Here is a 115,343-nt window from a genome sequence, read left to right on the forward strand (position 1 = left end):
ACGGCGGAGGACAAGGCTCGCATCGCAGAGGGCGGGTTCTTCAACCAGAGCTGAGACGCAGGACCGGAGCAGCAGGGAAACAGGGGAGAGGGACGCACGGAATCATGAGCGTGGTCGGGCAGGTTCTCTACGTCGTGCTGATGTGTTTCCTCATCGTGCTGATCTTCCGGTTGGTCATGGACTACGTGTTCCAGTTCGCCCGCTCATGGCAACCCGGCAAGGCGATGGTGGTCGTCCTGGAGGCGACTTACACTGTCACTGATCCACCGCTCAAGCTTCTGCGGCGGTTCATTCCGCCGCTACGTCTCGGGGGCGTGGCGCTCGACCTGTCCTTCTTCGTACTGATGATCATCGTCTACATCCTGATCTCCGTCGTGAGCCGGCTGTGAACGATACGGTCTTGCCGAACGCCGACGATGCCGACGACTACGTTGAGGTGAAGAGATGCCGTTGACCCCCGAGGACGTGCGGAACAAGCAGTTCACGACCGTCCGCCTCCGAGAAGGCTATGACGAGGACGAGGTCGATGCCTTCCTCGACGAGGTCGAAGCCGAACTGACCCGCCTGCTCCGCGAGAACGAGGACCTGCGCGCCAAGCTGGCCGCCGCCACACGCGCCGCCGCGCAGAACCAGCAACAGGGCATGCGCAAGCCTCCCGAACAGCAGGATCCCCAGCAACAGCAGGGTCCGCCACAGGGCATGCGCGGCGGTCCCGGCGCTCCTGTGCCCGCCGGCATATCGGGTCCGCCGCAGCAGCAGATGGGTGGCCCCATGGGCGGCCCGCCGCAGCTGCCGAGCGGTGCCCCGCAGCTTCCCGCGGGCCCCAGCGCCCAGGGCGGCCAGCAGGGTCCCGGTCAGATGGGTCCCGGCCAGATGGGCCAGGGTCCGATGGGCCAGGGCATGGGCCAGGGTCCGATGGGCCAAGGTGGCATGGGACAGGGTCCCGGCCCCATGCAGGGACAGATGCAGCAGCAGATGCCCCAGCAGATGGGCGGCCCGATGGGCGGTCCCATGGGTGGTCCGATGGGCGGGCACGGCCCGCAGATGGGACAGCCCGGTCAGGGCCCCGGTGGCGACAGCGCCGCCCGTGTGCTCTCGCTGGCCCAGCAGACCGCCGACCAGGCGATCGCCGAGGCCCGCTCCGAGGCCAACAAGATCGTCGGCGAGGCCCGCAGCCGCGCCGAGGGTCTGGAGCGCGACGCCCGTGCCAAGGCCGACGCCCTGGAGCGGGACGCGCAGGAGAAGCACCGCGTCGCGATGGGCTCCCTGGAGTCCGCCCGCGCCACGCTGGAGCGCAAGGTCGAGGACCTGCGAGGCTTCGAGCGCGAGTACCGTACGCGTCTGAAGTCCTACCTGGAGTCGCAGCTGCGCCAGCTGGAGACCCAGGCCGACGACTCGCTGGCTCCGCCGCGTACGCCGGCGACCGCCTCGCTTCCGTCGTCGCCGAGCCCGTCCATGGCTCCGGCCGGGGCGAGCGCGCCGTCCTACGGTGGCAACCCGATGGGCGGCCCCGGTCCCGGTGCGCCGTCCTACGGCGGCCAGCAGCAGATGTCGCCGGCCATGACCCAGCCGATGGCTCCGGTTCGGCCGCAGGGGCCTTCGCCCATGCAGCAGGCGCCGTCGCCGATGCGTGGCTTTCTGATCGACGAGGACGACAACTGACGGCCTCCCGTACGCCGTAGGCGTCGGCAGCGTTCAGGGCGGAGCCCCCGGTTTTCCGGGGGCTCCGCCCTTTTGCCGGGCGTCACGCCGAAGGCCCCGGGCCACCAGGAGTTCTGGTGGGCCGGGGCCTTCTTTTGGTGCTCGGTGCTGGTGCTCTGGTCACGGAGCTGTCGCGGGCCTGCGCTTGCAGGGTGCCGCTGCGCCCACCCGTGCCGCCCCTAGCGGCACGCATGCCCGCAGGGGGGGTGGGGGTGGGGGGCGGCCGCCCCCGCCCGCAGGCGGTGGGGGCGGCCGTGCCCGTACGCGGGTGGGGGTTAGGCCTTGCGGAGGTGGAACGTCAGGGACAGGGGGGCGTCCGTGAACGCGGGGCCGTAGGTGTCGTCCGGTTCGCCCTGGGCGAAGTCCGTGGCCAGGACCTCGTCCGAGATCAGCGCGGAGTGCTCGGTGAGCGCCGCGACGACCTTCGGGTCCGTGGACGTCCAGCGCAGGGCGATCCGGTCGGCCACGTCGAGGCCGCTGTTCTTGCGGGCCTCCTGGATCAGCCGGATGGCGTCCCGGGCCAGGCCCGCCTGACGCAGTTCCTCCGTCAGCTCCAGGTCGAGCGCGACCGTGGCGCCGGAGTCCGAGGCGACGGACCAGCCCTCGCGCGGGGTCTCCGTGATGATGACCTCGTCCGGGGCGAGCGTGACGGTCTCCCCGTCGACCTCCACCGACGCCGTGCCCTCGCGTAGGGCCAGGGACAGCGCCGCCGCGTCGGCCTCGGCGACGGCCTTCGCCACCGCCTGGACGCCCTTGCCGAACCGCTTGCCGAGCGCGCGGAAGTTCGCCTTCGCCGTCGTGTCGACCAGCGAGCCGCCCACCTCGGACAGGGACGCCAGCGAGCTCACGTTCAGCTCCTCGGTGATCTGCGCGTGCAGCTCACGGTCGAGGGAGCCGAAGCCGGTCGCCGCCACCAGCGCGCGGGACAGCGGCTGGCGGGTCTTCACACCGGACTCCGCGCGCGTGGCGCGGCCCAGCTCCACGAGACGGCGTACGAGCACCATCTGCTTCGACAGCTCCGGGTCGATGACGGACAGGTCCGCCTCCGGCCAGGTCGACAGGTGCACGGACTCCGGGGCGTCGGCGGACACCGGCACCACGAGGTCCTGCCAGACCCGCTCGGTGATGAACGGGGTCAGCGGGGCCATCAGCCGCGTGACCGTCTCGACGACCTCGTGCAGGGTGCGCAGGGCCGCCTTGTCGCCCTGCCAGAAGCGGCGACGGGACCGGCGTACGTACCAGTTCGACAGGTCGTCGACGAAGGCCGAGAGCAGCTTGCCGGCCCGCTGGGTGTCGTACGACTCCAGAGCCTGCGTCACCTGGTCGGTGAGCGCGTGGAGTTCGGACAGGAGCCAGCGGTCGAGGACCGGACGGTCCGCCGGGGCCGGGTCGGCCCCGCTGGGCGCCCAGCCCGCCGTGCGCGCGTACAGGGCCTGGAAGGCGACCGTGTTCCAGTACGTCAGGAGCGTCTTGCGGACGACCTCCTGGATGGTTCCGTGGCCCACGCGGCGGGCCGCCCAGGGCGAGCCGCCGGCCGCCATGAACCAGCGCACGGCGTCCGCGCCGTGCTGGTCCATCAGCGGGATCGGCTGCAGGATGTTGCCCAGGTGCTTGGACATCTTGCGGCCGTCCTCGGCGAGGATGTGGCCGAGACAGACCACGTTCTCGTACGACGACTTGTCGAAGACCAGCGTGCCGACGGCCATCAGCGTGTAGAACCAGCCGCGGGTCTGGTCGATGGCCTCCGAGATGAACTGCGCCGGGTAGCGGCTCTCGAAGAGCTCCTTGTTCTTGTACGGGTAGCCCCACTGCGCGAACGGCATCGAACCCGAGTCGTACCAGGCGTCGATGACCTCCGGCACGCGCGTGGCCGTCTGCCCGCAGCCGTCCTGGGGGCAGGCGAAGGTGACCTCGTCGATGAACGGGCGGTGCGGGTCCAGCTCCGACTGGTCGCTGCCCGTCAGTTCGGTGAGCTCCGCGCGGGAGCCGACGACGGTGAGGTGGTCGTCCTCGCAGCGCCAGATCGGCAGAGGGGTGCCCCAGTAGCGGTTGCGGGACAGCGCCCAGTCGATGTTGTTGTTCAGCCAGTCCCCGTAGCGGCCGTTCTTGACCGAGTCCGGGAACCAGTTGGTCCTCTCGTTCTCCTGGAGGAGCCGGTCCTTGACCGCCGTGGTGCGGATGTACCAGGACGGCTGCGCGTAGTAGAGGAGCGCGGTGTGGCAGCGCCAGCAGTGCGGGTAGCTGTGCTCGTACGGGATGTGCTTGAAGAGCAGACCGCGGTTGTGGAGGTCCTCGGTGAGCTGTTCGTCGGCCTTCTTGAAGAAGACACCGCCCACGAGGGGGACGTCCTCCTCGAAGGTGCCGTCGGGGCGCACGGGGTTCACGACCGGCAGCCCGTACTCGCGGCACACCTTGAGGTCGTCCTCACCGAAGGCGGGGGACTGGTGGACGAGACCCGTACCGTCCTCGGTGGTCACGTACTCCGCGTTGACCACGTAGTGGGCGGGCTCGTCCTTCGGGAACTCGACCAGCTCGAAGGGGCGCTGGTACGTCCAGCGCTCCATCTCGGCGCCCGTGAAGGACTGACCGGTGGTCTCCCAGCCCTCGCCGAGGGACTTCCCGACGAGCGGCTCGGCGACGACGAGCTTCTCCCGGCCGTCCGTCGCGACCACGTACGTCACATCGGGGTGCGCGGCGACCGCCGTGTTGGACACCAGGGTCCACGGGGTCGTCGTCCACACCAGGAGCGCGGCCTCGCCCGCGAGCGGACCGGAGGTGAGCGGGAAACGGACGAACACCGAGGGGTCGACGACCGTCTCGTAGCCCTGCGCCAGCTCGTGGTCGGACAGGCCCGTGCCGCAGCGCGGGCACCAGGGGGCGACACGGTGGTCCTGGGTCAGCAGCCCCTTGTTGAAGATCTCCTTGAGCGACCACCAGACGGAGTCGATGTACTCCGGGTCCATGGTCCGGTACGGGTCGTTCAGGTCGGCCCAGTAGCCCATGCGGGTCGTGAGCTCTTCGAAGGCGTCGGTGTGGCGGGTCACGGACTCACGGCACTTGGCGTTGAACTCGGCGATGCCGTACGCCTCGATGTCCTTCTTGCCGTTGAAGCCCAGCTCCTTCTCGACCGCCAGCTCCACCGGGAGGCCGTGGCAGTCCCAGCCGGCCTTGCGGCCCACGTGGTAGCCGCGCATGGTGCGGAAGCGCGGGAAGACGTCCTTGAAGACGCGGGCCTCGATGTGGTGGGCGCCCGGCATGCCGTTGGCCGTGGGCGGGCCCTCGTAGAACACCCACTCGGGGCGGCCCTCGGACTGCTCCAGGGTCTTGGCGAAGATCTTCTGCTCGCTCCAGAAGGCGAGCACGGCGTGCTCAAGAGCGGGCAGGTCGACCTGGGCCGGCACCTGGCGGTACTGCGGCTGTGTACTCGGCTGCGTATCCAACGAACTTCCTCCGGCGGACTTCTGCCTTCCGTCCGGAGGGACGAGAGCTGGGCTGTCACCTGCGCCGTGCGGCGCGCTCCCGCGGTACCACCCTCCTTGGCCCTCCGCCGCTTTCCGCACGGCGGTGAGCCCCCTCATTGGGGTCGCGATACCGGTTCTACCGGCCGCTGCGAGCTCGCTGCGGCTTTCTTCCGGCGGCTCCGGGGTGATCTTCGCGTCGCGCTCGCCCCCGGGCTCACACCGTCCCCGGGTCGCTCCTGGCCGCTTACGCCGCTACTCGTCCCCATCCACGCTTCTCGCTCCGCCCAGTGTACGGCGCCGGGCCGACAGCGGCCGACCGGATTTCCGGGGCCCGCGGGGGAGGCGCGGCGGTGCCTGGAAGCGGTGGGCACTGACCCGAATGCCGAGGCGCCGGTGTTCGCATCCTGGGACGGCCGACGCGGCGGATTACCCGGCGGGGAGCTGGGCACAACGCTTGCAGACTCGCTGCGCGGTACGCGCGGGGCGGGCGGACCGGGCGGCGTGCCCCGTTGCCGCGGGACTCAAGTCGATTTATCGTCCCAGCACGATTCGCGTGCAAGGTCACAAAATGTGAAGGGGCCGCGGCCATGGTGGCGAAGAAGACCGCCGTACAGCAGTCGGCGTCCGGCAGATCCATGGGGGCGGCTTCTACGGAGACGGCTCCTGCGAAAACGGCTTCTACGAAGAAGCCTCGTACGAAAACGGTCGCTACGAAGGCGGCTGCCGAGAAGGTGGCCGCCAAGAAGACCGCTGCCAAGAAGACGGTCGCCGCGAAGACGGCTGCCGCCAAGACGGCTGCCGCCAAGACGGCTTCCGCCCGGGCGGCGGTCCCCGAGGAGATGGACGCTTCCGCGGCGAAGGCCGTCGGCGGGACGGCGCCCGCGAAGACGGCCGGTACGCGGCCCGTCCCCGCGAAGGCGGCGAAAGCGGAGAAGGCGCAGAAGGCGGCCGGGAAGTCCGCCGCGCCGGTGAAGCGGGCGCCGCGCAAGGCGGCCGCCGCCAAGGGCACACGCACGGCCAGGAAGACGGTCGCTTCCGCGGCCGACGGAGCAGCGGCACAGGCCGCCGAGACGACGGGAGCCACGACGGTGGTTGCGAAGAAGACCTCTGGCACGGCCGCGGCGGCGGACAAGCCCACCGCGGTTCCCAAGGCGCGGGTGGCCGCGGCGGAACCGGGCGAGCTCGCGGTACGTCCCGGCGAGGATCCATGGACGCCGCAGGAGGCCGCGGAGGCGCGCGAGGAGCTGCTCTCCGAGGCCCTGCGGCTGCGGGCCGAGATCACGCACTCCGAGGAGTCCCTGGCGGGGCTGATGCGCGACTCCGGGGACGGCGCGGGCGACGACCAGGCGGACACCGGCACCAAGAACATCACGCGCGAGAGCGAGATGGCCCTCGCGGCCAACGCGCGGGAGATGCTGGAGCAGACCGAGCGCGCACTGGAGCGCCTGGACGCGGGCACGTACGGGCTCTGCGAGAACTGCGGCAACGCCATCGGCAAGGCCCGTATGCAGGCCTTCCCGCGGGCCACGCTGTGCGTCGAGTGCAAGCAGAAGCAGGAACGCCGCTACTGACGTCCCGCCGGTCGAACAGCGATCCGCCCGGTGTGCCTCCTGGGCACCTGACCGCGGCGGACCGTGCCGTACCCTCGTGCTCAGTCAGGCACCTAGGTCGAGGGACTTACTCACGTGGCAGAGGCGGAGCGCATCATCGGTACGCCGGATTCACCGGACACACCGGATACGCCGGAGACCCCGGGCACGGCGGAGGCCCCGGGCACGGCGGAGGCCCCGGGCACGGCGGAGGTCGAGCCGGAGCGGTCCGACAGCGGCGCGACCCCGGGCGAGGCCGCGGCGCCCAGGGGCAGGCGCCGGGTCGCCGTGCTCTTCACCGTCGCCGCCCTGGCGTACGCGCTGGACCTGATCAGCAAGCTGATCGTGGTCGCGAAGCTGGAGCACCACGAGCCGATCGAGATCGTCGGGGACTGGCTGAAGTTCGAGGCGATCCGCAACGCCGGCGCGGCCTTCGGCTTCGGCGAGGCCTTCACGATCATCTTCACGGTGATCGCCGCCGCCGTGATCGTGGTGATCGCCCGGCTCGCCCGCAAGCTCTACAGCCTGCCCTGGGCCATCGCGCTCGGCCTGCTGCTCGGCGGCGCCCTCGGCAACCTCACCGACCGGATCTTCCGCGCGCCGGGTGTCCTGGAGGGCGCGGTCGTCGACTTCATCGCACCCAAGCACTTCGCGGTCTTCAACCTCGCCGACTCCGCGATCGTCTGCGGCGGCATCCTGATCGTGCTGCTGTCCTTCCGGGGCCTGGACCCGGACGGCACCGTCCACAAGGACTGAGCAGGCCGCGGTACCGCCTGTGAGGGCCGGGGCGCACGGGCTGCCGTGAGCCGGTGTCTCACCCGTCCGGCATACTCGACGGGTGAGTACCGTTCCCGATATCCGTACCCTGCCCGTGCCCGACGGCCTGGAGGGCGAGCGTGTCGACGCCGCCATCTCCCGCATGTTCGGCTTCTCCCGTACGAAGGCCGCCGAGCTCGCCGCGGCGGGGAAGGTCACGGTCGACGGCTCGGTGGTCGGGAAGTCCGAGCGGGTCCACGGCGGCGCCTGGATGGAAGTCGAGATGCCGCAGGCGGCCCCGCCCGTGCAGATCGTCGCCGAACCCGTCGAGGGCATGGAGATCGTGCACGACGACGACGACGTGGTCGTGATCGTCAAGCCGGTCGGTGTCGCCGCGCATCCCAGCCCCGGCTGGTCGGGCCCGACCGTGATCGGCGGCCTCGCCGCCGCCGGGTACCGGATCTCCACCTCCGGCGCCGCCGAGCGCCAGGGCATCGTGCACCGCCTCGACGTGGGCACCTCGGGCCTGATGGTGGTGGCCAAGTCGGAGTACGCGTACACGTCGCTGAAGCGCCAGTTCAAGGAGCGCACGGTCGACAAGCGCTACCACGCGCTCGTCCAGGGCCACCCCGACCCGACCAGCGGCACCATCGACGCGCCCATCGGCCGGCACCCGAACCACGACTACAAGTGGGCGGTCACCGCCGAGGGCAAGCCCTCCGTGACCCACTACGACCTGATCGAGGCGTTCCGCGCCGCCTCGCTGCTCGACATCAAGCTGGAGACCGGGCGTACGCACCAGATCCGCGTCCACATGTCGGCGCACCGGCACCCCTGCGTCGGCGACCTGACGTACGGGGCCGACCCGACGCTCGCCAAGCGGCTCGGGCTCACCCGGCAGTGGCTGCAGGCCGTGCGGCTCGGCTTCGAGCACCCCGGGGACGGTCAGTGGGTCGAGTTCGAGGCCGGTTACGCCGACGACCTGCAGCAGGCGCTGGACCGTGTGCGGGAGGAAAGCAACGTATGAGTCCGTCGCCGAACCCGTCGCCCTACGTGGTGCGGGTCGCCGAGGACCCCGCCGACCGTGAGGCCTGCTTCGCGGTGCGCAAGGAGGTCTTCGTCGTCGAGCAGCAGGTCCCCGAGGACCTGGAGTACGACGCGTACGACGCCGTCGCCGTGCATGTGCTCGCCGTGGGCGAGGACGGGCTTCCGCTCGGCGCGGGGCGGCTGCTGTACGGGGAGGCGGCGGCCGGGGGGACCGGTGGGGAGGCCGGTGTCGGCGCGCTGGGGCGGCTCGCCGTCGTGAAGGCCGCGCGGGGGCTGGGCGTGGGGGTGGCGCTCGTGCGGGGCATCGAGGATGCGGCACGCGCGCGTGGGCTGGTGGCCGTGGATCTGCATGCGCAGACGCATGCGCTGGGGTTTTACGAGCGGCTGGGGTACGTGGCCTATGGGCCCGAGTTTCCCGACGCGGGGATTTCGCATCGGGCGATGCGGCGTCGTCTTTGACGGTTTGGGCGGGCTCGGGTTGTTCTTCGGGCGCCGGGCCGGTGGGGGCCGTTCGCGCAGTTCCCCGCGCCCCTGAAGGGCGCCCTTCGGGCGCTCCTGACAGGGCGCCGTCGGTGGGCGGAGTTCTCGGGGCAACGGGGCGTCTGCGTGTGGAAAGTGATTGCGGTGGCACGCTTGGGGTCTGGCCTGTTTTGACCGTCTAGACCCCTGGAGCCCTGAACGTGGACCAGCTGGCCCTGTTGTTCGTGCTGTTGCTCGGGGCCGTCGTCAGCGTTCCGCTGGGGGACCGCTTCGGGCTTCCCTCGCCGGTGCTGATGACCCTGCTCGGGATCGTGCTCGCCGTCCTCGACTTCGTACCGAACGTGGACATCCCGCCCGACCTGATCCTGCCCGCGCTGCTTCCGCCGCTGCTCTACGCCGCCGTACGGCGTACCTCGTGGCGGCAGTTCACCGCCAACAAACGGCCGATCTTCCTGCTCGCCGTGGCCCTCGTCTTCGTCACCACCGCCGTGGTCGCCGCGGTCGCCCACTCGATCGTGCCCGGCCTGCCGATCGCCGCCGCCGTGGCGCTCGGCGCGCTCGTGGCGCCGCCCGACCCGGTCGCGGCGACCGCCGTCGCGGGACAGCTCGGGCTGCCGCGCCGGCTGGTGTCGATCCTGGAGGGCGAGGGGCTGTTCAACGACGTGACGGCCATCGTGCTCTACCACGTGGCCATCGCCGCCGCGATCAGCGGCTCCTTCTCGGTGCAGGGCGCGGCACTCGACTTCCTGCTGTCCGCCGTCGTCGCGGTCGCCGTGGGGCTCGGGCTCGGCTGGGCCGCGAACCGGCTCATGGACTCGCTCGGGGACCCGACCCTGCAGATCAGTCTGACCCTGCTCGTGCCGTACGCGTCCTACGTGCTGGCGGAGGAACTGCACGGGTCCGGGGTGCTGGCGGTGCTGACCACGGCGTTGTTCCTGGCCGAGTACGCGAACAACGCCGACGACGTCATGACGCGGCTGGCCGGGCACACCTTCTGGAACATCGTCGACACGCTGGTCACCGGGGTGGCCTTCGGGCTCATCGGGCTGGAGCTGCACAACGCGATCCGCACGGCGTCGGGGCGCTGGGGGGAGATGCTCGGCTGGGCCGCCGCGATCGTGGGGGTCGTCGTGTTCGTACGGCTGCTGTGGCTGCTGCCGGCCACCTGGCTGACCAAGCGGTTGCACGCGAAGCGGGATCTCGACGAGGACATCCCGACGAGCTCGCGGGAGACCGTCGTCATGTGGTGGGCCGGGATGCGCGGGGTGGCGTCCGTCGCGCTGGCGCTGGCCATTCCGCTGGAGACGGAGAACGGGGGGCCGTTCCCCAACCGGGACGAGATGATCTTCATCGCGTTCGGGGTGATCATGGTGACGCTCGTGGTGCAGGGGCTGAGTCTGCCGTGGCTCGTGCGGAAGTTGGGCGTGCAGGCCGACACCGACAGCGAGAAGGAGTTCGAGAAGTCTCTTGCCGTGCGGGCGGCCAAGGCCGCGAAGCGGCGGTTGCGGGAGCTGGGGGAGACGGAGGATCTGTCCGACGAGCTGACCGAGCAGTTGCTGCGGCGGGCGTTCGACATCGGGTACCGGATCAGTCCGGACCTGGGGGAGGACGAGCGGCGGGAGGCGCATGAGCAGCGGGCCCAGCGGATCAAGCTGGTGCGGCGGGTTCAGGCGGAGATGTTGTCCGCGGCTCGGCACGAGGTGTTGGCCGCGCGCAGTGAGGCGGGGGCGAATCCGGAGGTCGTTGACCGGGTCCTGCGACATCTGGATGTGCGCAGCCTGAAGTAGGCGGGTCTGTGGCGGTCGTGGGTGGGTGCGGGCCCGGTGGGGGCTTGTCGCGCAGTTCCCCGCGCCCCTAAAAGACGAAAGACTGCGCAGTTCCCCGCGCCCCTTGTCAGGGGGCTGCGCCCCTGCTGACAAAAGGGCAGGGGCGCAGCCCCGCTCTTTTAGGGGCGCGGGGAACTGCGCGGCCAGCCCCCACCGGGCCCGCACCCGAGATCGGGCCGCACCCGAGGGTGTTCGGGAGGGTCAGCCGCGGCCCGTGCGCGGGGGTTCCACCATGCGGCCTCGGGGGGCGGCACGCGGACGGTGGGCGTCCGCGCCGCCGTTCGGATGCGTGATGCTCCCCGGCGGCAGAATCGCGTCGGCCGTGTTGACGCGAGGCAGGGCGTACGGGTGATGGACGGTCAGCCACCGCAGCATCTGCTCGCGGACGGTGACCCGCACCGTCCACACGTCGTCCGCGTCCTTCGCGGTGACCAGCGCCCGCACCTCCATCGTGCTGGGCGTGGAATCGGTGACCGCGAGACCGTAGTCGCGCCCGTCCCAGGCCGGGCATTCGCGCAGGATGTCGCGGAGCTTGTCGCGCATCTCCTCGACGGGCGCGCTGTGATCCAGGTGGAAGAAGACCGTCCCGGTCATCTGCACCCCGCCGCGGGACCAGTTCTCGAACGGCTGCGAGGTGAAGTACGAGACCGGCATCGTGAACCGGCGCTCGTCCCAGGTGCGCACGGTCAGGAAGGTGAGCGTGATCTCGTCGACCGTGCCCCACTCCCCGTTCACCACCACCGTGTCCCCGAGCCGCACCATGTCGCCGAAGGCGATCTGCAGCCCGGCGAACATGTTGCTGAGCGTGGACTGCGCGGCCACACCGGCGACGATGCCGAGGATGCCGGCCGAGGCGAGCAGCGAGGCACCGGCCGCGCGCATCGCCGGGAACGTCAGCAGCATGGCGGCGACCGCCACCACACCGACGACCGCGGAGACGACACGCTGGATCAGCGTCACCTGCGTACGGACCCGGCGGACCCTGGCCGGATCGCGGTGGGCGTGCGCGTAACGGGAGTACGAGGACTCGACGATCGCCGTGGCGATCCGCACCATGAGCCAGGCCGCGGAACCGATGAGGACCAGGGTCAGGGTCTGGCCGATCCCCGCGGAATGCTCGGGCGCGATGTGCGCCTGGTCGTACAGCCCTCTCAGCATCGCGGCGCACAGCACGAACTGCAGCGGAAGACGGCAGCGGCGCAGCAGGCCCCACAGCGGGACCTGGGGGTGGCGTTGATCGGCGCGTCGCAGCAGCAGGTCGACCAGCCAGCCGACGAGCAGCGTCACCACGAGCGAGCCGCCGATCACGATCAGCGGGCGAAGCACGTTCTCCATGCCTTCGACCGTAACCGGCCCCGGGGGGTCACTAACCTGTGGCCCCGGTCATATCTGGGGCGAACGCGTTGTCAGTGGCGGCTGGCACCATGGATCCATGAACATCATGCTCTTCCATTCGACCTTCGGTCTGCGGCCCGCGGTGCGGGACGCGGCGGACCGCCTGCGCGCGGCCGGACACGAGGTGTGGACGCCCGACCTCTTCGGGGGGCGCACCTTCGAGACCGTCGAGGAGGGCAGGGTCTTCAAGGACGAGCTGGGCAAGGAGGAGTTGCTCAAGCGCGCCATCCTGGCCGCGGCGCCCTACTCGGAGCGGGGGCTCGTCTACGCCGGGTTCTCGCTGGGCGCGGCGACCGCGCAGACCCTGGCGCTCGGTGACGACAAGGCCCGCGGACTGCTGCTCCTGCACGGCACGTCCGACATCGCGGAGACCGCCTCGGTGGACGGGCTGCCGGTCCAGCTGCATGTCGCGGAGCCGGACGCCTTCGAGCCCGACGACTGGCTGACCGCCTGGTATCTGCAGATGGGCAAGGCGGGGGCCGACGTGGAGGTCTACAGATACGCGGGCGCCGGACACCTCTACACCGACCCCGGTCTCCCGGACTACGACGAGGAGGCCGCCGAGGCCACCTGGCGGGTGGCACTCGGCTTCCTCGAAACGCTGTAGCGCCGACCGGTGCCTGACCGGGATCAGACCGGGTCGTACGTCCGCTCGACCTTCTGTGTGCCGCTGCGCGTGCGGTACGAACGGGTCCAGGCCGCCGTCGCGTTCGTGGTCGTACGGTCGGAGAGGACGTAGTAGTCCATCTGCGCCCGCTCGGCGGTGAGGTCGAGGACGCCGTAGCCGTGATGGTCGGTGTCGACCCAGTGGACATGCCGGTTGGCGGCGCGGATCACCGGTGACGCCAGGGCCGAGACCGTGCCCTCGGGCACCTTGACGAGGTCGTCGAGGTTGTCGGAGGTCACCGAGGTGACGACGAACTCGGTGGCGGCGGAGGCCGACAGCGGATACGTACCGGCGTTGTCGGGCACGTCGTTGGCCCAGGCCATGTGGATGTCGCCGGTGAGGAAGACCGTGTTGCGGATCGCGTTGTCCCGCAGGTGCGCGAGGAGTTCGCGGCGGTCGTCGGTGTAGCCGTCCCACTGGTCGGTGTTGAGGGCGAGGCCCTCCTTGGGCAGGCCGAGCAGTTCGGCGAGGGGCTTGAGGAGTTCGGCGGAGAGCGAGCCGATGGCGAAGGGGGCGATCATCACGGAGTTGCCGACCAGCCGCCAGGTGGTGTCGGAGGAGCGCAGGCCCGCCTTCAGCCAGTCGAGCTGCGCCCGGCCCGTGAGCGTACGGTCCGGGTCGTCCACCGTGCCGTTGCCGACCTTGACCTGCTGCGAGCGGTACGAGCGCAGGTCGAGCAGGGAGAGGTCGGCGAGCCTGCCGAAGCGCAGCCGCCGGTAGGTGGTGCCCTCGACGGCGGGGCGGACCGGCATCCACTCGAAGTAGGCCTGCTTGGCGGCGGCCTGACGGGCGGACCAGGTGCCCTCGGCGCCCTCGGTGTGGTTCTCGGCGCCGCCCGACCAGGCGTCGTTGGCGAACTCGTGGTCGTCCCAGATCGCGATGACCGGAGCCGCCGCGTGCAGGGCCCGCAGGTCGGGGTCGGTCTTGTAACGGCCGTGCCGGGTGCGGTAGTCGGCGAGGGTGACGATCTCGTGCGCCGGGGCGTGCGGGCGTACGACCGTGTCCCGCGTCGCGTACTCGCCGGTGCCGTACTCGTAGATGTAGTCGCCCAGGTGCAGCCAGGCGTCCAGGTCGCCGCGCGCGGCCAGGTGCCGGTACGCCGAGAAGTAGCCGGCCTCCCAGTTGGCGCAGGACACCACCCCGAAGCGCATCCCGGCCACGGCCGCGTCGTGGGCGGGGGCCGTGCGGGTGCGGGCGGGCGGTGAGTCGGTGCCACCGCTGGAGAAGCGGAACCAGTAGTCGGTGGCGGGCAGCAGGCCGCGGACGTCCGCCTTGACGGTGTGGTCGGAGGCGGCGGTCGCGGTGGTGGAGCCCTTCGCGACGATCGTCGTGAACGCCTTGTCCGTGGCCACCGTCCAGCCGACCTCGACGTCCGGGCCGACTCCGGAGCCCGGGGTCGCCCCGGCGGTGGGCGTCACCCGCGTCCACAGGAGGACGCCGTCCGGCAGCGGGTCGCCCGAGGCGACGCCGTGCAGGAACGCGGGGGCCTCGGCGGCGCGGGCCGGCAGCGCCGCGGCGAGCGGGGCCCCGAGCACGGCGGTGGCCGCGGCCGCCTTGACCACCGTACGGCGGCTCGGGGCGGGGGAGTCGGGGCCGGAGGGGCTGGTGTGGGATCTGATGCGACTGGTCACGGCCGGTCACATTACTGATGGGTAGGGCTTTCTGTAAGGCGAAATGCGTGAAGGGCGGGCGAACGCGGAAAGTTCGCCCGCCCTCACGGAAGGTGCCGCCCGGAAGGCGTTACTCGGTGACGCCCGCGTCCTTGAGCGCCTTCTGCCAGTCGGCGACCGTGCTCGGGTTCGTGATCACCTTGTCGTTGATCTTGATGGTCGGCGTCGAGTCGACACCCTTGGCGTCGTCGAACGTCTTGCTCATCCTCATCGCCCAGGCGTCGTACGTGCCCTTGTTGACGGCGTCCTGGAACTTCTTGTTGTCCTTCAGCGCGTCCACCGTGTTCGCCACCTTGATCAGGTAGCTGTCCTTGGCGAGGTCGTCGGTCGTCTCCTCCGGGTGGTACTTCGTGGAGTACAGCGCGGTCTTGTACTCCAGGAAGGCCTCGGGGCTGACGTTCAGCGCGGCGCCGAGCGCGCTCACGCCGTTCTTCGAGCCCTCGCCGCCGAGGTTGCCGTCGAGGAACGTGCCGAGGGTGAAGGAGAGCTTGTAGTCGCCGTCCGTCATGCCCTTGTTGACGGTCTCGCCGACCGTCTGCTCGAAGGAGGCACAGGCCGGGCAGCGCGGGTCCTCGTAGAGGTGGACCGTGTTGTCGGTCTTGGACTCGCCGATGACGACGGTCGAGCCGTTCTTGCCGCTGGTGTTGGCGGGGGCGACGACCTTCGCGTCGGCCGCCGCGTCCCACTTCGAGGGCTCGTTGTTCTGTACGACGGCGTAGCCGATGCCGCCGGCTATCGCGAGGACCGCGACGATCGAACCGGCGACGACGATCTGCCGCTTGGCCTTGTCGCGCTTGGCCTGCCGCTCGCGCTCGATGCGCAGCCGCTCACGGGCCGCCGACTTCGAGGCCTGGCTGTTCCGCTTGCTCATGATGGGTTCTCCGTGGGTGTGACAGATGTACGGGGACTGGTGTGCTTAGGCGGTGACGGCCCAGCACGGCGGTCCACGCCGTCCCATCGAGTGCACGAAGAGCCGCGTACGCGTGGCGGCGACCCGGCGCGTGGGCCGCGGCAGCCGGCGCACCGGAGTGAGATGCACGGTCACCGCGGCGACCGCGACCAGCAGCGGCCGGAAGGTGGCGGCGGCCATCGCGTCCAGGAGCTGGGCCAGGGCCCGCTCGCCGCGGCGCAGCCAGGCGGCGGCGAGGAGGCCGACACCGATGTGCGCGCCGAGCAGCAGCCAGGCGGCGCCCGGGTCGGCCTGCGCGAGCAGGGCCGCGGCGGGAGTCGTCTCGCCGCCCGTCACGCGGGCCAGCGGGGTGCCGACCTCGCCGCCCCCGCAGAGCACGTCGAGACCGACCGAGCGCAGCGGGCCCGCGACGGGGCCGCCCGCCTTGCCGTAACAGGCGTGCTGGCCCGCGGTGAACAGCGTGTCGGCGGTCAGTTCCAGCGGGATCAGCAGGGCCGCGATCCGTCCGAAGCCGCGCTCGCGGCCCGCCAGCGCGTACGCGACGACGAAGACGGCTCCGGCGAGTGCGGCCACGGTGGCCAGCGGCAGGGGGACCCGGGACAGCAGCACGTGCGACGCGGTGCTGAGCGTCACGACCAGTGCCGTGAACAGCGCCGCGCGCACGGCTCTGAGCTGGGTCCCTGATATGTCCATGGTTCCGAAGAGTCTGTCACGTACTCCTGTAAGGGACCCCTAAAGGGATCCTGTGGGTGGCACGCGGGCGGCTACAGGCCCGGGATCCGGCCGTTGCGGTACAGGTCCACGAAGATCTGGTGGTCCTCACGCGCGCGTGCCCCGTACTCGTGCGCGAAGTCGACCAGGAGGTCGCCGAAGTTCTCCTCGTCGCCCGCGATCGCCGCGTCGATGGCGCGCTCGGTGGAGAACGGCACCAGCTCCGAGTGGCCGCTCTCGTCGTCCGCGGCGGCGTGCATGGTGGCGGTGGACCGGCCGAGGTCGGCGACGACCGCCGCGATCTCCTCCGGGTCGTCGATGTCGCCCCAGTCCAGGTCCACCGCGTACGGCGAGACCTCGGCGACCAGCTGGCCCGCGCCGTCCAGCTCGGTCCAGCCCAGCCACGGGTCGGCGTGCGCCTGCAGGGCACGTTGCGAGATCACCGTGCGGTGGCCCTCGTGCTGGAAGTACTCGCGGATCGAGGAGTCCGTGATGTGCCGCGAGACGGCCGGGGTCTGGGCCTGCTTGATGTAGATCACCACATCGTTCTCCAGGGCGTCGGTGGCGCCCTCCAGAAGGATGTTGTACGAGGGCAGCCCGGCCGAGCCGATACCGATGCCGCGGCGGCCCACGACGTCCTTCACCCGGTACGAGTCGGGGCGGTCCAGGGACGACTCGGGCAGCGTCTCCAGATAGCCGTCGAAGGCGGCCAGGACCTTGTAGCGGGTGGCCGCGTCCAGCTCGATGGAGCCGCCGCCCGGCGCGAAACGGCGCTCGAAGTCGCGGATCTCGGTCATCGAGTCGAGCAGCCCGAAACGGGTCAGCGAGCGCGCGTCCCGCAGGGCGTCCAGCAGGGGTCCCTGGGCGGTGTCCAGCGTGAAGGGCGGCACCTCGTCGCTCTTGGCGCCCGTCGCCAGGGCGTGGATGCGCTCCCGGTACGCCACCGCGTACGTCCGGACCAGGGAGGTGATCTGCTCGTCGCTCAGCGCCTTCGCGTAGCCGATCAGGGCCACGGAGGCCGCGAGGCGCTTGAGGTCCCAGGTGAACGGGCCGACGTACGCCTCGTCGAAGTCGTTCACATTGAAGATCAGCCGGCCCTGGGCGTCCATGTACGTGCCGAAGTTCTCCGCGTGCAGGTCGCCGTGGATCCACACCCGGGAGGTGCGCTCGTCCAGGTAGGGGCCGCCCCGCTTCTCCTGCTCCAGGTCGTGGTAGAAGAGCCCTGCCGTCCCGCGGTAGAACGCGAACGCCGAAGCCGCCATCTTCCGGAACTTCACGCGGAACGCGGCCGGATCGGCGGCCAGCAGATCGCCGAAGGCGGTGTTGAAGACGGCGAGGATCTCTTCGCCGCGCTGCTCGGCGCTGAGCTGCGGAACCGACATCGCTGGGTGCCTCCTGGTGCAGGTGGTGCATGACGAGTGGGACGGAATGTGCGGCCCGCCGGAGCGGTTGTCTCCGTCATCCTCCAACGGACGGGGGTGCACGGGAGTGCCCGTTTACCGTCCGATGAAGGTACGTCCGAAGGTACGGGGGGAAGCGCCCACCCGTCACCCGACCGCCGCCCCTCATCGAGGCGCTGCGCGCCACAGTGCTTGACTCAAGTGTCAGTGCTCAGGCATACACTTCGTGGCTGTCCCCCCAGACTGTCCGCAGCCGGTAGGGATCTCGTCGACGCCAGTTCTTCTTGGAGGCCGAAGCCGTGTCAAAGCCGCCGTTCACGCACCTGCACGTCCACACCCAGTACTCGCTGCTGGACGGTGCCGCGCGGCTGAAGGACATGTTCGACGCGTGCAACGAGATGGGCATGTCGCACATTGCGATGTCCGACCACGGCAATCTCCACGGCGCCTACGACTTCTTCCACTCGGCCAAGAAGGCGGGCGTCACCCCGATCATCGGCATCGAGGCGTACGTGGCCCCCGAGTCACGGCGCAACAAGCGCAAGATCAAGTGGGGCCAGCCGCACCAGAAGCGGGACGACATCTCCGGTTCCGGCGGTTACACCCACAAGACGATCTGGGCGGCGAACAAGACGGGGCTGCACAACCTGTTCAGGCTCTCCTCGGACGCGTACGCGGAGGGCTGGCTGCAGAAGTGGCCCCGCATGGACAAGGAGAGCATCTCCCAGTGGTCCGAGGGGCTGATCGCCTCCACCGGCTGCCCCTCCGGTGAGCTGCAGACCCGGCTGCGCCTCGGCCAGTTCGACGAGGCGGTGAAGGCGGCCTCCGAGTACCAGGACATCTTCGGCAAGGACCGGTACTTCCTGGAGCTGATGGACCACGGCATCGAGATCGAGAGCCGGGTCCGCGACGACCTCCTGCGCGTCGGCAAGAAGCTGGGCATCCCGCCCCTGGTGACGAACGACTCGCACTACACGTACGCCCACGAGGCGACCGCGCACGACGCGCTGCTGTGCATCCAGACCGGCAAGAACCTCTCCGACCCGGACCGCTTCCGCTTCGACGGCACCGGTTACTACCTGAAGTCGACGGACGAGATGTACGCCGTGGACTCCTCGGACGCCTGGCAGGAAGGGTGTGCGAACACCCTCCTGGTGGCCGAGCAGATCGACACGACCGGCATGTTCGAGGCGAAGAACCTCATGCCGAAGTTCGACATCCCCGACGGCTTCACCGAGGTCACCTGGTTCCAGGAGGAGGTGCGCCGCGGCATGGAGCGCCGCTTCCCCGGCGGCGTCCCCGACGACCGCCAGAAGCAGGCCGAGTACGAGATGGACGTCATCATCCAGATGGGGTTCCCGGGCTACTTCCTCGTCGTCGCCGACTTCATCATGTGGGCCAAGAACCAGGGCATCGCGGTCGGCCCAGGCCGAGGCTCCGCGGCCGGCTCGATCGTCGCCTACGCCATGGGCATCACCGACCTCGACCCGATCCCGCACGGTCTGATCTTCGAGCGGTTCCTGAACCCCGAGCGCGTCTCCATGCCCGACGTCGACATCGACTTCGACGAGCGCCGGCGCGTCGAGGTGATCAGGTACGTGACCGAGAAGTACGGCGCCGACAAGGTCGCCATGATCGGCACGTACGGCAAGATCAAGGCGAAGAACGCCATCAAGGACTCCGCGCGCGTGCTGGGCTACCCGTACGCGATGGGCGACCGGCTCACCAAGGCCATGCCCGCCGACGTCCTCGGCAAGGGCATCGACCTGAACGGCATCACGGACCCCAAGCACCCGCGCTACGGCGAGGCCGGCGAGATCCGCGGGATGTACGAGAACGAGCCGGACGTCAAGAAGGTCATCGACACCGCGAAGGGCGTCGAGGGCCTGGTCCGCCAGATGGGTGTGCACGCGGCCGGCGTGATCATGTCCAGCGAGCCCATCGTCGACCACGCCCCGGTGTGGGTGCGGCACACGGACAACGTCACGATCACCCAGTGGGACTACCCGCAGTGCGAGTCGCTCGGCCTGCTCAAGATGGACTTCCTGGGCCTGCGCAACCTCACGATCATGGACGACGCCATCAAGATGGTGAAGGCCAACAAGGGCATCGACCTGGAGATGCTCTCCCTCCCGCTGGACGACCCCAAGACCTTCGAACTGCTCTGCCGCGGTGACACCCTCGGTGTCTTCCAGTTCGACGGCGGCCCGATGCGCTCGCTGCTCCGCCAGATGCAGCCCGACAACTTCGAGGACATCTCCGCCGTCTCGGCCCTCTACCGGCCGGGCCCGATGGGCATGAACTCGCACATCAACTACGCGGAGCGCAAGAACAAGCGCCAGGAGATCACCCCGATCCACAAGGAGCTGGAGGAGCCGCTCGAAGAGGTCCTGGCGGTCACCTACGGCCTGATCGTCTACCAGGAGCAGGTCCAGAAGGCCGCCCAGATCATCGCCGGCTACTCGCTCGGCGAGGCCGACATCCTGCGCCGCGTGATGGGCAAGAAGAAGCCCGAGGAACTGGCGAAGAACTTCGTCCTCTACCAGGCGGGCGCCCGGAAGAACGGCTACAGCGACGAGGCGATCCAGGCCCTGTGGGACGTACTGGTCCCGTTCGCCGGATACGCGTTCAACAAGGCGCACTCGGCCGCGTACGGACTGGTGTCGTACTGGACCGGCTATCTGAAGGCGAACTACCCGGCCGAGTACATGGCCGCGCTGCTCACCTCGGTCAAGGACGACAAGGACAAGTCGGCGGTCTACCTGAACGAGTGCCGGCGCATGAAGATCAAGGTCCTGCCGCCGAACGTCAACGAATCGGAGCAGAACTTCGCCGCGCAGGGCGACGACGTGATCCTCTTCGGCCTCTCCGCCGTCCGCAACGTCGGCACGAACGTCGTCGAGTCGATCATCCGCAGCCGCAAGGCCAAGGGGAAGTACAACTCCTTCCCCGACTACCTCGACAAGGTCGAGGCCGCCGCCTGCAACAAGCGCACCACGGAATCCCTCATCAAGGCCGGCGCCTTCGACACGATGGGGCACACGCGCAAGGGCCTCACCGCGCACTTCGAGCCGATGATCGACAACGTGGTCGCGGTGAAGAGGAAAGAGGCCGAGGGACAGTTCGACCTCTTCGGCGGCATGGGCGAGGCCGACAACAGCGAGCCCGGCTTCGGACTCGACGTGGAGTTCACCACCGACGAGTGGGACAAGGCCTACCTGCTCGCCCAGGAGCGGGAGATGCTCGGCCTGTACGTCTCCGACCACCCGCTCTTCGGCCTGGAGCACGTGCTGTCCGACAAGGCCGACGCGGGCATCGCCCAGCTCACCGGCGGCGAGCACGGGGACGGCGCGGTCGTCACCATCGGCGGCATCATCTCCGGCCTCCAGCGCAAGATGACCAAGCAGGGCAACGCCTGGGCCATCGCCACCGTGGAGGACCTGGCCGGTTCCATCGAGTGCATGTTCTTCCCCGCGACCTACCAGCTGGTGTCGACGCAACTCGTCGAGGACGCGGTGGTGTTCGTCAAGGGACGCCTCGACAAGCGCGAGGACGTGCCGCGCCTGGTCGCGATGGAACTGCAGGTCCCGGACCTGTCGAACGCGGGCACCAACGCGCCCGTGATCCTCACCATCCCGGCCCTGAAGATCACCCCGCCCATGATCAGCAGGCTCGGCGAGATCCTCAGCCACCACCGCGGCGAGAGCGAGGTACGGATCAGGCTCCAGGGCCCGAGCAAGACCACGGTCCTGCGGCTCGACCGGCACCGGGTGAAGCCCGACCCCGCGCTCTTCGGCGACCTGAAGGTGCTGCTGGGCCCGGCCTGCCTGGCGGTCACCGGCTGACGGCCCGAGGGGCCTTCGGGCCTCCGGTTCTCCCGGTCTCCGGACCGGCGCGAGGGGCGCACCCGTGCACGGGTGCGCCCCTCGGCGTGTGCCTGGGCCGCAAGGGCCCGCGCTCTCGGCTCAGTTGTGGCCGAAACGCTTCTGGTGCTTGCGGGCGACATCGGCCGGGCTGCCCTGGATCTGCGACACCGGCGACTGCCGCTCCTGAGCCGAGGACCGCTCGGACTGCTCCTGCGCACGCTCCGGCTGCGAAGAGCGGCTCTGTTCGCCGCCCTGCTTACGGTTCTTGTTCTTGGCCATGGTGCTGCCTCCTACGGGGTTTTCAGGGGCCAGGGCCGGGACCAGACTCACATAGGCTGAGGAGTCGCGCATTTCGGATAATTACCGTGCGTAATAAGGCCTGTGGGCGAGTGATACGCCGATCCGCCACGCCGAAGATCGAGTTCCGGCCGTTAACCTCCGCGTGGTCGGGCAGACTCGAAGGAAGCCCGAAGCAAACCTCCCGGAAAGAGGGTGGATCGCGTGGACCGCTGCATCGTCCTGGTGGACGCCGGTTATCTGCTCGGGGCCGCTGCCAGTCTTCTCGCCGGGGAACCCTCGCGATCCCGGATCACCGTGGACCACGCCGCCCTCATCCAGGGGCTGCGCGAGCGCGCCGAGTCCGAGACGGATCGGCCCCTGCTGCGCATCTACTGGTTCGACGGCGCCCCCGACCGCGTACCGCAGCCGGAACACCGCAGGCTGCGGGTGATGCCCCGGGTCACGGTGCGCCTCGGCGCGCTGACCCGCAGCGACGGGCGGTGGGCGCAGAAGGGCGTCGACGCCGCCATGCACGCCGAGCTGACGGAGCTGGCGCGCAATCGTGCCTGCTCCGACGTCGTACTCGTCACCGGCGACGGGGATCTGCTGCCCGGCATGATGGCCGCCAAGGAACACGGGGTCGCCGTGCACCTGTGGGCCGTGCAGGCCGCGGACGGCGACTACAACCAGTCCGAGGACCTCGTCGCCGAGGCCGACGAGCGGCGCGTGCTCGACCGGGTCTGGATCACCAAGGCCGTCCGGGCCAAGGAACTCGGCGGGGTCTGCGCGCCGCCGCCCGTGCCGCGGCCCGAGATCGCCGCGATCCTCTCCGCGCCGCTGCCCGAGTCCGCGCTCGGCTCCACGCTGGGCTCCGCCGGTGAGCGGACCGTGGGGGAACGGACCGTGGGGGAACGGGCCGTGGCGGAGGCCGAGCACACGCAGGCCGCGCCGGGCGAGAACGGCACGGAGGCGCGGGTGCCGGCCGCGAAGGGTGTGCCCACGCCGAAGGACCTGGCCGCGCTGCGGGCGCCCGGACCGCCCGGTGCGCCCGGCGGGGCGGCGGCGCAGCATCCCGCGAACGCGACGCTGCGCTGGTCGTCCGACAAGGGGTGGGTGGACCGGCCCGGTACCGCCGCCCCGGAGAACGCGGAGGCGGCGCTGCTGCCGACGCTCGCGCAGCTCACCTCGGCGGAGCAGCGGTGGGCCGACCGGGAGGAGGACATCACCACGGTCGGCGGTGACCCCTTCGAGGTCGGGCAGGTGTTCGCGCGGCGGTGGATGGGGCGGCTGGCCGACCAGACGCAGCTGCCGAAGCTGTCCACGATGTATCCGCGGGTGCCGCATCGGATCGACGGGGAGCTGTTGCGGTACGCGGCGCGGTTCGGGTTGCTCGCGCACAAGGACGATCAGATCGATGAGCATGACCGGTATGCGATTCGGGCGGGGTTCTGGCGGGAGATCGATGCGCGGACCTCTGCGGAGCATGCTCCCGCAGGGGAGTAGGTGGGGTGTTGTGTTGTCGGGTGCGGGTCGGTGGGGGTTGGTCGCGCAGTTCCCCGCGCCCCTTGGGACGGGCTGCGCCCTGTCCCCGCGTCCCTGAGGGGCACTTCGTGTGCCCCTGATGGGGGCCCTGGCGTCCGGCTCTGGCGGGGTTTGGCCTCCCCGCGCGTTGTTCGTGGGGTGGGACCCCGTAGTCTCGGGTCTCGTGAGTACGCGCACCGCACAGGCAGTCCGGGACGGGCACGGTGGGGATGTCGTGTGTGCCGTGCGGGATCTTACGAAGACGTATCCGGCGGTGCGCGGCCGGCGCGGGCAGCCCGCGACACCCGAGGTGCGGGCCACCGACGGCGTCCGCATCGACATCCGGCAGGGCGAGATCTTCGGGCTGCTCGGGCCGAACGGCGCCGGCAAGACCACTCTCGTACGCCAGCTGACCGGGCTGATGCGCCCCGACCGCGGCAGTGTCGAGATCCTCGGGCACGACATCGTGCGCCACCCCGAGCGGGCGTCGCGCATCCTCGCGTACCTCGGGCAGGAGTCCACCGCGCTCGACGAGCTGACCGTGTCGCTCGCCGCGGAGACCACCGGCCGGCTGCGCGGGCTCGACGTGCGCGGCGCGCGGGCCGAGCGGGACGCGGTCCTGGAGGAGCTGGGGCTCACCGCACTCGCCTCGCGGCCCCTGAAGAAGCTCTCCGGCGGACAGCGGCGGCTCGCCTGCTTCGCCACCACCCTCGTCGGCGTACGGCCCTTCCTCGTCCTCGACGAGCCCACCACCGGGATGGACCCCGTCGCCCGCCGGGCCGTCTGGAGCGCCGTCGACCGGCGCCGGGCCGAGCACGCCACGACGGTCCTCCTGGTCACCCACAACGTCATCGAGGCGGAGACCGTCCTCGACCGCGTCGCCGTGCTCGACCGGGGCCGCGTCATCGCCTGCGACACCCCCTCCGGCCTCAAGGAACAGGTCGCGGGCGAGGTACGGCTCGAACTCGTCTGGCGCGAGCGCGCCCCGCTCGACGTGCCGGAAGTCGCGGCCCTGCGCGACCGCGCCGTAGAGTCGGGCCGTCGCTGGTCGCTGCGGCTGTCTCCCGAGGAGGCCCGCGCGGCCGTCGCGGCGGTCACCGGCGGCGCCGCGTTCGCGGCCCTGGACGACTTCACGCTCGCCACGCCGAGCCTGGAGGACGTGTATCTGGCACTGGGCGGCAGCGCCGGAAGCGTACGGGGGTTGGTCAAGGCATGAGCACGCGGGCCCCCGCAGCCGTACGGAACAGGTACAAGGACGACAGCCGAAGCGAACAGGAGCCGCGCGACGTGAGTGTCGTACCCGCCGAGATCCTGCCCGGCGCAGCCCGTGTGGACGGGAGCCGGAGCGTGGACACCGAGGACGGTGCCCGTGCCGTGGCCGTGCTCGGGCCGCGCGCGCGGCTGTGGCCGGCGCTGGCCGCCGTCTACCGGGCGCAGCTCTCCCGGGCCAGGGTGGCGCGGATCCCGCTGCTGTTCGTGGCGACCTTCCAGTCGATCGGGATCATGGTCCTGATGCGCGGGGTCGTGGACGGCGGCGGCGAGGCGCGGGCCGTGGTCGCCGGTTCGTCGGTCCTCGTGGTCGCGTTCGTCGCGCTCAACCTGCTCGCCCAGTACTTCGGACAGCTGCGCGCCAGCGGCGGTCTCGACCACTACGCGACGCTGCCCGTACCGCCCGCCGCCGTCGTGCTCGGCGCGGCCGCCGCGTACGCCTCCTTCACCGTGCCCGGGACGCTGGTGACCGCCGTCGTGGGCAGCGTCCTCTTCCAGCTGCCGCTGACGCACCTGTGGATCCTCGTCGCCGTCATCCCGCTCGCGGGCGCGGCGCTCGCCGGGCTCGGAGCGGCGCTCGGACTCCTCGCGCCCCGCCCCGAACTGGCTACGCTGCTCGGCCAGTTGGGCATGTCCGCCGCGCTGCTGCTCGGCGTGCTGCCGCCGGACCGGCTGCCGACGTTCGTGCAGTGGGCGCGCGATCTGATGCCCTCCACCTACGGGGTCGAGGCGCTCGGGCTGACCTTCGGGCCGGACCCGGACTGGGGTCTCGTGCTGCTCGACCTCGCCGTCTGCGCGGGTGTCGGCGTCGCCTCGCTGGCCGTCGCGACCTGGGCCTACCGCCGGGCGGCCGTCCGGTGACGCGCCCGACAGGCGGGCCTGGCACGATGGCGGTGTGACCGCACCGCTGAACCCGCCTCCGCCGCCGCACCACCAGCCGCCGCACGACGCCTGGCAGGCGCCGCCCGCCGGGTACGGGCTCGGTCATCAGGAGGACGGTCCCGGAATGAAGACAGAGCTGCGCGAGGCCGCGATCGTCGTGGTCGCGATGGCGGTCGGCGGGCTGCTGCTCGGTGTCCTGTGGTGGTGGCTGGCACCGCACGTGCCGCTGGTCTCGGACGACACCACCGTCTACCTCGCGGACACGGAGGGGGAGCAGGCCATCGGCGTGGACGGAACGTTCACTCTGCTGGCACTCGGCCTCGGCCTGGTCAGCGCGCTGGTGGTGTTCCTGGCGCGGCGCAAGGGCGGCATCGCGCTCGTCGTCGCCCTCACCGTCGGCGGCGTCCTCGGCTCCCTGGTCGCCTGGCGCCTCGGCATCTGGCTCGGCCCCACCCAGGACGTGGTCGCGCACGCCAAGGAAGCCGGCAAGGGCGTCACCTTCGACGCCCCGCTGGAACTCGGCGCGAAGGGCGCCCTGCTGGCCTGGTCCCTCTCGGCCCTGCTGATCCACCTGGGCCTGACGGCCCTCTTCGCCCCCAGGGACCCGGACCCCTTCGAGACCCCGTACTACCCCAAGGCCTAGAGGGTGGGGCAGCCCCACAGGGGCACAGGGGCGCGGGGAACCGCGCGCCCGGCCACGGCGCACCCGCAGCCGACTCACCGGCCTTCGAGCGGAGCGTTCACGCCGGCCGCCGCCCATGATTCGCCCGACCCTTCCGGACACGCCACTTCCGCTTACGCGTCTTCTTCGACATGTCCTCGGTACTTAACCGAGAACCCGGCCCCCGTCGAGAGCCCGCGCACGCCCGCCGGGAGGTCAGCTCCGCCCGACGGCGGCCACCACCGCACCGGTGAGCCGCGCGAGGTCGTCGGGGGCCAGCTCGACCTCCAGCCCCCGCCGCCCCGCGGAGACACAGATCGTGGCGTGCCCGCGCGCGGACGCGTCCAGCACCGTACGGAGCCGCTTGCGCTGTCCGAGCGGCGAGATGCCCCCGCGGACGTACCCCGTGGTGCGTTCCGCGGCGGCCGGATCGGCCATCGCGGCCCGCTTGCCGCCCACCGCCGCCGCCAGCGCCTTCAGGTCGAGGGAGCCCGCCACGGGCACGACGGCGACCGTCAGGTCCCCGTCGACGTCCGCGACCAGCGTCTTGAAGACCCGGTCCGGGGACACCCCCATGGCCTCGGCGGCCTCCTCCCCGTACGAGGGGTGCGCCGGATCGTGCTCGTAGGCGTGGACCGTGAACCCGACCCCGGCCGCGGCGAGCGCCACGGTGGCCGGTGTCCCGCCCGTCTGCTGCTGCTGCTTCTTCGCCTTCTTGGCCAAGGAAAGTTCCTTCAGTTCAGGCTCGTCGGCCCGCGCGTCAGCTCCGACGCGGGCAGCGAGGGCAGATTGCGGATGATCGCGGTCTCCGCCCGCAGCAGCGTCAGCTCCTCGCGCAGCCGGGCCGCCGTGTCCGGTGCCTGGAGCAGCCGCTGCTTCGCCGGGACGTCCAGCATCGCCGCCGCCGCGACCAGGTACGAGACGACGGACGGCTCGTCGGGGAGATCGGCCCCGGTGGCGAGCGACCGCTCCCGCGCGCCCGCAAGCCGCTTCTGGTACTGGCGGAAGGCCCGCAGCACCCCTTCCGCCAGCGCCCCCGCCTCTTCGCCGGGCTCCTCGGGCAGTTCTTCGAGGTCGGCCGTCAGATAGGGCCCGGAGGCGTCCACGGACTCCAGCCGTACCCGGGTCGTGCCGGTGGCCAGTACCTCGAAGCTGCCGTCGGCCCGCTCCCTGATCGTCGCCGCGTCGGCGATGCAGCCCACCGCGTGGAAGGCCTTCAGCGGCTCGTCGCCGAAGCCCGCCGAGGGCCCGCGCTGCGGTACGGCCGTCTGGTCGGGCATACCGGGCGACGTGGCCGCGACCTCGTGGCCGTCGCGGATGGCGACGACGGCGAACCGGCGCGGTTCGTCCTCGGGGGTCTTCAGCAGATCGCGCATCATCGCGCGATAGCGCTCCTCGAAGATGTTCAGCGGCAGGACGAGCCCGGGAAACAGCACCGAGTTCAGGGGGAAGAGTGGGAGCCGGACGGTGGTCACGACGGGAAAGCCTAATGGTCACCGGAGGGCGTAGGTCCGCCGCGCTCACTCCTTGGATGCGGAAGATCCCCGATCCGTGACCTCAGAGGTCGGTCCGAGGCCACTTGGAGCCGTATTCCGTCGCGCAGTTCGAGGAACTGGCCGAGCGGATCGTCCGAGACCCGGTCCCAGGGGAACGAGGTGGCGTACGGGCCGATCCGGCGCAGTTGTTCCAGCGCGTCCTCCCAGCGCTCCAGCCTGACCAGCACATAGGTGAGCAGATTGCGGACCTCCGCGGGCCACGGGTCGGCGTCCCGGTACTCGGCGGAGAGGGCGATCGCCAGGTCGGCCGCCGCGTCGAGGCGTGCGCGGCCGACGGCGGCCCCGCCGCCCTCGGTCAGATAGGCGAAGGCCGCCCGCACGGGCAGGGCCTGGACCAGGGAGCCGGGCAGCGCGTCGTGGGCGGCGCGCTCGGCGAAGTCGAAGCACTCGCGGTGCGAGCCGTACCAGGCGGCGGACAGGTACTGCAGGGCGGCCACATGGCAGCCGTAGTGGTGCGGGGAGCGGCGGACGGCCTGCGCCCACAGCTGCTCGAACTCGGTGTGCGGGGCGTTCGTGCCCCGGGCGTGGTCCAGCGCGATCCGCCACGGCACGGGGTCGCGCGGGGCGCCCTCGGCGGCGGCGGAGATCAGCGGCCCGACCTGGCGCAGCAGCTCGGCGCGGGCCGGTGACCGCCAGCTCCGGCACACCGCGAGTTCGGCCTTGACCAGGGCCGCGTCCGGGTCGTGCGGGGCGGCGGAGCGCCAGTGGTCGAACCACTCGCCGCGGGAGAGGGCGAAGGCCGCGAGGCGGGTCGCGTACCGGTCCCGGTTCTCCCACTCGGCCGACTCGCGGGTGGTGGACAGGAGCTTTCCGGCCGGGCCGTACTCGCCGCGGCCCGCCGCGACCAGGGCCGGGCCGAGCCGCTCGTCGGGGGCGTCGAGCAGCACCTCGTCGTCGTCGGGCAGACCGGCGGCGAGACTCGAAGTGTTCCGCGCCATCCGGACCGTACGGAGGAGCGCTCGCAGCAGTGCCATGGTGGGTCCATTGAAAACCGCAGGTCGGACCCGTACCAGAGGGTGTGCGGTGACGCTTTCGTAACCGTGTTTTGGTTGCGTGTGGGTGGGTCAAGGGCCGGTAAAAGGTGACTGTCGCTCAGGTGTCGGCCGGTTGTGCGGCGTCCGTGCGGCGGGGCCGCCCACCTCGCGCGGAAGCTGTCGCCCACCTCCCGCGAGAGCTGTCGACCGGTCGGCGGTCAGCCTCTGCGGAGCGTTCGGGTCGCGCCCGCCGCCACCGTCGTCGCCAGGACCCAGCCCAGCAGGATCACCACCGCGGCGAGCCACTGCCAGCCGCCGCGCAGCTGCCAGTAGCCGGCCTGGCCGAGGTCGATGAGCGGCAGCAGCAGGTCCAGGGCGAAGATCGAGGGGTTCCACGGCGGATGCTCACCGCTCTTGAGCGGCGGATGGTCGGCGTGCGCGAAGGCGAAGGAGGTCACCGCCCAGAGCACGCCCATCCAGATGGCCGCACGCCCCGGCCGGTACCCGTAGGCGACCGTCCAGTCCTGCACATGGCCCCACAGCTTGGCCGCGATCGGCAGGTTCTCGCGGCGGTGGCGCTGCTTGGCGAGCAGCACCTCGCGCGCCTCCTCGTCCTCGCCGCTGTTGCGCAGCACGGTCGCCAGCCGCTCGTACGGCTCCGGGCTGTACTCGGGTGTGGCCGCGGCCACCCACTGCAGGCGCCGGGCCAGCGGGAACGGGCCGCGCGGCACCAGGTACTCGTACTGGAAGCCGCCCATCTGCAGCTGGCCCGCGCCCGGCCAGCTGGTCGCCTGGTCGATGAGGGTGACCACCCGCGCCCCGTTCAGCACGACCCGCCCGCGCTGCGGACGCCGGCCGAGGAACCGCAGCTCGGGCACCTGGACGCGGCGCAGCGAGATCTCCTGGTCGTCGCGCAGGGTGAGGCGGGCCTGCTCGAAGTCGACCGCGTCGCCGAACCGGCCGTCGTCGAGCCGGATCCCGCCCTCGCACTCGAAGCGCTGCACCCGGGTGCCGTGCGCGGGGGTCCGGCCGCTGGTCAGCACGGGGTCACCGACACCCGCGGGGGTCATGTACATGGTGCGCTCGACGGTCAGCTGCGGTGCGTTCAGCGCCCGGCGCCCGTACGGATTGGCCAGCCGGCTGCCGCGCAGGCTGAGCGAGACGCCGACCTTCGCGCCGCGCAGGCTCAGCTCGCCGTGCGACTCCATCATCTCGGCCTGCAGATCCTGCCCGATGGTCATCCCGTCGCCGACGAGGGAGTTGTCGCGCCGGTCCCGGTAGATCACCGCCTGGTTGAGCAGCAGGTCCGTGCCTATGTGCGCGTCGGTGAGGCGCACGCCGTTGTGGAAGCGGCAGCGCGGCAGATGCAGATCGCCCTCGGTGTGCAGCCGGGCCGCCTCCAGCCGCGGTATCGCGCAGTCCACCAGCCGCAGCGTCGTGAACCGCGACTCCGGCAGCAGGATCTCCTTCTCGAAACGGCAGCCCTTCATCTCGACGTACGGCTCGACCGTGCCGCCCGCGAGATCGAGCGGGTCGACGATCTGCACCCCGGCCAGCTTGAGGGAGGCCACCCGGCCGTCCAGCGCGGGCGGGCCGTTCAGCAGCAGCCAGCACACGATCCTGGCCCGGACCGTGCGCTCCGGGCCCCAGGGATGGCCACCGTGCGGATCGTCGGCGGCGGTGTCCCCGGCCCGCAGGTCGTACACGCTGCCGTTGCGGAACGCCTGCCACATGCCGGCTTCGGCCGCGCTCAGGTCGTCGGGCAGTTCGCCGACGCGCAGGCCGGCCCCATCGGTCACGATTTTCTCTCACTCCTCAGTTACTCGCCGGTTCGTACAGCCGTCCCTGTGATGCCCGCTGAGTCGGCGCCTGAACGCCGAGAGTGACGATGGTTGCTCTCCGTGACTGACGGGGGCCGGATCCAGCCACCCGCCGTCCGCTGATCCGTGGCGCGTATCAGCGATTGATACAGCCGTCCGGCGCCCGACGGCCGTCTGAGAGAATTAGCTACGTGCTGCAACATTTCGCTATGGCCCGAATCGATCTGCGCGGCGACGCCCTCCCCGAGGGCCCCGCCCTGCGCGACCTGCTGCCCCGAGCCGACTTCGACGTCTCGGCCGCCCTGGAGAAGGTGCGTCCGATCTGCGAGGCCGTGCATCATCGGGGCGACGCGGCACTGATCGACTACGCGGAGAAGTTCGACGGCGTACGCCTGGAGTCCGTACGGGTCCCCGCGCAGGCCCTCACGGACGCGCTCGAACAGCTCGATCCGGCAGTGCGCGCGGCCCTGGAGGAGTCGATCCGCCGCGCCCGCATCGTCCACCGCGAGCAGCGCCGCACCACGCACACCACCCAGGTGGTCCCCGGCGGCTCGGTCACCGAGAAGTGGGTGCCCGTCGACCGCGTCGGGCTGTACGCGCCCGGCGGCCGGTCCGTCTACCCCTCGTCCGTGATCATGAACGTGGTCCCGGCGCAGGAGGCAGGTGTCGGGTCCATCGCGCTCGCCTCGCCCGCCCAGGCCGACTTCGGCGGCCTGCCGCACCCGACGATCCTGGCCGCCTGCGCGCTGCTCGGCGTCGACGAGGTGTACGCGGCCGGCGGCGCGACCGCCGTGGCGATGTTCGCGTACGGCACCGAGTCCTGCCCGCCCGCCAACATGGTCACCGGCCCCGGCAACATCTGGGTCGCCGCCGCCAAGCGCTACTTCGCGGGCCGGATCGGCATCGACGCCGAGGCGGGACCGACCGAGATCGCGATCCTCGCCGACGACGGCGCCGACCCCGTGCACGTCGCCTCCGACCTGATCAGCCAGGCCGAGCACGATCCGCTCGCCGCCGCCGTCCTCGTCACCGACTCCCTCGCGCTGGCCGACGCGGTCGCCAAGGAACTGGAACCGCAGGTCGCCGCCACCAAGCACATCGAGGACCGGATCGTCCCGGCACTCGGCGGCAGGCAGTCCGCGATCGTGCTGGTCGACGGGGTGGAAGAGGGACTGCGGGTCGTCAACGCCTACGGCGCCGAGCACCTGGAGATCCAGACGGCCGACGCGAGCGCGGTCGCCGACCGGGTCACCAACGCCGGCGCGGTCTTCGTCGGCCCCTGGGCGCCCGTCTCGCTCGGCGACTACGCGGCCGGCTCCAACCACGTCCTGCCGACCGGCGGCTGCGCCTGCCACTCCTCGGGCCTGTCCGTCCAGTCGTTCCTGCGCGGCATCCACATCGTCGACTACACCCGCGACGCGCTGGCCGAGGTCGCCCACCACGTCGTGACGCTCGCCGAGGCGGAGGACCTCCCCGCCCACGGCGCGGCGGTCAAGGCCCGGTTCGGCTGGAAGGTTCCCGGCAAGTGAGTACCCACGGCGGTTCCTCCGACAGCTCGATCGGCATAGACGATCTGCCGATCCGCGACGAGCTGCGCGGCAAGTCCCCGTACGGCGCCCCGCAGCTCGACGTGCCCGTACGGCTCAACACCAACGAGAATCCGTACCCGCTGCCCGAACCGCTCGTCGAGCGGATCGCCGAGCGGGTGCGCGAGGCCGCGCGCCACCTCAACCGCTACCCCGACCGGGACGCGGTGGAGCTGCGCACCGAGCTGGCCGCCTATCTGACGAAGACCGGCCGGCACGTGGTCGGCGTCGAGAACGTGTGGGCGGCCAACGGGTCGAACGAGGTCATCCAGCAGCTGCTGCAGACCTTCGGCGGGCCCGGCCGCACCGCGATCGGCTTCGAGCCCTCGTACTCGATGCACGGGCTCATCGCACGCGGCACCGGCACCGGATGGATCTCCGGTCCCCGCAACGACGACTTCACGATCGACGTGAGCGCGGCGGAGCAGGCCATCGCCGAGCACCGGCCCGACGTCGTGTTCATCACCACCCCCAACAACCCCACGGGCAACGCGGTTCCGTCCACCACGGTCCTCGCGCTGTACGAGGCGGCGCAGGCGGCCAGGGCCGGGAGCGCCGGCGCGATGGTCGTCGTCGACGAGGCCTACGTCGAGTTCAGTCACGGTGAGTCACTGCTGCCGCTGCTCGAAGATCGGCCGAATCTCGTCGTCTCGCGCACCATGTCGAAGGCGTTCGGCGCGGCCGGGCTGCGCCTCGGCTACCTCGCCGCCCACCCGGCGGTCGTGGACGCCGTCCAGCTCGTACGGCTGCCGTACCACCTGTCGGCCGTCACCCAGGCGACCGCGCTGGCCGCCCTGGAGCACACCGACACCCTGCTCGGTTACGTCGAGCAGCTGAAGACGGAGCGTGACCGGCTGGTGGCCGAGCTGCGCGCGCTGGGCTTCGAGGTGACCGAGTCCGACGCCAACTTCGTCCAGTTCGGGCGGTTCGACGGCGCGGCCGGCTCGCACGAGGCCTGGCGGCTGATCCTCGACCGGGGCGTCCTGGTCCGGGACAACGGCGTACCGGGATGGCTGCGGGTCACCGCCGGCACCCCCGCCGAGAACGACGCGTTCCTCGCCGCGGTCCGTGCACTGCCGCGCGATTTGCAGACATCCGTGCCCGCGGGGGACACCCCCGCACCCCCGAAGGAGCAGAGCGCATGAGCCGCGTAGGCCGTGTCGAACGGAACACCAAGGAGACCTCCGTCGTCGTCGAGATCGATCTCGACGGCAGCGGGAAGGTCGATGTGTCGACAGGCGTCGGCTTCTACGACCACATGCTCGACCAGCTCGGCCGGCACGGTCTGTTCGACCTGACCGTGAAGACCGAGGGCGACCTGCACATCGACTCGCACCACACCATCGAGGACACCGCCCTCGCCCTGGGCGGCGCCTTCAAGCAGGCGCTCGGCGACAAGGTCGGCATCTACCGCTTCGGCAACTGCACCGTCCCGCTGGACGAGTCGCTCGCCCAGGTCACCGTCGACCTCTCCGGCCGCCCCTACCTCGTGCACACCGAGCCCGAGAAGATGGCGCCGATGATCGGCGAGTACGACACGACGATGACCCGGCACATCCTGGAGTCCTTCGTCGCCCAGGCGCAGATCGCCCTGCACGTGCACGTGCCGTACGGGCGCAACGCCCACCACATCGTGGAGTGCCAGTTCAAGGCGCTCGCCCGGGCCCTGCGGTACGCCTCCGAGCGCGACCCGCGCGCGGCGGGCATCCTTCCCTCCACGAAGGGCGCGCTGTAAGCCATGAGCGGCCTCTCCACCGTCCTCATCGTCGTCGGGCTCTTCCTGCTCGGCGGCGTCTACTCCTTCGTCAAGCAGCAGATGCCCAAGAGCCTGATCATCCTGCTGTCCATCGGCGCGGCCATGTGCCTCGTCGCCGGTGTCGTCCGCCTGGAGGTGTGGAATTGAGTACCCCCGACACCCCTTCGGGCACGTCTTCGGGCACGTCTTCGAGCACCCCTTCGAAGCGAGTGGTCGTCTTTGACTACGGCTTCGGGAACGTCAGGTCCGCCGAACGCGCCCTCGCGCGCGCGGGCGCCGACGTCGAGATCACCCGTGACTACGACAAGGCCATGGCCGCGGACGGGCTGCTGGTGCCGGGAGTCGGCGCCTTCGCCGCCTGCATGAAGGGCCTGCGGGAGGCGCGCGGAGACTGGATCGTCGGCCGCCGCCTCGCTGGCGGCCGCCCGGTCCTCGGCATCTGCGTCGGCATGCAGATCCTCTTCGAGCGCGGCATCGAACACGGCGTCGAGACCGAGGGCCTCGACGAGTGGCCCGGCTCGGTCGAGCCGCTCCAGGCCGACATCGTGCCCCACATGGGCTGGAACACCGTCGAGGCACCGGCCGGCACGAAGCTCTTCGCCGGTCTCGACACCGACGCGCGCTTCTACTTCGTGCACTCGTACGCCGTCCACGACTGGTCCCTGGAGACCGCGAACCCGGCGATGCGCTCACCGCTCGTCACCTGGTCCACGCACGGCAAGCCCTTCGTGGCGGCCGTCGAGAACGGCGCCCTGTGGGCCACCCAGTTCCACCCCGAGAAGTCCGGCGACGCCGGAGCCCAGCTGCTCACCAACTGGATCGGAACCCTGTAGACCATGGCCAAGCTCGAACTCCTCCCCGCCGTCGACGTCCGCGACGGCCAGGCCGTCCGGCTCGTGCACGGCGAGTCCGGCACGGAGACCTCGTACGGTTCCCCGCTCGACGCCGCCCTCGCCTGGCAGCGGTCCGGCGCCGAGTGGCTGCACCTGGTGGACCTGGACGCCGCGTTCGGCACGGGCGACAACCGCGCGCTGATCGCCGAGGTCGCCCGCGCCATGGACATCAAGGTGGAGCTGTCCGGCGGCATCCGCGACGACGACACCCTCGCCGCGGCCCTCGCCACCGGCTGCACCCGCGTGAACCTCGGCACCGCCGCCCTGGAGACCCCCGAGTGGGTCGCCAAGGTCATCGCCGAGCACGGCGACCAGATCGCGGTCGGCCTCGACGTCCGCGGCACCACCCTGCGCGGCCGCGGCTGGACCCGCGACGGCGGCGACCTCTACGAGACGCTGGAGCGCCTCGACAAGGAGGGCTGCGCGCGGTACGTCGTCACCGACATCGCCAAGGACGGCACCCTCCAGGGCCCCAACCTGGAGCTCCTGAAGAACGTCTGCGCGGCCACCGACCGGCCCGTCGTCGCCTCCGGCGGCGTGTCCTCGCTGGACGACCTGCGCGCCATCGCCGACCTCGTCCCCCTCGGCGTCGAGGGCGCGATCGTCGGAAAGGCCCTGTACGCCAAGGCCTTCACCCTGGAAGAGGCTCTCGCGGCGGTGGCCGGATGAGCGACCTGCGACGCGTCACGACCGGCGCCCCCTGGGAGGAGGCCTTCGGCTACTCCCGCGCGGTGGAACTGCCCAACGGCCTCGTCCTGGTCTCCGGCTGCACCTCCGTGGTGGACGGCCAGATCGCCGGCGGCGACCCGTACGAGCAGGCCGTCAACTCCTTCAAGGTGGCCCTCTCCGCCCTGGAACAGCTCGGCCTCGGCGCCGAGCACGTCGTCCGTACGCGCATGTACCTCACGCACGCCCGGGACGTGGAGGACATCGGCCGCGCCCACAAGGAGTTCTTCGACGCGGTCCGGCCGGCCGCCTCGATGATCATCGTCTCCGGTTTCGTCGATCCCGGCCTGGTGGTCGAGATCGAGGTGGAGGCGTACCGCGGGGCGGCCCCGGGGGAGGGGTCCGCGTCATGACCCTCGCCGTACGTGTCATCCCCTGCCTGGACGTCGACAACGGCCGGGTCGTCAAGGGCGTCAACTTCCAGAACCTGCGCGACGCGGGCGACCCCGTCGAGATGGCCAAGGTGTACGACGCCGAGGGCGCCGACGAGCTGACGTTCCTGGACATCACCGCGTCCTCCGGCAACCGCGAGACCACCTACGACGTGGTGCGCCGCACCGCCGAGCAGGTGTTCATCCCGCTCACGGTGGGCGGCGGCGTACGCACCGCCGAGGACGTCGACAAGCTGCTGCGGGCGGGCGCGGACAAGGTCGGCGTCAACACGGCCGCCATCGCCCGTCCCGACCTGATCCGCGAGATCGCGGAGCGCTTCGGACGCCAGGTGCTGGTCCTGTCGGTGGACGCCCGCAGGACGGCCGCCGGCACCTTCGAGGTGACCACCCACGGCGGCCGCGAGGGCACCGGCATCGACGCCGTCGAATGGGCGCACCGGGCCGCCGAACTGGGCGCGGGCGAGATCCTGCTCAACTCCATGGACGCCGACGGCACCAAGGACGGCTACGACCTGGAGATGATCGGCGCGGTGCGCAAGCACGTCACGGTCCCGGTCATCGCCTCCGGCGGCGCGGGCGGCCTCGCCGACTTCCCCCCGGCCGTCACCGCGGGCGCCGACGCGGTGCTCGCCGCGTCGGTCTTCCACTTCGGCGACCTGCGCATCGGCCAGGTGAAACAGACACTGCGGGAGGCGGGCCACCCCGTGCGGTGACGCTGCTGCAGACGCCGTACCGATGGGAGCCCCGGCCGCCGAGCGGCCGGGGCTCTCGTCCGTCCTGAGCCGTGCGGACGGGGCGTCCGCCGCACGCCCGCTCTACAGGCCCAGTTGCTTCGTCTCCTGGAGTTTGGCTATCGCGTCCTTGTCGCCGTCGACCTCCACGTCGGCCACGCTCTGGCGGCCGTGGGCGAAGAGGACCAGTTCTGCGGGGTCGCCGGTGACCGTGACCACGGGGGTGCCCTTGTGGGCGACGACCGTCTGGCCGTCCGGGCGGCGCAGGACCAGGCCGGTGGGGGCGCCCCGGCCCATCATCCTGGCGATGCGTTCGAGGCGGGACCACAGGGCGTCCTGGAAGACCGGGTCGAGCACCCGCGGCACCCAGTCGGGCCGGGCCCGGCGTACGTCCTCGGTGTGGACGTAGAACTCGATCGCGTTCGACGCCTCGTCGATCTGCTTCAGGTTGAACGGCGAGAAACGCGGCGGCCCCGTACGGATCAGCTGGATGAGTTCCTCGTACGGCTTCGCGGTGAACTCCGCCATCACCCGGTCGAGCCGTGACGCGAGCTGCTTGATCAGGATGCCGCCGGCGGCGTCCGGGCGGCGCTCGCGCACCACGACATGGGCGGCGAGATCGCGGGTGTTCCAGCCCTCGCACAGAGTGGGGGCGTCCGGTCCCTCTGCCTCCAACAGATCGGCGAGGAGAAGTCGTTCACGCTTCGCATGGGTCGACATGCCTGCCAGCCTACGACCGCCCCGGCGGTCCGCCCACTTCTGCGGGCCACCGATCTCGGCTCTCAGCCAGTGGACGCCGTCCGGGCGCCTGCGGCCGGCGCGGCACAATGGTCGGCATGACCAGCACGCCCACGCCCAGCAGGCCCAGCGGCCTGGACCCCGAGATCGCCGCACGCCTCAGGCGCAGCGCCGACGGGCTCGTACCCGCCATCGCCCAGCAGTACGACACCGGTGAGGTGCTGATGCTCGGCTGGATGGACGACGAGGCGCTGCATCGCACGCTGACGACCGGCCGGTGCACGTACTGGTCGCGCAGCCGCCAGGAGTACTGGGTCAAGGGCGACACCTCCGGGCACTTCCAGTGGGTCAGGTCCGTCGCGCTCGACTGCGACGCCGACACCGTGCTGGTCAAGGTCGACCAGGTGGGCGCCGCCTGCCACACCGGCGACCGCACCTGCTTCGACGCCGACGTGCTCCTCAAGGACGCCGGGAGCGCCGGGGATGCCGGGGACGCGGATTCCGGCGTACCCGCCGTGGATCAGTAAGGTCAGCGGCCATGGACCTCGACACCTTCCGCAAGCTGGCCACCGACCGGCGTGTCATCCCCGTCAGCCGCAAGCTCCTCGCGGACGGCGACACCCCCGTCGCGCTCTACCGCAAGCTCGCCGCCGAACGCCCCGGCACCTTCCTCCTGGAGTCCGCGGAGAACGGCCGCACGTGGTCCCGCTACTCCTTCGTGGGGGTCCGCTCGGCCGCCACCCTCACCGAGCGCGACGGACAGGCGCACTGGCTGGGCACCCCGCCCGTCGGGGTCCCCGCCGACGGCGACCCCCTCGCCGCCCTGCGCGCCACCATCGAGACCCTGCACACCCCGCACGACCTCGCCGGCGGCCACGCGCTTCCGCCGTTCACCGGCGGCATGGTCGGCTATCTCGGCTACGACATCGTGCGCCGCCTGGAGAAGATCGGCCCCGGCGAGCGCGACGACCTCAAGCTGCCCGAGCTGACCATGCTCCTCACCAGCGACCTCGCGGTCCTCGACCACTGGGACGGCTCGGTCCTGCTGATCGCCAACGCGATCAACCACAACGACCTCGACTCGGGCGTCGACGAGGCCTATCACGACGCCGTGGCCCGCCTCGACGCCATGGAGGCAGACCTCTCGCGGCCCGTCTCGCAGCCGCCGGCCGCGCTCCCGCCGTCCGAACTCCCCGAGTACACCGCGCTGTGGGGCGGCCCCGACTACCAGGTCGCCGTCGACGACATCAAGGAACGCATCCGGGCCGGCGAGGCCTTCCAGGTCGTCCCCTCCCAGCGCTTCGAGACGGCGTGCACGGCGAGCGCGCTGGACGTCTACCGGGTCCTGCGGGCGACCAACCCCTCCCCGTACATGTACCTCTTCCGCTTCGACGGCTTCGACGTCGTGGGCTCCTCCCCGGAGGCCCTCGTCAAGGTCGAGGACGGGCAGGCGATGGTCCACCCCATCGCGGGCACCCGGCCGCGCGGCGCCACCGTCCAGGAGGACCAGGCCCTCGCCGACGAACTGATCTCCGACCCCAAGGAACGCGCCGAGCACCTGATGCTCGTCGACCTGGGCCGCAACGACCTGGGCCGGGTCTGCGAGCCCGGCTCCGTGGAGGTCGTCGACTTCATGTCCATCGAGCGCTACTCCCACGTCATGCACATCGTCTCGACCGTCACCGGCAAGGTCGCCGAGGGGCGTACGGCCTTCGACGTACTCACCGCCTGCTTCCCCGCCGGCACCCTCTCCGGCGCCCCCAAGCCCCGCGCGATGCAGATCATCGACGAACTGGAGCCCTCGCGGCGCGGTCTGTACGGCGGCTGCGTCGGCTACCTCGACTTCGCGGGCGACTCCGACACCGCGATCGCCATCCGTACGGCCCTGCTGCGGGACGGCACGGCGTACGTGCAGGCGGGCGCCGGGGTCGTCGCCGACTCGGACCCCGTCGCCGAGGACACCGAGTGCCGCAACAAGGCGGCGGCGGTCCTGCGCGCGGTCCACACGGCCAACCGGCTCTCCTGACGGGCGCCCTGCATGACAGGGTCGACAAGGAGACATTCGCGGGCAGTGCGACGCGGCTCACGTGTCCTCGGGTGACGGTTCGCCCGGAGTTCAGGCGATAGTGGGGTACGTGACTGCTGTACCGCACCCCCGATCCGAAGCCCCCGGACCCGCCCGCTCCGGCCGCCGGAGCCTCGCCGTCGCCCTGTTGTCGGGCGCGCTCGGCGCGGCCCTCGTGCTGCTCGCCACCCGGCGCGGCTGGTCGGGCGGCACGGCGACCGTGGCCGGCGGCGACTTCCCGCTGAGCGCCTCGGGCAGTGACGTCACCGGCGTCCCCGCCTCGCTGGCGATCGTCGGACTCGCCTCCCTCGTCGCCGTCTTCGCCGTCCGCCGGGCCGGGCGCTTCCTGGTCGCCGGACTCCTCGCGCTCTCCGGCGCGGGCACGATCGCCTCCGCGCTCCTCGGTCTCTCCGACAGCTCCGCGCTGGACGAGAAGGCCGCGGAGGCGACCGGGGACACCGCCGCGACGGTGGACACGATGACGCACACGGGGTGGCCGTACGTGGCCGCGGCGGGTGGGTTGCTGCTGCTGCTCGCGGGGCTGCTGGCGCTGCGGTACGGGCGGCTGTGGCCGACCATGTCGGGGCGCTACGAGCGGGACGGGACGCCTCGGCCGCGGCGGGTTCGGGCGCCGGTCGATCCCGATCGGCCCGAGGAGATCTGGAAGGCGCTCGACCGGGGCGAGGACCCTACCGGGGCTTGACCGTTCGAGGGGGCGCGTTCTCGGCTGCGGGCCGGTGGGGGCCGTTCGCGCAGTTCCCCGCGCCCCTAGGGGGCTGGGGCGTAGCCCCGGTTTTTAGGGGCGCGGGGAACTGCGCGACAAGCCCCCACCGGGCCGCACTCGTCCACCGGCCCGTGGGCCCCGGGCGTCACCACGGACCCCCGCTCAACCCACACTCACCCGTGCGGGACAATAGGGCGCGAGCGTCCGGCTCATACACGTACAGCAACGAGGAGCAAGTCATGGCGGGCAGCAGCCACGGCCACACCCCGGCCGCCTGGACCGGTGTCATCATCGCCTTCATCGGTTTCTGCGTCTCCGGCGCCTTCATGGTGCTGGCCAGCCCGCTGGGCTTCTGGGCCGGCATGGTCATCGTCGTCCTCGGCGGCGTGGTCGGCATGGCCATGCGCGCGGCGGGCCTCGGCCAGCCGAAGAACTCGCACCCCACCCACCAGGTCGCGTCGGCCGAGAGCTGACCGCGGCGCGCTGCCCAGGAGGCGGGTTCGGCTCGTCGAGCGCCGGGACCGCCTCCCGCCATGTGCGGCCGGCCCCCGGGCCCGGCAGAATGCGACGCGTGAACGCCGAATCCCAGAGGGTGACGCCCGCTCCAGGATCCGCTCCCGCGTCCGCGGCCGGGACCGGAGCCGCGGTACGCCGGCTCGCCGTACCCGGCGGGATCCTCGTGGCCGTCGCCGCCGCCTTCGCGTACGTGGGAACCGTCGACCCGAACGAACCCGGCCACTACCCCGCCTGCCCCCTGCTCCGCTACACGGGCCTGTACTGCCCCGGCTGCGGAGGGCTGCGCAGCGCCCACGCCGTCGCGCACGGGGATCTCGGGACGGCCCTGGGTGCCAACGCGCTCGCCGTGACCGGCTATCTGGTCTTCGCCGTGCTGTGGACCGTCTGGGTGGTCCGCACGGCCCGGGGCCGCCCGATGAACATCGATCCCGGGCCGCCCCTGCTGTGGAGCCTGGGCGCGTTGTCGCTGGTCTTCACCGTTGTCCGGAACCTGCCGTTCGGTGGCTGGCTGCATCCTTGATCAATCAGGGAACGTCCAGGTAGTGGGACCGGCGTCAACCGGATGTGAGACCCACGCCCTCCTGCGGATACCATCGCAGTGACCACCGGTTTCGTCCGATGCGACAAAGCCCCGGTCGACAGCGGAACCGCTTCACCCGCCCGACCGCTTCAACCGTTCACCGTCTGGAAGGGGGCCGCTCGCGTGAGTGTGCTCGACGAGATCATCGACGGAGTCCGTGCCGACCTCGCGGAACGGCAGGCGCGCGTCAGCCTCGACGAGCTCAAGGAGCGCGCCGCGAAGGCTCAGCCTGCCAAGGACGGTGTCGCGGCCCTGCGCGGCGACGGCGTCAAGGTCATCTGCGAGGTCAAGCGCTCCAGCCCGTCCAAGGGCGCCCTCGCCGCGATCGCCGACCCCGCGGCCCTCGCCGCGGACTACGAGGCCGGCGGCGCGGCCGTCATCTCCGTGCTCACCGAACAGCGCCGCTTCGGCGGCTCGCTCGCCGACCTGGAGGCCGTCCGCGCCCGGGTCGACATCCCGGTGCTGCGCAAGGACTTCATCGTCACGTCGTACCAGCTGTGGGAGGCCCGGGCGTACGGGGCCGACCTCGCGCTGCTCATCGTGGCCGCCCTCGACCAGCCCGCCCTGGAGTCCCTCATCGAGCGCGCCGAGTCCATCGGGCTCACCCCGCTCGTCGAGGTGCACGACGAGGACGAGATCGACCGGGCGGTGGACGCCGGGGCGAAGGTCATCGGCGTCAACGCGCGCAACCTCAAGGACCTGAAGGTCGACCGCGGCACCTTCGAGCGCATCGCGCCCGAGATCCCCGCGCACATCGTGAAGATCGCCGAGTCCGGTGTCCGCGGCCCGCACGACCTCATCGCCTACGCCAACGCGGGCGCCGACGCCGTCCTGGTCGGCGAGTCCCTGGTCACCGGCCGGGACCCGAAGACGGCCGTCTCGGACCTGGTCGCCGCGGGCGCGCACCCCGCGCTGCGGCACGGGCGGGGCTGACCTCTCCCGATGAGCGCCGGCCGCACCCCCGCCGCGACCACCCGTCCGGGCTCCCGCCCCGACGGTGGCCCGGCGCGCGTCCGGTCCGTCGCCGCAGGGCTCTCGGCGGCTCCCGGCCCCTACGCGCGGCCAGGGGGTGTTGTGAAAGTCCCGCACAGCACCCACGGCGCCCGGCACGCGCCCTCGCCGCACCGGACGAAGACCCAAGTACGTCCAGTACGAGAGCCTTCGTCCGGCGCACCGAGGACACGCACCGAACACCGCGGGCACCGCACAGGACTTTCACAACACCCCCTGGCCCGCGGCTGCCGTCCGCGCGGCTGCCGGGCGCCCGCGCGGCGCGTGCACGGGCGTCGGGTGCGGTATGTCATCGGTGACGAGCCGGGGCAGGTGAACGGCATGCGATGGCGTCAGCGCGTGTCACCTGCGGTGGGCTGAGCCACGTCCTTGCGTTCCGCCGGAAGCCCGCTGTGAATCCGCGGGCCGGTGGGGGCTGGGCGCGCAGTTCCCCGCGCCCCTTTCGGGGCGCTGCCGAACCGCAGATGAGTCGAGAGCTGCTCATCGAACTCATCGAAGGTGACATGCGATCCACGTGACCCCATTCCGACCTATCCCGGGGCCGACGCCCCTGTGAGGTGTCCGCATGTCCAGCGAGTTCTTCATTCCCGACCCCGAGGGTCGGATCCCCAGCGCCGAGGGCTACTTCGGCGCGTTCGGCGGCAAGTTCATCCCGGAGGCGCTGGTCGCCGCCGTGGACGAGGTCGCCGTCGAGTACGACAAGGCCAGGTCCGACCCCGAGTTCGCCCGGGAACTGGACGACCTGCTCGTCCACTACACCGGCCGGCCCAGCTCCCTCACCGAGGTCGAGCGGTTCGCCGAGCACGCCGGAGGCGCCCGGATCTTCCTCAAGAGGGAAGACCTCAACCACACCGGCTCCCACAAGATCAACAACGTGCTCGGCCAGGCCCTGCTCACCAAGCGCATGGGCAAGACCCGCGTCATCGCCGAGACCGGCGCGGGCCAGCACGGCGTCGCCACGGCCACCGCCTGCGCGCTGTTCGGCCTCGAATGCACCATCTACATGGGCGAGATCGACACCCAGCGCCAGGCCCTGAACGTGGCCCGGATGCGCATGCTCGGCGCCGAGGTCATCGCCGTGAAGTCCGGCAGCCGCACGCTGAAGGACGCCATCAACGAGGCCTTCCGCGACTGGGTCGCCAACGTCGACCGCACCCACTACCTGTTCGGCACGGTCGCCGGACCGCATCCCTTCCCGGCGATGGTCCGCGACTTCCACCGCGTCATCGGCGTCGAGGCCCGCCGCCAGATCCTGGAGCGCGCGGGCCGCCTCCCCGACGCGGCGATCGCGTGCGTCGGCGGCGGCTCGAACGCCATCGGCCTCTTCCACGCCTTCATCCCCGACGCGGACGTACGCCTCATCGGCTGCGAGCCCGCCGGACACGGCATCGAGACCGGTGAGCACGCGGCCACCCTGACGGCCGGCGAACCGGGCATCCTGCACGGCTCCCGCAGTTACGTCCTCCAGGACGAGGAGGGCCAGATCACCGAGCCCTACTCGATCTCGGCCGGGCTCGACTACCCGGGCATCGGCCCCGAGCACGCCTACCTCAAGGACAGCGGCCGGGGCGAGTACCGCGCCGTCACCGACGACGCGGCCATGCAGGCACTGCGCCTGCTGTCCCGCACCGAGGGCATCATCCCGGCCATCGAGAGCGCGCACGCGCTCGCCGGGGCGCTGGAGGTCGGCAGGGAACTCGGCCCGGACGGGCTGATCGTCGTCAACCTCTCGGGCCGCGGCGACAAGGACATGGACACGGCCGCGCGCTACTTCGGCCTGTACGACGAGGGCGCCGACGCCGTCGTCGAGGCGGACGCCGACGGCGACACCGCGGAGATCGAGGGGGACGCCAAGTGAGCGGCAACGTACAGCTGTTGAGTGACACCCTCGCCGGGGCGAAGGAGGAGGGCCGGTCCGCGCTGATCGCGTACCTGCCGGCCGGCTTCCCGACCGTGGACGGCGGCATCGCGGCGATCAAGGCCGTCTTCGACGGCGGCGCGGACGTCGTCGAGGTCGGGCTGCCGCACAGCGACCCCGTCCTGGACGGACCCGTCATCCAGACCGCCGACGACATCGCCCTGCGCGGCGGCGTCAAGATCGCCGACGTGATGCGCACGGTCCGCGAGGCGCACGAGGCGACCGGCAAGCCCGTCCTCGTGATGACGTACTGGAATCCCATCGACCGCTACGGCGTGGAGCGCTTCACCGCCGAGCTGGCCGAGGCGGGCGGCGCCGGGTGCATCCTGCCGGACCTCCCCGTCCAGGAGTCGGGGCTGTGGAGGGAGCACGCGGAGAAGCACGGCCTCGGGACCGTCTTCGTCGTCGCGCCCAGCAGCAAGGACGCCCGGCTCGCCGAGATCACCGCGGCCGGTTCCGGCTTCGTGTACGCGGCCTCGCTGATGGGCGTCACCGGCACCCGCGCGTCCGTGGGCGCCCAGGCGCAGGAACTCGTCCGGCGCACCAAGGCCACCACCGACCTGCCGGTCTGTGTCGGCCTCGGCGTCTCGAACGCCGTACAGGCGCGCGAGGTGGCCGGCTTCGCCGACGGCGTCATCGTCGGTTCGGCGTTCGTGAAGCTGATGCTGGACGCTCCCGACGAGGCCGCGGGCCTGGAGGGCGTGCGCGCCCTCGCGGCCGACCTCGCCGAAGGCGTGCGCGGCGCGGTGTAGTCACACGATGTGGTGATGAACGGTTCACTCACTCGAACGGGTGGACCTGGGGCCGGGGAGGCGCGGTGCGCCTCCCCGGTTCGTTCTGCGGGATGTGAGCGAGAAGAACCGTGAGGGAAAGCGCACCGCCCGCGAGCGGCTGGCGGAAGAGCGAGACAAGCAGAAGAAGTCCGACAAGCGCCGCCGGGTGCTGGTCGTGGGCGGCGCGATCGTCTGCGTACTGGCGCTGGCCGGGGTGATCGGCGTTCTCGCCGCGAACTCGGGCGGCGGCAAGGCGGACACCGAGGCGGGCCCGCTGACGGCTCCCTCGGGGGCCAACGGCGACGACAGCCTCGCCATCCCCGTCGGCAAGGAGAGCGCGAAGTCGACCCTCACCGTGTGGGAGGACTTCCGCTGCCCGGCCTGCAAGAGCTTCGAGGACGGGTACCGCTCGACGGTCCATGAGCTGACGGAGTCCGGACAGCTGAAGGTGGAGTACCACCTGGCGACCCTGATCGACGGGAACATGCGCGGCAGCGGCTCCCTGCGCGCCGCCAACGCCGCCGCGTGCGCCCAGGACGCCGGGAAGTTCCCCGCGTACCACGACGTGCTGTTCGAGAACCAGCCCGCCGAGACGGACGACGCGTACGCGCAGAACAGCAAGCTGATCGAGCTGGCCGGCAAGGTCGACGGACTGACCACCGCCCCGTTCAAGAAGTGCGTCGAGGACGGTACGCACGACAGCTGGGTCGCCAAGTCCCACCAGGCCTTCCAGGGCGGCGGCTTCAGCGGCACCCCGACGGTCCTGCTGAACGGGAAGAACATCTACCAGGACCAGTCGATGACCCCGGCCAAGCTGAAGCAGCTGGTGCAGCAGGCCGACAAGGCGTGAGCCCGGAGCGGGGCCCTCCGATCGGCAGGGTCCCGCCCGGTCTCGTTATGGACCCGTAGCCCGGGCGGGTTGCCCGACGTGCCGCCCGGCAGGGTAGCGTCGACCCCGCCATGGAATTTGCCTATATCCCCAGTCCTTCGCGCGGTGTGCTGCACCTCGGCCCCATTCCGCTGCGTGGCTACGCGTTCTGCATCATCATCGGCGTCTTCGTAGCCGTCTGGCTCGGCAACAAACGCTGGGTCGCGCGCGGGGGCCGGCCAGGCACCGTGGCGGACATCGCCGTGTGGGCCGTGCCGTTCGGCCTCGTCGGCGGGCGGCTGTACCACGTCGTGACCGACTACCAGCTGTACTTCAGCGAGGGTCAGGACTGGGTCGACGCCTTCAAGATCTGGGAGGGCGGCCTCGGTATCTGGGGGGCCATCGCGCTCGGCGCGGTCGGCGCCTGGATCGGCTGCCGCCGCCGTGGCATCCCGCTGCCGGCCTGGGCCGACGCCCTCGCCCCCGGCATCGCCCTCGCGCAGGCCATCGGCCGCTGGGGCAACTGGTTCAACCAGGAGCTGTACGGGCGCGAGACCGATCTGCCCTGGGCGCTGCACATCACGTCCGTGACGGACGGCCGCGAGCCCGGCTACTACCACCCGACGTTCCTGTACGAGTCGCTGTGGTGCATCGGTGTCGCGGTCCTCGTCATCTGGGCGGACCGCCGCTTCAAGCTCGGCCACGGCCGCGCCTTCGCGCTGTACGTCGCCGCGTACTGCGTAGGCCGCTTCTGGATCGAGTACATGCGTGTCGACGAGGCCCACCACTTCCTGGGGCTCCGTCTGAACGGCTGGACCTCGATCGTCGTCTTCCTCCTCGCCGTGCTCTACATCGTGCTGTCGGCGCGCAGCAGGCCGGGCCGTGAGGAGATCGTCGAGCCGGGCGCCCCGGACGACGACACGGACGGGGACGGCGCCGCGGCTGACCTGGACAAGAAGCCCGAGGACGAGAAGTCCGGGGACAAGAAGTCCGAGGACGACACCGGGGCAGAGGCCGCGGACTCCGATTCTGATTCCGACTCCGTCGAGGAGAAGGAAAAGACCAAGACGGAGACCAAGACGGAGATCAAGGCGGAGACCAAGGCAGGGACCAAGGCGGAAGCCACGGAAGACGCCGAGGTGACGGACAAGGTGGAGGAGAAGGACGAGGCCGGTTCGGCCAAGAAGTCCTGACCTCCGCGGTTACGTGGAAGGGGGCGCCCCGGGTTCCGGGGGCGCCCCCTTCCACGTAACCGGTCCTCTTCAGAGGCGGCGGGCCAGCGCCAGCGTGCGGTGCGCCCCCGCCACCACCGCCGTGTCGATGAAGCGGCCGTCGGGGAGGGCCTGGGCGCCGGGGTGGCCGGCCGCCGCACCGAGGATCGTCTCGGCCGTCTCGATCTCCTCCGGAGTCGGCAGATAGGCGGCCTCGATCACCGGGAGCTGACGGGGATGGATGGCCGCGCGGCCGAAGAAGCCCAGGTCACGGCCGTGGGCGCAGGATGCCGCCAGCCCTGCGAGGTCGCGTACGTCGGGGTGGACGGACTGGGGCGGTGGGGCGAGGCCCGCCGCGCGGGCGGCCACGACCACGCGGGAGCGCGGCCAGTCGAGGCCCGCGTCGGAGCGTACGCCCAGGTCGGCCCGTAGATCGGCCTCGCCGAGCGCGATGCCGTGCAGGGCGGGATGGGCCGTGGCGATGGCGAAGGCGTGCTCGACGGCCAGGGCCGATTCCAGGAGGGCGTACAGGGGGAGGCCCGGGACGAGTTCCGTCGTCCGCAGGATCTCGGCGGGGGAGGAGACCTTCGGCAGACGCAGGCCCGCGAGCGTGCCGAGCGCGGCCGGGGTGCGGAGGGCGTGCAGGTCGGCGATGGACTCCGGGTCGTCCAGGGCGTTGACGCGGACGTGCACCGGGACCGGGGGCCGCTCGGTGAGGAGTTCGGCGGTGGCGGCGCGGGCGTACTCCTTGCGGTCGGGGGCGACCGCGTCCTCCAGGTCGACGACGACCACGTCGGCACCTGCGGCCAGTGCCTTCGCCACCACCTCGGGGCGGTCGCCGGGGACGTACAGCCAGGTGAGCTGAGCCCCCGTCCTGACCTGGGTGGTTTGGGTGGTCACAGGGCGCCCTCCGCCCGGAGCTTGCCGATCTCGTCGTCCGTCAGGCCGAGTTCGGTGAGGACCGCGTCCGTGTCGGCGCCGTGCGGGCGGCCGGCCCAGCGGATCTCGCCGGGGGTGTCGGTGAGGCGGAAGAGGACGTTCTGCATGCGCAGCGGGCCGAGTTCGGGATCGTCGACGGTGGTGATCGAGTCGAGGGCCGCGTACTGCGGGTCCTCCATGACATCGCGTACGTCCTGGACGGGGGCCACCGCCGCCTCCGCCTTCTCGAAGGCGTCGATGACGTCGGCGCGGGTGTGCCGGGCGATCCACGAGCCGACCGCCTCGTCGAGGACGTCGGTGTGGCGGGCCCGCTCCGCGCCCGTGGCGAACCACGGCTCGGTGATCAGCTCGGGGCGGCCGACCAGGCACATCACGCGTTCGGCGACCGACTGGGCCGAGGTCGAGACGGCGACCCAGGTGCCGTCGGCGGTGCGGTAGGTGTTGCGCGGCGCGTTGTTCTGGGAGCGGTTGCCGGTACGGGCCTGGACATGGCCCAACTGGTCGTACCAGAGCGGCTGCGGGCCCAGCACCGTGAGGATCGGCTCGATGATCGCCATGTCCACGACCTGCCCCCGGCCCGTGCGGTCGCGCGCGGCCAGGGCCGTCATCACCGCGTACGCCGTGGCCAGGCCCGCGATCGAGTCGGCGAGGCCGAAGGGCGGCAGGACCGGCGGGGCGTCCGGCTCACCGGTGATCGCGGCGAACCCGCTCATCGCCTCGGCGAGCGTGCCGAATCCGGGGCGGCGCGCGTACGGGCCGAACTGGCCGAAGCCGGTGACCCGGGCCAGTACCAGTCGGGGGTTCGCGGCCGACAGCTCCTCCCAGCCGAGGTCCCACTTCTCCAGCGTGCCCGGCCGGAAGTTCTCGATGATCACGTCGGCGGAGGCGGCCAGGCGCAGCAGGGTGTCGCGTCCGCCGTACGTCGAGAGGTCCAGGGTCATCGTGCGTTTGTTGCGGCCGAGGAGTTTCCACCACAGGCCGATGCCGTCCTTCGACGGGCCGTGGCCGCGGGAGGGGTCCGGTCTGCGGGGGTGCTCGACCTTGACGACCTCCGCGCCGAAGTCGCCGAGCATCGTGGCGGCGAGGGGTCCGGCGAAGAGCGTCGCGAGGTCGAGGACGCGAAGGCCGTCGAGGGGGGCCGGGGCGGGGGTGGCGGTCATGGGTGCGGGGCCTCCGGGGGGATCGGGTGCGGGGCCGGCTGTGTGTCCGGGCGCGTGGTCAGCCGGGCGGTCAGTTCGGCGAGGGTGTCGAAGCCTGTTCCGTCGAAGTCGCCGACGGTCGTGGCCAGGCGGTTCTTGAGGGGGGTCGTCCAGCGGGACGGGAGCGCTTCGGGACTGCCCGCGAGCAGGCCCGCGATCGAACCGGCCGTCGCGCCGTTCGAGTCGGTGTCCCAACCGCCCGACACCGCACGGCAGATGGAGGCCGTGAAGTCGCCGTCCGCGTGGGTGAGGGCGGCGGCGAGCAGGGCCGTGTTGGGGACGGCGTGGACCCAGTGGTACGAGGAGTGGGCGGCGTGCAGTTCGTCCACGACCCGGTCGAAGTCCTGGTGCCGTTCGGCGAGTTGGACGGCTTGATGGATCGCCAGAGCCAGGCGTGACTCCGGGGGGACGACCGTGAGGCCCGTACGCAGGCACGTGTGGATGTCGCTCGTGCCGGTGGCCGCCTCCGCGATGACGGCCGCCGTGAACATCGCCGCGTAGACGCCGTTGGCCGTGTGGGTGAGCACGGCGTCCCGGTGCGCCTGTTCCGCGGCGGCCGCGGGGGCGCCCGGGTTGGTCCAGCCGTGGACGTCCGCGCGGATCAGGGCGCCGATCCACTCGCGGAACGGGTTGCGGTGGCGGGCCGTGTGCGGGGGTTCGACGCCGTCGAGGAGGTTGCGGTAGGCGACCCGTTCCGCCGTGAACGTACGGCCCGCGGGGAGTTCGTCCAGCCAGAGGCGGGCCACGTCCGTGGTGGTGAAGTCCCTGCCGTGGCGTTGGATCAGGAGGAGGTTCAGGAGCGGGTAGTTGAGGTCGTCGTCCTCCGGCATGCCGTCGATGTTCTCGGCGAGGGAGGTGGGGGCGGAGCGGCGGTTCCAGGGGTACTCGGCTTTGAGCTCGGGGGGCAGGCCGCGTTCGGTGAACCAGGTGGTGAGGGGCCAGTTGCCGGTGGCGCCGGCGAGTTGGCGGATGGCCGTGAGGGGGAGCTTCTCCACCGGTTTGCCCAGGAGGCAGCCGGCGGCTCTGCCGAGCCAGGCTGCTTGCAGGGCTGTCTCTTCCCCTGACCCGCCCCTTCCCGAAAGCGGGGGCTGCGCCCCCACGCCCCCCGGAGTGCGGCTGGTGGGCCAGTTCGGGCACAGGGACTTGACCTCGTAGAGGTCTGTCGGCTCGTTGTCCGCCAACGTGCTCGGCAGGTCCGCCAGTTCGTCCAGGAGGTCCTGGGACAGGGCGCGTAGGTACGGGGAGGCCGGGTGGGGAGAAGCGCCTGCTCTTCGGGGCGCGCGGGGGCCGCCCGCTCTGTGCCAGCGGGTCGCGATCGCCTCGGGGCGGCGGCCGTCCTCCTCCGCCTGGCGCAGTTCGTGGCCCAGGAGGTCTTCCGGCTGGACCCAGGTCAGACGCAGGGGGGACGTCATGACAGCTCCGCGTACGCCGTCTCGTGGGCGCGGCGGCGGGTGACGTCCCGGGCGAAGATCTCCTGGGTCACCTCGGTGAGGGTGCGCGCGGGGGCCTTCAGGTCCAGGCGGCTGGCCTCCGCCACCGTCTTGGCCCAGTCGGACGGGATCTCCGCGCCCAGGGCGCCCGCGAGAGCGCCGGACATCGTCGCGATGGAGTCGCAGTCGCGGCCGTAGTTCACCGAACCCAGCACCGCGTGCCGGTAGTCGCCGCCGGAGACCAGCAACATCGCGAGGGCCACCGGCAGTTCCTCGATCGCGTGGACGCGGGAGGGGCGGCGGGCGCCCAGGGACGGGCTGCGGTAGTCCGGGCCGACCGTGTCGTACGGGGCGACCGTCTCCCGCAGCGGACGCAGCGCCGACTCGAAGTCCGAGTACCGCGAGGCCGTGTCGCAGACCGTCTCGATCGCGGCCCGCGTGCCGTCCTTCGCCACGGCGAGACAGGCCTCGACCACCGACTCCGGGGTCGCGCCGGGTGTGCAGGCCGCCGCCACGGCCGCCGCGAAGACACCCGCCGCCTCGCGCCCGTACGACGACTGGTGGGCGCCCGCGACGTCGAGGGCCTCGGCGTACGCGCCCGCCGGGTTCGCCGCGTTGACCAGGCCGACCGGGGCCATGTACATCGCGGCACCGCAGTTGACGATGTTGCCGGTGCCGGCCTCGCGCGGGTCCACGTGGCCGTAGTGGATCCGGGCCACCAGCCACTTCTCGGCGAGGAAGATCCGCTGGAGGGGCAGGGCGTCGGCTTCGAGCTCCGGGATCCAGCGGGGCGTCGTCATCAGGTCGGGCACCAGGTGTCCGGCGACGGCGTACGCGTCCAGGTGGTCGCGGACCGTCGCGTACACCCGTACCAGCGCGTGCGTCATCAAGGTGTCGTCGGTGACGTGTCCGTCGCCCTTGTGGTACGGGGCGACGGGGCGTGCCGTGCGCCAGTCGTCGCCGTGCCAGGGGCCGACGATGCCGTGGACGCGTCCGCCGTGCCGTTCGACGATCTGCTCGGGGGAGTAGCCCTCCACGGGGCCGCCGAGCGCGTCGCCGACGGCGGCTCCGACGAGGGCGCCGGTGATCCGGTCTTCCAGGGTTCCTGTTTCCTCAGTCCCCTTTTCTTCACCTCTGTTCGCTCTGTTTACTTTTTTGTCGTTTTTTGTCTTCATGCCCGGATCATGCACCCGGGAGGGTCAGTTCCGTCGCTTCCAGGAGATCGGCGAGTCCGATGAGGTCCGTGCCGGTCAGGCGCGGCAGCGTGCAGCCGGAGAGGGTGCGGCAGGCGTCGCGCCAGGCGGCGGGGATCGCCGTCCCGCCGCCGAGTGCGCCGGTCAGCGCGCCGGCGAGGGCCGGGGCCGAGTCTGCGACCCGGGACAGACACGCCGCGGCCGGTACCGCCTCCGCGATCCGGCCGCGGGCGGCGACCGCCAGGGCGAGGGCGACCGGGACGGTCTCGGCGGCGGCGATGCCGTAGCTGTACACGTGGTCGACGATCTGGTGTTCCAGGAGGGGGACGAGGCCGAAGGCGCCGTCTCCGTTCGCGTGGGCGTCGTCGGCGAGGGCCAGGGCGTGGCGGGCGTTGCGGCCGATCTCCGTGGCGTCCGGGAGTTCGGCCAGCGCCGCTTCCGCGCAGGCGTCCACGTCGGCGCCGCTCAGCGCGAGTGCGACGGCCGCGGCCATCGCGCGGGCGCCGTGCACGCCGTCGCCGTCCTGGGTGTAGCGGGCGTCGAACTCGGCCAGTTCCGCGGCGGACCGGGGGTCTCCGGGGTGGGCGACCGCCAGGACGCAGGCCCGTACGCAGGCCGCGTCGTCGAAGTAGTGGGGGTTGTCGTGGCCCGAGGCGGGTGGGCGCAGACCGTTGGCGAGGTTGCCGAGGCCTGCTCGTACGGAGATGCGGGCGCGCAGGGGGAGTACCGCCGACTCGACCTCGGGGGCCCGGTCCGCGGCGGCGGCGACCTCGCTGGCGATCGTGTTCCAGGAGAGGTCGATCGCCGCGCGCATGCGGCGGGCTCGGCCGAGGTCGCCCAGTGCGGCGGCGTCCGCGGCCCGCAGGACCGCCTCCGCGGCGAAGGCCGCCCACTCCGCGTCGTCCGAGGGGCCCAGGCGCAGGGGTTCGGGGGGTTGGTTGAGGGCGATGGGGACGGGGAGGGTGGTGGTGGCGTTCTGTTCGGCGAAGGTGTCCAGTTCGCGGGTGAGGCGTCTGGTCCATTCGGGCATGCGGGTTGCTCTGTGCCTTGCTGCCGGCCAACCCGCGGCGTCGCCGGCCGCCAGGCCGAGTAGGAGGCCTTCGATTCGGCGGGGTGGGTTTGTCGGGTGCGGGTTCGTTGTGGCTTGTTGCGCAGTTCCCCGCGCCCCTGAAGGGGTGGGGGGTGCGGGGTCGTGTGTCGGGTGCGGGTTCGTTGTGGCTGGTCGCGCAGTTCCCCGCGCCCCTGAAAGGCGTGCCTCTGGCGGCGTTTCTTGCGCCGTTCCCCGCGCCCCTGAGAAGCGCGTCGCTGAAAGGTGCGCCCTTGACGGGTGTGCCTCTGGAAGGTGGGGCTCTGGGGAGTGTGCGGGTGTCATTGGGATTCCTCTGGTGGGGTCAGTAGGTCTGCTACGTCCAGGACGTGGTGGCCCTGCATCGAGGGGAGGCAGCTGCCTTTCGCGGGGCCGATCGCCGACGCCCAGGCCGGTGGGATCGCGGCGGTGCCGCGCGTGGCGCCGGCCAGGGCGCCCGCCACCGCCGCCGTCGTGTCGGCGTCGCGGCCCATGTTGACCGCCGTGAGGACGGCCTCCTCGAAGTCGCCGTCGGCCGCCGCGTACGCGCCGAAGGCCAGGGCGACGGCCTCGGGGGCCAGGTCCGTCCAGGGGTAGCCGCCGATGACGACCGCCGAACGGACCGCGCGTTCGCCGCGATGCGCGCAGGCCACCGCCCTGCGCAGGGAGCGCGCCGTCCAGGAGTCGTCGGGGACGACCGCGAGGGCGGAGGCGACGACGGCGATCGTGGGGGCGCCCGCCATCGCCGCGGCGACGCCCGCCGCGACGGCCTGCCCGCCGTAGATGCCCTCGCCGTCATGGCTCACCGAACCGTCGATCGCCACCAGCCGGGCCGCCTCCGCGGGGCGGCCCGCCGCGAAGACCCCGAAGGGCGCCGCCCGCATGGCGAGGCCGTCGCTCCAGGCGTGCCGGTGCTGGGCGGAGATGGGGGCGGCGAGCCCCCGGCGCAGGTTCTCCAGCGTGCCCCGTTCACTGAAACCCGCGCCCCGGAACGGCCCCTCGTCGCGGTCCGCGATCCACTGGTGCCAGGCCGCCTCCACATGGGCGACCGTGAGCGCCGAGCCGTGCCGGGCCAGCAGCAGGCCCGAGAAGATCGCGTACTCCGTGTCGTCCGTACCGGCCGGCTGCTCGGCCACGTATCCCGTGATGCGGCCCCAGCGCGCGCGGATCTCGGACGGTTTCATGTTCTCGGCCGGTGCCCCCAGCGCGTCCCCTACGGCGAGACCCAGCAGTGCGCCGCGCGCACGGTCGCGGAGGGCGGTGGCGCCCCCGTCCCCGGGCGCCGGTACCGGCGGAACGCAGGCGATCGATGCCATGGCGGCCCCTCTCCTTCGCGGGGTCCCGGGCGATCGGAAGCCAGTCGCAGGCCGGCCGGGAGCCCCTTTGCGGATGTGTCCCCCGGGGAGGGTCCGCCGGAGCCTCACGAGCCCCAGAGTCACCCGGTCGACATATGTGCGAAGGTCGCCACGGATGAGCGGAAGGGGGTGAAAGCGCAGGTAAGTACGGCCTTCCTTGCTGGCGGGGGCGGAATTTCAGGCGTAGGTTCGCAGTTGTCCAAAAGTAGAAGCAGTCCAAACAAGCAGTGAACGAACACTTGGGGGACCCCCGCATGGCCATCATCGAGACCGAGGCCGCACTGCACGAGGCGCACCGCGACAACCACACCCACCGGGATGTCAACGGCGGGTGGCTGCGCCCGGCCGTCTTCGGCGCGATGGACGGTCTCGTCTCCAACCTGGCGCTGATGACCGGTGTGGCCGGCGGAGCCGTCTCCCATCGGACCGTCGTCATCACCGGGCTCGCGGGACTGGCCGCGGGCGCCTTCTCCATGGCGGCCGGCGAGTACACCTCCGTGGCCTCGCAGCGCGAACTCGTCGAGGCCGAACTCGACGTGGAGCGGCGGGAGTTGAGGAGGCACCCGCAGGACGAGGAGCATGAGCTGGCGCTGCTGTACGAGGCCCGCGGGGTGGAGCCCGCGCTCGCCGGTGAGGTCGCCCGGCAGCTGTCCCGCGACCCCGAGCAGGCGCTGGAGATCCACGCCCGGGAGGAGCTGGGCATCGATCCCGGCGACCTGCCCTCGCCCGTCGTCGCCGCCGTGTCGAGCTTCGGCGCGTTCGCCCTGGGCGCCCTCCTCCCCGTCCTGCCGTACCTGCTGGGGGCCGCCACCCTCTGGCCCGCCCTGCTGCTCGCCGCGCTCGGACTCTTCGCCTGCGGGGCGATCGTCGCCCAGGTGACCGCCAGGTCGTGGTGGTTCAGCGGGCTGCGGCAGCTCGCCCTGGGCGGGGCCGCCGCCGGTGTGACGTACGCCCTGGGCAGTTTCTTCGGAACGGCCGTAGGATGACCGGCACCGCTTGATCGCGCACCTATGCACGGGACTGCATAAGTAGCCGTTACTCGGCGGTTTCGAACGCTTAACCATTGGGCATGAGCCGTAAGCGCCGCGGGCAATGACGACCGCGCCGCACCACACGCACATCATCAGCAGCAGGTGACGTTGCCTGCCGTGATCGGGCCGACGGTCATTGATCTGACCGAAAAGGCCCCCTTTTTCAGCCGCCACGAGCGGCGCCTCGCCGCGACCCGTGGCGTCCGCATGATGGAACGCGGTATCCGGTTCACGAGAACCGCTCCATCATGTAACCTGCACGAAATTTTGCACTCTCGCTAAGGGCCAACGTCGTCCCTCGGCACTTGCCCCCAGAGCCTCAAGGCCTGGGAGGTGCCCCCCAGACACGACGACGACGGGAGAGCCGATGCGTACGCCGCGCCAGCCGTCCCAGCACTCCGAGAATGGCCAGAACTGGTCCTTCATGGATGCTCGCCCTGCCGCGCAGGGAATGTACGACCCGCGCAACGAGCACGACGCCTGCGGCGTCGGCTTCGTGGCGACCCTCACCGGTGAGGCGAGCCACGCGCTGGTCGAACAGGCGCTGACCGTGCTCCGCAACCTGGAGCACCGCGGCGCGACCGGCTCGGAACCCGACTCCGGTGACGGCGCGGGCATCCTGTCCCAGGTCCCCGACGCCTTCTTCCGCGAGGTGGCCGAATTCGAGCTGCCCGAGGCCGGCTCGTACGCGGTCGGCATCGCCTTCCTGCCCGAGGACGGCACCGCCGACGCCGTCTCACGGATCGAGACGATCGCCGCCGAGGAGAACCTCACGGTGCTCGGCTGGCGCGAGGTCCCGGTCGCCCCCGGACTCCTCGGCGCCACCGCCCGCTCGACGATGCCCGCCTTCCGGCAGGTGTTCGTGGGGGACGGATCCAGCCAGGGCATCGACCTCGACCGCAAGGCGTTCGCGCTGCGCAAGCGTGCCGAGCGCGAGGCCGGCGTGTACTTCCCGTCGCTCTCCGCCCGCACCATCGTCTACAAGGGCATGCTGACCACCGGCCAGCTGGAGCCCTTCTTCCCGGACCTGTCCGACCGCCGCTTCGCCTCCGCGATCGCGCTCGTGCACTCCCGGTTCTCCACCAACACCTTCCCGAGCTGGCCGCTCGCCCACCCGTACCGCTTCGTCGCGCACAACGGCGAGATCAACACGGTCAAGGGCAACCGCAACTGGATGGTCGCCCGCGAGTCCCAGCTCGGCTCGGACCTCTTCGGCACCGACAAGGCCCTCGACCGGATCTTCCCGGTCTGTACGCCCGACGCGTCCGACTCCGCCTCCTTCGACGAGGTCCTGGAGCTGCTGCACCTCGGCGGCCGGTCCCTCCCGCACTCCGTGCTGATGATGATCCCGGAGGCCTGGGAGAACCACGCCTCCATGGACCCGGCCCGCCGCGCCTTCTACCAGTTCCACTCCACGATGATGGAGCCCTGGGACGGCCCGGCCTGCGTCACCTTCACCGACGGCACCCAGGTCGGCGCGGTCCTCGACCGCAACGGCCTGCGCCCCGGCCGCTACTGGGTCACCGACGACGGCCTCGTCGTCCTCGGCTCCGAGGTCGGCGTCCTCGACATCGACCCCGCGAAGGTCGTCCGCAAGGGCCGCCTGCAGCCCGGCCGCATGTTCCTCGTGGACACCGCCGAGCACCGGATCATCGAGGACGACGAGATCAAGGCCGGCCTCGCCGCCGAGAACCCGTACGCGGAGTGGCTGGAAGCCGGCGAGATCGAGCTCTCCGACCTGCCCGAGCGCGAGCACATCGTGCACACCCACGCCTCGGTCACCCGCCGCCAGCAGACCTTCGGCTACACCGAGGAAGAGCTGCGCGTCATCCTCGCCCCGATGGCCAAGACCGCCGGCGAGCCGCTCGGCTCCATGGGCACGGACTCGCCGATCGCGGCCCTGTCCGAGCGCCCCCGGCTGCTCTTCGACTACTTCACCCAGCTGTTCGCGCAGGTCACCAACCCGCCGCTGGACGCCATCCGCGAAGAGCTCGTCACCTCGCTGCGCTCCTCGCTGGGCCCCGCGGGCAACCTCCTCGAACCGACCGCCGCGTCCTGTCGAAGCGTCACCCTGCCCTTCCCGGTGATCGACAACGACGAGCTGGCCAAGCTCATCCACATCAACGCCGACGGCGACATGCCCGGCATGAAGGCCGCGACCCTCTCCGGCCTGTACCGCGTCTCCGGCGGCGGCGACTCTCTCGCCGCCCGCATCGCGGAGATCTGCACCGAGGCCGACGCCGCCATCGAGAACGGCGCCCGGCTGATCGTCCTCTCGGACCGGCACTCCGACGCCGAGCACGCGCCGATCCCCTCGCTGCTGCTCACCGCCGCCGTCCACCACCACCTCATCCGCACCAAGCAGCGCACCCAGGTGGGCCTGCTGGTCGAGGCGGGCGACGTCCGCGAGGTCCACCACGTGGCCCTCCTCATCGGCTTCGGCGCCGCGGCCGTCAACCCGTACCTCGCGATGGAGTCCGTCGAGGACCTGGTCAGGGCCGGTACGTTCCTGCCGGGCATGGAGCCCGAGCAGGCCATCCGCAACCTGATCTACGCGCTCGGCAAGGGCGTCCTCAAGGTCATGTCCAAGATGGGCATCTCCACCGTCGCCTCCTACCGCGGCGCCCAGGTCTTCGAGGCCGTCGGCCTCGACGCGGCCTTCGTGCAGAAGTACTTCAGCGGCACCGCCACCAAGATCGGCGGCGTCGGCATCGACGTCGTCGCCAAGGAGGTCGCCGCCCGCCACGCGAAGGCGTACCCGGCCAGCGGCATCGCGCCCGCGCACCGCGCCCTCGACATAGGCGGCGAGTACCAGTGGCGCCGCGAGGGCGAGCCCCACCTGTTCGACCCCGAGACGGTCTTCCGCCTCCAGCACTCGGCGCGCAGCAACCGCTACGACATCTTCAAGAAGTACACGGACCGCGTGAACGAGCAGTCCGAGCGCCTCATGACGCTGCGCGGCCTGTTCGGCTTCGACTCGGGCCGCGAGCCGATCTCCCTCGACGAGGTCGAGCCGGTCAGCGAGATCGTCAAGCGCTTCTCCACCGGCGCCATGTCGTACGGCTCCATCTCCAAGGAAGCCCACGAGACGCTCGCCATCGCCATGAACCAGCTGGGCGCCAAGTCCAACACCGGTGAGGGCGGCGAGGACCCGGACCGCCTCTACGACCCGGCGCGCCGCTCGTCCATCAAGCAGGTCGCCTCCGGCCGCTTCGGCGTCACCTCCGAGTACCTGGTCAACGCCGACGACATCCAGATCAAGATGGCCCAGGGCGCCAAGCCCGGCGAGGGCGGCCAGCTGCCCGGCCACAAGGTCTACCCGTGGGTCGCCAAGACCCGGCACAGCACCCCGGGCGTGGGCCTCATCTCCCCGCCCCCGCACCACGACATCTACTCCATCGAAGACCTCGCCCAGCTGATCCACGACCTGAAGAACGCGAACCCGCAGGCGCGGATCCACGTGAAGCTGGTCTCCGAGGTCGGCGTCGGCACGGTCGCCGCGGGTGTCTCCAAGGCCCACGCGGACGTCGTCCTCATCTCCGGCCACGACGGCGGAACGGGCGCCTCCCCGCTCACCTCGCTCAAGCACGCGGGCGGCCCCTGGGAGCTCGGCCTCGCCGAGACCCAGCAGACGCTGCTCCTCAACGGCCTGCGCGACCGCATCGTCGTGCAGACCGACGGGCAGCTCAAGACCGGCCGTGACGTCGTCATCGCCGCGCTCCTCGGCGCCGAGGAGTTCGGTTTCGCGACCGCGCCGCTCGTCGTCTCCGGCTGCGTCATGATGCGCGTCTGCCACCTCGACACCTGCCCGGTCGGCATCGCCACCCAGAACCCCGTCCTGCGCGACCGGTTCACGGGCAAGGCCGAGTACATCGTCAACTTCTTCAAGTTCATCGCCGAAGAGGTCCGCGAGATCCTCGCCGAGCTGGGCTTCCGCACCATCGAGGAGGCCGTCGGCCACGCCGAGGCGCTCGACGTGGCCCGCGCGGTCGACCACTGGAAGGCGCAGGGCCTGGACCTGGCCCCGCTCTTCCACGTGCCCGAGCTGCCCGAGGGCGCGGCCCTGCACCAGACCATCGAGCAGGACCACGGCCTGGAGAAGGCGCTCGACAACGAGCTGATCAAGCTCGCCGCCGACGCCCTCAACGCGACCGGCGCCACCGACGCCCAGCCGGTCCGCGCCCAGGTCGCCATCCGCAACATCAACCGCACGGTCGGCACCATGCTCGGCCACGAGGTGACGAAGAAGTTCGGCGGCGCGGGCCTGCCCGACGACACCGTCGACATCACCTTCACCGGCAGCGCGGGCCAGTCCTTCGGCGCGTTCCTGCCGCGCGGTGTGACGCTGCGCCTGGAGGGCGACGCCAACGACTACGTCGGCAAGGGCCTCTCCGGCGGCCGCGTGATCGTCCGTCCCGACCGGGGCGCCGACCACCTCGCCGAGTTCTCCACGATCGCCGGCAACACCATCGCGTACGGCGCGACGGGCGGCGAGCTGTTCCTGCGCGGCCGTACCGGCGAGCGCTTCTGCGTCCGCAACTCCGGCGCGACCGTCGTCGCCGAGGGCGTGGGCGACCACGGCTGCGAGTACATGACCGGTGGCCACGCCGTCGTCATCGGCGAGACGGGCCGCAACTTCGCGGCCGGCATGTCGGGCGGCATCGCGTACGTCATCGACCTGGACCGCGACAACGTCAACGCCGGGAACCTCGGCGCCGTCGAGGCACTGGACGACACGGACAAGCAGTGGCTGCACGACGTCGTGCGCCGGCACCAGGAGGAGACGGGCTCCACCGTCGCCGAGAAGCTCCTGGCCGAGTGGGACACCGCGGTGGACCGCTTCAGCAAGATCATCCCCAGCACGTACAAGGCAGTGCTCGCCGCCAAGGACGCCGCCGAGCGAGCCGGACTCGACGAGTCCGCGATCACCGAGAAGATGATGGAGGCGGCGACCAATGGCTGATCCCAAGGGCTTTCTGAACCACGGCCGAGAGGTCGCCAGGACCCGCCCCGTCCAGGAGCGCGTCAGGGACTGGAACGAGGTCTACGTCCCGGGCTCCCTCCTGCCCATCATCCCCACGCAGGCCTCGCGCTGCATGGACTGCGGCATCCCCTTCTGCCACAACGGCTGTCCGCTCGGGAACCTCATCCCCGAGTGGAACGACTTCGCGTACCGCGAGGACTGGTCCGCGGCCTCCGAGCGGCTGCACGCCACGAACAACTTCCCGGAGTTCACCGGCCGCCTGTGCCCCGCGCCCTGCGAGTCGGCGTGCGTGCTGGGCATCAACCAGCCCGCCGTGACCATCAAGAACGTCGAGGTCTCGATCATCGACAAGGCGTGGGACAGCGGCGACGTCGCCCCCCAGGCCCCCGAGCGCCTCTCCGGCAAGACGGTCGCGGTCATCGGCTCCGGCCCCGCGGGCCTCGCCGCCGCACAGCAGCTCACCCGCGCCGGCCACACGGTCGCCGTCTACGAGCGCGCCGACCGCGTCGGCGGCCTCCTGCGCTACGGCATCCCCGAGTTCAAGATGGAGAAGCGGCACATCAACCGCCGCATCGAGCAGATGCGCGCGGAGGGCACCCGCTTCCGTACGGGCATCGAGATCGGCCGCGACCTCAAGGCCACCGACCTGCGCAAGCGGTACGACGCCGTCGTCATCGCCGCCGGCGCCACCGTCTCCCGCGACCTGCCGGTCCCCGGCCGCGAGCTGAACGGCATCCACTTCGCCATGGAGTACCTGCCGCTCGCCAACAAGGTGCAGGAGGGCGACTTCGTGGCGCCCCCCATCACCGCCGAGGGCAAGCACGTCGTCGTCATCGGCGGCGGCGACACCGGCGCGGACTGCGTGGGCACCGCCCACCGCCAGGGCGCGGCCTCCGTCACCCAACTGGAGATCATGCCCCAGCCGGGCGAGGACCGCGCTCCGCACCAGCCGTGGCCGACGTTCCCCATGCTCTACAAGGTCACCTCCGCGCACGAGGAGGGCGGCGAGCGGGTCTACGCCGTCTCCACCACCCACTTCGAGGGCGACGAGGACGGCAACGTCCAGTGGCTGCACCTCGGCGAGGTCGAGTTCATCGACGGCAAGCTCACCCCGAAGCCGGGCACGGAGCGCAAGATCCCCGCCCAGCTCGTCACCCTCGCCATGGGCTTCACCGGCACCGACCAGGAGAACGGACTGGTCTCCCAGTTCGCCCTCGACCTCGACGAGCGCGGCAACATCGCCCGCGACCGCGACTACGCGACCAACGTGCCCGGCGTGTTCGTCGCCGGTGACGCCGGGCGCGGCCAGTCCCTCATCGTGTGGGCCATCGCGGAGGGCCGCTCGGCCGCCCGCGGGGTCGACCGCTTCCTGACGGGCGTCAGCGAGCTGCCGGCGCCGGTCCGCCCCACAGACCGCTCCCTGATGGTCTGACGCTCCACCCCCAAAGACGTCCCGTACAACGGTGTACGGAACTGAGCGCGGCGCCTGCCCTCGTCCCCGACCGGACCTGGTGGGCGCCGTGGTGCGTCCGCACGGGTTCGCGTCTGCGGGTTCGGTGGGGGCGGGCCTCAACGATTGCGCAGTTCCCCGCGCCCCCAGGTACCTGGGGGCGCGGGGAACTGCGCAAACGGGGGCTAGGGGGCGCAGCCCCCATGCGGTTACGGGGTGGGCAGGGCTACTTCACTTCGTACGGCTGGCCGTAGACCTTCCATTTTAGGGGCGTGTCCAGGTCCAGATTGCCGTCGTACAGGAACCGCCGCTGAGCCGTGTCCACACGAGACGTGTCCCCGCGCCCCTCGTCCTCCATCGTCTTCTTCCGCATGTCCAGGAAGATGTCGAGATACGCGGTCTCCTTGCCACCCTCCGCAGGAGTGTCCGCCTCCGCCATCGCCCGCTTACGGATGCCGAAGAAACCGGGATCGCTCCCGGGCCCGTGCATCACCATGGCGTCGTAGTAGATGAACTGACCCAGCACACCGAGCCCGTCACGCTTCGCGATCCGTACCGCGGGGTCGAAATACACCCGGTCCCGCTCGGAATCCTGGGCCCGCTGGAACGCGACTTTCCCCGCCTCCGCCTTCCAGGCAGCCACGAACCCGTCGCCCAACCCCTCATGCGACTCCGACCCGTCGACCTTCCGCAGGGCGGGCAGATAACGCGCCAGCGCATTCCCCGGATGCGCCTTCGTATAGCGCTCGACCAGGACGAGCAGATCATGCGTGCCGGTGGTGAAACCGATGATCCCCGCCGTGTACCCACGGCCGTCGTCGATGTCCTCGATGTAGTCGTACTGCGCACGCCAGTCCAGGCTGGAGTTCTCGGCGCTGGACACGATCCGCTGCGCCAGGTCCTTCTTCTCCGGCGCGTCCAGCCCGGCCGCACGCGCGTCGGGAGTGGCGCTCCGGCTGTCCGAACGTCCGCCGTCGTCACCGTGGCCGGGCACGACGAAGCAGGCGGCCACTGCGAACAGAGGGGCGACGACGAACAGCAGACGGCCAGCGCGTTTCATGAGCAAAGAGTACGATCGGCGCAGGGTGCCGTGCCGCACCGGGTGGATTTTCCGTGTACGCCGGGGGAGGTTCTGTGAGCGTGGAGGAACTGGCGCTGCTGCGGGCGGAGTTGGATGTTCCCCTACCGGACGGCTTCACGGAACTGGACGGCCCGCAGGCCCTGTTGCTCGCCCAGGCACTGCGCAGGGCCCGTGAGCGCCGAGCCTCCGGACTGCACGAGTCCGTCGAGGACGCCCTCACCCTCGTACCGGCCCTGACCAGGGAACCTGTCCGCCGGATGTTCTTCCGCTGAGGGGAATCCGCATGGACACACTGCGCGGCAGAGCCGAGACCCTGAAGCTCGCCCGGCTGCTGGACGTCGAGCCACAGCGACTGGCGTTCCTCGAAGAGCTGCCCGCCGACGACGTACGCCTCTTCCGCGAACACGCCGTCGCCGCGCTCTTCGGCGAGGACCCCGTCCTGCTCGACCGTATCGCCGGCATGACGAAACTGCTGCCCGCCGCCGTCGCCGCGGGCATCGCCCAGAAGGCACTGGGCCCGCGCCTGGCCGCCGCGCTCGCCGGCCGACTCGAACCGGCCCGCGCGGCCGACATCATCGACAGGCTCCCCGTCGACTTCACGGCCCGCTGCTGCCACCACGTCGACCCGCGCCGGATCGCCGGGATCATGGGCAGGCTGGACGACGACATCGTCGTACGCATCGCCCTGGTCCTCGCCGAACGCGGCGACCACCTCACGATGGGCCGGTTCGTCGGCCATCTGCGGGACTCGGCGCTGAAGAGCATCCTGCCGCAGCTCGCGGAAACGACTCTGCTGCGTACGGGGTTCGTCATCGACCATCCCGAGCGGCTCGGACACATCGTCGAACTGCTCGACGACCAACGGATCTCCGCGGTCATCGCGGCCGCCGCCGAGCACGATCTGTGGCCCGAGGCCATTGCCGTCGCGGGCATGGCAGCCGGGGAGCAGCGGGCCCGGATCGCGTCGCTGACCGCCGCGCAGCCGGAGGGGCGGCTCGACTCCCTGATACGCGCCACGGCCGAGCAGGGCCTGTGGGAGTCGCTGCTGCCGATCGTGTCGCTGCTGAGCGAGAACGAACTGCGGGCCGTCGCCGCGCTGCCCGCGCTGCGGGACCCCGCGGTGTTGGACGGACTCGTCCACGGAGTGGTGGCGACCGGGCTCTGGGGGGATTTTCTGCCGCTGGTGGGGGTGTTGCCGCCCAGTGCGCGGCGGGTGGTGGCGGGGGTTGCGGGGGCGCTCGACGACGCGGGCCTCGACGCGTTGGCCCGCGGGGTGGACAAGGAGGACCTCTGGGATCTGGTCCTCCCGCTCATCGAGCTGATGTCTGACTCGGTGCGGGAGCGGGTGCTTGCTGTGCGTGCGTTCCAGGAACGGTCGGCCGGGTAGCGGGGCCGGGCCCCTCCGGGGCGGGGTCTCGTCCCTACGGTGCGGCCCGGTGAGGGCTGGCCCAAAAGATCGCGCAGTTCCCCGCGCCCCTGAGGGGGGTGGGGGTGTGGCTTGAGGGTTGCGTCCGGGCCGGTGGGGGTGGGCCTAAAAGATTGCGCAGTTCCCCGCGCCCCTGAGCGGGTGGGGGTGGGCCTTGAGGATTGCGCAGTTCCCCGCGCCCCTGAGCGGGTGGGGGTGGGCCTTGAGGATTGCGCAGTTCCCCGCGCCCCTGAAGGGGTGGGAGCGAAAGAGCTTCGCGCTCCCTCCGGGAGGAGGGACCGCAAGTGTTGCCGGGGGGTGATGGCCCTCCGGCGTGGAGGGGGTGTGTCGGGATGTGTGGGCGCCGCGGCAACACGGCTTGACCCGACTTTGCGAGAGCGGCGACCGGACGTCCCGGCGCACCCCCGCCCCACCACGCACCTCAGGGGCGCGGGGAACTGCGCGACAAGCCCCCACCGGCGGTCAGCCAAGACACCGTCCGAACAACCCCTTCGCCTTCGCGGAACTCCGTGCCACTCTGAACGGCGAGCGACGAGCGGAGCCAACGGGGAGGCCACCTATGGACGCGCGAAGCGCGAAACGACCCGCGGACGCACCCCGCGGCGAACGCGTAGCCGACTGGGCAGACGGCCGCCTCGGCATCTACACCCTCGCCAAGACCCAGATGCGCAAGGTGTTCCCGGACCACTGGTCCTTCATGCTCGGCGAGATCTGCCTCTACAGCTTCCTCATCCTCATCCTCACCGGCGTCTACCTCACCCTCTTCTTCGAACCCAGCGGCGTGGAAGTGGTCTACAACGGCTCGTACGAACCCCTCAACGGCATCATCATGACGAGGGCGTACGAGTCCACCCTCGACATCAGCTTCGACGTCCGCGGCGGACTCCTCATCCGCCAGATCCACCACTGGGCAGCACTCGTCTTCGTCGCCGGAATGCTCGTCCACATGATGCGCGTGTTCTTCACCGGCGCGTTCCGCAAACCGCGCGAGCTGAACTGGGCCTTCGGCTGGACCCTGCTGTTCCTCGGCATCCTCACCGGCCTGACCGGCTACTCGCTCCCCGACGACCTGCTCTCAGGCACCGGCATCCGCTTCTCCCAGGGAGCGATCCTGGCCGTACCCGTCATCGGCACGTACCTCTCCTTCTTCCTCTTCGGCGGAGAGTTCCCGGGCCACGACATCATCTCCAGGCTCTTCCCGATCCACGTCCTCCTCCTGCCCGGGATCATGCTCGGCCTGGTCGTCGCCCATCTGATTTTGGTCTTCTACCACAAGCACACGCAGTACCCCGGCCCCGGCCGCGACCAGAAATCAGTGGTCGGCATGCCGTTCATGCCGGTCTACATGGCCAAGGCGGGCGGCTTCTTCTTCCTGGTCTTCGGCGTCCTGTCGATGATGGGCGCGATCGCCACGATCAACCCCGTGTGGGCGTTCGGCCCCTACCGCGCGGACCTCGTCACCACCGGCGCCCAGCCCGACTGGTACCTGGGCTTCTCCGAGGGCCTGATCCGGGTGATGCCGGGATGGGAGATCGACGCCTGGGGCCACACCCTGCAACTGGGCGTCTTCATCCCCTTCACCCTCTTCCCGCTGATCCTTCTCGCCATCGGCGTCTACCCGTTCATCGAAGCGTGGATCACCGGCGACAAACGCGAGCACCACATCCTCGACCGCCCCCGCAACGTCCCCACCCGCACCGCACTCGGCGTGTCCTGGCTGAGCCTGTACGCCGTACTCCTCATCGGCGGCGGCAACGACATCGTCGCCACCCACCTGCACCTGTCGATCAACGCGATCACCTGGTCCGTACGGATCGCCGTCATCCTCGTACCGCTCCTCGCCTTCGTCATCACCAAGCGGGTCTGCCTCGGCCTCCAGCGCCGCGACCGGGACAAGGTGCTGCACGGCAGGGAGTCCGGCAAGATCACACGGCTGCCGCACGGCGAGTACGTCGAGGTGCACGAACCCCTCACCCAGGGCCAGCGGTTCACGCTCACCCAGCACGACCAGCTCCCGCCCTACGACGTGGGCCCGCTCGTCGACGCGAACGGCGTGGAACGCAAGGCCAAACCGACCCGACGCCTGCGGGCCCGCCTCGCCCACGCCATGTACGGCCAGAACGCGCACATCCCCAAGCCGACCCCCGAGGAGTACCGCGAACTCACGAGCAGCGAAGACCACCACTGAGGTCAGCCGAACTTGTCACCTGCACCGAAATCCGCACCGGAATGTGCAATCCCACCCCCACCCAGCACCACCCCCCGGCACTCCCCAGGACTGCCCCAGGCGGACCGCAGCGCCCGCGCCTTGGTCAGCCACAGCGACAGGTCGTACTCCGCGGTGTAACCGATCGCGCCGTGCAACTGCAGGGCCGTACGGGCCGTCGTGTACGCCGCCTCGCAGGCCGCGACCTTGGCGGCGGCGACGTCGGCCGGGTCCATCGTCAGCGCGGCGCCGAAGACCAGCGGGCGCGCGAACTCCAGCGCGATCTTCGCGTCGGCCAGTCGGTGCCGGACCGCCTGGAAGGAGCCGACGGGCACACCGAACTGACTGCGCTGCTTCACGTACGCCACGGTCCTGTCGAGCAGGGTGAGCCCCACTCCGAGGGCCTGCGCGGCAGTCGCGAGCCGCGCCCAGCACAAGGCGTCGGCGGCCCCCGCGACGACCTGCGGCCCGGCCGCCAGGACTTGACCCCCCGGGCGGGGGAGGACAAGACGCCGTGCAGGATCAAGGGACCGGCGCACCCGCGAACGCAGCCCGGCACGATCCCCACCCCCCTGCACCACCCACAACTCCCCGCCCCCATCCCTGCAAACGCTCAACTCCACATCCGCCACATCCCCGTCCAGGACGTACGGCCCCCCACCCGGCAGAGCCACCGTCACGACCGTCTCCCCCGAGGCCACCCCCGGCAAGAACCTCTTCGCGAGGTGCGCGAACCCCGGCCCGGAGAGCAGCGCACCCGCCGCCACCGTCTCCACCACCGGCCCCGGCACCCCATGCCTCCCCAACTCCACGAAGGCGACGGCGAGTTCGACGGGCCGCGCCCCGACCCCCTCGTACGCCTCGGGTACCGCCAACGCGAACACGCCCAGCTCGGCGATCCGCGACCACAGCGCCCGCCCGGCCGCGTGGTCGCCGGCGCCCCAGGCCCGTACGACCGCGGGCGTGTCCGCGGCCGTCAGCAGGGCGTCCAACGAGCGCGCGAAGGCGGTCTGTTCGTCGTCCAGGAGGAAACGCATCAGCGACGCCCCCTCGGCAGGCCGAGAAGCCGCTCGGCGATGATGTCGCGCTGGATCTCGTTCGTGCCCGCGTAGATGGGCCCCGCGAGCGAGAAGACGTACCCTTCGCCCCACCCGCCTTCGGCGTCCGTCAACTCCCCCTCCCCACCCAGCAGATCGAGCGCCGTCTCGTGCAGGGCGATGTCGTACTCGGACCAGAAGACCTTGTTCAGGCTGGACTCCGGGCCGAGGGGCTCGCCGTCGAGGAAGCGGGACGCCGCCGCGTACGTGAACAGCTGGTACGCGCGGGCGCCGATCACCGCGTCGGCCACCCGGTCGCGCGTGTACGGGTCCCGGCCGCGCTCGTGCCACAGCGCGGCCAGCCGCTGCGCCGACGCCAGGAAACGGCCGGGGGAGCGGAGCGTCAGTCCGCGTTCGTTGCCCGCCGTCGACATCGCCACCCGCCACCCCTGGCCGGGCTCGCCGATCACGTCCTCGTCCGGCACGAACACCTCGTCCAGGAAGAGCTCGGCGAAGGCAGGCTTCCCGTCCAGCCGGCCGATCGGGCGGACGGTCACGCCCTGCGCCCGCAGGTCGAACATCAGATAGGTGAGGCCCTGATGGGGCTTCGGCATGTCCGGCTCGCTGCGGAACAGGCCGAACGCGCGGTCGGCGAACGCGGCCCGCGACGACCATGTCTTCTGCCCGCTCAGCAGCCACCCGCCGTCCGTACGCACCGCCCTGGACCTGAGCGAGGCGAGGTCGGACCCGGCCTCCGGCTCGGACCAGGCCTGCGCCCAGACGACCTCGCCGCGGGCCATCGGCGGCAGGACCCGCGCGCGCTGCTCCTCGGTGCCGTGGTCGAAGAGGGTCGGTGCGAGAAGGCTGACGCCGTTCTGCCCGACCCGGCCCGGAGCGCCCGCCGCCCAGTACTCCTCCTCGAAGACCAGCCACCGCGTCAGCCCGCAGTCCCGCCCGCCGTACGCGACCGGCCAGGACACCACCGACCAGCCGTCCGCGGCGAGTTCGGCCTCCCAGGCGCGGTGGACCGCGAAGCCCTCCTCGGTCTCCAGGGAGGGCAGCGGACCGGCCGGTACGTGCGCGTCGAGCCAGGCCCGGGCCTCGGCGCGGAACGCCTGATCGGCGGGGGAATACGTGAGATCCACGGTCACCTTCCTCGTGCTCGACCTGCTCGACCTGCTCGACCTGCTCGACCTGCTCGACCTGCTCGACCTGCTCGGACTGGTTCCCTAACAAGTGTTTGGTAGGTTAGCGTGGCCCTATGACAGACGTCGAGGGTCCGGTGTACGAGCCCGGGCACGGGCTGCTGAAAGGACGCACCGCCGTCATCACGGCCGCCGCCGGCGCGGGCATCGGCGGTGCCACGGCCCGCCGCTTCCTGGAGGAGGGCGCACGCGTGCTGATCAGCGACGCGCACGAGCGGCGGCTCAAGGAGTACGAGGCGGAGTTGGCGGCGGAGTTCGAGGGGGTCGCGGCGCTCGCCTGCGACGTCACCGACGAGGCCCAGGTGCAGACGCTCTTCGGCGCGGCCCTGCGGCTGCACGGGCGGCTCGACATCGTGGTCAACAACGCCGGTCTCGGCGGTACTTCGTCCCTCGTCGACATGAGCGACGAACAGTGGTCGCGGGTGCTCGACGTGACACTGAACGGCACGTTCCGGTGCACGCGCGCGGCCCTGCGAGCCTTCCGCGAAGGCGGCGACGGCGGCGAAGGCGACGGCGGGGGCGGCCAGGGCGGTCACGGCGGTGTGATCGTCAACAACGCCTCCGTGGTCGGCTGGCGCGCCCAGGCCGGCCAGGCGCACTACGCGGCGGCGAAAGCGGGCGTGATGGCGCTGACCAGGTGCGCGGCGGTGGAGGCGGCCGAATTCGGCGTACGGGTCAACGCCGTCTCACCGAGCCTCGCCATGCACCCGCATCTGGTGAAGGTGACGACCCCCGAACTGCTGGCGGAACTGACGGCCCGTGAGGCGTTCGGGCGGTACGCGGAGCCGTGGGAGGTGGCCAATGTGATCGTGTTCCTGGCGTCCGGGTACTCCTCGTATCTGACGGGTGAGGTGGTCTCGGTGAGCAGCCAGCATGCGTGAGCGCTCCGCTGGGGTTGGCCGTGGGTTTGGAGGTGTTGGCGTGGTGGTGTGTCTGCGGGGCCGTGGGGGTCGCCCCCAACGACTGCGCAGTTCCCCGCGCCCCTTGCGGGGTGGGGGCTGCGCCCCGCGGCCCTTGAGAGGCCCACGGCTCACAATGGGGGCGTGCCTACCAAGAAGAAGCCCCAGGTGACCGCCTCGCCCGAGCGGCGCCGTGAACTCCTCGGCACCGCCGCCGAGGTCTTCGCCGAGCAGGGCTACAACGCCACCACCGTACGCAAGATCGCGGACCACGCGGGCATGCTCGCGGGCAGCCTCTACTACCACTTCGACTCCAAGGAATCGATGCTGGAGGAGATCCTGCGGACCTTCCTCGACGAGCTGTGGGACGGCTACGACACCGTCCTCGACGCCGAACTGGGCCCGCGCGAGACGCTGGAGGCCCTGGTCACCGAGTCGTTCCGGGAGATCGACCGGCACCGCGCGGCCGTCGCGATCTACCAGAAGGAGTCCAAGCAGCTCGTCGCGCAGGAGCGCTTCGCGTTCCTCGCCGAGTCGCAGCGCAAGTTCGAGAAGGCGTGGCTCGCCACGCTGGAGCGGGGCGTGGCCGGCGAGGTCTTCCGGGACGACCTCGACATCCGGCTCACCTACCGGTTCGTGCGCGACACCGTGTGGGTCGCCGCGTCCTGGTACCGGCCCGGCGGACAGCACAGCCCGGACGAGATCGCCCGGCAGTACCTGTCGATGGTGCTGGACGGAATCGCCGTACGCAGTTGATCGCACCCGAACACAGCTGATCCAGGGGAGTTGGCATGGCCGAGGCCTACATCGTCGAAGCGGTCCGTACACCCGTGGGGCGTCGCAAGGGCGGCCTGAGCGGGGTCCACCCGGCCGACCTGGGAGCGCATGTGCTGAAGGCACTGGTCGCGCGCTCCGGAGTCGATCCGGCCGCCGTCGAGGACGTCGTCTTCGGATGCCTGGACGCCGTGGGACCGCAGGCCGGTGACATCGCCCGCACGTCCTGGCTGGCGGCCGGACTGCCCGAGGAGGTCCCGGGGGTGACGATCGACCGGCAGTGCGGCTCCTCGCAGCAGGCCCTGCACTTCGCCGCGCAGGGCGTCCTCTCCGGTACCCAGGACCTCGTGGTCGCGGGCGGTGTCCAGAACATGACGCAGATCCCCATCGCCTTCGCCTCCCGGCAGGCCGCCGAGCCGCTGGGCCTCACCCAGGGGCCGTTCGCGGGCAGCGAGGGATGGCGGGCCCGGTACGGGGACCGGCCCGTCAACCAGTTCCTCGGCGCCGAGTCCATCGCGGCCAAGTGGGGGATCGGCCGACGGGACCAGGAGGAGTTCGCCCTGCGGTCCCACCGGCGGGCGCTCCGCGCGATCGACGAGGGCCGCTTCGAGCGGGAGACCGTGCCGTTCGGCGACGTCACGGTCGACGAGGGGCCGCGCCGGGACACCTCGCTGGAGAAGATGGCGGGCCTGCGACCGGTCGTCGAGGGCGGCACCATCACCGCCGCCTGCTCCTCACAGGTGTCCGACGGGGCCGCCGCGATGCTGCTCGCCTCGGAACGGGCCGTCCGCGAGCACGGGCTCACCCCCCGGGCGCGCGTGCACCACCTCTCCGTGCGGGGGGAGGATCCGATACGGATGCTGTCGGCGCCGATTCCCGCCACCGCGTACGCCCTGAAGAAGGCCGGGATGTCCATCGGGGAGATCGATCTCGTCGAGATCAACGAGGCGTTCGCGCCCGTCGTCCTCGCCTGGCTGAAGGAGACCGGGGCGGATCCCGACCGGGTCAACGTCAACGGGGGTGCGATCGCGCTGGGACATCCCCTGGGGGCCACGGGGGTGAAGCTGATGACGACCCTGCTGCATGAACTGGAGCGGGTCGGGGGGCGGTTCGGGCTGCAGACGATGTGTGAGGGTGGGGGACAGGCGAACGTGACCATCGTCGAGCGGCTTTAGGTCTCGTTGTCGGCTGCGGGGCCGGTGGGGGCTTGTCGCGCAGTTCCCCGCGCCCCTGAAGGGCGCCCCGAGGGGCGCTCACGGTGGCCCCGGTTCGGGAAGCGCACGCAGTACCTCCCGGGCTTCGGCCATCACCCTCCCCACCAGGTCCGCGCACGACGGCAAGTCGTCGATCACGCCCGCCACCTGGCCCGACGCCATCACCCCGAGGTCCGTGCGGCCTTCCACCATGGACGCCCGCAGGAGCATGGGCGTGTTGGCGGCCAGCAGGACCTGGCTCCAGGTCAGGTCCTTGCCGTGCTTCATCGCCAGGCCGTCGCGGATCAGCTGTGGCCAGCCGAGACCCGAGAGCTTCCTGAAACCGGCGGCCCTGCGCACCGCCCGGGTCAGCGTCCTCGTACGGCCCGCTCCCTCCAGGGAGTCGACCAGTTCCGTACGGAGCATGCGGTGCGGCAGGCCGTCCACGGCGGTCGTCACCGTGACGTCCTTGACCGTCGCCGCGAGATACCGGGCCTTCACCGCGTCCGGCACCGTCGAGTCCGAGGTGAGGAGGAACCGGGTGCCCATGGCGACACCCGCCGCGCCGTAGGCGAGCGCCGCGACCAGGCCCCGGCCGTCGAAGAAGCCGCCCGCGGCGACGACGGGTATGCCGACCGCGTCCACGACCTGGGGCAGGAGCACGCTGGTCGCCACCTCGCCGGTGTGGCCGCCGCCCTCGCCGCCCTGCACGATCACCGCGTCCGCTCCCCATGCCGCCACCTTCTCGGCATGCCGGCGGGCCCCGATCGAGGGGACGACGACCACGCCCGCGTCCTTCAGTTCGGCGATCAGCTCACGGGACGGCGCGAGCGCGAACGAGGCGACCTTCACGCCCTCCTCCACGATGATCCGGACACGGTCGCGGGCGTCCCCCGCGTCCGCGCGGAGGTTCACCCCGAACGGCGCCTCCGTACGGGAGCGGACCTCGCGGATCGCCGCCCGCAGCTGATCCGGTGTCATCGTCGCGGAGGCGAGGATGCCCAGCGCGCCCGCGTTCGCCGTCGCGGAGACCAGGCGCGGGCCCGCCACCCAGCCCATCCCCGTCTGCACGATCGGATGCCGGACACCGACGAGCCGTGTGAGGGCGGTCTCCATCAGCCCTTGACCTCGCGGTCGCGCAGGCCCTTCGGGTCCAGGTCCTCGCGGATCGACCGCAGTTCCGCCGGTGACGGTTCACGCGTGTACGGGACGTCGTCCGGGACGGTCAGCTCGAAGCCCGTCGCCGCGGCCACCTCCTCGACCGTCACCCCCGGATGCAGCGAGGCGAGCCGCATCGAACGGTCCCCGGTCGCGAAGTCGAACACCCCGAGGTTCGACACCACCCGCGGGATGCGGTGGAAACGGGTCGCCGTGGGCCCCGCCGCCGCGGCACTGTCGTACCCCACCCCGCCGATCATGTCGACCTTCGGCACGAAGACCCGCGCCGAGTGCCTGGGCACCCAGTAACTGACCGGGTTGTTCAACGTGTTGACGGGACCGCCCCGCACCCCGAGCAACTGCCGGGTGGGCCGCTCCCAGTCGCCCACGCAGGAGATGTTCTGGTTGCCGAAGCGGTCGATCTGGCTCGCGCCCATCATCACGTGCCGGCGCCCGCCGGTCACCAGGGCCAGATGCTGCCGGTACGGCAACCAGCCCTCCGGAGTGCCGTCCGGACCGATCAGCAGCGCCTCGCCGTCGGTCAGCAGCAGGTCGGGCGAGAAGGTGCGCCGGGCCAGGCGGGCCCCTATCGACGGGATCAGGCCCATCGGGCTGGCCAGCACCTCGCCGTCGCCCCGCCACGCCTCCGCACAGGCGATCACGCAGTACTCGGCGCGGGTCACACCACTTCGGGTCACACCACTCCGGGGCGCGCCCGGGGCCGCGCCTGAGGTCGCACCCGGGTTCGCGCCCGGCACCGCGCTCATGTCTGCTCCTCGTGCCACGCCTCGACGGCGGTCCGGTAGGCCTGTTCGTCGCCCGCGAGGAACCTCCCGGCGAACTCGGGCCACGGCATGGACGCGTACAGCCGCTGGAAGGCCTCGTCCCGGTCGTGGTCGGGCGCGCACGACGTGAAGTGCGCGCCGCCCGGCGCCTCCACCACACCGCTCACGTTCAGCCGTTTGATCAGCAGGGTCTGGGGCGGTGCCGCCTTCGTCAGCTCCGCCGTGTCGACGATCCGCTCACAGGACACGTACGCCGTGCGGGCCGCCTCGCAGAACAGGTCGTCGAAGTACGGATCGGGGCCCAGATACCGGCCGTTGCCCGCGCGGTCGGCGCGGTTCACATGGACCAGTGCCGCGTCCAGCCGCAGGGCGGGCATGGCCACGAAGGTCTCGTACCCGCCCGTCGACTCGTCCTCGTACGGCGAAGTGACCGTACGCAGGCCGGGGTTGACCCGCATCACGTCCGAGCCGATGCCTGCCCGCACCGGCAGGAACGGGAGCCGGTTGGCCGCCGCCCGCAGCCCCCACATGAACATCGCCTCGTCGATCTCCATCAGTTCGAGCGAGCCGCTCTCCCGGGCCGCCCGGAAGTGCGGTTCGAGCGGGATCGAGTCGAGCGTCGCGAAAGGGGCGACCAGTTTCCGGATCCGCCCGGCCGCCGCCAGCATGCCGACGTCCGGGCCGCCGTACGAGACGACCGTGAGATCGGTGATCGTGGAGCGCAGCAGCGCCCGGACCAGAGCCATCGGTTTGCGGCGGGAGCCCCAGCCTCCGATACCGAGGGTCATCCCGCTCTCCAGCCGGGAGACGGCCTCGTCTGCGGTCATCGTCTTGTCGCCCATCCCTACCCGCCCTCCTTTCCGACGGTGTCCCGGACCCCGCGTGCGTCCCGGGCCCCGAACGTGTTCCGGACGCGCTCGCCCGTGCCGCCGAGGGCCGCCTCGAACGTGAAGCCCTGCTCGAAGCGGTAGCTGCGGCGCACGTCGACCGGGTCGATGCCGTTGATCGCGGCCTTGGCGAGCCGGATCAGCCGGCCGTCCTTGCCCGCGATCTCCCGGGCCAGCTCCAGCACGGCCGGGCGCAGCCGGTCGCGCGCCACGACCCGCCACACCGAGCCGTGCCCGTGCAGCTCCGCCGCGGTCGCCGTGCGCGAGGTGTAGTACAGCGCCCGCATCAGGTGCTGCGGCACCAGCCGGGACAGATGGGTGGCCGCGCCCAGCGCGCCCCGGTCCAGCTCGGGCAGCCCGAACGTGGCGTCGTCGCTCGCCACGATCGCGTCCGCGTTCCCCACCAGGCCTATCCCGCCGCCCAGACAGAAGCCGTGCACCTCCGCCACCACCGGCACCTCGCACTCGTACACCGCCGCGAAGGCCTCGGCGCAGCCGCGGTTGGCGCCCAGCAGGGCGCTGTCGCCCTCGGCCTGTATCTCCTTGATGTCCACGCCCGCGTTGAACCCCCGCCCCTCGGCGGCCAGCACCACACAGCGGTTCCCGGCGTCGCGGCCCGCCGCGCGCACGGCGTCGGCCAGCTCCGACCAGCCGCTCACCGGCAGCGCGTTCACCGGCGGGAAGTCGACCGTGACGACGGAAATCCCTTTTTCCGGGGACGAGGTGGAGACACCCATGGACGCATCAGCTACCTTTCCACCAAACGTTTGTTAGGTTCGATCCGATGTCGAAGGTAACAGCGAATGCCGACGGGCGGGAGGCCCTGTGGACAACTGGCCGGGCGGGCGATCGGAGGGGGTGCCCGGCGGGCGGTCGGGCAAGCGGCTCGTGGTGGTCACGGGCGGGACCAGGGGCGTCGGCGCCGGGATCGCTGAGGCGTTCGCCGAGGCGGGTGACGAGGTCGTGGTCTGTGCGCGCAGACCACCGCGAGCACCGCTCGACGGCGTCGGGTTCGTCCCCCTCGACCTGCGGGACCCGTCGGCGGTCCAAGCCTTCTTCGGGCGGCTGCCCCGGCTCGACGTCCTCGTCAACAACGCGGGCGGCGCCCCCTACCGGCTGCTCGCCGGGACGGAGGCCGAGCGGCACGCGCGCGTGATCGACCTCAACCTCGTCGCACCCCTCACGGCCTCCCTGGCGGCGTACGACCTGCTGAAGCGGGCCCGGGGTTCCATCGTGATGATCGGCAGCGTCAGCGGGACCCGGCCCTCGCCCGGCACGGCGGCCTACGGGGCCGCGAAGGCCGGACTGGAGAACCTGGCCCGCTCGATGGCCGCGGAGTGGGCACCGGAGGTGCGGGTCAACACGCTCGTCGTCGGGATGGTCCGCACCGAGCTTTCCCACCTCCACTACGGGGGCGAGGACGGCATCGAGGCCGTCTCCCGCACCGTCCCGCTGGGGCGGCTCGCCGTGCCCACGGACATCGGCAGGGCGGCCGTCTTCCTCGCGTCGGACGCCGCCGCGTACATCACCGGGGCCGGTCTCCTCGTCCACGGCGGCGGCGAACGGCCCGCCTTCCTGGACGCCGCGACCGTCAACAAGACCGACAGGGAGCACTGACATGACCTCAGGCACAGGCGTCGGCGCCGGTCTCTGCGACGGGCGGGTGGTGGTCGTCACGGGCGCCGGGCGCGGGCTCGGACGGGCCCACGCGCTCGCCTTCGCGGCCGAAGGAGCACGCGTCGTCGTCAACGACCTGGGCGTCGGACTCGACGGCTCCCCGGGGGCCGGCACCCCGGGGGTCGGCATCCCGGCCCGGCAGGTCGTCGAGGAGATCCGGGCGGCGGGCGGCGAGGCCGTCGCACACGCCGGGGACATCGCCACGACCGAGGGCGCCGCGTCCCTCGTGGAGACGGCGCTCGACGCCTTCGGAGGGCTCGACACCCTCGTGAACAACGCCGGGTTCCTGCGCGACCGTATGCTGGTCAATCTTGACGAGGACGACTGGGACGCCGTCATGCGCGTCCACCTGAAGGGCCACTTCCTGCCGCTGAAGCACGCCGCCGCGCACTGGCGGGCGCAGGCGAAAACAGGGCTCGTGCCCGAGGCCCGGGTCGTCAACACCAGCTCCGGAGCGGGCCTTTCCGGATCCGTCGGACAGGGCAACTACAGCGCGGCCAAGGCCGGCATCATCGGGCTCACCCTGGTCGCCGCCGCCGAGATGGGGCGCTACGGAGTACAGGTCAACGCCATCGCGCCGGCCGCGCGGACCCGGATGACCGAGGCTGCCTTCGCCCAGGCCATGGCGGCACCGGACAGCGGTTTCGACGCGATGGCCCCCGAGAACGTGTCACCGCTCGTCGTCTGGCTCGGCTCGGCCGCGAGCGCCGGGGTCACCGGGCGGGTCTTCGAGACCGAGGGCGGCCGGATCACCGTCATGGACGGCTGGCGGCCCGGTCCCGGCGTCGACAAGGGGGCCCGGTGGAGCCCCGCCGAGGCCGGGGACACCGCACGGGAGCTCCTCGCACGGGCCCAGGCCCCGACCGCGGTCCACGGGACGCAGTAAGCAGCCGCGGCGCACGGGACGCAGTAAGTACAGGACGCGGTGAGCAGCAGTAAGTAATGGGCCAGAACGGGAAAGGCCGGGGAACGCTGGACCCCGTACCCCTCGCTCGCGAGGATGCCCAGCAGGGCGGGGCGGGCGGAGGTGGGGCTCGGTGGAGTTCGTCGGACGGTCGGACAGCCTCGCGCTCCTCGCGGCGGCCCGCGAGCGCGCCCGTGCGGGACAGCCCCAGCGCGTCCTCGTCGAAGGCCCGGCGGGCATCGGCAAGACGGCCCTCGTACGCCGCTTCCTGCGCGACGACACCCGTGCGCCGGAAGGTACGCGTGTGCAGGCGGGCACGCGTGTGCTGTACGGGGCGGGGGAGGAGGCGGAGTCGCAGCTGGCGTTCGGCGTGCTGGAACAGTTGCTGGGCCGCGGCGGTGGCGTTGGAGGTCGAGGCGGAGGTGGCGAGGGTTCCACCGCCGGTCGTCGCCCCGACGCGCACACCGCCGGGGCGGAACTGCTGGAGGCGCTGGACGAGGCCCAAGGAGCGGACGGGCCCGAAACCTCCGCCCCCGAAACCCCAGCCCCAGCCCCCGCCCCCGTCACCCCAGCCCGCGACACCCCCGTCGTCGCCCTCGTCCTGGACGACGCCCAATGGGCCGATCACCCCTCGCTCCAGGCGCTCGCCTTCGCCGTGCGCCGGTTGCGCGCCGACCGGGTGATCGTCCTCGTCGTCGTGCGCGAGGCACAGGACCCGCGGCTGCCCGAGGGGCTGCGCAGGCTGTTCACGTCCGACGACACCGTGCGCGTACGCCTCCACGGACTCGGCCCCGCCGAACTGACCGAACTCGGCGACGAGGCGGGCGCGCCGAGACTCACCGCACGAGCGGCCACGCGGCTGCACGCGCACACCGGCGGAAACCCCCTGCACGTCAAGGCACTGCTGGAACAGGAAGGCACGAGCCTGCTGGAGGCGCTCGGCGAGCCCGACGTGACACCGCCCGCGCCCAAGTCGTTCACGGCACTCGTCCTCGCGAAGCTCGCCGCCTGCTCACCGGCCGCCGACGCCCTGGTCTGCGCGGCGGCCGTCCTGGGCACCCACTGCGCGCAGGCCGACGCCTGGGAGGTCGCCGACGAGGACCTCCTCGCCGAGGAGCGCAGCGGCGCCGACCTGCTCACAGCGCTCGAAGAGGCCGTCCACGCGGGCCTGCTGACCGAGACGCCCGGCGACCCCGTGGTCCGCTTCCCGCACCCCCTCGTGCACGCCGCCGTCTACCACCAGCTCGGCCCCTCCCGCCGGGCCGCCCTGCACCTGCGCGCCGCCCGCACGGTCCGGGACCAGGCACAGCGGTTACGGCACCGGGCCCTCGCCGCGACCGGCCCCGACCAGGAACTCGCCGCCGAACTCGCCGCGCTGGGGCGGAGCTTCGTCGCCGAAGGAGCCTGGGCGAACGCCGCGAACCAACTGGCCGCCGCCGCCCGGCTCGACGCGGACCGGTCAGCGTACGAGCAGTACACCCTGGAGTCCGTCGAATGCGCCCTGCTCGCCGGGGACGTGCCGGACATGGGCGAGGCCGCCCAGCGGATCGCGCGGTTCACGCCCGGCGGCTGGCGCAGCTATCTCCTCGGCCGACTGAGCCTGTACGACCTGGACCGGGCCGAGGCGCTGCTCACCGACGCCTGGCACCGCTGCGACCCCGCGGCGGACCCGGTCCTCGGCGCCCGGATCGCGGGCCAGTTCGCCGCCCTGCACGGCAGCATGGCGCACGGCGCCGAGATGGCCGAGTGGGCGGACCTCGCACTGCGCCTCGCCCCGGACGACACCGCACCCGACGACACCGCCACCGACATGATCCGCGTCCTGCGCCTCAACGGCCTCGCCATGAGCGGCCGGGCCCCGGAGGCCCTCGCCGGCCTTGGCCCGCTGCCCGACCCGGCGCTCGCCGGCCCCGCCCAACTGGAGGAACTCCTCGGCCGGGGCACCCTGCGCGAGTGGACCGGCGACCTCACCGGCGCCCTCCGGGACCTGAGCGGCGTGTTCGGCGCATGCCACGGCCGCGCGGCTTCCTTCCGGGTGCTCGCCGCGACCGCGCTGGCCTCCGCCGAGTACCGCGCCGGCCGCTGGGACGACGCGATCGTCCACACCGACCTCGCCCTCTCCCTGGCAGCCGACACCGACCAGCCGCACATCGCCCTGTACTGCCGGATGCTCGCCACCCAGGTGCACGCGGTGCGCGGCGCGTTCGGCAGAGCACAGGCACACGCGCGCGTGGCCCGCGTCTACGCGGGCGCCGGCCATCTCAACCCCGGCCTGTGGGCCGCGCTCGCCGAAGCGCACCTCGCCCGCGTCCAGGGGCGGCCCGAGGACGTCGTCACCGCCCTGGAACCGCTGCTCGCGCTCGCCCCGCGCGGCGACCTGGAGGAGCCGGGCACCGTCTCCTGGGCCGACCTGCTGGCCGAGGCGTGGGCCGCCCTCGGCGACGAGAAACGCGCCGCACAGGCCCTGGCCCCCTACGAGGTCCTCGCCACCCGGCGCGGCCACCACACCGCCCTCCTGGCCGCCGCCCGGGCCCGCGGAACCCTGGAGGCCGCACGCGGCGACACGGTGGCCGCCGAGCGGGCCTTCCGCTCCGGACTCAAGCACGCCGGGCAGGTCGAAGCACCCCTGGACCGCGCGCTGCTGCACCTCGCGTACGGCGGTTTCCTGCGCCGTACCGGCCGCCGCACCAAGGCGGGCGAGCGGCTGCGCACCGCCCGCGACCTGCTCGTACGCCTCGACGCACCGCCCGATCTGGAGCGCTGCGAGCGGGAGCTGGCGGCCTGCGGGCTCGCGTCCGGCGAGCGGCGGCCACGGAACCGGGGAGCGGCCCTGCTCACACCGCAGGAACTCGCCGTCGCCCGGCTGGTCGCCTCCGGGCTCACCAACCGGCAGGTGGCGCGGGAACTCGTCATCAGCGTCAAGACCGTCGAGTACCACCTCGGCCGGATCTTCCCCAAGCTGGGCGTGGACTCCCGGACGCGTCTCGCGGCCCTGCTCGCCGCCGAGGACGCAGGCACCTAGGGATTTCCCCGGGGCGCACCCGGGGGCGCCCGCGCCCTCTTCTCCGTAGCGTCGGTCGCACCTCCACGGAGACAACGGAGACAACGGAGAACGGAAAGCGGAAGCAGCCGTGGAGGAGCGGTAGCGACGGGGGACGGACAGCAATGCCGGAGAACACTCATCGCGTGGTCACCGACGTCCCGCACGCCAAGGTGCGGGACGTCACCGAACGCGTCGTCCAGGAACTCATCCTCGCGGCCGACAAAGTGGCCGCGCATCACGTCGAACCCGCCAAGTACCCGCTGCCCGCGGACAGGGCCGCAGCCGAGCACCTGTTCCTGCGGCGCTTCGACACCCTCGGCGACGACAGGAAGAAGAAGGCGGGGGTCACGGTCCTGGCCGACGTGCGGACCGGCGCCGTACGCAGCAGGCGTCTCGGGGACCTCGCGCGCGTGGACCTGCGGTCACCCGCCTCGGTGGACACCCAGGTCAAACGCCTCGGCTTTCCCGAACGGCTGCGGTTCCCCGCGGACGGACTGCGCAGGCCACCGGCCTCCCTCGTCCCCGGCCTCCTCCCGGACGAGCCGGCTCCGTCGCGTCCGACGGCCGTACCGAACGCCCTGCACAGGCTGGAACTGCGCATCCGGCGGGTGAAGTGCCTGAACGGGACCTTCGCATGGGGCTCCGACGAGATCCGCCTCGCGGGGACCGGGGTGGACGGCAGCGGCGAGCCCCGGCAGATCCGCCCGTTCAAGGTACGCGGCTTCGACGACGGCGACGTCAGGCTGTACGACCCGCCCCGGCGCTTCCACTGGTTCGGCCTCGACGAGGGCACCGGACACCCGAAGTCGTACTTCGTCACGCTGGTGCTCACCGAGGACGACGGGGGCGGCTTGGCGGAGTACGTCGACACCCTGCTCGAACTCGTCAGGAAGAAGGTCACCGCCCATCTCGCCGCAGCCGCGGGCAGCGCGGCCGACCCCTCGGGCGGCACTTCGGTCGCCCCCTCGGTCGGCTTCTCGGGCGGACCCGTCGGGATCCTCGTCGGGATGGCCATCGCAACGGCGGTCGACCGGGTCTTCGACCGGCTCGCGGACCTGTACGGGGACGAGGCATTCAAGCCCGTCACCGTCTGCGCGGTCGTCCCGGCGCTCACCGGCCGCTGGGCGGGACGCCCGGTCACGGCACCCGCGGTCGCCGACTTCCACGGGCACGGCGGGCACTACCGGCTGACGTACGACTGGCGCATGTACGACTGACGGGCAGCGCGCGCATGCTCACCCACCTCGGGGGATGCGGGGGATACGGGGGTGCGGGGGAGCGGGGGAGGCAGGCCGGAAGGCCGCCGTCCGTCCACGGGACAGCCGGACGGCGGCCTTCCACTGCCGCGCCCGCGCTTTTTTTGGGGGCGCGGGGAACTGCGCGCCCGGCCCCGACGCACCCACGACCCCGGCAACCGCCCCGCCCACGCCAGTGCTACGTGTCGCACTCCAGCACAGTGCGACAGAGCCCGCACCGCGCCCGCACCCGCCCCCGGACCGGCACCCGGATCCGCTGACGACAGGTCGGACAGGGGAACGACACCCGCAACGGCCCGCGCCCGTCCGGCGCGAAGGAGTACGACGCGCCCCCGCCCGCGCCCCCGCTTGCGGCCGTGGACGTGGAGCCGGGCGCAGCGCCGGACACGGTCCCGACGACGCGGCCCTGCGCGTGCCGGCGGTCCTTCGCATAGCGGCGCCGCCCCGCCCACCCCGCCGCGGTCAGGGGCGGCTGCCGCTCGTCCTCCCGGGCCTGCGCCAGGCCGCGCGTGTACGCGGTGTACGCCTGCGGGCTGGTGAACCAGGTCGCGGGATCCTCACCGAACACCAGGGACCGCTTGGCCAGCACGTACCCGAACTCCTCCGGCGTCAGATAGCCGAGCTTCTGCGAGGACGACGCGTCCTCCCGGTACGCGTCCAGCAGCAGCCAGCCCGCACCGAGATACGTCGTCGCCGTGTCCGTGAGGATCTCGTTGTCCCGGGTGCCGGGGAACGACAGGTCCAGGCGGTGCAGATAGACGTGCATCACCTCGTGCGCCAGCGCGGCACCGATGTCCCGCCGATGCGTACGGAAGCGGTCGTTCAGCTCGATGAAGTACTCCGGGCCCGCGGCCAGCTCGACACTCGCCGCGTGCTCCATCTCCCGGAAGCTCACGATCATGCGCGCGTCCGGCAGCCGGAAGTGGCGCACCAGCTCGCGCGCCACCCGCTGCGCGCCCAGATACAGGTCGTCCGTGTCGCAGAACGCCACGTCGGCGGGGGCCACGCTGGCGGCGAACGTGTGGACGGTGTCGTACGAGAGCCGCTTGTACAGCGCGGTGACCGCCGCGCGCACCGTCTCCAGGTGCGGGTAGCCGTGCTTGACCGGACCGCCGTTCGCCACGCCCGAACCCCCAAAGCCCCGAACAGGCCCCGAACCTCGTTCCACCTTAAGGGGACGCGAGCGAATTCTCGCGGGTTGGGTTGCCCGACGTGTAGGTGACATCCACCCTTGCCTCACATGCCGCATGATCTTCATACTTCTGTGCACTCTTCTGTGCGCTCAACCCCCCACGAAAGGGAACAAGTTGACCAATAGAATGCTCGGTCTCCTCAGGAGATCCGCCGTTCGGCGGGCCGCGGCGATCGGTGCCGTCGCTCTTGCGACCGCCAGCCTGCAGCCCGTCGCCGCGCACGCCGCGCCCACCCCGATAGTCGGCGGCGCGCCGGCCGAGCAGGGTGAGTTCCCGTTCATGGTCAGCCTGTCCATGGGCTGCGGCGGGTCGCTCTACAAGAAGGACGTCGTCCTGACCGCCGCGCACTGCGTGGACGGCTCGGGCAACACCACCCGCATCACCGCGACCGCGGGGGTCGCCAACCTCGGCGCGTCCGGTGCGATCAAGGTCAGGTCGACCAAGGTCGTCCAGGCGCCGGGCTACAACGGCAACGGCAAGGACTGGGCGCTCGTCAAGCTCGCCCGGCCCATCGACCTGCCGACGCTGAAGATCGCGACGACCACCCGGTACAACAGGGGGACGTTCACCATCGCCGGGTGGGGTGACACCGCGGAGAACGCGAACACCGGCTCGGTGAAGCTGCTCAAGGCCAAGGTGCCGTTCGTGTCCGACCCGAAGTGCAAGCGGCACTACGGGGGGCGGTTGATCGCCTCGCAGGAGATCTGTGCGGGGTTCCCTCGTGGTGGGGTCGACACCTGTCAGGGGGACTCCGGGGGGCCGATGTTCCGTAAGGACGACGCGGGCAAGTGGATTCAGGTGGGGATCGTCAGCTGGGGTGACGGGTGTGCGCGGCCCATGGTGCCGGGGGTTTACACCGAGGTGTCCACGTTTGCCTCTGCGATAGCTCGGGCTGCGTCTTCGCTTTAGCGGGTACTTTCAGGGGGGCGTTCCCGGTTTGTGTTGTGCCGGGGGCGCCCGTTCTTTGTCTGCGGGTGCGTTGTGGCTGGTCGCGCAGTTCCCCGCGCCCCTAAAAGCAAAAGACAAAAGATTGCGCCGTTCCCCGCGCCCCTAGAAGCCCGCGCCCCTGGAAGCCTGCGGCCTTGGGAGCCTGCGGGGCTACGGGGCGATGGGTGAGAGCGTTGGTGGGGGTGCTGAGTTTTCCAGTTCCAGTAGCCAGATCTCGTTGCGGCCCTGTTTCAGGGTCGGGCCCGGGATGTGGAGGGTCGGCTGGGGGCCCGTCGACCAGTAGCGGCCCAGGTTGAAGCCGTTCAGCCAGACGAAACCCCTGGTCCAGCCGGGGAGTTCCAGGCGGGCGTCCCCGGGGGCGGACACCGTGACCGTGCCCCGGTAGAGGCCGGGGGCGGGAGCCTCGGGCAGTGGCCCGAACGGCACCCCCGCCACCCCCGCGTCGAACGCGTCCAGCCGCAGCGCCCGCGCCCGCACCCCGTGCAGATACTGCCGTTCGTGCAGCACACCCCCCGTGATGCCCTTCGGCTCACCGGTCCGCGGCCCGTAGTTGACCCGCCCCAGCGACTCCACCCACAGGTCCACCCGCGCGGGGCCCGCGACCGGCTCCTTCAGCTCCGGCTCGTGCTCGGTGACCACCCCGGCCCGTACCCCGTCGACGTACACGACCGCCAGATCCCGCAGCCCCCGTACCGTCAGCGGATACGGGCGGCGCGGCCCCGGCACGTCGACGGTGTAGCGCACGAGCCCCCGGTCCACGTCCAGTTCCTCGAACGTGGGCGGTACGGGGGTCTCCGTCTCGGGGCTGCCGAGCGCGTCGAGTACGCCCTCAAGGGGCGCCCAGCCCGTCAGGTCCACGGTGGCGGGCGAGCCCAACGCGGGCGGCGCGGGCGGCAGTTCGGGGAGCAGGCCGTCCGCGTACGCGGCCAGGAGCGTGCGGAACCGCCAGAACTTCTCCGTGGGGCGGCCCGCCTCGTCGATCGGCGCGTCGTAGTCGTACGACGTCACGTCCGGCTCCAGGACCCCGTCGTGCAGCGCGCCGCCGCCCCGGTTGGCACCCGCCCAGCCCGCGAAACTCGTACCGCCGTGCGCCATGTACAGGTTCACCGACGCCCCGCACTCCAGGATCTCCCGCAACGCCTCGGCCGCGTCCAGCGGATCACGTACCGCGTGCTCACCGCCCCAGTGGTCGAACCAGCCGCACCAGAACTCCATGCACATCAACGGCCCCGAAGGCCGGTGCCGGCGCAGCGCCCCGAAGGCCTCGCGTGCCTGCGAACCGAAGTTCACCGTCGCCAGTACGCCGTCCAGGGAGCCGCCCGTCAGCATGTGGTCCTCGGGGCCGTCCGACGTGAACAGCGGCACCCGTACGCCCTGCGCGCGCAGCAGTTCGGCGAGGCGGCGCAGATACACCCGGTCCGAGCCGTAACTGCCGTACTCGTTCTCCACCTGCACCATCACCACCGGGCCGCCGCGGTCGAACTGCCGGGGCACGATCTGCGGCAGCACCCGCGCGAACCACCGCTCCACCGGACCAAGGAACCCCTCGTCCCGCGTCCGTATCCGCGCGCCCGGCCCCCCGGTCACCCAGTGCGGCAGCCCGCCGTTCTCCCACTCGGCACAGATGTACGGGCCCGGCCGCACGATCGCCCACAGCCCGGCCGCGTGCGCCGCGTCCAGGAACCTGCCCAGCGCGTCCACGTCCCGGAACACGCCAGGCGCCGGCTCGTGCAGATTCCACGGGACGTACGTCTCCACACAGTTGAGGCCCATCGCCCGCAGCATCGCCAGCCGGTGCCCCCACTGCCCCTCGTGCACCCGGAAGTAGTGCAGCGCCCCCGACAGCAGCCGCACCGGCCGCCCGTCCACCAGGAAATCGGTGTCCCCCACCGTGAACTCGCTCATGCCCACCACCCTCAGCCCTGGCGGCGGCCCCGGTCCATGGACAAAGATCGGCACCGGTTGGACGCAGTTCCGGACGGCACCGACGGTGCCGTCGGGGCAGCCCGTGGGAGGGAGACAGCGGATGTACCACACCTGGATGCGGTTCTTCACCCCCGGGCCCGCCCACCACCGACTCGGGCTCGTCTGCCTCGGCGTCGGGCTCCAGCACGGGACACTGCCCACCGTCGGACCCCGCACCCTCGACCACCACGTCGCCGTCGTCGTCAGCACCGGCCGCGGCTGGTTCCGTACCCCCGACGGACGGCGCACCGCGGTCACCGCGCCCGCCCTGCTCTGGCTCACCCCCGGCGTACCGCACCACTACGGGCCCGACCCCGACACCGGCTGGGACGAGGCCTTCGTCGACTTCACCGGACCCACCGCCGACACCTACACCGAACTCGGCTACATCGAACCGCACCGGCCCGTCGTCGCCCTCTCCGACGCCGGCGCCGCCCGCGCCACCGTCGGCCGCATCGTGCGCGCCGCCCGCCGCGGCAACCCCCTCCTCGAAGTCGAGACCAGCGCCGCCGTCCACGAACTCCTCGTCACCCTGCGCCGCGCCCGCGCCGACACCGCCCCCGACGGCGAACAGGTCCTCCAGGCCCTCGCCCGTGACGCCTGCAAACCCCTCACCGTCGCCGACCACGCCACCCGGCACGGCATGACCCCCGCCGAACTGCGCACCGCCGTCCGCCGCGGCGCAGGCTGCAGCCCCAAGGACTACCTCCTCGGCATCCGCCTGGGCCGCGCCAAGGAACTCCTCGCCGCCACCGAACTCCCCGTCGCCGCCGTCGCCCGCCGCGTCGGCTACGACGACCCCGCCTACTTCTCCCGCCTGTTCACCCGCCGTGTCGGCATGGCACCCGTGCGCTTCCGGGAACAACAGGCCCACACGGTCCCCGGCGGCTGGAGCGACCAGGTCCCCGATCCCGCCGATCCCCCGATCATCGGGAGGACCCCCACCGGCTGAGGCACCCGACGTAGGGTTGGCCTCCATGACCACCAGCAACACCGACAACAGCAGCGGCGCGGGCAGCGACGACAGCGCGGGCGCAGGCAACAGCGCGGGCACCGACCGTGGCGCGGGCAACAGTGGCACCACCGGTGCCATCGACCCCGCCGTCCGCGCCGACCTCGACCGGCTGCGCGAGAGCATCGACAACATCGACGCCGCCGTCGTCCACATGCTCGCCGAGCGCTTCAAATGCACCCAGCAGGTCGGCCACCTCAAAGCGGCCCACCAACTGCCGCCCGCCGACCCCTCCCGCGAGGCCCAGCAGATCGCCAGACTCCGGCGACTGGCCGAAAACGCCAACCTCGACCCGGCGTTCGCGGAAAAACTGCTGAACTTCATCATCGCCGAGGTCATCCGCCATCACGAACGCATCGCGGAGGACACCAACACCCGCCCATGACCACTCCCGGCCCCCGGCGCGCACCCGTTCTCCGGCCGTTGTGAGCCCTGCCCCCTCGGCGTGCGCGCCGAAATGAGGCATCCTGCGCTCAGCACTCCCTGTCAGTCGGTTCGGACTTAAGCTGGTTGGTCCAAGCGAGGGGACTTCGCTCCATGCCGTCGGATGCCAAGATCCTCATAGTGGACGACCACGAGGACACGCTCTACGCCCTGGAAAGCGCCCTGGCCCCCCTCGGCTACCAGCTGACCCGGGCGACCAGCGGCGACGAAGCGCTGAAGGAAGTCCTGCGCGGCCAGGTCGGCCTGCTGCTGCTCGACGTGCACATGCCCGGCGTCAGCGGCCTCGACGTCGTCCGCTACATGCAGGGCGTCGAACAGACCCAGCTCATCCCGATCGTCCTCGTCACCGGATTCGGCCCCAGCACCGCACTCGCCTCCGCCGCGTTCCGCCTCGGCGTCGCCGACCTCGTCATGAAACCCATAGACCCCTGGACCCTGCGCACGAAAGTCCGCTACCTCTACGACTCCCACCAGCGGTACCGGTCCATGGAGAGGGAGGTCCGCGAACTGAGGGCCCTGGTGAAGGAACCCACCGCCCACTACGACCCCCCGATCACCGCCCAGCGCCCCGCTCCCCGCAGACAGGAACAGGGCCGCACGGCGTAGGCGCCCCGCACCCCGGCGCACAGCCGCCATACCGGGCCGCCCCTGTGCCGAGCCCCGCCCATCAGGCAGCATGGCACCCATGTCCGTACTGACGCGCGACGAAGCGCAGACCCGTGCCACACTCCTCGACGTCCACCGCTACGAGATCGCACTCGACCTGACGCGCGGCGACGAGACGTTCCACTCCCACACCACCATCACCTTCACGGTCCGCGGCGACCAGGGCGGGAAACACGATGGGGGCCACGGTGGCAGGGACACCTTCGTCGAGCTCAAGCCCGCCGAACTGCACTCCGTCACGCTCGACGGACACCCCCTCGACCCGGCGACGCTCCACGAGAACCGGCTCCCCCTCACCGGCCTCACCGCGGGCACCCACGAACTGACCGTCGACGCCGACATGCGCTACTCCCGCACCGGCGAAGGCATGCACCGCTTCACCGACCCCACCGACGGCGAGACCTACCTCTACACCCAGCTGTTCATGGAGGACGTCCAGCGCGTCTTCGCCGCCTTCGACCAGCCCGACCTCAAGTCGGTCTTCGAACTCACCGTCACGGCCCCCGACAACTGGACCGTCCTCACCAACAGCGTCACCACCCGCACCGACGACGGCACCTGGCAGGCCGCACCCACCCCGCTCATCTCCACCTACCTCGTCGCCGTCGCCGCCGGACCCTGGCACTCCGTACGCACCGAACACCGCGGCCTGCCCTTCGGCATCCACTGCCGCCGCTCCCTCGCCCCCCACCTCGAAGCCGACGCCGAGGAGATCCTCGACATCACCCGCGCCTGCTTCGACCGCTACCACGAGAAGTTCGAGGAGCCCTACCCCTTCGACTCCTACGACCAGGCGTTCGTCCCCGAATTCAACGCCGGCGCCATGGAGAACCCCGGACTCGTCACCTTCCGCGACGAATTCGTCTACCGCTCCGCCGTCACCGACACCGAACGCCAGACCCGCGCCATGGTCATCGCCCACGAGATGGCCCACATGTGGTTCGGCGACCTCGTCACCCTGCGCTGGTGGGACGACATCTGGCTCAACGAGTCCTTCGCCGAGTACATGGGCTACCAGACCCTCACCGAGGCCACCCGCTTCACCGGCACCTGGACCGACTTCGGCATCGTCCGCAAGGCCTGGGGCTACGACGCCGACCAGCGCCCCTCCACCCACCCCGTCGCCCCCGACCCCGAAGCCGTCCCCGACACCGCCTCCGCACTCCTCAACTTCGACGGCATCTCCTACGCCAAGGGCGCCTCCGCCCTGCGCCAACTCGTCGCCTGGCTCGGCGAGAAGGACTTCCTCACCGGCATCAACACCCACTTCGCCCGCCACAAGTTCGCCAACGCCACCCTCGCCGACTTCATCGAATCCCTCGCCGCCGCCACCGAACGCGACGTCCACGCCTGGGCCGAATCCTGGCTGCGCACCACCGGCGTCGACACCCTCACCGCGACCGTCACCGCCCAGCCGGGGGAGTGGACCCTCACCGTCGACCGGGCCGGCAGCCGCCCCCACCGCATCAACGTCGGCGTCTACGACCGCGACCTCGGCGGCGACCGCGCCCTCGTCCTGCGCGAACGCTACGAGACCGACATCCCGCACGACGGGCCGGCCGCGCCCCGCCCCGGCACCCGCCCCGCCCTCGTCGTCCCGAACGACCACGACCTCACCTACGCCAAGATCCGCCTCGACGACGACTCCGAGAAAACCGTCCTGCGCGGCATCTCCGGCGTCCCCGACGCCCTCACCCGGGCCGTCCTGTGGAACACCCTGCGCGACATGGTCCGCGACGGCGACCTCGACCCCGCCGCCTACCTGGACACCGTCCGCGCCCACCTCCCCGAGGAGACCGACCTCGCCATCGTCCAGGGCGTCCTCGCCTTCGCCGCCGGCCAGGTCGCCGACCGCTACCTCCCCGCCGACGACCGGCCCGCCGCCCTCACCACCCTCACCTCACTGGGCCGCGACCTGCTCCGCCGTACCGAGGACGGCGACCACCCGGGACTGCGCCTCCTCGCCGTACGCCACCTCATCGACGTCGCCGCCCAGCCCGACACCATCAGCGCCTGGCTCTCCGAGGGCATCGTCCCCGGCGGACCCGAACTCGACCCCGAACTGCGCTGGCGCATCCTCGGCCGCCTCGCCGTCCTCGGTGCCGTCGACGACGCCGTCATCGACGCCGAACTCGTCCAGGACCCCAGCGCCACCGGTCAGGAGGGCGCCGCCCGCTGCCGGGCCGCGCTGCCCGACCCGGCCGCCAAGCAGGCCGCGTGGGAGGCGATGTTCACCGGCGACGACCTGTCGAACTACCTGTTCACCGCCACCGCCCGCGGCTTCTGGCAGCCCGAACAGGCCGATCTGGTACGGGAGTTCGTGCCGCGGTACTTCGAGGACGCCGTCGCCGTCGCGGCGCGCCGGGGGCCGGCCATCGCCGACGCGGCGGGGCGGTGGGCGTTCCCCGCGTACGCCATCGACGCCGAGACCCTCGCCCTCGGTGAACGCTGCCTCGCCGAGGCGGGGCCGAGCCCGTCGCTGTCCCGCAAACTGACGGACCAACTGGACGACCTGGCCCGCGCGTTGCGCTCACGCGGGCGGTAGCGCGGCGCTAGCGGGCGCGGGGTTCGGAGCGCGTCCGTCTGCGGGCCGGTGGGGCGGGTCGCGCGCCTGTCCGTCTGCGGCCCGGTGGGGGCGGGTCGCGCAGTTCCCCGCGCCCCTGAAAGCGGGGCTGCGCCCCTGCTTTCAGCCGGCGACGCGGCCTTCTGCCTTCAGGGGCGCGGGGAACGGCGCAGTCTTTTGTCTTTGAGGGGCGCGGGGAACGGTCTTGCCTTCTGCCTTTAGGGGCGCGGGGAACGGCGCAGTCTTTTCGCCCTTTAGGGGCGCGGGGAACTGCGCGGCCAGCCCCCACCGGCCCGCACCCACCCACCGGCCGACGGGACCCCCCCGGGCCAAAAGCCACCACCACACTTTCGGGTACCGATCACCCAACTCCCTGCGCGCCGAGCGGAACGCGACAACGCTGAGAACCCCGTCCCGCGCCCCGGAGACCCCATGAGCACAACCCTCGCCTCAGGCCCCCAAGGCCCGGACAACCTGCGCCCCTTGCTCGACACCGTGCTCGACGCACTGAAGTCGGGCGCGGCCACCCGCACAGGCCCCCTCCCCACCGGCGGCCCCCCGGACGTCGCCGCCCGCCTCCGCGAAGCCCTGGGCGACCCCCTCCCCGAGCACGGCGACGACAACGCCCTCCACACCCTCGTACACGCCTTCACCGCGGGCGCCGCGGACCCCGCCCACCCCCTCTGCACGGCCCACCTCCACTGCCCGCCCCTCGCCGTCGCCACCGCCGCCGACCTCGCCGCCTCCGCCCTCAACCCCTCCCTCGACTCCTGGGACCAGGCCCCGGCCGCCTCCGAACTGGAAGCCCTCGTCACCCGGGCGCTGGCCGCCGAGGTCTATCCCTCCACCGAAACAGCCGTCACCCCCGACGCCCTCGTCACCACCGGCGGCACCGAATCCAACCAACTCGCCCTCCTCCTCGCCCGCGAGCAGCACGCCCACGTGCGACTCGTCCAGGCGGAGAACGCCCACCACTCCCTCCACCGCGCCACCTGGCTCCTCGGCCTCCCCGAACCGCTCACCGTGCCCGCCCCCGCCGGCACCATGGACCCCGCCGCCCTCGACCAGGCCCTCACCGCCCTCGGCGGCCCACCCGGCACCGTCCTCGTCGCCGCCACCGCGGGCACCACCGACGCCGGCCTCATCGACCCGCTCCCCGACATCGCCGGCATCTGCGAGACCCACGGCGCCCGCCTCCACATCGACGCCGCCTACGGCGGAGGCCTCCTCCTCAGCGACCGCCACCGCCCCAAACTCGACGGCCTCACCCGCGCCCACACCGTCACCCTCGACCTCCACAAACTCGGCTGGCAACCCGTCGCCGCAGGCCTCATCGCCGTCCGCGACCCCCACGACCTGCACGCACTCACTCACCACGCCGACTACCTCAACGCCGACGACGACACCGAAGCCGGCCTCCCCGACCTCCTCGGCCGCTCCCTGCGCACCACCCGCCGCGCCGACATCCTCAAGATCGCCGTCACCCTCAGGACCCTCGGCCGCCAAGGGCTCGGCGCACTCGTCGACCAGGTCTGCGCCCACGCCACCGCACTCGCCGAACTCATCGACGTACACCCGCACTTCGAGCTCTACGACCGGCCCACCATCAGCACCGTCCTCTTCCGCCCCACCCACGCCACCGACACCACCGTCGCCGACGCCCGCCGCACCCTCCTCACCCAGGGCCACGCCGTCCTCGGCCGCGCCCGCGTCGACAACCGCCTCTGGTTCAAAGCCACCCTGCTCAACCCGCACACCCGACGCGACGACCTCGCCGCGCTCCTGAAACTGGTGGAAGGACACACCGCCCGATGACGCCGCCCGCCACACCCCCCACGCACCACCAGCCCGAAGCCCCCCGCGACCTCGTCGGCATCGGCATCGGCCCCAGCAACCTCTCCCTCGCCGCCCTCGCCCACCCCCTCACCGAACTCGACACCGTCTTCTACGAACAACACCCCACCTTCGACTGGCACCCCGGCCTCCTCCTCGAAGGCGCCACCCTCCAAGTCCCCTTCCTCGCCGACCTCGTGACCCTCGCCGACCCCGCCAGCCCCTGGACCTTCCTCAACTACCTCAAGACCCGCGAACGCCTCTTCCCCTTCTACTTCTCCGAGCGCTTCCACATCCACCGCGCCGAATACGCCGCCTACTGCCGCTGGGTCAGCGACAGCCTCCCCGGACTCCACTTCGGCCACCAGGTCGACGCCGTCCGCTGGAACCCCGAACGCGACGTCTTCGAAGTCGACTTCACCCAACTCGACACCGACGGCGAAGCCGAAGCCCTCGGCCGCACCTACACCAGGAACATCGCCCTCGGCATCGGCACCGCCCCCCACATCCCCGAACCGATGCGCCCCCTCGCCGAAGCACCCGGCGTCCCCGTCATCCACGCCGCCGACTACCTCAAACACCGCGACGACTTCCTCACCGCCGACCACATCACCGTCATCGGATCAGGACAGTCCGGCGCCGAAGTCTTCCTCGACCTCCTCAGAAACCGCCCCGCAGGCCGCGAAAGAATCCACTGGCTCGCCCGCACCGAGGCCTTCGCACCCATGGAGTACTCGAAACTCGGACTCGAACACTTCACCCCCGACTACACGCGCTACTTCCACGCCCTGCCCGAACCCGTACGCGACCGGCTCGTCCCCGCCCAGTGGCAGCTCCACAAAGGCATCGACGCCGACACCATCGCCGCCATCCACGACGAGCTCTACCGCCGCACCCTCGACGGCGGCTGGCCCGACACCGTCCTCACCCCCGGCGTCCACGTCCGCACCGCGGGACGCATCGCCACCACCAAGATCGAACTGCACCTGGAACACACCCAGCAGGCCGGCCGCTCCCGCATCACCACCGACGCCGTCGTCCTCGCCACCGGCTACCGGGAACGCCCCCTCGACCGGCTCCTCGCCGGGCTCGACCCCTACATGCGCCGCGACGCCTCCGCCCGCCCCAGGATCGACGACCGGCACCGCCTCGTCCTCGACCCCTCCGTCACCGGATCCGTCTACGTCCAGAACGCCGAGACACACACCCACGGCGTGGGCGCCCCCGACCTCGGACTCACCGCCTGGCGCGGCGCGAGCATCCTCAACTCCCTCACCGGCAAGGACCCCTACCCCCTGCCCAGCCGCACCGCCTTCACCACCTTCGGACTCGCCCCACAACCCCAGATCCCGTCCGCCCGCCGACCCAAGACCCTCACACCACTGGTGGCCGACTGAGAATCAGCCGGCCACCAGTAAGAACACCCGCGCAAACCGTTCTAGAAGACCGGCGTGCCCTCACGCGTCAGCTTCCAGTCCACCGACGCGAACTCCTTCGGGTCCAGCGAACCCTTCGCCGTCACCCACTCCGCGATCCGCGTACGAATCTCCGTCGACTCCGCCCACAGCTCCTTGGCCGACGCGACGTGCGGGAACGCACCCCCACCGTTCGCCCGGTAGTTGTTCACCGCGAACACGAACTGCTGCGCGTCGTCCAACGCCGCACCGTCGAAGGAGAGATTCTTGATCCGCGACCCCGCCGCCTGCGCGATGTCGATGTCGTACGACAGCCCCGACACGTAGTCGTAGTTGTAGTCCGGCCGGTTGCCCGCGTTCGTCAGCTTCTCCACGTCGACCGCCGCACCGGCCGCCGTCTGCACGAAATACTCCGCCGAGAACTCCAGATACGCCCGCACCTGCGCACCCGTCAGCAACTTCGCGACCAACGTGTTGTCGTACACGTACAGACTCGACAGATCCCGGATCGTCACATCCCCCGCCGGAATCTCCGACGTCCGCGAGAACGGCGACGCCTGCGACAGCACCGGCAACGACGCGTACTCCGTACCCGCCAGCGCCGCCTTGACCACGTCCTCCTGGACCTTCGTGATCAGGTCGATGATCGGCGCGTCCTTGTACCGCGCCTCCACCGTCGTCAACGTCTCCGTCGCCGTACCCACCACCTGATTGACGTACGCCACGACCACGGCGTGCTCGTCCTTCAGCAACTTCGTGATCCTCGGGTCGTCCGCCACCGCATTCGAGTTACGGACCGACGCCGCCACCGACTCGACCGACCAGCGGCCCTTCTCGAAGACCAACTCGAAGTCGAACAGTGAAAGTCGCTCCGCGAACGCCAGCGGCTCCGACAGCACGACCGTCTTACCCGACTTCGTGTTCGGCACCTTCAGCTCGGGAATCTCCACATGCGCGTGCCCGACCAGAATCGCGTCGATCCCCGGCACCTGCTGCGCCACCAGAGCCGCCGAATTCTCCACGTACGGCAACTGGTCACCGTACGACGACGTACCGGACGACCCACTGTGCGCGGACACGACCACCACGTCCGCACCCATCGAACGCAGCTTCGGCACCCACTTCGCCGCCTGCTCCTCAAGACCGGGGAACACCAGCTTTCCCTGGACATACGCCTTGTCCCAGATCGCGATACCCGGATTCGTCAGCCCGAGAACCGCGACCTTGACCGGCGGAGCACCCTTCACATGGAACTTCTTCATGAAGTACGGAGGGAAAGCCGGCTTCAACGTCTTCGCGTCCAGCGCATTCGCACCCAGCAGCGGGAAACGGCACTGCTGCTCGAACTTCCGCAGCGTCTCGATACCGTAATTGAACTCGTGATTCCCCAGCGCCACCGCGTCATAACCGATCGCGTTCATCGCCTGCGCCATCGGATGCACCGGACCGCCCTTGGCGGTGATCGGGTCCACCTTCGCGTAGTAGTACGTCAGCGGCGTGCCCTGGATCGTGTCACCCGCGTCCAGGAGCAGCGTGTTCCCACGGCCCTTCTCCTTGCGCACCGCGTTCACCAGCGTCGAGATACGCGCCAGACCCTGCGCGTTGCCCGCCGCGTCCTTGTACTCCGCGTCCTTGAAGTAGTCCCAGTTGAAGACATGGCCGTGCAGGTCCGTCGTGCCCATCACCGTCAGCGAGTACCGCTTCGGCTTCGGCTTCCCGTGCCCCGCCGCCACCGCGGCCTCGGCGCTCGGCGCCGCGGCCGCACCGGCCAGAGCGACCCCGGCCCCGGTCACAGCGGACTTCTTCAGGAACTTCCGACGGTTCAACGGCATGACGGGCTACTCCTCGGAGGAACGATCAACGACGCGCGTAGATGTCGGGACGACTGGCGATCCCCACTTCAACAACGCGCGTAGATTCTGACCCGTTCACCCCACGCGGCAACACCCCCCGCAGGTTTCGATCTGATGACCGGCAGGCACCATGACCGGCCCGCCGGGGACAGACGCGACCGGCTCACCGGTGCCACAGTGGTACGCATGACCTCCGCACCCGAGCAACCAGGGCACCCCGGACCCGCCACCCCCTACGGCACCCCCGCGGCCCCCCGCATCGCCGTCCGCGGCGAAGCCCACCTCGAAGTCGACCCCGAGATCGCCCGCATCGGCATCACCGTCAGCGCCCGCGGCACCGACCGCACCGACGCCCTCACCGACCTCACCCGCCGCAACACCACGGCCCTCGACCTCATCAAGACCTACGGCGACGCCGTCGAAAAACTCGAAACCGGCGCCTTCTCCATCACCCCCGAACTCACCAGGCACGGCCGCGGCGAACGCATCCGCGCCTACCACGGACGCGTCCACATCACCGCCGAACTCACCGACTTCACCGCCCTCGGCGAACTCACCACCCGCCTCGCCGACCTCGACCTCACCAGCATCGACGGCCCCTGGTGGGCCCTGCGCCCCGACTCGCCCGCCCACCGCCAAGCCAGACAGCAAGCCGTACGCGAAGCGGTCCAGCGAGCCCGCGAATACGCCGAAGCCCTCGGCACCACCCTCGCCGCCCTCGTCGAACTCGCCGACATCGAAGCCGAGAACGCCCAGCCCTACGCCATGGCGGCCCCCCAGTTCGCCATGCGCTCCAAAGGCTTCGACGCCGGCGCCCCCGAACAAACCCCCGCACTCGACCTCGAACCCGAAAGGCAACACGTGTACGCACAGGTCAACGCCCGCTTCACCATGTCACCACCAGCACTCTGAAAGCCCTCCGAAGAACTCCCGAAATGCTCATCGGAGCGCCCCCGCGCACAATCCAACCCTTGTCAATATCCCTTCACGCAAAGGTTGTTGAGTAGTCATGCAGCGCCAATTCCCTACCCGCTGGTAAGCCCTAGGCTCACACCATGCGCCGAGCAAAGATCGTCTGTACATTGGGCCCCGCCACCGACTCCTACGACCAGATCAAAGCACTGGTCGAAGCCGGAATGGACGTAGCCCGCTTCAACCTCAGCCACGGCGGCTACGCCGACCACGAGGAGCGTTACCAGCACGTACGCAAGGCCTCCGACGAGACCGGCCGCAGCGTCGGCATCCTCGCCGACCTCCAGGGCCCCAAGATCCGACTCGGCCGCTTCACCGAAGGCCCCGTACTCCTCGAACGCGGCGACACCTTCACCATCACCGTCGAAGAGGGCGCCCAGGGCGACCGCCAGACCTGCGGAACCACGTACGCCGGACTCGCCGCCGACGTCACCACCGGCGAACGCATCCTCGTCGACGACGGAAAGGTCTGCCTCGAAGTCACCTCCGTCGACGGACCCCGCGTCCACACCACCGTCGTCGAAGGCGGCATGGTCTCCGACAACAAGGGCCTCAACCTCCCCGGCGTCGCCGTCTCCGTCCCCGCCCTCTCCGACAAGGACGAGAACGACCTCCGCTGGGCGCTGCGCACCGGCTGCGACGTCATCGCCCTCTCCTTCGTCCGCAGCGGACGCGACATCGAGGACGTCCACCGGATCATGGACGAGGAGGGCCGCCGCCTCCCCGTGATCGCCAAGGTCGAGAAACCGCAGGCCGTCGACAACATCGAGGACATCGTCGCCGCCTTCGACGGCATCATGGTCGCCCGGGGCGACCTCGGCGTCGAGATGCCCCTGGAGCAGGTCCCGATCGTCCAGAAGCGCGCGATCAAACTGGCCAAGCGCAACGCCAAGCCGGTGATCGTCGCCACCCAGATGCTCGACTCGATGATCGAGAACTCCCGCCCCACCAGGGCCGAGGCCTCGGACGTGGCCAACGCCGTCATCGACGGCACGGACGCGGTGATGCTGTCCGGCGAGACCAGCGTCGGCAAGTACCCCGTCGAGACGGTCGCCACGATGGCCCGGATCGTGGAGGCGGCGGAGGAGGACATCCTGGCCAAGGGCCTGCCGCCGCTGACCGACCGGAACAAGCCGCGCACGCAGGGCGGCGCGGTCGCCCGGGCCGCCGCCGAGATGGGCGACTTCCTGGGCGCGAAGTTCCTGGTCGCCTTCACGCAGTCCGGTGACACGGTCCGCCGGCTGTCGCGCTACCGCTCGCCGATCCCGCTCCTGGCCTTCACCCCGGACGAGGCGACGCGCTCGCAGCTGAACCTGACGTGGGGCGTCGAGACGCTGCTCGGGCCGCGCGTCGACTCGACGGACGCGATGGTCGACCAGGTCGACGAACTCCTCCTGAAGCACGGCCGCTGCCGCAAGGGCGACATCGTCGTCATCACGGCCGGCTCACCCCCCGGAGTCTCCGGCTCCACGAACCTGGTCCGAGTCCACCACATCGGAGAGGACGACAGCCCGAAGTAGGGGCGGGGGCTCAGTACTTGGGCCCTACGTGGAGGTCCATGAGGGCGACGGAGGCACGGCGGGCGACGGAGATGTTGCGTGAGTTCGCCTGCCTCCATTCGACACCGACTCTGTCGAGGGTATTCGTGAAGAGCCGCATGATGTCGCTCGACAAGTTGGTGAAGAAATACCGGGGATATTCGTAGAGTTTGGGCTCGCCTTTCACGAGGCGGGTGGTCCGGTTGGTGATGCGGCACCCGTCGGAGTGGATGAGCCCCCGGACGAACTCCCACGGGTGGGCATCGACGATCTCCTGCTGCCAGCGCTCCAGAGCGATGGTGCGCTCATGCTTCTTGCCCGGCCCGTGCTGGGGGAAGAGGCAGGGCCAGTGCTTGCTGGCGGCGGTGACCGCCACGCAGCCGTCCTTCTTCACGCGAGACACACTGTTGTCCGGACGAGCGGACCGGATCGCGGCCTCGCAGGCGTCGATGAGGCCGGGCCAGGCGTTGTCGCACACGATGCGGAGGTAGTACACGCCTCTGCGGTGAGCACTGACACAGCCGTCACCGAGATAGAGGCCGAGGAGATACGCGTACGCTCGCGGATCCTCGGGCGGCCCTGGCACACCTTGACAGCGGGGGCACGGCTTGCCGGCGTGTTTCAGCGGCTCGATGCGGGTCTGCCAGGAGCGCAGGGCCGCGCGTGAGACGCCTGTCTCATTGCTGACGGAGTTCAGGCTGTGGCCCTGGCCGACCAGTGCGAGCGCCCGCTTGCGTGTGCTCATGTCGTACATGTGGACACTCTGTGAGCGGGGGCCGAACGACACGCAGCAAAAAGCGGATGTTCACGAGAACGGGAACATCCGCTTTACTGTGCTGACCTTGGAATCAAAGGAAAAGTGCCCCAGGTGGGATTCGAACCCACACTGTCCGCTGTTTGAGAGCGGCCTCTCTAACCGATTGGAGTACTGGGGCCTTGGAAAAGAAGGGTTGCGACCACCCCTCGGCCCACTACCTTACCGCAGCTAGGTAGGCTCTTGGGAGCAGTACCTGCCCCATAAAGAGGAGCCCCCGTGACCGCCCCCGAGTCGCCCCAGCCCGTAGACGCGCCCGACGACGACAAGTCGCACGTGCCTCCGCTGACGACCCGTGTCGTCATCGCCGAGGACGAGGCGCTGATCCGTCTCGACCTCAAGGAGATGCTCGAAGAAGAGGGGTACTCGGTCGTCGGCGAGGCCGGTGACGGTGAGGAAGCCGTCGAGCTCGCCCGGGAGCACCGCCCTGACCTGGTCATCCTCGATGTGAAGATGCCGAAGCTCGACGGGATCTCCGCTGCGGAGAAGATCGCGGAGGAGTCCATCGCCCCCGTGCTGATGCTGACCGCGTTCTCGCAGCGCGACCTCGTCGAGCGGGCGAGGGACGCCGGCGCGATGGCGTACCTGGTGAAGCCGTTCAGCAAGAGTGACGTCGTTCCGGCCATCGAGATGGCCGTCTCACGGTTCACGGAGCTGAAGGCGCTGGAGAAGGAGATCGAGGATCTCACCCAGCGTCTGGAGACGCGGAAGCTGGTGGACCGCGCGAAGTCGGTGCTTCAGACGGAGTACGGCCTCACCGAGCCGGCGGCGTTCCGGTGGATCCAGAAGACGTCGATGGACCGCCGTATGTCGATGCAGCAGGTCGCCGAGGCGGTCATCCTGGACGCCGACGAGAAGAAGGCCGACAAGAAGGCCGCCAAGGGCTGATCGGCGGGAGTTCCCGTACGGCTGAGGCCCGCACCCCGGATTTCACGGGTGCGGGCCTCAGCCGTACGCAGGCAAGAGCCAGAGACCTCAGTCCTCGCCGAGGTACGCCTTGCGGACGGATTCGTCGGTGAGGAGGTCGCGGCCGGTGCCGGAGAGCACGATGGAGCCGACTTCCATGACGTGTCCGTGGTCGGCGAGGGAGAGCGCCGCCTGGGCGTTCTGCTCGACGAGGAGGATCGTCGTGCCCTGGGACTTCAGCTCCGCGATGGTCGCCATGATCTTCTGCATCATGATCGGCGAGAGGCCCATGGAGGGTTCGTCGAGCATGAGCAGTTTCGGCTGGGACATCAGGGCGCGGCCCATGGCGAGCATCTGCTGCTCACCGCCGGAGAGGGTGCCCGCGGCCTGCTTGCGGCGTTCGCCGAGGATGGCGAAGAGGTCGTAGGCGCGCTGGATGTCCTTCTCGATGCCTGCCTTGTCGTTGCGCAGGAAGGCGCCGAGGCGGAGGTTGTCCTCGATCGTCATGCGGGGGAAGATGTGCCGCCCCTCGGGGGAGTGCGCGAGTCCGAGGGAGACGATCTGGTGGGCCGGGATCTTCTTGAGCGACTTGCCCTGGAACTTGATCTGGCCGCCGATGGGCTTGAGGAGGCCGGAGAGGGTGCGCAGGGTGGTCGTTTTTCCGGCGCCGTTGGTGCCGATGAGGGTGACGACCTGGCCGGCGTCGACCTTGAAGGAGATGCCTTTGACGGCTTCGATCTTGCCGTAGGCGACCCGGAGGTCTTCGACTTCGAGGAGTGCGGTCATCGGTCGGTCTCCTTGCGGGGCGCGGCGTCGGCCTGTGCTTCGGCCGCTTCGACCTCCGCGACTTCGGCTTGGCCGGGTGCGTCTTCGTAGGGTTCGCCGAGGTAGGCGGCGACGACGCGTTCGTCTCCCTGGACGGTGGCGCTGTCGCCCTCGACGAGTTTTTCGCCTTGGACGAGGACGGCGACGCGGTCGCAGAGGTTGAAGATGAAGCGCATGTCGTGCTCGATGACGAGGACGGCGATGCCCATGTCGCGGATGGCGAAGACGAGTTCTTCGGTGGCGCGGGTTTCCTGGGGGTTCATTCCGGCGGTGGGCTCGTCGAGGAGCAGGAGGCCGGGTTCGCTGGCGAGTGCGCGGGCGATTTCGAGCTTGCGCTGTTCGCCGTAGGGGAGGTTCCTGGCGAGGTGGTCCCGCTTGCCGGCGAGGCCGATGAACTCCAGGAGTTCCATGGCGCGCTCTTCGGAGGCCTTTTCGGCTTTCTTGAAGCCGGGGCCGCGCAGGAGTGCGGACCAGAGGCCTTCTTTGGTGCGGGTGTGGCGGCCGACGAGGACGTTTTCCAGGACGGTCATGTTGGCGAAGAGCCGGATGTTCTGGAAGGTGCGGGCGACGCCGGCGGCGGTGACTTTGAAGGACTGGGAGGGGAGGACCTTGCCTTTGTAGCGGACCTCGCCCTCGGTGGGGATGTAGAGGCCGGTGAGGCAGTTGAAGAAGGTCGTCTTGCCGGCGCCGTTGGGGCCGATGAGTCCGACGATCTCTCCGCTGTTGACGGTCAGGTCGACGTTGCGTACGGCGGTGAGTCCGCCGAAGCGCATGGTGACGCCGCGTGCGTCGAGGACGGTCTCGCCGGGGGCGTTGGCGCCCGGGGCGGTGTCCTTGGTGGTGGTGTCGGTTGTCATCGTGGTCAGGCCCCTGCCTTGCTGAGGACTGTGGGCGCTTCTGCTTCCTCGTGGAATTCGAGCTGGCGCCGCCGGTTGGGGATGAGGCCCTCCGGGCGGAAGCGCATCAGGAGGACGAGCGCGAGGCCGAAGGCGAGGAGCTGGTAGTCGCCGAGGAACTGGAGCTTGGCGGGGATGAGGTAGAGCAGTGCGGCGCCGACGAGGGGGCCGCTGATGGTGCCCATGCCGCCGAGGACGACCGCTGCGAGCAGGAAGGCCGAGTTGGGCGGGACGACGTGGGCGAACTGGTACTGCTCGGGTGTCACGGTGTAGGTGACGTGTGCCTGTACGGATCCGGCGAGGCCGGCGAGTGCGGCGCCGAGGGCGAAGGCGATGAGCTTGACGCGGAAGCCGTTGATGCCCATGGCGAGTGCGGCGGTCTCGTCCTCGCGGATGGCGACCCAGGCGCGGCCGATGCGGGAGTCTCCGCTGCGGCGGAAGACGATCACGACGATGAGCGTGATGAGGAGCATCAGGAAGAAGTAGTTGGCGAATCGCGCGATGGTGAAGCCGGCGATGCTGTGTTCCTGGCCGAAGTCGAATCCGAGGATGTTGAGGTTCGGGATCGACGAGATGCCGTTGGAGCCGTTGGTGATGTCGGGTCCGCTGGTGCCGTCCATGTTGAGGACGGTGATGCGGAAGATCTCGCCGAAGCCGAGGGTGACGATGGCGAGGTAGTCGCCGCGCAGCCGCAGGGTCGGGGCGCCGATGAGGACGCCGAAGATCATGGCGACGGCGGCGCCGAGGAGGGCGGCGGCCCAGAACGGCAGGTGCACGTCGAAGGGTGAGGAGGGGGAGCCGGAGACCATGGCCGCGGTGTAGGCGCCGACGCCGAGGAAGGCGACGTATCCGAGGTCGAGGAGTCCGGCGAGGCCGACGACGATGTTGAGGCCGAGGGCGACGGTGGCGAAGATCAGGATGTAGACGCCGATGGTCGCGTACTGGTCGTCGGACTGGGTGAAGGGGAATGCGGCGGCGGCGACGAACGCGCCGAGCATGGTGATGTTGCGGTGTTTGGCGGTGAGGGCGGAGACGCGGTTGACGAGTCCTGCCTTGGCCGCCGCGGCGAAGCCGAAGCCCGCGGTGATGAGGAAGCCGACGAACTGTTCGTCGTACTCGGTGCCGATGCCGTAGGTGAAGACGATCAGGCCGAGGCTGAGCGCGGCGATGATGATCAGGATCTCGGCGTAGGCGGGGAGCTTGTGGGCCGGGGCCTTGGTGGTGCCGGAGGCGAAGGCGGCCTTGACGACGGTGCGGTTGTGCCTGGCCTTGTGGCGGAACTGCTCCCAGGCGGTGTCTTCGGGGTCGAAGGGGTCGGGAGCGGGGTGTTCGAAGGGCAGGGAGAGTGCGCCGATGAGGGCCGCGAGGGTGGCCACGGCCGCGACCCAGCCGCCGGGTTCGAGGTTGGCGAGGCCGCCGAGTTCGGAGCTGATCGCGACGACCGTGTACCAGGTGGTGGCGAACGCGGCGAGTGCGGCGAGCTTGATGGCGCTGTCGGCGCCGGCGGGTGTCAGCCAGCGCAGGCCCTTGATGCCGTAGGAGGCGAGGGCGAAGAGCGTGGTGAGGATGCCGCCGATGAGGACGAGGACCTGGAGGCCGCCGGGGTAGCCGTAGACGGTGAGGTCGCCGGGGAAGGCGGAGGTCCAGGTCCAGGCGAGGAACGTGGAGATGATGGTGAGGACGCCGCCGCCGGTGGCGAGGGCGCGCCCGATGTGGGGCGGGATGCCGATGAGTCCGGTGCCTTCGCCTGCGGGCTTTTTGGCGGGTGTCTCGGGCGTGTTGGTCTGTGTGGTCATCGGTGTCACGCCCTGTCCGCGACGCGCTCGCCGAGCAGGCCCTGTGGCCTGAAGAGGAGCACGAGGATGAGGAGTACGAAGGCCCAGACGTTGGCCCAGGACTGGCCGCCGAGCTGTTCCATGCCGGGGACGTCGGCGATGTAGGCGGTGGCGAGGGTCTCGGCGAGGCCGAGGACGAGGCCGCCGATCATGGCTCCGTAGATGTTGCCGATGCCGCCGAGGACGGCCGCGGTGAAGGCCTTGAGGCCGAGGATGAAGCCCATGCGGAACTGGACCTGGCCGTACTTGAGGCCGTAGGCGACGGCTCCGACGGCGGCGAAGACCGCGCCGAGGGCGAAGGCGACCACGATGATGCGGTCGGTGTTGATGCCCATGAGCTTGGCGGTGTCCGGGTCCTGCGCGGTGGCCTGCATGCCGCGGCCGGTGCGGGTCTTCATCACGAAGAAGGCGAGGATCGCCATGCTGATGGGGGCGGCGATGAGCAGGAAGATGTCACCGGTCTGGATGGTGACGTCACCGATCTTGAAGGGGCCGCCCTCGATCTCGGGGAAGTTGATGGACTGCTTCGCGTCGGGGTACCACGCCCACACGGCCTGCTGGAGGGCGAGGGAGAGGCCGATGGCGGTGATGAGCGGGGCGAGGCGTGGCGCGGTGCGCAGCGGCCGGTAGGCGAACCGTTCCGCTCCCACGGCGACGGTGGTCGCGGCGATGACGGCTCCGAGGAGCATCAGGGGCAGTGCGATCCACATGGTGGTGCCGTCGGGCAGTACGTACAGGTAGACCGTGAGTGCGCCGAAGCCTCCGATCATGAAGATCTCGCCGTGGGCGAAGTTGATGAGCTGGACGATGCCATAGACCATCGTGTAGCCGATGGCGACCAGCCCGTACATGGATCCCAGTAGCAGGCCGTTGACCAGCTGCTGCGGCAGTTCGTTCACCGCATGTCCTCCGAGACGTTCGGATAGTCGAGGGGTGTGACCGGATGTGAGTCCGCGCGGGGCGCTTGTACTGCGGCGCCCCGCGCGGCTCAGGTGGTGGTGCGGGTGTGGATCAGCCGGTGTAGGTGCCGGACTTGATGGCCTTCCAGTCGCCGCCCTCGACGGAGTAGACGGTGAGCTGCTTGTTGGTGGTGTCGCCGTATTCGTCGAAGGAGACCTTGCCGGTCACTCCGTCGAACGAGACGTTCTGGACGGCCTCGGTGATCTTGGCGCGGGCGTCGTCCGGGAGCTTGCCGTCGTTGTCCTCGACGACCTTCTTCACGGCTTCGATGATCGCCCAGCCGGAGTCGTAGGAGTAGCCGCCGTAGGCCTCGAAGGCCTCCTTGTAGCCGGCCGCCTTGTAGTTGGCGACGAACTCCTTGGCGGAGGGCAGCTCCTCGACGGGGGCGCCGACCGAGGTGGCGAGGTCTCCCTTGCCGCCGGCGCCGGCCAGCTTGATGAAGTCGGCGCTGTAGATGCCGTCACCGCCGACGAGCGGGATCTTGACGCCCGCGGCCTTGATCTGCTTGCTGAGCGGGCCGGCCTGCGGGTACTCGCCGCCGTAGTAGACGACGTCGGCGCCGGAGCTCTTCACCTGGGTGACGACGGCGGAGAAGTCCTTGGTCTCCGGGTCGATGTGCTGGGTTCCGACGACCTTGCCGCCGAGCTTCTTGAACTCGTCGGTGAAGGTGGCGGCCAGGCCGGCGCCGTAGGTCTTCTTGTCGTCGATGACATAGACCTTCTTCTTCTTCGCGTCGTTGTAGACGTACTGCGCGGCGAACGGGCCCTGGATGGCGTCCGTGGTCGCGGTGCGGAAGTACGACTTGTACGAGCGGACCTTCTTGGTCTGCCAGTCCGTGCCCTGGGTGAGGGTCGGGCCCGTGTTGGCGGGGGAGATCTCGACGAGCTTGGCGTCGTCGAAGACCTTCTGCATGGACTCGGCGACCGAGGAGTTCAGCGGGCCGACGACGCCGACGACGTCCTTGTCGGCGACGAACTTGACGGCGTTCTGCTGGCCCGAGGAGGGCTGCGCCTGGTCGTCGAGGGCTTCGACCTTGAAGGTGACGCCTTCGACGGTCTTCTCCTTGTTGGCCGTCTTGGCGGCGAGGTCCACGGAGTTCTTGATTCCGAGGCCCAGGGCGGAGAGGTCACCCGTCAGCGGGGCGTCGACACCGATGACGACGGTTTTGTTGCCGCTGCCGGAGTCCGAGCCGCCGTCGTCGTCGCGAGAGCCACAGGCGGTGAGGGTGAGTGCTCCCGCCGCCAGCGCGGCGGTGATGGCGATGAGCGAACGTTGACGCACGATCAGCAGTCCTTTCCCTGGCACGGCCGTTCCTCGTGGAACGGGCCGAGTCGAGCGCTGGGCCGAAAATTCTTCGAATCCGATGGCGCGGTGACTGGCCGTGACTCTAAGCGGGTGGAGGGAACGTGGAGGAGAGTCTGAAGAAGGATGTGACGCTCTTGTTATGACACGAGGTAATGCAGAGCGGTACTCAGTGGGTGGATGGGCGGAATTACGGCCGATTCGTCCGGTCCACATTGTGAGAACCCGCAGATCGTGCGGCGGTGATTTCAGCAGCGTTCTAGCGGTTTGCTAGTGACGGCGGGTCGTTGCTGCAGGCTACTTGCAGGGCGTCGGACAGGTCGTGTGCATACCGCTCACCCAGGATGTAGCTGTGGTCTTCTATTGCGCGCGTATTACGCAGAGTTACGTCCAGGAAAGGAAGTCCGGCGTTCCTCGGCGTATTCGCGCATTCCGTGACATTCATAGTGACAACGATCTTGTGGCTGAAACCCGTCCTTGTGCGGAACGGTGGCTTGGGCACCGATGTCAGATTGAGTCCGGCATAGGGCTGGGAGATCTCCACGACGGTGATGGTGGGGCCGGACCGCGCGGTGACCTGTACCGCGAAGGTGAAACTGCCCTTGGGCGCGTTCGCCGGCGATCCCTCCTGGCCCAGGTAGTCGATGTCGACGACCTGGGACGGGAACGGGCCGACGGCGGGCGGCGGTGGCTGCGGCCGGGTCGCGTAGAGGTAGCCGCCGCCCGCGAGGAGGACGGCGGTCGCCGCGGAGGCGAGCACCGCGCGGCGGTGGCGGGCGTAGTAGAGGGCCGCCGGGTGTCCCCGGGGCTGCCCGTGGTCGGCCGGCGGGGGAGGTTCGAGGTCGTCCCACGCGCGTGTTCCCTCACCCGGTTCGACCGGGCCGACGCCACTCAACTCCAGGGTCCTCCGGTCGGGTTGCCGTTGCGGTACCGCTCCTCGCAGCGCTCGCGCGCGGTGCGGTCGATCAGTTCTCCTGCCGCCCGTGAGCCCTCGCGCCGCTGCTCGGCCCGGGCGGCGTCCACGACGTCCATCAGGATCTCGTACTGCCCGTCGGACAGGCCCATCGACTGGTAGTCGCCGTAGGTGTCCTCGTCCAGGACCTTGCGCGACCAGTGCGCGACGAGACGCGCGCACAGGTCCTCGGGCTCGGTCGCCGGGGGCGACGACCGCGTGCCAGGGGCCGTGCGCGTGGCCTCCGGCACGCCGGTCGTGCCGCTCTGCGCGCCGGACCCGCCGCACCCGGTCGCGCCGACGGTCAGGGCGCCTGCCAGGAGCGCCAGTCCGAGCACCGGTCCCCGCCAGGGGGTTCCGCCCGTTCCCATGCCTCGACGCTAGGCCGCCGGGTGCCCGGGATCAACGCCCCGGCCGGACAACGGTTTTCGGACGGGCCCGGTCGGCGGTTCAGCCGGTGGCGCCGACCCGCTCCGCGTCGCTCGGCCGCACATCGCGCAGCAGACAGGTCAGCCGGGCGCTGCACACCCGCCTGCCGTCCTCGTCGCTGATCACGATCTCGTACGTGGCCGTCGAGCGGCCGCGGTGCAGGGGGGTGGCCACGGCGGTCACGAGGCCGGACGTGGCGCCCCGGTGGTGGGTGCAGTTGAGGTCGACGCCGACGGCGATCTTGGAGCTGCCGCCGTGCAGCATGGCGCCGACCGAGCCGAGGGTCTCGGCGAGCACGGCGGAGGCGCCGCCGTGCAGGAGCCCGTAGGGCTGGGTGTTGCCCTCGACCGGCATGGTGCCCACGACGCGGTCCGCGGAGGCCTCGATGATCTGGACGCCCATGCGGGTGCCGAGGTGTCCGGCGGAGAACATGGCGACCAGGTCCACGCCGAGTGCCGAGTACTCGTCGATGACCTCTTGCGGGAACTTCACGTGGTGCTGCTCGCCCATGGGTCCGTTTCCTTACGTCGTCGGTCGTGCGTCCGGAGCCCGTCTCCGGAATCCGCGTCTAAGCGAACGCTCAGTTGGTTGTCGATTGTTCCAGACGGACGACGACGGACTTGCTGGCGGGCGTGTTGCTGGTGTCGGCGGTGGAGTCCAGCGGCACCAGGACGTTCGTCTCCGGGTAGTAGGCGGCCGCGCAGCCGCGGGCCGTCGGGTAGTGCACGATCCGGAAACCGGCCGCGCGACGCTCCACCCCGTCCTTCCACTCGCTGACGAGGTCGGTGTACGAGCCGTCGGCGAGACCCAGCTCGCGGGCGTCCTCGGGGTTCACCAGGACGACCCGGCGGCCGTTCTTGATCCCCCGGTAGCGGTCGTCGAGGCCGTAGATCGTGGTGTTGTACTGGTCGTGCGAGCGCAGGGTCTGCAGGAGCAGGCGGCCCTCGGGGAGCTTCGGGTACTCGACGGGCGCGGCCGTGAAGTTGGCTTTGCCGGTGGCGGTCGGGAAGCGGCGCTCGTCGCGCGGGGCGTGCGGGAGGGCGAAACCCGCCGGATCGGCGACCCGGTTGTTGAAGTCGTCGAAGCCCGGCACGACGCGCGCGATGCGGTCGCGGACCGTCGCGTAGTCCTTCTCGAACTCCTCCCAGGGCGTGCGGGAGTCCTCGCCCAGGACGCGGCGGGCGAGCCGGCACACGATGGCCGGCTCGGACAGCAGCTGACCGCTCGCGGGCTCCAGACGGCCGCGGGAGGCGTGCACCATGCCCATGGAGTCCTCGACCGTCACGAACTGCTCGCCGCCGCCCTGGAGATCACGCTCGGTGCGGCCGAGGGTCGGCAGGATCAGGGCGCGCGCGCCGGTGACGGCGTGCGAGCGGTTGAGCTTCGTCGACACGTGCACGGTGAGGCGGGCGCGGCGCATCGCGGCCTCGGTGACCTCGGTGTCGGGGGAGGCCGACACGAAGTTGCCGCCCATCGCGAAGAAGACCTTGGCCTTGTCGTCGCGCATCGCGCGGATCGCCCGCACGACGTCGTAGCCGTGGCCGCGCGGCGGGGCGAAGCCGAACTCCTTCTCCAGGGCGTCCAGGAAGGCGGGCGCGGGGCGCTCGAAGATGCCCATCGTGCGGTCGCCCTGCACGTTCGAGTGACCGCGCACCGGGCACACGCCCGCGCCCGGCCGGCCGATGTTGCCGCGCAGCAGCAGGAAGTTGACGACCTCGCGGATCGTCGGCACGGAGTGCTTGTGCTGGGTCAGACCCATCGCCCAGCACACGATGGTGCGCTTCGAGGCGAGGACCATCGACAGCGCTTCGTCGATCTGCGCGCGCGTGAGGCCCGTCGCCGTGAGCGTCTCGTCCCAGTCGGCGGCGCGCGCGGCCTCGGCGAACTCCTCGTAGCCGTGGGTGTGTTCGCCGACGAACTCCTCGTCGACGGCTCCCTCCGTCTCCAGGACGAGCTTGTTCAGGAGACGGAAGAGGGCCTGGTCGCCGCCGATGCGGATCTGCAGGAACAGGTCGGTGAGGGCGGCGCCCTTGATCATTCCCTGGGGGGTCTGCGGGTTCTTGAAGCGCTCCATGCCCGCCTCGGGCAGCGGGTTCACCGTGATGATCCGCGCGCCGTTCGACTTCGCCTTCTCCAGGGCGGAGAGCATGCGCGGGTGGTTGGTGCCCGGGTTCTGCCCGGCCACGATGATCAGATCCGCCTGGTAGAGGTCGTCCAGCAGGACGCTGCCCTTGCCGATCCCTATCGTCTCGTTCAGCGCGGAGCCGGACGACTCGTGGCACATGTTCGAGCAGTCGGGGAGGTTGTTCGTGCCGTACTCGCGGGCGAACAGCTGGTAGAGGAACGCGGCCTCGTTGCTGGTGCGGCCCGAGGTGTAGAACAGCGCCTCGTCCGGGGAGTCGAGGCCGATGAGCTCCTCCGCGATGATGTCGAAGGCACGCTCCCACGGCACCGCCTCGTAGCGGTCGGCGCCCTCCGCGAGATACATGGGGTGCGTGAGGCGGCCCTGCTGGCCCAGCCAGTAGCCGCTGCGGGTCGCGAGGTCGGCGACCGGGTGCGCGGCGAAGAAGTCCGGGGTCACCCGGCGCAGGGTGGCCTCCTCCGCGACCGCCTTCGCGCCGTTCTCGCAGAACTCCGCCGTGTGCCGGTGCTCCGGCTCGGGCCAGGCGCAGCCCGGGCAGTCGAAGCCGTCCTTCTGATTGACCCGCAGCAGCGTCAGCGCCGTGCGCTTCACACCCATCTGCTGCTGGGCGATGCGCAGGGTGTGGCCGATGGCCGGCAGCCCGGCCGCAGCATGCTTCGGTTCCGCGACCTGCGGCGCGTCCTGAACCGGATCACTCTGGGGCGGCTTGCCGGCCATGTCGGCCTCCTCTTCGAGCACATGTGTGAGGTACGTCTCCGATCCTCCCACGTGGTAGTGACACGGATCGTGGCCCGGTCCGCACAACGGGGGAGAACCGGCGGCAGAACACCGCCGCGGGCGGCGGGGCGGGACCGACTGTCAGTGGGGCGTGGCAGGATCGGGGGTGTGGCAGAGACAGCATCGAAGAAGACCGAGAAGACCTCCGGCGGGGGACGCCCGCGGCTGATGCTCATGGACGGGCATTCGCTGGCGTACCGCGCGTTCTTCGCGCTGCCCGCGGAGAATTTCACGACGGCGACGGGCCAGCCGACGAACGCGATCTACGGCTTCGCGTCGATGCTCGCCAACACGCTGCGCGACGAGTCGCCCACGCACTTCGCGGTGGCGTTCGACGTGTCGCGCAAGACGTGGCGCTCCGAGGAGTTCACGGAGTACAAGGCGAACAGGTCGAAGACGCCCGACGAGTTCAAGGGCCAGGTCGAGCTGATCGGCGAGGTCCTGGACGCGATGAACGCCGAGCGGTTCGCCGTCGACGGCTTCGAGGCGGACGACATCATCGCCACGCTCGCCACGCAGGCCGAGGCCGAGGGCTTCGACGTGCTGATCGTCACCGGCGACCGCGACTCCTTCCAGCTGGTCTCCGAGCACACCACCGTGCTCTATCCGACCAAGGGCGTCTCCGAGCTGACCCGGTTCACTCCGGAGAAGGTCTTCGAGAAGTACGGGCTGACGCCGGCCCAGTACCCCGACTTCGCCGCGCTGCGCGGCGACCCGTCCGACAACCTGCCGGGCATCCCCGGTGTCGGTGAGAAGACCGCCGCGAAGTGGATCAACCAGTTCGGTTCGTTCGCGGAGCTGGTCGAGCGCGCCGAGGAGGTCAAGGGCAAGGCCGGGCAGAACTTCCGCGACCACCTGGAAGCGGTCAAGCTCAACCGCCGCCTCACCGAGATGGTGCGTGACGTCGAGCTGCCGAAGACGGTGCCCGACCTGGAGCGCGCCGCGTACGACCGCACGGCCCTCGCGATGGTCCTGGACACCCTGGAGATCCGTAACCCGTCGCTGCGCGAGCGGCTGCTGGCCGTCGACCCCGGGGCCGAGCAGGCCGAGGACGCGGCTCCGGCCGCCGCGGGCGTGGCCGTGGACGGCACCGTTCTCGACGCCGGCGAGCTGGGCCCCTGGCTCACCGAGCACGGCACGACGGTCCTGGGCGTCGCCACGGTCGACACCTGGGCGCTCGGTACGGGATCGGTCGCCGAGGTCGCCCTCGCCGCGGCCGGCGGAGCGGCGGCCTGGTTCGACCCGTCGCAGCTCGACGAGAGCGACGAGAACGCGTTCGCGCGCTGGCTCGCCGACGCCGACAGCCCCAAGGTGCTGCACAACGCCAAGGCGGCCATGCGGGTCTTCGCCGAGCACGGCTGGAGCGTCGCGGGCATCTCCATGGACACCGCGCTCGCCGCCTACCTCGTCAAGCCGGGCCGGCGCTCCTTCGACCTGGACGCGCTGTCCCTGGAGTACCTCGGCCGGGAGCTGGCGCCCGCCGCGACCGCCGACGGACAGCTCGCCTTCGGCGCGGACGAGGGCGCCGAGGCCGACGCGCTGATGGTGCAGGCCCGCGCCATCCTCGACCTGGGCGAGGCCTTCGGGGAGCGACTGCAGGAGGTCGGTGCGGCCGATCTCCTGCAGGACATGGAGCTGCCCACCTCCGAGCTGCTCGCCCGTCTGGAGCGGCACGGTATCGCGGCGGACAGGGCGCACCTGGAGGCCATGGAGCAGATGTTCGCGGGCGCGGTCCAGCAGGCCGTGAAGGAGGCGCACGCGGCGGCCGGGCACGAGTTCAACCTCGGCTCGCCCAAGCAGCTCCAGGAAGTCCTCTTCGGTGAACTGGGCCTGCCCAAGACGAAGAAGACGAAGACCGGCTACACGACGGACGCCGACGCGCTCGCCTGGCTCGCCGCCCAGACCGACAACGAACTGCCCGTCATCATGCTCCGCCACCGCGAGCAGGCGAAGCTTCGGGTCACCGTCGAGGGCCTGATCAAGACGATCGCCGCGGACGGCCGTATCCACACCACCTTCCACCAGACGGTCGCCGCGACGGGCCGCCTCTCGTCGCAGGACCCGAACCTCCAGAACATCCCGGTCCGCACCGAGGAGGGCCGCGCGATCCGCCGCGGCTTCGTGGTCGGCGAGGGCTTCGAGTCCCTCATGACCGCCGACTACAGCCAGATCGAACTGCGCGTGATGGCCCACCTGTCGGAGGACGAGGGCCTCCTGGCGGCCTTCACCTCCGGCGAGGACCTGCACACCACCGTCGCCTCCCAGGTGTTCTCCGTGGAGCGCGACGCCGTCGACGCGGAGATGCGCCGCAAGATCAAGGCGATGTCGTACGGGCTCGCGTACGGGCTGTCCGCGTTCGGGCTCTCCCAGCAGCTCAACATCGACGCGGGGGAGGCGCGTGGCCTGATGGACACGTACTTCGAGCGCTTCGGCGGGGTGCGGGACTATCTGCGCCGGGCGGTCGACGAGGCGCGGGCCACGGGGTACACGGCGACGCTCTTCGGGCGCCGCCGTTACCTCCCCGACCTCAACAGCGACAACCGGCAGCGGCGGGAGGCCGCGGAGCGGATGGCGTTGAACGCGCCGATCCAGGGCACGGCGGCGGACATCGTCAAGATCGCGATGCTGCATGTGGACAAGGCTCTGCGGGAGGCCGGGCTGGCGTCCCGGATGCTCCTCCAGGTCCACGACGAAATCGTCCTGGAGATCGCTCCCGGGGAGCGTGCGCGGGCGGAGGAACTGGTCCGCCGGGAGATGGCAGCGGCGGTGCGGTTGCGCGCCCCGCTGGACGTCTCGGTGGGCTCGGGCCCGGACTGGGAGTCGGCGGCGCACTAGCCCCACGGGGGCCGCGGGTGCTTCGCCTGCGGGTCCGGTGAGGGCCGGGGGGTTGTCTGCGGGTCCGCTGTGGTTGATCGCGCAGTTCCCCGCGCCCCTGAGGTGGCTTGGGCCGGGGGCGGGGGTTGTCTGCGGGTCCGTCGTGGCTGGTCGCGCAGTTCCCCGCGCCCCTGGGTGGGTGGGGGCGGCTGTGAGCTGTCGCGTGCACCCAGGGACGAAAGGCAGGGGCGCAGCCCCGCCTTTCAGGGGCGCGGGGAACGGCGCGGCTCGCCCCCGCCGGGCCCGCAGGTGGGGTGTTCAGGGGCGCGGGGAACGGCGCGGCTCGCCCCCGCCGGGCCCGCAGGTGGGGTGTTCAGGGGCGAGGGGAACTGCGCAATCTTTTGGGCTCGCCCCCGCCGGGCCCGCAGGTGGGGTGTTCAGGGGCGCGGGGAACGGCGCGGCTCGCCCCCGCCGGGCCCGCAGGTGGGGTGTTCAGGGGCGCGGGGAACGGCGCGGCTCGCCCCCGCCGGGCCCGCAGGTGAGGTGTTCAGGGGCGCGGGGAACGGCGCGGCCCGCCCCCACCGGGCCCGCGCCCGGCACACCGCGCCGCCGCACTCCGCCCGCCCCCGAAGGGCCTGTCACCCGCCTGGACCCCGACCAGGCGCCCCCCGCGGAGCCCCCCGCCAGGATGCGGGCATGGGTCCTCACATACGGCACATACGGAACACGCGGCGCACGCGATACGTACCGTGCGTACGAAACTGCCGCACCGTCCTGGCCACAGCCCTCGCCTCAACCCTCCTCCCCCCGGTCGCCGCCGTCTCGGCCACCGCCGCCAGCCCGAGATTCCCGGCCGGCACCTTCGACGGGCCCTGGCAGGCGGACGCCACCAGCCACCGCTTCCTGCCGGACGACCCTGACGACCCCGACGGCACCACCTGCCACGCCCCCCACACCGCGCCGTCGTCCAGGCGCGGCACCCTCTCCGTGGCCGTGCGCGACGACCTGGGCCTCGTCTGCGAGCTGGCGGGCGAGCGCCAGTACGACTCCGCGAGCATCGCCAAGGTGCTGATCATGGAGGGACTGCTGCGCCGGGCCGAGAGCCTGGGCCGTTCCCTCACCCGCTGACCGCGCGCTCTTCCCGGAGACACCGGAGGCGATGTTCAGCGAGGAATCGGACGGTTCGGCTCCGTACGAGCCGCTGCCGGGCTGGGACGAACCGGAGCCGGGCGCCACACCCTGACCGCCACGGCGTACGCGGCGAACCCGACGGCCAGCCCGGCCCCCGCCCCGAAGCACACGGTGGGAATCAGCTCCCACGGCTTGGCCCGCGACCCCCAGTAGTCCCACCAGCGCGTCGCCCGCTGCACGGCCGCCACCGCCGCGCAGCCGCCGATCAGAGCCCCCGCGAGCCACCGGTCGCGCACCGAGAGCACGGGCACCCCCACCGGTCCGGCATCGGGCTGCCGCCGCAAGGCCACCACCAGGAACACCGCGATCACCACCGCCGCGAGCGCCGAACCGCCGTACTGCAGATACCAGTACAGGGGCGAGCCCGCGATCTCCCGCCCGAGGACGGGCAGAACCCGCATGCCCCACCGGTCGAGATGCGTGAACGCGTCCCACACGACATGGGTGAGCGCCCCGGTCGCCGCCGACACGTACCACCACAGGGCGAGCGAGGGGCGCGGACGGGCGCGCGGCGCACCGCAGCGCAGGAAGGCGCCGACCCATCCCTGGTGGCCGCGCGGCAGCAGCGCCACCAGCGGCTCCCGCAGCACCAGCCAGGCGCCCACGAGCGCCCAGGCGACCAGGACGTCGAAGGTGAACACCCCGGTGAAGGAGTGCGTGAAATCGCCGAACTCCATTGCCTCCGGCAGCACACTCGCCGCGTAATAGGTCATGTCGGGCGCGAACGAACCGGCGACGAGCACGGCCGGAACCAGCCGGCCCCGCCCGGACCCGTCTGCGCGCACCGCAGGCAGGACGGCCGCGGCATGGCTGAGAGTGAACGGCAACGGGGCTCCAAACGAACAGTATTGACCGGACCCGAAGGCGCAGGGGCGACGACGATCCGGTACATCCCGGGCTGTCCGAGGGGCGGACGGTCCCGGCCGTCCCATGATCGGTGACGTCCAGTATGCGGAAACGGTTCCCGGATCCACGGCATGGCGAGGAGCCGCAGGGGAAGGACAAACGGGATATGGCCAACCGGTGAAGACCGGCTCCGAACAGGTGTCTGCGCGGCAGAAGTTGTCGTAGGGTCGCCTGGGCTGCCGTATGGGGGGCATACGGCCGCACGACCGGACAGCAGGGGAACGCGCGGAGCACGGACGGACGTCCACGGGAGGGGTTCACGCAATGGCGGCGCAATTCGGCAGGCGAGTCGTCAAGGGGGCGGCGACCACCGCCGTGGCCGCTCTCGCGGTCGCGGCTCTGTCCGCATCCCAGGCCCCGGGTGTCACGGACACCCCCCAGGGCAGGCAGAACGCCAACTCCCAGCCCTCGCCCGATGTGAACGCCGACGACAGCGCGACCGGCAACTCGCCCTATTACACGGACCTCCCGCCGCTCAACAGCCCCACGCCGTCACCCAGCGCGAGCAGTGACACCCCCGGTGCCGCGGGCGACGCCGAAGCGGGCATACCCGCGACCGTCCTCGACGCCTACAAGAAGGCCGAGACGTCGCTGGCCGGTTCCAAGCCCGGGTGCAACCTCCCCTGGCAACTCCTCGCGGCCATCGGCAAGGTCGAGTCCGGACAGGCCCGCGGCGGCAACGTCGACGCGAACGGCACCACGATCACCCCGATCCTCGGCCCGGTCCTCAACGGCGTCGGCTTCGCGCGGATCACCGACACCGACGGCGGCATGTACGACGGGGACACCACCCACGACCGTGCCGTGGGCCCCATGCAGTTCATCCCCTCCACCTGGGAATGGTCCGGCCGCGACGGCAACGGCGACGGCAAGAAGGACCCCAACAACATCTACGACGCGGCCCTCGCGGCCGGCCACTACCTGTGCCGGTTCAACTGGGACCTGTCCGACAGCGCCGACCTCAGGCGCGCCATCCTCAGCTACAACAACTCGACGGACTATCTGAACACCGTCCTGTCGTGGCTGGAGTACTACCGCAAGGGCACCCACGAGGTCCCGGACGGCACGGGCTCGCTGCCCTCCC

98 protein-coding genes and 1 tRNA gene (2 of these 99 cut by a window edge) are annotated in these 115,343 nt (G+C 71.0%); 59 read left to right on the top strand and 40 right to left on the bottom strand.

The window, feature by feature from the left end; all coding sequences use genetic code 11:
- The 3 genes in view from J8N05_RS16010 to J8N05_RS16020 are tightly spaced (at most 55 nt apart) and all read left to right on the top strand, a layout consistent with a single transcriptional unit that may run on beyond the window.
- Positions 1–54 carry the 3' end of a cell division protein SepF gene (locus tag J8N05_RS16010; RefSeq protein ID WP_210883466.1) on the top strand. Its footprint begins 588 nt before the window's first position, so the window shows 54 of its 642 coding nt (coding positions 589–642); its start codon lies beyond the left edge, outside the window; it ends in the stop codon at positions 52–54.
- A 50-nt stretch (positions 55–104) separates the two neighbouring features.
- A complete protein-coding gene (locus J8N05_RS16015) occupies positions 105–389 on the top strand; it encodes a YggT family protein (protein WP_107017493.1) in 285 nt (94 codons plus the stop codon).
- A gap of 55 nt (positions 390–444) precedes the next feature.
- Entirely contained in the window at positions 445–1,662 is a 1,218-nt protein-coding gene (locus J8N05_RS16020; RefSeq protein WP_210883467.1) for a DivIVA domain-containing protein, read from the top strand.
- Positions 1,663–1,976: 314 nt separating this feature from the next.
- Here J8N05_RS16020 and ileS read toward each other — a convergent pair whose 3' ends face one another.
- On the bottom strand, positions 1,977–5,141 hold the full coding sequence (gene ileS, locus J8N05_RS16025) for an isoleucine--tRNA ligase (protein WP_210883468.1): 3,165 nt from the start codon (positions 5,139–5,141) through the stop codon (positions 1,977–1,979).
- A gap of 608 nt (positions 5,142–5,749) precedes the next feature.
- Here ileS and J8N05_RS16030 point away from each other — a divergent pair.
- The 5 genes from J8N05_RS16030 to J8N05_RS16050 all read left to right on the top strand — a co-directional run bounded on the left by J8N05_RS16030 (position 5,750) and on the right by J8N05_RS16050 (position 10,821).
- On the top strand, positions 5,750–6,733 hold the full coding sequence (locus J8N05_RS16030; RefSeq protein ID WP_210883470.1) for a TraR/DksA family transcriptional regulator: 984 nt from the start codon (positions 5,750–5,752) through the stop codon (positions 6,731–6,733).
- A gap of 114 nt (positions 6,734–6,847) precedes the next feature.
- The gene (gene lspA, locus J8N05_RS16035) at positions 6,848–7,507 is read left to right on the top strand and encodes a signal peptidase II (RefSeq protein ID WP_210883472.1); all 660 of its coding nucleotides are present in this window, start codon (positions 6,848–6,850) and stop codon (positions 7,505–7,507) included.
- Positions 7,508–7,589: 82 nt separating this feature from the next.
- Positions 7,590–8,534, top strand: coding sequence for an RluA family pseudouridine synthase (locus J8N05_RS16040; protein WP_210883474.1), 945 nt, complete (start codon positions 7,590–7,592; stop codon positions 8,532–8,534).
- On the top strand, positions 8,531–9,013 hold the full coding sequence (locus J8N05_RS16045) for a GNAT family N-acetyltransferase (RefSeq protein WP_210883476.1): 483 nt from the start codon (positions 8,531–8,533) through the stop codon (positions 9,011–9,013). The genes J8N05_RS16040 and J8N05_RS16045 overlap by 4 nt, the downstream gene beginning before the upstream one ends.
- A 221-nt stretch (positions 9,014–9,234) precedes the next feature.
- Positions 9,235–10,821 (top strand): Na+/H+ antiporter, encoded by a 1,587-nt coding sequence (locus J8N05_RS16050; protein ID WP_210883478.1) that lies wholly within the window; start codon positions 9,235–9,237, stop codon positions 10,819–10,821.
- Between the two features lie 240 nt (positions 10,822–11,061).
- Here the strand turns inward: J8N05_RS16050 and J8N05_RS16055 are convergent, their stop codons facing one another.
- Entirely contained in the window at positions 11,062–12,195 is a 1,134-nt protein-coding gene (locus tag J8N05_RS16055; RefSeq protein ID WP_210883480.1) for a mechanosensitive ion channel family protein, read from the bottom strand.
- Positions 12,196–12,292: 97 nt separating this feature from the next.
- On the opposite strand from J8N05_RS16055, the gene J8N05_RS16060 reads away from it, so the two are divergent.
- Entirely contained in the window at positions 12,293–12,862 is a 570-nt protein-coding gene (locus J8N05_RS16060) for a dienelactone hydrolase family protein (RefSeq protein WP_210883482.1), read from the top strand.
- 23 nt (positions 12,863–12,885) lie between these two features.
- Here the strand turns inward: J8N05_RS16060 and J8N05_RS16065 are convergent, their stop codons facing one another.
- The 4 genes from J8N05_RS16065 to J8N05_RS16080 form a co-directional block, all read right to left on the bottom strand.
- A complete protein-coding gene (locus J8N05_RS16065) occupies positions 12,886–14,553 on the bottom strand; it encodes an alkaline phosphatase D family protein (RefSeq protein WP_210883484.1) in 1,668 nt (555 codons plus the stop codon).
- A gap of 109 nt (positions 14,554–14,662) precedes the next feature.
- Positions 14,663–15,463 carry a DsbA family protein gene (locus J8N05_RS16070; protein ID WP_210883486.1) on the bottom strand — a complete coding sequence of 267 codons (801 nt, stop codon included), beginning with the start codon at positions 15,461–15,463 and terminating at the stop codon, positions 14,663–14,665.
- Positions 15,464–15,508: 45 nt separating this feature from the next.
- Positions 15,509–16,195 carry a hypothetical protein gene (locus tag J8N05_RS16075; protein ID WP_210883488.1) on the bottom strand — a complete coding sequence of 229 codons (687 nt, stop codon included), beginning with the start codon at positions 16,193–16,195 and terminating at the stop codon, positions 15,509–15,511.
- Positions 16,196–16,266: 71 nt separating this feature from the next.
- The gene (locus J8N05_RS16080; RefSeq protein ID WP_210883490.1) at positions 16,267–17,595 is read right to left on the bottom strand and encodes a DUF2252 domain-containing protein; all 1,329 of its coding nucleotides are present in this window, start codon (positions 17,593–17,595) and stop codon (positions 16,267–16,269) included.
- A 317-nt stretch (positions 17,596–17,912) separates the two neighbouring features.
- Here J8N05_RS16080 and dnaE point away from each other — a divergent pair, with 317 nt between their 5' ends.
- Positions 17,913–21,458 (top strand): DNA polymerase III subunit alpha, encoded by a 3,546-nt coding sequence (dnaE, locus tag J8N05_RS16085; protein WP_210883492.1) that lies wholly within the window; start codon positions 17,913–17,915, stop codon positions 21,456–21,458.
- Between the two features lie 120 nt (positions 21,459–21,578).
- Here the strand turns inward: dnaE and J8N05_RS16090 are convergent, their stop codons facing one another.
- A complete protein-coding gene (locus J8N05_RS16090) occupies positions 21,579–21,758 on the bottom strand; it encodes a hypothetical protein (RefSeq protein ID WP_210883494.1) in 180 nt (59 codons plus the stop codon).
- Positions 21,759–21,980: 222 nt separating this feature from the next.
- Here J8N05_RS16090 and J8N05_RS16095 point away from each other — a divergent pair, with 222 nt between their 5' ends.
- The 4 genes from J8N05_RS16095 (at position 21,981) to J8N05_RS16110 (ending at position 26,073) form a co-directional block, all read left to right on the top strand.
- Positions 21,981–23,261 carry an NYN domain-containing protein gene (locus J8N05_RS16095; protein WP_210883496.1) on the top strand — a complete coding sequence of 427 codons (1,281 nt, stop codon included), beginning with the start codon at positions 21,981–21,983 and terminating at the stop codon, positions 23,259–23,261.
- 202 nt (positions 23,262–23,463) lie between these two features.
- Positions 23,464–24,495: an ABC transporter ATP-binding protein gene (locus J8N05_RS16100; protein WP_247706296.1), complete on the top strand. Its 1,032-nt coding sequence runs from the start codon at positions 23,464–23,466 to the stop codon at positions 24,493–24,495.
- Positions 24,496–24,566: 71 nt separating this feature from the next.
- Positions 24,567–25,409 carry an ABC transporter permease gene (locus tag J8N05_RS16105; protein ID WP_247706297.1) on the top strand — a complete coding sequence of 281 codons (843 nt, stop codon included), beginning with the start codon at positions 24,567–24,569 and terminating at the stop codon, positions 25,407–25,409.
- Positions 25,410–25,443: 34 nt separating this feature from the next.
- Entirely contained in the window at positions 25,444–26,073 is a 630-nt protein-coding gene (locus tag J8N05_RS16110; RefSeq protein WP_210883501.1) for an AAA family ATPase, read from the top strand.
- Between the two features lie 234 nt (positions 26,074–26,307).
- Here the strand turns inward: J8N05_RS16110 and ybaK are convergent, their stop codons facing one another.
- The 4 genes from ybaK to J8N05_RS16130 form a co-directional block, all read right to left on the bottom strand.
- Positions 26,308–26,814 (bottom strand): Cys-tRNA(Pro) deacylase, encoded by a 507-nt coding sequence (gene ybaK, locus J8N05_RS16115; protein ID WP_210883503.1) that lies wholly within the window; start codon positions 26,812–26,814, stop codon positions 26,308–26,310.
- An 11-nt stretch (positions 26,815–26,825) separates the two neighbouring features.
- Positions 26,826–27,566: an LON peptidase substrate-binding domain-containing protein gene (locus J8N05_RS16120; RefSeq protein WP_210883505.1), complete on the bottom strand. Its 741-nt coding sequence runs from the start codon at positions 27,564–27,566 to the stop codon at positions 26,826–26,828.
- An 11-nt stretch (positions 27,567–27,577) separates the two neighbouring features.
- Positions 27,578–28,621: a hypothetical protein gene (locus tag J8N05_RS16125; protein WP_210883507.1), complete on the bottom strand. Its 1,044-nt coding sequence runs from the start codon at positions 28,619–28,621 to the stop codon at positions 27,578–27,580.
- Between the two features lie 218 nt (positions 28,622–28,839).
- Entirely contained in the window at positions 28,840–30,420 is a 1,581-nt protein-coding gene (locus J8N05_RS16130) for an oxidoreductase (RefSeq protein WP_210883509.1), read from the bottom strand.
- A 230-nt stretch (positions 30,421–30,650) separates the two neighbouring features.
- On the opposite strand from J8N05_RS16130, the gene hisD reads away from it, so the two are divergent.
- Genes hisD through hisF form a run of 8 tightly spaced genes read left to right on the top strand, consistent with a single transcriptional unit; the run spans position 30,651 to position 36,507 of the window.
- Entirely contained in the window at positions 30,651–31,970 is a 1,320-nt protein-coding gene (gene hisD, locus J8N05_RS16135) for a histidinol dehydrogenase (RefSeq protein ID WP_210883511.1), read from the top strand.
- A complete protein-coding gene (locus J8N05_RS16140) occupies positions 31,967–33,172 on the top strand; it encodes a histidinol-phosphate transaminase (RefSeq protein WP_247706298.1) in 1,206 nt (401 codons plus the stop codon). Before hisD ends, J8N05_RS16140 begins: the two co-directional genes overlap by 4 nt.
- Positions 33,169–33,762 carry an imidazoleglycerol-phosphate dehydratase HisB gene (gene hisB / locus J8N05_RS16145; RefSeq protein WP_055518513.1) on the top strand — a complete coding sequence of 198 codons (594 nt, stop codon included), beginning with the start codon at positions 33,169–33,171 and terminating at the stop codon, positions 33,760–33,762. The genes J8N05_RS16140 and hisB overlap by 4 nt, the downstream gene beginning before the upstream one ends.
- A 3-nt stretch (positions 33,763–33,765) precedes the next feature.
- Positions 33,766–33,930, top strand: coding sequence for a hypothetical protein (locus tag J8N05_RS16150; protein WP_189769981.1), 165 nt, complete (start codon positions 33,766–33,768; stop codon positions 33,928–33,930).
- Positions 33,927–34,616: an imidazole glycerol phosphate synthase subunit HisH gene (gene hisH, locus J8N05_RS16155; RefSeq protein WP_210883512.1), complete on the top strand. Its 690-nt coding sequence runs from the start codon at positions 33,927–33,929 to the stop codon at positions 34,614–34,616. Before J8N05_RS16150 ends, hisH begins: the two co-directional genes overlap by 4 nt.
- Positions 34,617–34,619: 3 nt before the next feature.
- Positions 34,620–35,345 carry a bifunctional 1-(5-phosphoribosyl)-5-((5-phosphoribosylamino)methylideneamino)imidazole-4-carboxamide isomerase/phosphoribosylanthranilate isomerase PriA gene (gene priA / locus J8N05_RS16160; protein ID WP_210883513.1) on the top strand — a complete coding sequence of 242 codons (726 nt, stop codon included), beginning with the start codon at positions 34,620–34,622 and terminating at the stop codon, positions 35,343–35,345.
- The gene (locus tag J8N05_RS16165) at positions 35,342–35,755 is read left to right on the top strand and encodes a RidA family protein (RefSeq protein ID WP_210883514.1); all 414 of its coding nucleotides are present in this window, start codon (positions 35,342–35,344) and stop codon (positions 35,753–35,755) included. Before priA ends, J8N05_RS16165 begins: the two co-directional genes overlap by 4 nt.
- Positions 35,752–36,507 (top strand): imidazole glycerol phosphate synthase subunit HisF, encoded by a 756-nt coding sequence (gene hisF, locus J8N05_RS16170; protein WP_210883515.1) that lies wholly within the window; start codon positions 35,752–35,754, stop codon positions 36,505–36,507. The genes J8N05_RS16165 and hisF overlap by 4 nt, the downstream gene beginning before the upstream one ends.
- Before the next feature lie 102 nt (positions 36,508–36,609).
- Here the strand turns inward: hisF and J8N05_RS16175 are convergent, their stop codons facing one another.
- Positions 36,610–37,245 (bottom strand): TIGR03085 family metal-binding protein, encoded by a 636-nt coding sequence (locus J8N05_RS16175; RefSeq protein ID WP_210883516.1) that lies wholly within the window; start codon positions 37,243–37,245, stop codon positions 36,610–36,612.
- Between the two features lie 116 nt (positions 37,246–37,361).
- On the opposite strand from J8N05_RS16175, the gene hisI reads away from it, so the two are divergent.
- The 11 genes from hisI to lgt all read left to right on the top strand — a co-directional run bounded on the left by hisI (position 37,362) and on the right by lgt (position 46,911).
- Positions 37,362–37,790: a phosphoribosyl-AMP cyclohydrolase gene (hisI, locus tag J8N05_RS16180; protein WP_210883517.1), complete on the top strand. Its 429-nt coding sequence runs from the start codon at positions 37,362–37,364 to the stop codon at positions 37,788–37,790.
- Between the two features lie 11 nt (positions 37,791–37,801).
- Positions 37,802–39,289, top strand: coding sequence for an anthranilate synthase component I (locus J8N05_RS16185; protein WP_210883519.1), 1,488 nt, complete (start codon positions 37,802–37,804; stop codon positions 39,287–39,289).
- Between the two features lie 100 nt (positions 39,290–39,389).
- A complete protein-coding gene (locus tag J8N05_RS16190; protein ID WP_210883521.1) occupies positions 39,390–40,031 on the top strand; it encodes a TIGR02234 family membrane protein in 642 nt (213 codons plus the stop codon).
- Between the two features lie 260 nt (positions 40,032–40,291).
- The gene (locus J8N05_RS16195; protein ID WP_189770002.1) at positions 40,292–40,525 is read left to right on the top strand and encodes an HGxxPAAW family protein; all 234 of its coding nucleotides are present in this window, start codon (positions 40,292–40,294) and stop codon (positions 40,523–40,525) included.
- An 89-nt stretch (positions 40,526–40,614) separates the two neighbouring features.
- Positions 40,615–41,088, top strand: coding sequence for a DUF2752 domain-containing protein (locus J8N05_RS16200; RefSeq protein ID WP_210883523.1), 474 nt, complete (start codon positions 40,615–40,617; stop codon positions 41,086–41,088).
- 183 nt (positions 41,089–41,271) lie between these two features.
- Positions 41,272–42,081, top strand: coding sequence for an indole-3-glycerol phosphate synthase TrpC (trpC, locus tag J8N05_RS16205; protein ID WP_107017524.1), 810 nt, complete (start codon positions 41,272–41,274; stop codon positions 42,079–42,081).
- 141 nt (positions 42,082–42,222) lie between these two features.
- Positions 42,223–42,519 (top strand): tryptophan biosynthesis modulator TrpM, encoded by a 297-nt coding sequence (gene trpM / locus J8N05_RS48125; RefSeq protein ID WP_383949683.1) that lies wholly within the window; start codon positions 42,223–42,225, stop codon positions 42,517–42,519.
- Between the two features lie 205 nt (positions 42,520–42,724).
- The gene (gene trpB, locus J8N05_RS16210) at positions 42,725–44,017 is read left to right on the top strand and encodes a tryptophan synthase subunit beta (protein WP_210883524.1); all 1,293 of its coding nucleotides are present in this window, start codon (positions 42,725–42,727) and stop codon (positions 44,015–44,017) included.
- Positions 44,014–44,829, top strand: a complete 816-nt coding sequence (gene trpA / locus J8N05_RS16215; protein ID WP_210883526.1) for a tryptophan synthase subunit alpha — start codon at positions 44,014–44,016, stop codon at positions 44,827–44,829. Before trpB ends, trpA begins: the two co-directional genes overlap by 4 nt.
- Before the next feature lie 94 nt (positions 44,830–44,923).
- A complete protein-coding gene (locus J8N05_RS16220; protein WP_210883528.1) occupies positions 44,924–45,700 on the top strand; it encodes a DsbA family protein in 777 nt (258 codons plus the stop codon).
- Positions 45,701–45,810: 110 nt separating this feature from the next.
- Positions 45,811–46,911: a prolipoprotein diacylglyceryl transferase gene (gene lgt / locus J8N05_RS16225; protein ID WP_210883530.1), complete on the top strand. Its 1,101-nt coding sequence runs from the start codon at positions 45,811–45,813 to the stop codon at positions 46,909–46,911.
- A gap of 69 nt (positions 46,912–46,980) precedes the next feature.
- Here the strand turns inward: lgt and J8N05_RS16230 are convergent, their stop codons facing one another.
- Genes J8N05_RS16230 through J8N05_RS16255 form a run of 6 tightly spaced genes read right to left on the bottom strand, consistent with a single transcriptional unit; the run spans position 46,981 to position 54,072 of the window.
- Complete coding sequence (locus J8N05_RS16230) at positions 46,981–47,829, bottom strand: HpcH/HpaI aldolase/citrate lyase family protein (protein WP_210883532.1); 849 nt, start codon at positions 47,827–47,829, stop codon at positions 46,981–46,983.
- A complete protein-coding gene (locus J8N05_RS16235; protein ID WP_210883533.1) occupies positions 47,826–49,028 on the bottom strand; it encodes a CaiB/BaiF CoA transferase family protein in 1,203 nt (400 codons plus the stop codon). The genes J8N05_RS16230 and J8N05_RS16235 overlap by 4 nt, the downstream gene beginning before the upstream one ends.
- Entirely contained in the window at positions 49,025–50,479 is a 1,455-nt protein-coding gene (locus J8N05_RS16240) for an ADP-ribosylglycohydrolase family protein (protein WP_210883535.1), read from the bottom strand. The genes J8N05_RS16235 and J8N05_RS16240 overlap by 4 nt, the downstream gene beginning before the upstream one ends.
- The gene (locus J8N05_RS16245) at positions 50,476–51,672 is read right to left on the bottom strand and encodes an ADP-ribosylglycohydrolase family protein (RefSeq protein WP_210883537.1); all 1,197 of its coding nucleotides are present in this window, start codon (positions 51,670–51,672) and stop codon (positions 50,476–50,478) included. Before J8N05_RS16245 ends, J8N05_RS16240 begins: the two co-directional genes overlap by 4 nt.
- 7 nt (positions 51,673–51,679) lie before the next feature.
- Positions 51,680–53,062 carry an ADP-ribosylglycohydrolase family protein gene (locus tag J8N05_RS16250; RefSeq protein ID WP_407699912.1) on the bottom strand — a complete coding sequence of 461 codons (1,383 nt, stop codon included), beginning with the start codon at positions 53,060–53,062 and terminating at the stop codon, positions 51,680–51,682.
- Entirely contained in the window at positions 53,059–54,072 is a 1,014-nt protein-coding gene (locus J8N05_RS16255) for an ADP-ribosylglycohydrolase family protein (RefSeq protein ID WP_210883539.1), read from the bottom strand. The genes J8N05_RS16250 and J8N05_RS16255 overlap by 4 nt, the downstream gene beginning before the upstream one ends.
- 293 nt (positions 54,073–54,365) lie before the next feature.
- On the opposite strand from J8N05_RS16255, the gene J8N05_RS16260 reads away from it, so the two are divergent.
- From J8N05_RS16260 to J8N05_RS16270, 3 genes are all read left to right on the top strand, one after another.
- A complete protein-coding gene (locus tag J8N05_RS16260) occupies positions 54,366–55,097 on the top strand; it encodes a VIT1/CCC1 transporter family protein (protein ID WP_210883541.1) in 732 nt (243 codons plus the stop codon).
- A 412-nt stretch (positions 55,098–55,509) separates the two neighbouring features.
- Complete coding sequence (gene gltB, locus J8N05_RS16265) at positions 55,510–60,105, top strand: glutamate synthase large subunit (RefSeq protein ID WP_210883543.1); 4,596 nt, start codon at positions 55,510–55,512, stop codon at positions 60,103–60,105.
- Positions 60,098–61,558 (top strand): glutamate synthase subunit beta, encoded by a 1,461-nt coding sequence (locus J8N05_RS16270; protein ID WP_210883545.1) that lies wholly within the window; start codon positions 60,098–60,100, stop codon positions 61,556–61,558. The genes gltB and J8N05_RS16270 overlap by 8 nt, the downstream gene beginning before the upstream one ends.
- Positions 61,559–61,802: 244 nt before the next feature.
- Here the strand turns inward: J8N05_RS16270 and J8N05_RS16275 are convergent, their stop codons facing one another.
- On the bottom strand, positions 61,803–62,636 hold the full coding sequence (locus tag J8N05_RS16275) for a chitosanase (protein WP_210883547.1): 834 nt from the start codon (positions 62,634–62,636) through the stop codon (positions 61,803–61,805).
- Between the two features lie 74 nt (positions 62,637–62,710).
- On the opposite strand from J8N05_RS16275, the gene J8N05_RS16280 reads away from it, so the two are divergent.
- From J8N05_RS16280 to qcrB, 3 genes are all read left to right on the top strand, one after another.
- Complete coding sequence (locus tag J8N05_RS16280; protein ID WP_210883549.1) at positions 62,711–62,929, top strand: hypothetical protein; 219 nt, start codon at positions 62,711–62,713, stop codon at positions 62,927–62,929.
- Positions 62,930–62,940: 11 nt separating this feature from the next.
- Positions 62,941–64,044, top strand: coding sequence for a hypothetical protein (locus J8N05_RS16285; RefSeq protein WP_210883551.1), 1,104 nt, complete (start codon positions 62,941–62,943; stop codon positions 64,042–64,044).
- A 598-nt stretch (positions 64,045–64,642) separates the two neighbouring features.
- A complete protein-coding gene (gene qcrB / locus J8N05_RS16290) occupies positions 64,643–66,271 on the top strand; it encodes a cytochrome bc1 complex cytochrome b subunit (protein ID WP_210883552.1) in 1,629 nt (542 codons plus the stop codon).
- A 2-nt stretch (positions 66,272–66,273) separates the two neighbouring features.
- Here qcrB and J8N05_RS16295 read toward each other — a convergent pair whose 3' ends face one another.
- Together J8N05_RS16295 and J8N05_RS16300 are read right to left on the bottom strand one after the other, a co-directional pair.
- A complete protein-coding gene (locus J8N05_RS16295) occupies positions 66,274–67,326 on the bottom strand; it encodes an acyl-CoA dehydrogenase family protein (RefSeq protein WP_210883554.1) in 1,053 nt (350 codons plus the stop codon).
- Complete coding sequence (locus tag J8N05_RS16300; RefSeq protein WP_210883556.1) at positions 67,326–68,471, bottom strand: acyl-CoA dehydrogenase family protein; 1,146 nt, start codon at positions 68,469–68,471, stop codon at positions 67,326–67,328. The genes J8N05_RS16295 and J8N05_RS16300 overlap by 1 nt, the downstream gene beginning before the upstream one ends.
- 116 nt (positions 68,472–68,587) lie before the next feature.
- On the opposite strand from J8N05_RS16300, the gene J8N05_RS16305 reads away from it, so the two are divergent.
- The 3 genes from J8N05_RS16305 to J8N05_RS16315 all read left to right on the top strand — a co-directional run bounded on the left by J8N05_RS16305 (position 68,588) and on the right by J8N05_RS16315 (position 71,379).
- Positions 68,588–69,412, top strand: a complete 825-nt coding sequence (locus J8N05_RS16305) for an SDR family oxidoreductase (protein ID WP_210883558.1) — start codon at positions 68,588–68,590, stop codon at positions 69,410–69,412.
- Between the two features lie 162 nt (positions 69,413–69,574).
- Positions 69,575–70,186 carry a TetR/AcrR family transcriptional regulator gene (locus tag J8N05_RS16310; protein ID WP_210883560.1) on the top strand — a complete coding sequence of 204 codons (612 nt, stop codon included), beginning with the start codon at positions 69,575–69,577 and terminating at the stop codon, positions 70,184–70,186.
- 35 nt (positions 70,187–70,221) lie between these two features.
- Entirely contained in the window at positions 70,222–71,379 is a 1,158-nt protein-coding gene (locus tag J8N05_RS16315; protein ID WP_210883562.1) for an acetyl-CoA C-acetyltransferase, read from the top strand.
- 78 nt (positions 71,380–71,457) lie between these two features.
- On the opposite strand, the gene J8N05_RS16320 is transcribed toward J8N05_RS16315, so the two are convergent.
- From J8N05_RS16320 to J8N05_RS16335, 4 genes are read right to left on the bottom strand one after another with little or no spacing between them, the layout of a single operon-like run.
- Positions 71,458–72,513: an NAD(P)H-dependent flavin oxidoreductase gene (locus tag J8N05_RS16320; RefSeq protein ID WP_210883564.1), complete on the bottom strand. Its 1,056-nt coding sequence runs from the start codon at positions 72,511–72,513 to the stop codon at positions 71,458–71,460.
- Positions 72,513–73,322 carry a CoA-transferase subunit beta gene (locus tag J8N05_RS16325; protein ID WP_210883566.1) on the bottom strand — a complete coding sequence of 270 codons (810 nt, stop codon included), beginning with the start codon at positions 73,320–73,322 and terminating at the stop codon, positions 72,513–72,515. The genes J8N05_RS16320 and J8N05_RS16325 overlap by 1 nt, the downstream gene beginning before the upstream one ends.
- A complete protein-coding gene (locus tag J8N05_RS16330; protein WP_210883568.1) occupies positions 73,319–74,182 on the bottom strand; it encodes a CoA transferase subunit A in 864 nt (287 codons plus the stop codon). The genes J8N05_RS16325 and J8N05_RS16330 overlap by 4 nt, the downstream gene beginning before the upstream one ends.
- A gap of 2 nt (positions 74,183–74,184) precedes the next feature.
- Positions 74,185–74,964 (bottom strand): enoyl-CoA hydratase family protein, encoded by a 780-nt coding sequence (locus J8N05_RS16335; RefSeq protein ID WP_210883570.1) that lies wholly within the window; start codon positions 74,962–74,964, stop codon positions 74,185–74,187.
- An 88-nt stretch (positions 74,965–75,052) separates the two neighbouring features.
- Between J8N05_RS16335 and J8N05_RS16340 the strand changes: the two genes are divergently transcribed.
- The 4 genes from J8N05_RS16340 (at position 75,053) to J8N05_RS16355 (ending at position 81,068) form a co-directional block, all read left to right on the top strand.
- On the top strand, positions 75,053–75,844 hold the full coding sequence (locus J8N05_RS16340) for an SDR family oxidoreductase (RefSeq protein ID WP_247706299.1): 792 nt from the start codon (positions 75,053–75,055) through the stop codon (positions 75,842–75,844).
- 1 nt (position 75,845) lies between these two features.
- Entirely contained in the window at positions 75,846–76,790 is a 945-nt protein-coding gene (locus J8N05_RS16345; RefSeq protein ID WP_210883572.1) for an SDR family oxidoreductase, read from the top strand.
- A 151-nt stretch (positions 76,791–76,941) separates the two neighbouring features.
- Positions 76,942–79,830 (top strand): AAA family ATPase, encoded by a 2,889-nt coding sequence (locus tag J8N05_RS16350; RefSeq protein ID WP_210883573.1) that lies wholly within the window; start codon positions 76,942–76,944, stop codon positions 79,828–79,830.
- A 143-nt stretch (positions 79,831–79,973) separates the two neighbouring features.
- Complete coding sequence (locus J8N05_RS16355) at positions 79,974–81,068, top strand: hypothetical protein (RefSeq protein ID WP_210883574.1); 1,095 nt, start codon at positions 79,974–79,976, stop codon at positions 81,066–81,068.
- A gap of 217 nt (positions 81,069–81,285) precedes the next feature.
- Here the strand turns inward: J8N05_RS16355 and J8N05_RS16360 are convergent, their stop codons facing one another.
- Positions 81,286–82,230 carry a hypothetical protein gene (locus J8N05_RS16360; protein WP_210883575.1) on the bottom strand — a complete coding sequence of 315 codons (945 nt, stop codon included), beginning with the start codon at positions 82,228–82,230 and terminating at the stop codon, positions 81,286–81,288.
- 196 nt (positions 82,231–82,426) lie between these two features.
- Between J8N05_RS16360 and J8N05_RS16365 the strand changes: the two genes are divergently transcribed.
- Positions 82,427–83,209, top strand: coding sequence for a S1 family peptidase (locus tag J8N05_RS16365; protein ID WP_210890212.1), 783 nt, complete (start codon positions 82,427–82,429; stop codon positions 83,207–83,209).
- A 189-nt stretch (positions 83,210–83,398) separates the two neighbouring features.
- Here J8N05_RS16365 and J8N05_RS16370 read toward each other — a convergent pair whose 3' ends face one another.
- Positions 83,399–85,153 (bottom strand): glycoside hydrolase family 35 protein, encoded by a 1,755-nt coding sequence (locus J8N05_RS16370; RefSeq protein WP_210883576.1) that lies wholly within the window; start codon positions 85,151–85,153, stop codon positions 83,399–83,401.
- 121 nt (positions 85,154–85,274) lie between these two features.
- Here J8N05_RS16370 and J8N05_RS16375 point away from each other — a divergent pair, with 121 nt between their 5' ends.
- From J8N05_RS16375 to J8N05_RS16400, 6 genes are all read left to right on the top strand, one after another.
- Positions 85,275–86,165 carry a helix-turn-helix domain-containing protein gene (locus J8N05_RS16375; RefSeq protein WP_210883577.1) on the top strand — a complete coding sequence of 297 codons (891 nt, stop codon included), beginning with the start codon at positions 85,275–85,277 and terminating at the stop codon, positions 86,163–86,165.
- Between the two features lie 139 nt (positions 86,166–86,304).
- Positions 86,305–86,610, top strand: coding sequence for a chorismate mutase (locus J8N05_RS16380; protein ID WP_210890213.1), 306 nt, complete (start codon positions 86,305–86,307; stop codon positions 86,608–86,610).
- 152 nt (positions 86,611–86,762) lie between these two features.
- Complete coding sequence (locus tag J8N05_RS16385; RefSeq protein ID WP_210883578.1) at positions 86,763–87,275, top strand: response regulator; 513 nt, start codon at positions 86,763–86,765, stop codon at positions 87,273–87,275.
- Between the two features lie 70 nt (positions 87,276–87,345).
- Positions 87,346–89,880 carry an aminopeptidase N gene (gene pepN, locus J8N05_RS16390; RefSeq protein WP_210883580.1) on the top strand — a complete coding sequence of 845 codons (2,535 nt, stop codon included), beginning with the start codon at positions 87,346–87,348 and terminating at the stop codon, positions 89,878–89,880.
- A 450-nt stretch (positions 89,881–90,330) separates the two neighbouring features.
- Positions 90,331–91,713, top strand: a complete 1,383-nt coding sequence (locus tag J8N05_RS16395; RefSeq protein WP_210883582.1) for a pyridoxal phosphate-dependent decarboxylase family protein — start codon at positions 90,331–90,333, stop codon at positions 91,711–91,713.
- Entirely contained in the window at positions 91,710–93,128 is a 1,419-nt protein-coding gene (locus tag J8N05_RS16400; RefSeq protein ID WP_210883584.1) for a lysine N(6)-hydroxylase/L-ornithine N(5)-oxygenase family protein, read from the top strand. The genes J8N05_RS16395 and J8N05_RS16400 overlap by 4 nt, the downstream gene beginning before the upstream one ends.
- A gap of 41 nt (positions 93,129–93,169) precedes the next feature.
- Here J8N05_RS16400 and J8N05_RS16405 read toward each other — a convergent pair whose 3' ends face one another.
- On the bottom strand, positions 93,170–94,978 hold the full coding sequence (locus J8N05_RS16405; protein WP_210883586.1) for a bifunctional metallophosphatase/5'-nucleotidase: 1,809 nt from the start codon (positions 94,976–94,978) through the stop codon (positions 93,170–93,172).
- Positions 94,979–95,185: 207 nt separating this feature from the next.
- Here J8N05_RS16405 and J8N05_RS16410 point away from each other — a divergent pair, with 207 nt between their 5' ends.
- Together J8N05_RS16410 and pyk are read left to right on the top strand one after the other, a co-directional pair.
- A complete protein-coding gene (locus J8N05_RS16410) occupies positions 95,186–95,911 on the top strand; it encodes an SIMPL domain-containing protein (RefSeq protein WP_210883587.1) in 726 nt (241 codons plus the stop codon).
- A 143-nt stretch (positions 95,912–96,054) separates the two neighbouring features.
- Positions 96,055–97,491 (top strand): pyruvate kinase, encoded by a 1,437-nt coding sequence (gene pyk, locus J8N05_RS16415; RefSeq protein ID WP_210883588.1) that lies wholly within the window; start codon positions 96,055–96,057, stop codon positions 97,489–97,491.
- A gap of 10 nt (positions 97,492–97,501) precedes the next feature.
- On the opposite strand, the gene J8N05_RS16420 is transcribed toward pyk, so the two are convergent.
- Positions 97,502–98,263: a transcriptional regulator gene (locus tag J8N05_RS16420; RefSeq protein ID WP_210883589.1), complete on the bottom strand. Its 762-nt coding sequence runs from the start codon at positions 98,261–98,263 to the stop codon at positions 97,502–97,504.
- A 106-nt stretch (positions 98,264–98,369) separates the two neighbouring features.
- Positions 98,370–98,444, bottom strand: a tRNA-Leu gene (locus J8N05_RS16425).
- A 98-nt stretch (positions 98,445–98,542) separates the two neighbouring features.
- Here J8N05_RS16425 and J8N05_RS16430 point away from each other — a divergent pair.
- Positions 98,543–99,211, top strand: a complete 669-nt coding sequence (locus tag J8N05_RS16430) for an ANTAR domain-containing response regulator (protein WP_210883590.1) — start codon at positions 98,543–98,545, stop codon at positions 99,209–99,211.
- Positions 99,212–99,298: 87 nt separating this feature from the next.
- Here the strand turns inward: J8N05_RS16430 and J8N05_RS16435 are convergent, their stop codons facing one another.
- The 9 genes from J8N05_RS16435 to J8N05_RS16475 all read right to left on the bottom strand — a co-directional run bounded on the left by J8N05_RS16435 (position 99,299) and on the right by J8N05_RS16475 (position 109,288).
- The gene (locus J8N05_RS16435) at positions 99,299–100,015 is read right to left on the bottom strand and encodes an ABC transporter ATP-binding protein (protein ID WP_210883591.1); all 717 of its coding nucleotides are present in this window, start codon (positions 100,013–100,015) and stop codon (positions 99,299–99,301) included.
- Positions 100,012–100,911 carry an ABC transporter ATP-binding protein gene (locus J8N05_RS16440; RefSeq protein WP_210883592.1) on the bottom strand — a complete coding sequence of 300 codons (900 nt, stop codon included), beginning with the start codon at positions 100,909–100,911 and terminating at the stop codon, positions 100,012–100,014. Before J8N05_RS16440 ends, J8N05_RS16435 begins: the two co-directional genes overlap by 4 nt.
- 5 nt (positions 100,912–100,916) lie before the next feature.
- Complete coding sequence (locus J8N05_RS16445) at positions 100,917–102,746, bottom strand: branched-chain amino acid ABC transporter permease (RefSeq protein ID WP_210883594.1); 1,830 nt, start codon at positions 102,744–102,746, stop codon at positions 100,917–100,919.
- A gap of 5 nt (positions 102,747–102,751) precedes the next feature.
- Positions 102,752–103,684: a branched-chain amino acid ABC transporter permease gene (locus J8N05_RS16450; RefSeq protein ID WP_210883595.1), complete on the bottom strand. Its 933-nt coding sequence runs from the start codon at positions 103,682–103,684 to the stop codon at positions 102,752–102,754.
- Positions 103,685–103,796: 112 nt separating this feature from the next.
- The gene (locus J8N05_RS16455; protein WP_210890214.1) at positions 103,797–105,026 is read right to left on the bottom strand and encodes a branched-chain amino acid ABC transporter substrate-binding protein; all 1,230 of its coding nucleotides are present in this window, start codon (positions 105,024–105,026) and stop codon (positions 103,797–103,799) included.
- Positions 105,027–105,306: 280 nt separating this feature from the next.
- Positions 105,307–105,942, bottom strand: a complete 636-nt coding sequence (locus tag J8N05_RS16460; protein ID WP_210883596.1) for a Tat pathway signal sequence domain protein — start codon at positions 105,940–105,942, stop codon at positions 105,307–105,309.
- A complete protein-coding gene (locus tag J8N05_RS16465) occupies positions 105,939–106,370 on the bottom strand; it encodes a hypothetical protein (protein WP_210883597.1) in 432 nt (143 codons plus the stop codon). The genes J8N05_RS16460 and J8N05_RS16465 overlap by 4 nt, the downstream gene beginning before the upstream one ends.
- A 79-nt stretch (positions 106,371–106,449) precedes the next feature.
- The gene (locus J8N05_RS16470; RefSeq protein ID WP_107017568.1) at positions 106,450–106,938 is read right to left on the bottom strand and encodes a PaaI family thioesterase; all 489 of its coding nucleotides are present in this window, start codon (positions 106,936–106,938) and stop codon (positions 106,450–106,452) included.
- Between the two features lie 70 nt (positions 106,939–107,008).
- Positions 107,009–109,288: an FdhF/YdeP family oxidoreductase gene (locus J8N05_RS16475; RefSeq protein ID WP_210883598.1), complete on the bottom strand. Its 2,280-nt coding sequence runs from the start codon at positions 109,286–109,288 to the stop codon at positions 107,009–107,011.
- A gap of 168 nt (positions 109,289–109,456) precedes the next feature.
- Between J8N05_RS16475 and polA the strand changes: the two genes are divergently transcribed.
- Both polA and J8N05_RS16485 read left to right on the top strand, forming a co-directional pair.
- A complete protein-coding gene (polA, locus tag J8N05_RS16480) occupies positions 109,457–112,183 on the top strand; it encodes a DNA polymerase I (RefSeq protein ID WP_210883599.1) in 2,727 nt (908 codons plus the stop codon).
- A 675-nt stretch (positions 112,184–112,858) separates the two neighbouring features.
- A complete protein-coding gene (locus J8N05_RS16485) occupies positions 112,859–113,290 on the top strand; it encodes a hypothetical protein (RefSeq protein WP_210883601.1) in 432 nt (143 codons plus the stop codon).
- Positions 113,291–113,325: 35 nt separating this feature from the next.
- Here the strand turns inward: J8N05_RS16485 and J8N05_RS16490 are convergent, their stop codons facing one another.
- On the bottom strand, positions 113,326–114,180 hold the full coding sequence (locus J8N05_RS16490) for a DUF4184 family protein (protein ID WP_210883603.1): 855 nt from the start codon (positions 114,178–114,180) through the stop codon (positions 113,326–113,328).
- A gap of 343 nt (positions 114,181–114,523) precedes the next feature.
- On the opposite strand from J8N05_RS16490, the gene J8N05_RS16495 reads away from it, so the two are divergent.
- Positions 114,524–115,343, top strand: partial view of a lytic transglycosylase domain-containing protein gene (locus J8N05_RS16495; protein ID WP_210883604.1) — the start only. 884 nt of this gene lie beyond the right edge of the window; only the first 820 of its 1,704 coding nucleotides appear in the window; the start codon lies at positions 114,524–114,526; its stop codon lies beyond the right edge, outside the window.

The sequence above is a fragment of the Streptomyces liliiviolaceus genome (genome assembly GCF_018070025.1).
In the GTDB taxonomy this organism is placed as follows: domain Bacteria; phylum Actinomycetota; class Actinomycetes; order Streptomycetales; family Streptomycetaceae; genus Streptomyces; species Streptomyces liliiviolaceus.

Bases quoted from the DNA above. Each gene is read 5' to 3' on its own strand.
- J8N05_RS16240 (WP_210883535.1), bottom strand. From the start codon at position 50,479: ATGACGTCCCCCCTGCGTCTGACCTGGGTCCAGCCGGAAGACCTCCTG.
- J8N05_RS16435 (WP_210883591.1), bottom strand. From the start codon at position 100,015: ATGACCGCACTCCTCGAAGTCGAAGACCTCCGGGTCGCCTACGGCAAG.
- trpB (WP_210883524.1), top strand. From the start codon at position 42,725: ATGTCCAGCGAGTTCTTCATTCCCGACCCCGAGGGTCGGATCCCCAGC.
- J8N05_RS16030 (WP_210883470.1), top strand. From the start codon at position 5,750: ATGGTGGCGAAGAAGACCGCCGTACAGCAGTCGGCGTCCGGCAGATCC.
- J8N05_RS16150 (WP_189769981.1), top strand. From the start codon at position 33,766: ATGAGCGGCCTCTCCACCGTCCTCATCGTCGTCGGGCTCTTCCTGCTC.
- priA (WP_210883513.1), top strand. From the start codon at position 34,620: ATGGCCAAGCTCGAACTCCTCCCCGCCGTCGACGTCCGCGACGGCCAG.
- J8N05_RS16165 (WP_210883514.1), top strand. From the start codon at position 35,342: ATGAGCGACCTGCGACGCGTCACGACCGGCGCCCCCTGGGAGGAGGCC.
- J8N05_RS16370 (WP_210883576.1), bottom strand. From the start codon at position 85,153: ATGAGCGAGTTCACGGTGGGGGACACCGATTTCCTGGTGGACGGGCGG.
- J8N05_RS16175 (WP_210883516.1), bottom strand. From the start codon at position 37,245: ATGTCGACCCATGCGAAGCGTGAACGACTTCTCCTCGCCGATCTGTTG.
- hisF (WP_210883515.1), top strand. From the start codon at position 35,752: ATGACCCTCGCCGTACGTGTCATCCCCTGCCTGGACGTCGACAACGGC.
- J8N05_RS16275 (WP_210883547.1), bottom strand. From the start codon at position 62,636: ATGAAACGCGCTGGCCGTCTGCTGTTCGTCGTCGCCCCTCTGTTCGCA.
- J8N05_RS16465 (WP_210883597.1), bottom strand. From the start codon at position 106,370: ATGGGAACGGGCGGAACCCCCTGGCGGGGACCGGTGCTCGGACTGGCG.
- J8N05_RS16485 (WP_210883601.1), top strand. From the start codon at position 112,859: ATGGGTCCTCACATACGGCACATACGGAACACGCGGCGCACGCGATAC.
- gltB (WP_210883543.1), top strand. From the start codon at position 55,510: ATGCGTACGCCGCGCCAGCCGTCCCAGCACTCCGAGAATGGCCAGAAC.
- J8N05_RS16475 (WP_210883598.1), bottom strand. From the start codon at position 109,288: ATGGCCGGCAAGCCGCCCCAGAGTGATCCGGTTCAGGACGCGCCGCAG.
- J8N05_RS16410 (WP_210883587.1), top strand. From the start codon at position 95,186: ATGACCTCCGCACCCGAGCAACCAGGGCACCCCGGACCCGCCACCCCC.
- J8N05_RS16365 (WP_210890212.1), top strand. From the start codon at position 82,427: ATGCTCGGTCTCCTCAGGAGATCCGCCGTTCGGCGGGCCGCGGCGATC.
- J8N05_RS16420 (WP_210883589.1), bottom strand. From the start codon at position 98,263: ATGTACGACATGAGCACACGCAAGCGGGCGCTCGCACTGGTCGGCCAG.
- hisB (WP_055518513.1), top strand. From the start codon at position 33,169: ATGAGCCGCGTAGGCCGTGTCGAACGGAACACCAAGGAGACCTCCGTC.
- J8N05_RS16400 (WP_210883584.1), top strand. From the start codon at position 91,710: ATGACGCCGCCCGCCACACCCCCCACGCACCACCAGCCCGAAGCCCCC.
- J8N05_RS16255 (WP_210883539.1), bottom strand. From the start codon at position 54,072: ATGGCATCGATCGCCTGCGTTCCGCCGGTACCGGCGCCCGGGGACGGG.
- J8N05_RS16125 (WP_210883507.1), bottom strand. From the start codon at position 28,621: ATGGCACTGCTGCGAGCGCTCCTCCGTACGGTCCGGATGGCGCGGAAC.
- lgt (WP_210883530.1), top strand. From the start codon at position 45,811: ATGGAATTTGCCTATATCCCCAGTCCTTCGCGCGGTGTGCTGCACCTC.
- J8N05_RS16235 (WP_210883533.1), bottom strand. From the start codon at position 49,028: ATGACCGCCACCCCCGCCCCGGCCCCCCTCGACGGCCTTCGCGTCCTC.
- J8N05_RS16335 (WP_210883570.1), bottom strand. From the start codon at position 74,964: ATGGGTGTCTCCACCTCGTCCCCGGAAAAAGGGATTTCCGTCGTCACG.
- J8N05_RS16330 (WP_210883568.1), bottom strand. From the start codon at position 74,182: ATGGGCGACAAGACGATGACCGCAGACGAGGCCGTCTCCCGGCTGGAG.
- J8N05_RS16470 (WP_107017568.1), bottom strand. From the start codon at position 106,938: ATGGGCGAGCAGCACCACGTGAAGTTCCCGCAAGAGGTCATCGACGAG.
- pyk (WP_210883588.1), top strand. From the start codon at position 96,055: ATGCGCCGAGCAAAGATCGTCTGTACATTGGGCCCCGCCACCGACTCC.
- J8N05_RS16075 (WP_210883488.1), bottom strand. From the start codon at position 16,195: ATGGACATATCAGGGACCCAGCTCAGAGCCGTGCGCGCGGCGCTGTTC.
- J8N05_RS16250 (WP_407699912.1), bottom strand. From the start codon at position 53,062: ATGACACCCGCACACTCCCCAGAGCCCCACCTTCCAGAGGCACACCCG.
- J8N05_RS16355 (WP_210883574.1), top strand. From the start codon at position 79,974: ATGCCGGAGAACACTCATCGCGTGGTCACCGACGTCCCGCACGCCAAG.
- J8N05_RS16020 (WP_210883467.1), top strand. From the start codon at position 445: ATGCCGTTGACCCCCGAGGACGTGCGGAACAAGCAGTTCACGACCGTC.
- J8N05_RS16245 (WP_210883537.1), bottom strand. From the start codon at position 51,672: ATGAAGACAAAAAACGACAAAAAAGTAAACAGAGCGAACAGAGGTGAA.
- J8N05_RS16305 (WP_210883558.1), top strand. From the start codon at position 68,588: ATGACAGACGTCGAGGGTCCGGTGTACGAGCCCGGGCACGGGCTGCTG.
- J8N05_RS16045 (WP_210883476.1), top strand. From the start codon at position 8,531: ATGAGTCCGTCGCCGAACCCGTCGCCCTACGTGGTGCGGGTCGCCGAG.
- J8N05_RS16320 (WP_210883564.1), bottom strand. From the start codon at position 72,513: ATGGAGACCGCCCTCACACGGCTCGTCGGTGTCCGGCATCCGATCGTG.
- J8N05_RS16200 (WP_210883523.1), top strand. From the start codon at position 40,615: ATGCGACGCGTGAACGCCGAATCCCAGAGGGTGACGCCCGCTCCAGGA.
- J8N05_RS16375 (WP_210883577.1), top strand. From the start codon at position 85,275: ATGTACCACACCTGGATGCGGTTCTTCACCCCCGGGCCCGCCCACCAC.
- J8N05_RS16395 (WP_210883582.1), top strand. From the start codon at position 90,331: ATGAGCACAACCCTCGCCTCAGGCCCCCAAGGCCCGGACAACCTGCGC.
- J8N05_RS16285 (WP_210883551.1), top strand. From the start codon at position 62,941: ATGGACACACTGCGCGGCAGAGCCGAGACCCTGAAGCTCGCCCGGCTG.
- J8N05_RS16445 (WP_210883594.1), bottom strand. From the start codon at position 102,746: ATGACCACACAGACCAACACGCCCGAGACACCCGCCAAAAAGCCCGCA.
- hisI (WP_210883517.1), top strand. From the start codon at position 37,362: ATGACCAGCACGCCCACGCCCAGCAGGCCCAGCGGCCTGGACCCCGAG.
- J8N05_RS16080 (WP_210883490.1), bottom strand. From the start codon at position 17,595: ATGTCGGTTCCGCAGCTCAGCGCCGAGCAGCGCGGCGAAGAGATCCTC.
- J8N05_RS16440 (WP_210883592.1), bottom strand. From the start codon at position 100,911: ATGACAACCGACACCACCACCAAGGACACCGCCCCGGGCGCCAACGCC.
- J8N05_RS16295 (WP_210883554.1), bottom strand. From the start codon at position 67,326: ATGCGTTTCCTCCTGGACGACGAACAGACCGCCTTCGCGCGCTCGTTG.
- qcrB (WP_210883552.1), top strand. From the start codon at position 64,643: ATGGACGCGCGAAGCGCGAAACGACCCGCGGACGCACCCCGCGGCGAA.
- J8N05_RS16385 (WP_210883578.1), top strand. From the start codon at position 86,763: ATGCCGTCGGATGCCAAGATCCTCATAGTGGACGACCACGAGGACACG.
- J8N05_RS16055 (WP_210883480.1), bottom strand. From the start codon at position 12,195: ATGGAGAACGTGCTTCGCCCGCTGATCGTGATCGGCGGCTCGCTCGTG.
- J8N05_RS16090 (WP_210883494.1), bottom strand. From the start codon at position 21,758: ATGGCCAAGAACAAGAACCGTAAGCAGGGCGGCGAACAGAGCCGCTCT.
- J8N05_RS16185 (WP_210883519.1), top strand. From the start codon at position 37,802: ATGGACCTCGACACCTTCCGCAAGCTGGCCACCGACCGGCGTGTCATC.
- J8N05_RS16060 (WP_210883482.1), top strand. From the start codon at position 12,293: ATGAACATCATGCTCTTCCATTCGACCTTCGGTCTGCGGCCCGCGGTG.
- J8N05_RS16195 (WP_189770002.1), top strand. From the start codon at position 40,292: ATGGCGGGCAGCAGCCACGGCCACACCCCGGCCGCCTGGACCGGTGTC.
- J8N05_RS16345 (WP_210883572.1), top strand. From the start codon at position 75,846: ATGACCTCAGGCACAGGCGTCGGCGCCGGTCTCTGCGACGGGCGGGTG.
- J8N05_RS16070 (WP_210883486.1), bottom strand. From the start codon at position 15,463: ATGAGCAAGCGGAACAGCCAGGCCTCGAAGTCGGCGGCCCGTGAGCGG.
- J8N05_RS16270 (WP_210883545.1), top strand. From the start codon at position 60,098: ATGGCTGATCCCAAGGGCTTTCTGAACCACGGCCGAGAGGTCGCCAGG.
- hisD (WP_210883511.1), top strand. From the start codon at position 30,651: ATGGCCCGAATCGATCTGCGCGGCGACGCCCTCCCCGAGGGCCCCGCC.
- J8N05_RS16015 (WP_107017493.1), top strand. From the start codon at position 105: ATGAGCGTGGTCGGGCAGGTTCTCTACGTCGTGCTGATGTGTTTCCTC.
- J8N05_RS16405 (WP_210883586.1), bottom strand. From the start codon at position 94,978: ATGCCGTTGAACCGTCGGAAGTTCCTGAAGAAGTCCGCTGTGACCGGG.
- J8N05_RS16260 (WP_210883541.1), top strand. From the start codon at position 54,366: ATGGCCATCATCGAGACCGAGGCCGCACTGCACGAGGCGCACCGCGAC.
- J8N05_RS16325 (WP_210883566.1), bottom strand. From the start codon at position 73,322: ATGAGCGCGGTGCCGGGCGCGAACCCGGGTGCGACCTCAGGCGCGGCC.
- pepN (WP_210883580.1), top strand. From the start codon at position 87,346: ATGGCACCCATGTCCGTACTGACGCGCGACGAAGCGCAGACCCGTGCC.
- J8N05_RS16315 (WP_210883562.1), top strand. From the start codon at position 70,222: ATGGCCGAGGCCTACATCGTCGAAGCGGTCCGTACACCCGTGGGGCGT.